Annotated in this window: 106 protein-coding genes (1 of these 106 cut by a window edge); 76 read left to right on the forward strand and 30 right to left on the reverse strand. The window is 57.6% G+C overall.

Annotated elements, in window-relative coordinates; all coding sequences use genetic code 11:
• The first annotated feature begins 260 nt into the window (after window positions 1-260).
• The 3 genes from FPT12_RS14420 (at window position 261) to csrA (ending at window position 1,800) form a co-directional block, all read left to right on the forward strand.
• Complete coding sequence (locus FPT12_RS14420; protein WP_145016897.1) at window positions 261-1,076, forward strand: SDR family oxidoreductase; 816 nt, start codon at window positions 261-263, stop codon at window positions 1,074-1,076.
• 64 nt (window positions 1,077-1,140) lie between these two features.
• Window positions 1,141-1,473: a YnfA family protein gene (locus tag FPT12_RS14425; RefSeq protein WP_145016899.1), complete on the forward strand. Its 333-nt coding sequence runs from the start codon at window positions 1,141-1,143 to the stop codon at window positions 1,471-1,473.
• Between the two features lie 141 nt (window positions 1,474-1,614).
• Window positions 1,615-1,800 carry a carbon storage regulator CsrA gene (gene csrA, locus FPT12_RS14430; RefSeq protein ID WP_145016901.1) on the forward strand — a complete coding sequence of 62 codons (186 nt, stop codon included), beginning with the start codon at window positions 1,615-1,617 and terminating at the stop codon, window positions 1,798-1,800.
• Window positions 1,801-1,821: 21 nt separating this feature from the next.
• On the opposite strand, the gene FPT12_RS14435 is transcribed toward csrA, so the two are convergent.
• Together FPT12_RS14435 and mnmC are read right to left on the reverse strand one after the other, a co-directional pair.
• Window positions 1,822-2,049: a YheU family protein gene (locus tag FPT12_RS14435; protein WP_019693006.1), complete on the reverse strand. Its 228-nt coding sequence runs from the start codon at window positions 2,047-2,049 to the stop codon at window positions 1,822-1,824.
• A gap of 79 nt (window positions 2,050-2,128) precedes the next feature.
• A complete protein-coding gene (mnmC, locus tag FPT12_RS14440) occupies window positions 2,129-4,123 on the reverse strand; it encodes a bifunctional tRNA (5-methylaminomethyl-2-thiouridine)(34)-methyltransferase MnmD/FAD-dependent 5-carboxymethylaminomethyl-2-thiouridine(34) oxidoreductase MnmC (RefSeq protein WP_371922557.1) in 1,995 nt (664 codons plus the stop codon).
• A gap of 139 nt (window positions 4,124-4,262) precedes the next feature.
• Between mnmC and pap the strand changes: the two genes are divergently transcribed.
• The gene (gene pap / locus FPT12_RS14445) at window positions 4,263-5,786 is read left to right on the forward strand and encodes a polyphosphate:AMP phosphotransferase (protein ID WP_145016903.1); all 1,524 of its coding nucleotides are present in this window, start codon (window positions 4,263-4,265) and stop codon (window positions 5,784-5,786) included.
• A 221-nt stretch (window positions 5,787-6,007) separates the two neighbouring features.
• Entirely contained in the window at window positions 6,008-6,970 is a 963-nt protein-coding gene (locus FPT12_RS14450; RefSeq protein ID WP_145016905.1) for a DMT family transporter, read from the forward strand.
• 46 nt (window positions 6,971-7,016) lie between these two features.
• Here FPT12_RS14450 and FPT12_RS14455 read toward each other — a convergent pair whose 3' ends face one another.
• The gene (locus FPT12_RS14455) at window positions 7,017-8,411 is read right to left on the reverse strand and encodes a class II fumarate hydratase (RefSeq protein WP_145016907.1); all 1,395 of its coding nucleotides are present in this window, start codon (window positions 8,409-8,411) and stop codon (window positions 7,017-7,019) included.
• A 192-nt stretch (window positions 8,412-8,603) separates the two neighbouring features.
• Between FPT12_RS14455 and FPT12_RS14460 the strand changes: the two genes are divergently transcribed.
• The 7 genes from FPT12_RS14460 to FPT12_RS14490 all read left to right on the forward strand — a co-directional run bounded on the left by FPT12_RS14460 (window position 8,604) and on the right by FPT12_RS14490 (window position 16,712).
• Entirely contained in the window at window positions 8,604-9,128 is a 525-nt protein-coding gene (locus FPT12_RS14460; protein ID WP_054593477.1) for a DUF2059 domain-containing protein, read from the forward strand.
• 13 nt (window positions 9,129-9,141) lie between these two features.
• Entirely contained in the window at window positions 9,142-9,441 is a 300-nt protein-coding gene (locus FPT12_RS14465; RefSeq protein WP_145016909.1) for a BolA family transcriptional regulator, read from the forward strand.
• Window positions 9,442-9,810: 369 nt separating this feature from the next.
• Complete coding sequence (locus FPT12_RS14470) at window positions 9,811-10,752, forward strand: rhodanese-related sulfurtransferase (RefSeq protein WP_145016911.1); 942 nt, start codon at window positions 9,811-9,813, stop codon at window positions 10,750-10,752.
• Window positions 10,753-10,788: 36 nt separating this feature from the next.
• Window positions 10,789-11,391, forward strand: coding sequence for a DsbA family protein (locus FPT12_RS14475; RefSeq protein ID WP_178098771.1), 603 nt, complete (start codon window positions 10,789-10,791; stop codon window positions 11,389-11,391).
• Window positions 11,384-13,201 carry an ABC transporter ATP-binding protein gene (locus FPT12_RS14480; RefSeq protein ID WP_145016915.1) on the forward strand — a complete coding sequence of 606 codons (1,818 nt, stop codon included), beginning with the start codon at window positions 11,384-11,386 and terminating at the stop codon, window positions 13,199-13,201. Before FPT12_RS14475 ends, FPT12_RS14480 begins: the two co-directional genes overlap by 8 nt.
• Window positions 13,202-13,412: 211 nt before the next feature.
• Window positions 13,413-15,872 (forward strand): EAL domain-containing protein, encoded by a 2,460-nt coding sequence (locus FPT12_RS14485; protein WP_145016917.1) that lies wholly within the window; start codon window positions 13,413-13,415, stop codon window positions 15,870-15,872.
• Window positions 15,873-15,950: 78 nt separating this feature from the next.
• Window positions 15,951-16,712 carry a TenA family transcriptional regulator gene (locus tag FPT12_RS14490; RefSeq protein ID WP_371922558.1) on the forward strand — a complete coding sequence of 254 codons (762 nt, stop codon included), beginning with the start codon at window positions 15,951-15,953 and terminating at the stop codon, window positions 16,710-16,712.
• Between the two features lie 82 nt (window positions 16,713-16,794).
• On the opposite strand, the gene FPT12_RS14495 is transcribed toward FPT12_RS14490, so the two are convergent.
• From FPT12_RS14495 to FPT12_RS14515, 5 genes are all read right to left on the reverse strand, one after another.
• Window positions 16,795-17,721 carry a GGDEF domain-containing protein gene (locus tag FPT12_RS14495; protein WP_145016921.1) on the reverse strand — a complete coding sequence of 309 codons (927 nt, stop codon included), beginning with the start codon at window positions 17,719-17,721 and terminating at the stop codon, window positions 16,795-16,797.
• Window positions 17,722-18,090: 369 nt separating this feature from the next.
• On the reverse strand, window positions 18,091-18,831 hold the full coding sequence (locus tag FPT12_RS14500) for a YciK family oxidoreductase (RefSeq protein WP_145016923.1): 741 nt from the start codon (window positions 18,829-18,831) through the stop codon (window positions 18,091-18,093).
• 95 nt (window positions 18,832-18,926) lie between these two features.
• A complete protein-coding gene (mupP, locus tag FPT12_RS14505) occupies window positions 18,927-19,598 on the reverse strand; it encodes an N-acetylmuramic acid 6-phosphate phosphatase MupP (RefSeq protein WP_145016925.1) in 672 nt (223 codons plus the stop codon).
• Between the two features lie 4 nt (window positions 19,599-19,602).
• Window positions 19,603-20,301 (reverse strand): bifunctional 2-polyprenyl-6-hydroxyphenol methylase/3-demethylubiquinol 3-O-methyltransferase UbiG, encoded by a 699-nt coding sequence (ubiG, locus tag FPT12_RS14510; protein WP_019692990.1) that lies wholly within the window; start codon window positions 20,299-20,301, stop codon window positions 19,603-19,605.
• A gap of 63 nt (window positions 20,302-20,364) precedes the next feature.
• On the reverse strand, window positions 20,365-21,696 hold the full coding sequence (locus tag FPT12_RS14515) for a TRZ/ATZ family hydrolase (protein WP_145016927.1): 1,332 nt from the start codon (window positions 21,694-21,696) through the stop codon (window positions 20,365-20,367).
• 108 nt (window positions 21,697-21,804) lie between these two features.
• On the opposite strand from FPT12_RS14515, the gene mtnA reads away from it, so the two are divergent.
• The 30 genes from mtnA to FPT12_RS14665 all read left to right on the forward strand — a co-directional run bounded on the left by mtnA (window position 21,805) and on the right by FPT12_RS14665 (window position 57,304).
• Complete coding sequence (gene mtnA / locus FPT12_RS14520; protein ID WP_145016929.1) at window positions 21,805-22,881, forward strand: S-methyl-5-thioribose-1-phosphate isomerase; 1,077 nt, start codon at window positions 21,805-21,807, stop codon at window positions 22,879-22,881.
• 363 nt (window positions 22,882-23,244) lie between these two features.
• The gene (gene gyrA / locus FPT12_RS14525) at window positions 23,245-25,914 is read left to right on the forward strand and encodes a DNA gyrase subunit A (protein WP_145016931.1); all 2,670 of its coding nucleotides are present in this window, start codon (window positions 23,245-23,247) and stop codon (window positions 25,912-25,914) included.
• 64 nt (window positions 25,915-25,978) lie between these two features.
• On the forward strand, window positions 25,979-27,064 hold the full coding sequence (serC, locus tag FPT12_RS14530; protein ID WP_145016933.1) for a 3-phosphoserine/phosphohydroxythreonine transaminase: 1,086 nt from the start codon (window positions 25,979-25,981) through the stop codon (window positions 27,062-27,064).
• Window positions 27,064-28,158, forward strand: a complete 1,095-nt coding sequence (gene pheA / locus FPT12_RS14535) for a prephenate dehydratase (RefSeq protein WP_019692985.1) — start codon at window positions 27,064-27,066, stop codon at window positions 28,156-28,158. The genes serC and pheA overlap by 1 nt, the downstream gene beginning before the upstream one ends.
• Window positions 28,159-28,169: 11 nt before the next feature.
• Complete coding sequence (gene hisC / locus FPT12_RS14540) at window positions 28,170-29,282, forward strand: histidinol-phosphate transaminase (protein ID WP_145016935.1); 1,113 nt, start codon at window positions 28,170-28,172, stop codon at window positions 29,280-29,282.
• A gap of 28 nt (window positions 29,283-29,310) precedes the next feature.
• Complete coding sequence (locus FPT12_RS14545; RefSeq protein ID WP_145017145.1) at window positions 29,311-31,518, forward strand: bifunctional prephenate dehydrogenase/3-phosphoshikimate 1-carboxyvinyltransferase; 2,208 nt, start codon at window positions 29,311-29,313, stop codon at window positions 31,516-31,518.
• The gene (gene cmk, locus FPT12_RS14550; RefSeq protein WP_145016936.1) at window positions 31,515-32,204 is read left to right on the forward strand and encodes a (d)CMP kinase; all 690 of its coding nucleotides are present in this window, start codon (window positions 31,515-31,517) and stop codon (window positions 32,202-32,204) included. Before FPT12_RS14545 ends, cmk begins: the two co-directional genes overlap by 4 nt.
• 121 nt (window positions 32,205-32,325) lie before the next feature.
• The gene (rpsA, locus tag FPT12_RS14555) at window positions 32,326-34,017 is read left to right on the forward strand and encodes a 30S ribosomal protein S1 (RefSeq protein ID WP_019692981.1); all 1,692 of its coding nucleotides are present in this window, start codon (window positions 32,326-32,328) and stop codon (window positions 34,015-34,017) included.
• Between the two features lie 196 nt (window positions 34,018-34,213).
• Window positions 34,214-34,495 (forward strand): hypothetical protein, encoded by a 282-nt coding sequence (locus tag FPT12_RS27995; protein ID WP_145016938.1) that lies wholly within the window; start codon window positions 34,214-34,216, stop codon window positions 34,493-34,495.
• A gap of 175 nt (window positions 34,496-34,670) precedes the next feature.
• Complete coding sequence (ihfB, locus tag FPT12_RS14565) at window positions 34,671-34,967, forward strand: integration host factor subunit beta (protein WP_003369729.1); 297 nt, start codon at window positions 34,671-34,673, stop codon at window positions 34,965-34,967.
• A gap of 24 nt (window positions 34,968-34,991) precedes the next feature.
• On the forward strand, window positions 34,992-35,231 hold the full coding sequence (locus FPT12_RS14570; protein ID WP_145016940.1) for a LapA family protein: 240 nt from the start codon (window positions 34,992-34,994) through the stop codon (window positions 35,229-35,231).
• A gap of 168 nt (window positions 35,232-35,399) precedes the next feature.
• Window positions 35,400-36,308, forward strand: a complete 909-nt coding sequence (gene rfbD / locus FPT12_RS14575; RefSeq protein ID WP_371922560.1) for a dTDP-4-dehydrorhamnose reductase — start codon at window positions 35,400-35,402, stop codon at window positions 36,306-36,308.
• Complete coding sequence (gene rfbA, locus FPT12_RS14580; RefSeq protein WP_145016943.1) at window positions 36,305-37,186, forward strand: glucose-1-phosphate thymidylyltransferase RfbA; 882 nt, start codon at window positions 36,305-36,307, stop codon at window positions 37,184-37,186. Before rfbD ends, rfbA begins: the two co-directional genes overlap by 4 nt.
• 285 nt (window positions 37,187-37,471) lie before the next feature.
• Window positions 37,472-38,914, forward strand: coding sequence for a mannose-1-phosphate guanylyltransferase/mannose-6-phosphate isomerase (locus FPT12_RS14585; RefSeq protein ID WP_145016944.1), 1,443 nt, complete (start codon window positions 37,472-37,474; stop codon window positions 38,912-38,914).
• Between the two features lie 148 nt (window positions 38,915-39,062).
• The gene (locus FPT12_RS14590) at window positions 39,063-40,436 is read left to right on the forward strand and encodes a phosphomannomutase (protein ID WP_145016946.1); all 1,374 of its coding nucleotides are present in this window, start codon (window positions 39,063-39,065) and stop codon (window positions 40,434-40,436) included.
• 101 nt (window positions 40,437-40,537) lie between these two features.
• On the forward strand, window positions 40,538-41,632 hold the full coding sequence (gene gmd / locus FPT12_RS14595) for a GDP-mannose 4,6-dehydratase (protein ID WP_145016948.1): 1,095 nt from the start codon (window positions 40,538-40,540) through the stop codon (window positions 41,630-41,632).
• Window positions 41,633-41,643: 11 nt separating this feature from the next.
• On the forward strand, window positions 41,644-42,729 hold the full coding sequence (locus FPT12_RS14600) for a DegT/DnrJ/EryC1/StrS aminotransferase family protein (protein WP_145016950.1): 1,086 nt from the start codon (window positions 41,644-41,646) through the stop codon (window positions 42,727-42,729).
• Complete coding sequence (locus FPT12_RS14605; protein WP_256676760.1) at window positions 42,719-43,618, forward strand: ABC transporter permease; 900 nt, start codon at window positions 42,719-42,721, stop codon at window positions 43,616-43,618. Before FPT12_RS14600 ends, FPT12_RS14605 begins: the two co-directional genes overlap by 11 nt.
• Window positions 43,615-44,367 carry an ABC transporter ATP-binding protein gene (locus tag FPT12_RS14610; RefSeq protein ID WP_145016951.1) on the forward strand — a complete coding sequence of 251 codons (753 nt, stop codon included), beginning with the start codon at window positions 43,615-43,617 and terminating at the stop codon, window positions 44,365-44,367. Before FPT12_RS14605 ends, FPT12_RS14610 begins: the two co-directional genes overlap by 4 nt.
• Window positions 44,367-46,655, forward strand: coding sequence for a glycosyltransferase family 4 protein (locus FPT12_RS14615; RefSeq protein WP_145016953.1), 2,289 nt, complete (start codon window positions 44,367-44,369; stop codon window positions 46,653-46,655). The genes FPT12_RS14610 and FPT12_RS14615 overlap by 1 nt, the downstream gene beginning before the upstream one ends.
• Window positions 46,646-48,274, forward strand: a complete 1,629-nt coding sequence (locus tag FPT12_RS14620; protein WP_145016955.1) for a glycosyltransferase — start codon at window positions 46,646-46,648, stop codon at window positions 48,272-48,274. Before FPT12_RS14615 ends, FPT12_RS14620 begins: the two co-directional genes overlap by 10 nt.
• A 21-nt stretch (window positions 48,275-48,295) precedes the next feature.
• Window positions 48,296-48,931 carry an acetyltransferase gene (locus FPT12_RS14625; protein WP_145016957.1) on the forward strand — a complete coding sequence of 212 codons (636 nt, stop codon included), beginning with the start codon at window positions 48,296-48,298 and terminating at the stop codon, window positions 48,929-48,931.
• 38 nt (window positions 48,932-48,969) lie between these two features.
• Complete coding sequence (locus FPT12_RS14630; RefSeq protein ID WP_145017149.1) at window positions 48,970-50,037, forward strand: glycosyltransferase family 4 protein; 1,068 nt, start codon at window positions 48,970-48,972, stop codon at window positions 50,035-50,037.
• A gap of 99 nt (window positions 50,038-50,136) precedes the next feature.
• A complete protein-coding gene (locus FPT12_RS14635) occupies window positions 50,137-51,108 on the forward strand; it encodes an SDR family oxidoreductase (protein WP_145016959.1) in 972 nt (323 codons plus the stop codon).
• Entirely contained in the window at window positions 51,105-52,133 is a 1,029-nt protein-coding gene (locus FPT12_RS14640) for a glycosyltransferase family 4 protein (RefSeq protein WP_145016961.1), read from the forward strand. The genes FPT12_RS14635 and FPT12_RS14640 overlap by 4 nt, the downstream gene beginning before the upstream one ends.
• A 109-nt stretch (window positions 52,134-52,242) precedes the next feature.
• Window positions 52,243-54,237, forward strand: coding sequence for a nucleoside-diphosphate sugar epimerase/dehydratase (locus FPT12_RS14645; protein WP_145017151.1), 1,995 nt, complete (start codon window positions 52,243-52,245; stop codon window positions 54,235-54,237).
• Between the two features lie 114 nt (window positions 54,238-54,351).
• Entirely contained in the window at window positions 54,352-54,687 is a 336-nt protein-coding gene (locus tag FPT12_RS14650) for a helix-hairpin-helix domain-containing protein (RefSeq protein WP_145016963.1), read from the forward strand.
• Between the two features lie 220 nt (window positions 54,688-54,907).
• Window positions 54,908-55,702, forward strand: a complete 795-nt coding sequence (locus FPT12_RS14655) for an SDR family oxidoreductase (protein ID WP_145016965.1) — start codon at window positions 54,908-54,910, stop codon at window positions 55,700-55,702.
• A gap of 81 nt (window positions 55,703-55,783) precedes the next feature.
• A complete protein-coding gene (locus tag FPT12_RS14660; RefSeq protein WP_145016967.1) occupies window positions 55,784-56,437 on the forward strand; it encodes a GntR family transcriptional regulator in 654 nt (217 codons plus the stop codon).
• Between the two features lie 15 nt (window positions 56,438-56,452).
• Window positions 56,453-57,304, forward strand: coding sequence for a DUF1989 domain-containing protein (locus FPT12_RS14665; protein WP_145016969.1), 852 nt, complete (start codon window positions 56,453-56,455; stop codon window positions 57,302-57,304).
• A gap of 89 nt (window positions 57,305-57,393) precedes the next feature.
• Here the strand turns inward: FPT12_RS14665 and FPT12_RS14670 are convergent, their stop codons facing one another.
• Together FPT12_RS14670 and eat are read right to left on the reverse strand one after the other, a co-directional pair.
• Window positions 57,394-57,561 carry a DUF2897 family protein gene (locus FPT12_RS14670; RefSeq protein ID WP_071554261.1) on the reverse strand — a complete coding sequence of 56 codons (168 nt, stop codon included), beginning with the start codon at window positions 57,559-57,561 and terminating at the stop codon, window positions 57,394-57,396.
• Between the two features lie 123 nt (window positions 57,562-57,684).
• Window positions 57,685-59,049 (reverse strand): ethanolamine permease, encoded by a 1,365-nt coding sequence (gene eat / locus FPT12_RS14675; RefSeq protein WP_145016971.1) that lies wholly within the window; start codon window positions 59,047-59,049, stop codon window positions 57,685-57,687.
• A 341-nt stretch (window positions 59,050-59,390) separates the two neighbouring features.
• On the opposite strand from eat, the gene kdpF reads away from it, so the two are divergent.
• The 6 genes from kdpF (at window position 59,391) to FPT12_RS14705 (ending at window position 67,416) form a co-directional block, all read left to right on the forward strand.
• Entirely contained in the window at window positions 59,391-59,480 is a 90-nt protein-coding gene (kdpF, locus tag FPT12_RS14680; RefSeq protein ID WP_093421975.1) for a K(+)-transporting ATPase subunit F, read from the forward strand.
• 8 nt (window positions 59,481-59,488) lie between these two features.
• Window positions 59,489-61,183, forward strand: coding sequence for a potassium-transporting ATPase subunit KdpA (gene kdpA / locus FPT12_RS14685; protein ID WP_145016973.1), 1,695 nt, complete (start codon window positions 59,489-59,491; stop codon window positions 61,181-61,183).
• A gap of 26 nt (window positions 61,184-61,209) precedes the next feature.
• A complete protein-coding gene (kdpB, locus tag FPT12_RS14690; protein WP_145016975.1) occupies window positions 61,210-63,288 on the forward strand; it encodes a potassium-transporting ATPase subunit KdpB in 2,079 nt (692 codons plus the stop codon).
• A 53-nt stretch (window positions 63,289-63,341) separates the two neighbouring features.
• Complete coding sequence (kdpC, locus tag FPT12_RS14695) at window positions 63,342-63,887, forward strand: potassium-transporting ATPase subunit KdpC (RefSeq protein ID WP_123584126.1); 546 nt, start codon at window positions 63,342-63,344, stop codon at window positions 63,885-63,887.
• A gap of 139 nt (window positions 63,888-64,026) precedes the next feature.
• Entirely contained in the window at window positions 64,027-66,678 is a 2,652-nt protein-coding gene (locus tag FPT12_RS14700) for a sensor histidine kinase KdpD (RefSeq protein WP_145016977.1), read from the forward strand.
• 48 nt (window positions 66,679-66,726) lie between these two features.
• Window positions 66,727-67,416, forward strand: a complete 690-nt coding sequence (locus FPT12_RS14705; RefSeq protein WP_145016979.1) for a response regulator — start codon at window positions 66,727-66,729, stop codon at window positions 67,414-67,416.
• A gap of 124 nt (window positions 67,417-67,540) precedes the next feature.
• Here the strand turns inward: FPT12_RS14705 and FPT12_RS14710 are convergent, their stop codons facing one another.
• Window positions 67,541-68,578: a patatin-like phospholipase family protein gene (locus FPT12_RS14710; protein ID WP_145016981.1), complete on the reverse strand. Its 1,038-nt coding sequence runs from the start codon at window positions 68,576-68,578 to the stop codon at window positions 67,541-67,543.
• Window positions 68,579-68,800: 222 nt separating this feature from the next.
• On the opposite strand from FPT12_RS14710, the gene FPT12_RS14715 reads away from it, so the two are divergent.
• From FPT12_RS14715 to FPT12_RS14725, 3 genes are all read left to right on the forward strand, one after another.
• On the forward strand, window positions 68,801-69,079 hold the full coding sequence (locus FPT12_RS14715; protein ID WP_054596327.1) for a hypothetical protein: 279 nt from the start codon (window positions 68,801-68,803) through the stop codon (window positions 69,077-69,079).
• A 97-nt stretch (window positions 69,080-69,176) separates the two neighbouring features.
• A complete protein-coding gene (locus FPT12_RS14720; protein ID WP_145016983.1) occupies window positions 69,177-69,944 on the forward strand; it encodes a CHAD domain-containing protein in 768 nt (255 codons plus the stop codon).
• Window positions 69,945-70,066: 122 nt separating this feature from the next.
• Window positions 70,067-70,864 carry an acyl-CoA thioesterase II gene (locus tag FPT12_RS14725; RefSeq protein WP_145016985.1) on the forward strand — a complete coding sequence of 266 codons (798 nt, stop codon included), beginning with the start codon at window positions 70,067-70,069 and terminating at the stop codon, window positions 70,862-70,864.
• A 5-nt stretch (window positions 70,865-70,869) separates the two neighbouring features.
• On the opposite strand, the gene FPT12_RS14730 is transcribed toward FPT12_RS14725, so the two are convergent.
• From FPT12_RS14730 to FPT12_RS14740, 3 genes are all read right to left on the reverse strand, one after another.
• Entirely contained in the window at window positions 70,870-71,232 is a 363-nt protein-coding gene (locus FPT12_RS14730) for an Mpo1-like protein (RefSeq protein WP_145016987.1), read from the reverse strand.
• 123 nt (window positions 71,233-71,355) lie between these two features.
• The gene (locus tag FPT12_RS14735; RefSeq protein WP_145016988.1) at window positions 71,356-72,837 is read right to left on the reverse strand and encodes a methyl-accepting chemotaxis protein; all 1,482 of its coding nucleotides are present in this window, start codon (window positions 72,835-72,837) and stop codon (window positions 71,356-71,358) included.
• Window positions 72,838-72,946: 109 nt separating this feature from the next.
• Window positions 72,947-73,753: a TatD family hydrolase gene (locus FPT12_RS14740; RefSeq protein ID WP_145016990.1), complete on the reverse strand. Its 807-nt coding sequence runs from the start codon at window positions 73,751-73,753 to the stop codon at window positions 72,947-72,949.
• A gap of 501 nt (window positions 73,754-74,254) precedes the next feature.
• Here FPT12_RS14740 and FPT12_RS14745 point away from each other — a divergent pair.
• From FPT12_RS14745 to FPT12_RS14755, 3 genes are all read left to right on the forward strand, one after another.
• On the forward strand, window positions 74,255-75,676 hold the full coding sequence (locus FPT12_RS14745; protein ID WP_145016992.1) for a transglycosylase SLT domain-containing protein: 1,422 nt from the start codon (window positions 74,255-74,257) through the stop codon (window positions 75,674-75,676).
• A gap of 103 nt (window positions 75,677-75,779) precedes the next feature.
• A complete protein-coding gene (locus tag FPT12_RS14750) occupies window positions 75,780-76,214 on the forward strand; it encodes a DoxX family protein (RefSeq protein WP_123427792.1) in 435 nt (144 codons plus the stop codon).
• Between the two features lie 258 nt (window positions 76,215-76,472).
• Window positions 76,473-76,781: a class I SAM-dependent methyltransferase gene (locus tag FPT12_RS14755; RefSeq protein WP_145016993.1), complete on the forward strand. Its 309-nt coding sequence runs from the start codon at window positions 76,473-76,475 to the stop codon at window positions 76,779-76,781.
• An 8-nt stretch (window positions 76,782-76,789) separates the two neighbouring features.
• Here the strand turns inward: FPT12_RS14755 and greB are convergent, their stop codons facing one another.
• Genes greB through FPT12_RS14770 form a run of 3 tightly spaced genes read right to left on the reverse strand, consistent with a single transcriptional unit; the run spans window position 76,790 to window position 80,512 of the window.
• On the reverse strand, window positions 76,790-77,287 hold the full coding sequence (greB, locus tag FPT12_RS14760; RefSeq protein WP_054596336.1) for a transcription elongation factor GreB: 498 nt from the start codon (window positions 77,285-77,287) through the stop codon (window positions 76,790-76,792).
• Between the two features lie 34 nt (window positions 77,288-77,321).
• The gene (locus FPT12_RS14765) at window positions 77,322-79,826 is read right to left on the reverse strand and encodes an ABC transporter permease (RefSeq protein WP_145016995.1); all 2,505 of its coding nucleotides are present in this window, start codon (window positions 79,824-79,826) and stop codon (window positions 77,322-77,324) included.
• Window positions 79,826-80,512: an ABC transporter ATP-binding protein gene (locus FPT12_RS14770; protein WP_145016997.1), complete on the reverse strand. Its 687-nt coding sequence runs from the start codon at window positions 80,510-80,512 to the stop codon at window positions 79,826-79,828. Before FPT12_RS14770 ends, FPT12_RS14765 begins: the two co-directional genes overlap by 1 nt.
• Window positions 80,513-80,522: 10 nt before the next feature.
• Here FPT12_RS14770 and FPT12_RS14775 point away from each other — a divergent pair, with 10 nt between their 5' ends.
• From FPT12_RS14775 to FPT12_RS14785, 3 genes are all read left to right on the forward strand, one after another.
• A complete protein-coding gene (locus FPT12_RS14775) occupies window positions 80,523-81,128 on the forward strand; it encodes an arylesterase (protein WP_145016999.1) in 606 nt (201 codons plus the stop codon).
• 58 nt (window positions 81,129-81,186) lie between these two features.
• Window positions 81,187-81,480 (forward strand): hypothetical protein, encoded by a 294-nt coding sequence (locus FPT12_RS14780; RefSeq protein ID WP_019692935.1) that lies wholly within the window; start codon window positions 81,187-81,189, stop codon window positions 81,478-81,480.
• A gap of 103 nt (window positions 81,481-81,583) precedes the next feature.
• A complete protein-coding gene (locus FPT12_RS14785; protein ID WP_145017001.1) occupies window positions 81,584-82,552 on the forward strand; it encodes a L,D-transpeptidase family protein in 969 nt (322 codons plus the stop codon).
• 126 nt (window positions 82,553-82,678) lie between these two features.
• On the opposite strand, the gene oprI is transcribed toward FPT12_RS14785, so the two are convergent.
• Window positions 82,679-82,930, reverse strand: coding sequence for an outer membrane lipoprotei OprI (gene oprI, locus FPT12_RS14790; RefSeq protein ID WP_002553018.1), 252 nt, complete (start codon window positions 82,928-82,930; stop codon window positions 82,679-82,681).
• Between the two features lie 635 nt (window positions 82,931-83,565).
• Between oprI and FPT12_RS14795 the strand changes: the two genes are divergently transcribed.
• Window positions 83,566-83,847 carry a GNAT family N-acetyltransferase gene (locus FPT12_RS14795; RefSeq protein WP_019692933.1) on the forward strand — a complete coding sequence of 94 codons (282 nt, stop codon included), beginning with the start codon at window positions 83,566-83,568 and terminating at the stop codon, window positions 83,845-83,847.
• Between the two features lie 64 nt (window positions 83,848-83,911).
• On the opposite strand, the gene FPT12_RS14800 is transcribed toward FPT12_RS14795, so the two are convergent.
• Window positions 83,912-84,988 (reverse strand): 3-deoxy-7-phosphoheptulonate synthase, encoded by a 1,077-nt coding sequence (locus tag FPT12_RS14800; protein ID WP_054596341.1) that lies wholly within the window; start codon window positions 84,986-84,988, stop codon window positions 83,912-83,914.
• Window positions 84,989-85,119: 131 nt separating this feature from the next.
• Window positions 85,120-85,563 (reverse strand): PilZ domain-containing protein, encoded by a 444-nt coding sequence (locus FPT12_RS14805; protein ID WP_145017003.1) that lies wholly within the window; start codon window positions 85,561-85,563, stop codon window positions 85,120-85,122.
• On the opposite strand from FPT12_RS14805, the gene FPT12_RS14810 reads away from it, so the two are divergent.
• From FPT12_RS14810 to cysB, 5 genes are all read left to right on the forward strand, one after another.
• A complete protein-coding gene (locus tag FPT12_RS14810; protein ID WP_145017005.1) occupies window positions 85,562-85,948 on the forward strand; it encodes a thioredoxin family protein in 387 nt (128 codons plus the stop codon). The two genes, FPT12_RS14805 and FPT12_RS14810, sit on opposite strands and share 2 nt — an antisense overlap.
• Window positions 85,945-86,907 carry a putative 2-dehydropantoate 2-reductase gene (locus FPT12_RS14815; RefSeq protein WP_145017007.1) on the forward strand — a complete coding sequence of 321 codons (963 nt, stop codon included), beginning with the start codon at window positions 85,945-85,947 and terminating at the stop codon, window positions 86,905-86,907. Before FPT12_RS14810 ends, FPT12_RS14815 begins: the two co-directional genes overlap by 4 nt.
• Window positions 86,908-86,930: 23 nt before the next feature.
• Window positions 86,931-87,836 (forward strand): 5'-nucleotidase, encoded by a 906-nt coding sequence (locus FPT12_RS14820; RefSeq protein WP_145017009.1) that lies wholly within the window; start codon window positions 86,931-86,933, stop codon window positions 87,834-87,836.
• 93 nt (window positions 87,837-87,929) lie between these two features.
• Window positions 87,930-88,430: a universal stress protein gene (locus FPT12_RS14825; RefSeq protein WP_145017011.1), complete on the forward strand. Its 501-nt coding sequence runs from the start codon at window positions 87,930-87,932 to the stop codon at window positions 88,428-88,430.
• Between the two features lie 113 nt (window positions 88,431-88,543).
• Window positions 88,544-89,518, forward strand: a complete 975-nt coding sequence (gene cysB / locus FPT12_RS14830; protein WP_003183769.1) for an HTH-type transcriptional regulator CysB — start codon at window positions 88,544-88,546, stop codon at window positions 89,516-89,518.
• Between the two features lie 12 nt (window positions 89,519-89,530).
• Here the strand turns inward: cysB and FPT12_RS14835 are convergent, their stop codons facing one another.
• Window positions 89,531-90,013 (reverse strand): GreA/GreB family elongation factor, encoded by a 483-nt coding sequence (locus FPT12_RS14835; protein ID WP_145017013.1) that lies wholly within the window; start codon window positions 90,011-90,013, stop codon window positions 89,531-89,533.
• Between the two features lie 2 nt (window positions 90,014-90,015).
• Entirely contained in the window at window positions 90,016-90,417 is a 402-nt protein-coding gene (locus FPT12_RS14840; protein WP_145017015.1) for a hypothetical protein, read from the reverse strand.
• A 122-nt stretch (window positions 90,418-90,539) separates the two neighbouring features.
• Between FPT12_RS14840 and earP the strand changes: the two genes are divergently transcribed.
• From earP to FPT12_RS14855, 3 genes are all read left to right on the forward strand, one after another.
• Window positions 90,540-91,673, forward strand: coding sequence for an elongation factor P maturation arginine rhamnosyltransferase EarP (gene earP / locus FPT12_RS14845; RefSeq protein WP_145017017.1), 1,134 nt, complete (start codon window positions 90,540-90,542; stop codon window positions 91,671-91,673).
• Between the two features lie 48 nt (window positions 91,674-91,721).
• A complete protein-coding gene (locus FPT12_RS14850) occupies window positions 91,722-92,291 on the forward strand; it encodes an elongation factor P (RefSeq protein WP_032626910.1) in 570 nt (189 codons plus the stop codon).
• Between the two features lie 204 nt (window positions 92,292-92,495).
• A complete protein-coding gene (locus FPT12_RS14855; RefSeq protein ID WP_178098775.1) occupies window positions 92,496-93,230 on the forward strand; it encodes a sulfite exporter TauE/SafE family protein in 735 nt (244 codons plus the stop codon).
• Here FPT12_RS14855 and FPT12_RS14860 read toward each other — a convergent pair.
• The gene (locus FPT12_RS14860; RefSeq protein ID WP_178098773.1) at window positions 93,220-94,074 is read right to left on the reverse strand and encodes a LysR substrate-binding domain-containing protein; all 855 of its coding nucleotides are present in this window, start codon (window positions 94,072-94,074) and stop codon (window positions 93,220-93,222) included. The genes FPT12_RS14855 and FPT12_RS14860 overlap by 11 nt on opposite strands.
• A 96-nt stretch (window positions 94,075-94,170) precedes the next feature.
• Between FPT12_RS14860 and FPT12_RS14865 the strand changes: the two genes are divergently transcribed.
• Window positions 94,171-94,386: a DUF1127 domain-containing protein gene (locus FPT12_RS14865; RefSeq protein ID WP_145017153.1), complete on the forward strand. Its 216-nt coding sequence runs from the start codon at window positions 94,171-94,173 to the stop codon at window positions 94,384-94,386.
• 64 nt (window positions 94,387-94,450) lie between these two features.
• Entirely contained in the window at window positions 94,451-95,674 is a 1,224-nt protein-coding gene (locus FPT12_RS14870) for a winged helix-turn-helix domain-containing protein (protein ID WP_145017023.1), read from the forward strand.
• A 44-nt stretch (window positions 95,675-95,718) separates the two neighbouring features.
• Here FPT12_RS14870 and FPT12_RS14875 read toward each other — a convergent pair whose 3' ends face one another.
• Complete coding sequence (locus FPT12_RS14875) at window positions 95,719-97,065, reverse strand: class II 3-deoxy-7-phosphoheptulonate synthase (RefSeq protein WP_145017025.1); 1,347 nt, start codon at window positions 97,063-97,065, stop codon at window positions 95,719-95,721.
• 156 nt (window positions 97,066-97,221) lie between these two features.
• Between FPT12_RS14875 and FPT12_RS14880 the strand changes: the two genes are divergently transcribed.
• Window positions 97,222-97,977, forward strand: a complete 756-nt coding sequence (locus FPT12_RS14880; RefSeq protein WP_145017027.1) for a spermidine synthase — start codon at window positions 97,222-97,224, stop codon at window positions 97,975-97,977.
• A 25-nt stretch (window positions 97,978-98,002) separates the two neighbouring features.
• On the opposite strand, the gene FPT12_RS14885 is transcribed toward FPT12_RS14880, so the two are convergent.
• Complete coding sequence (locus FPT12_RS14885; RefSeq protein ID WP_145017029.1) at window positions 98,003-98,794, reverse strand: crotonase/enoyl-CoA hydratase family protein; 792 nt, start codon at window positions 98,792-98,794, stop codon at window positions 98,003-98,005.
• A 421-nt stretch (window positions 98,795-99,215) separates the two neighbouring features.
• Between FPT12_RS14885 and FPT12_RS14890 the strand changes: the two genes are divergently transcribed.
• A complete protein-coding gene (locus FPT12_RS14890; RefSeq protein ID WP_145017032.1) occupies window positions 99,216-100,889 on the forward strand; it encodes a DEAD/DEAH box helicase in 1,674 nt (557 codons plus the stop codon).
• A gap of 199 nt (window positions 100,890-101,088) precedes the next feature.
• On the opposite strand, the gene FPT12_RS14900 is transcribed toward FPT12_RS14890, so the two are convergent.
• Entirely contained in the window at window positions 101,089-101,856 is a 768-nt protein-coding gene (locus FPT12_RS14900; RefSeq protein ID WP_145017034.1) for a class III extradiol ring-cleavage dioxygenase, read from the reverse strand.
• 103 nt (window positions 101,857-101,959) lie between these two features.
• Between FPT12_RS14900 and FPT12_RS14905 the strand changes: the two genes are divergently transcribed.
• On the forward strand, window positions 101,960-102,625 hold the full coding sequence (locus tag FPT12_RS14905) for a thiopurine S-methyltransferase (RefSeq protein WP_145017036.1): 666 nt from the start codon (window positions 101,960-101,962) through the stop codon (window positions 102,623-102,625).
• 85 nt (window positions 102,626-102,710) lie between these two features.
• Here the strand turns inward: FPT12_RS14905 and htpX are convergent, their stop codons facing one another.
• Window positions 102,711-103,598, reverse strand: coding sequence for a protease HtpX (htpX, locus tag FPT12_RS14910; protein WP_145017038.1), 888 nt, complete (start codon window positions 103,596-103,598; stop codon window positions 102,711-102,713).
• A 313-nt stretch (window positions 103,599-103,911) separates the two neighbouring features.
• On the reverse strand, window positions 103,912-105,123 hold the full coding sequence (locus tag FPT12_RS14915) for a pyridoxal phosphate-dependent aminotransferase (RefSeq protein ID WP_145017040.1): 1,212 nt from the start codon (window positions 105,121-105,123) through the stop codon (window positions 103,912-103,914).
• A 222-nt stretch (window positions 105,124-105,345) separates the two neighbouring features.
• Between FPT12_RS14915 and msrB the strand changes: the two genes are divergently transcribed.
• From msrB to FPT12_RS14930, 3 genes are all read left to right on the forward strand, one after another.
• A complete protein-coding gene (gene msrB, locus FPT12_RS14920; protein WP_145017042.1) occupies window positions 105,346-105,741 on the forward strand; it encodes a peptide-methionine (R)-S-oxide reductase MsrB in 396 nt (131 codons plus the stop codon).
• Between the two features lie 116 nt (window positions 105,742-105,857).
• Entirely contained in the window at window positions 105,858-106,343 is a 486-nt protein-coding gene (locus tag FPT12_RS14925; RefSeq protein ID WP_145017044.1) for a glutathione peroxidase, read from the forward strand.
• Window positions 106,340-106,801, forward strand: coding sequence for a MarR family winged helix-turn-helix transcriptional regulator (locus FPT12_RS14930; protein WP_145017046.1), 462 nt, complete (start codon window positions 106,340-106,342; stop codon window positions 106,799-106,801). The genes FPT12_RS14925 and FPT12_RS14930 overlap by 4 nt, the downstream gene beginning before the upstream one ends.
• Here FPT12_RS14930 and FPT12_RS14935 read toward each other — a convergent pair.
• The gene (locus FPT12_RS14935) at window positions 106,785-109,112 is read right to left on the reverse strand and encodes a response regulator (RefSeq protein ID WP_145017157.1); all 2,328 of its coding nucleotides are present in this window, start codon (window positions 109,110-109,112) and stop codon (window positions 106,785-106,787) included. The genes FPT12_RS14930 and FPT12_RS14935 overlap by 17 nt on opposite strands.
• A gap of 166 nt (window positions 109,113-109,278) precedes the next feature.
• Here FPT12_RS14935 and FPT12_RS14940 point away from each other — a divergent pair, with 166 nt between their 5' ends.
• Complete coding sequence (locus FPT12_RS14940) at window positions 109,279-110,169, forward strand: ATP-binding protein (RefSeq protein WP_145017048.1); 891 nt, start codon at window positions 109,279-109,281, stop codon at window positions 110,167-110,169.
• Window positions 110,166-110,648, forward strand: a complete 483-nt coding sequence (locus tag FPT12_RS14945; RefSeq protein WP_145017050.1) for a GAF domain-containing protein — start codon at window positions 110,166-110,168, stop codon at window positions 110,646-110,648. The genes FPT12_RS14940 and FPT12_RS14945 overlap by 4 nt, the downstream gene beginning before the upstream one ends.
• Window positions 110,649-110,703: 55 nt before the next feature.
• Here the strand turns inward: FPT12_RS14945 and FPT12_RS14950 are convergent, their stop codons facing one another.
• Window positions 110,704-113,161 carry the 3' portion of a transporter substrate-binding domain-containing protein gene (locus FPT12_RS14950; protein WP_145017051.1) on the reverse strand. Its footprint extends 1,172 nt past the window's final position, so only the last 2,458 of its 3,630 coding nucleotides appear in the window; its start codon lies off the right edge, out of view; it ends in the stop codon at window positions 110,704-110,706.

Here is a 113,161-nt window from a genome sequence, read left to right on the forward strand (position 1 = left end):
ATTTTGATTTCTTGCGGCCAAAGGTCAAGCGAGAAGGCTTAACTGATCGGCATTAAGCCTTCGGGCTCCGTTTTTTTCGTCTGCCGAATCTGTCGGCGGGCGGTTGAACCCTGCCGAAAACCCGGTCGGCTCGACGCGTTTCTGTGCCATGCAGCCGCTACGGTTTGCCTGGGGTATTCAGCAATTTGATGGTCGTGGGTGTAGGAAAATCCTTCGCTACACTGCGAGCATCCTCCCCCGGAACAACAAGGCAACTCCCTATGCAAAATCGCATGATGATTACTGGTGCCGGGTCCGGCCTGGGTCGCGAAATCGCTCTGCGTTGGGCTCGAGAAGGTTGGCAGTTGGCCTTGTCCGATGTCAGCGAGTCGGGCTTGCAAGAAACCCTGAAACAGGTCCGCGAGGCGGGTGGTGACGGTTTCATTCAGCGTTGCGATGTGCGCGACTACAGCCAGTTGACCGCCTTCGCACAAGCCTGTGAACAGAAGCTGGGTGGCATCGACGTGATCGTCAATAATGCCGGCGTGGCCTCTGGCGGCTTCTTCAGCGAGCTGTCGCTGGAAGACTGGGATTGGCAGATTGCGATCAACCTGATGGGCGTGGTCAAAGGCTGCAAGGCCTTCCTGCCGCTGCTGGAAAAAAGCAAAGGCAAGATCATCAACATCGCCTCGATGGCGGCGTTGATGCAGGGGCCAGCCATGAGCAACTACAACGTGGCCAAGGCCGGTGTGGTGGCGCTGTCCGAGAGCCTGCTGATTGAACTGGCACATCAGGAAATCGCTGTGCATGTGGTCTGCCCGTCGTTCTTCCAGACCAACCTGCTGGACTCCTTCCGTGGCCCGACCCCGGCCATGAAAGCCCAGGTCGGCAAGTTGCTCGAAAGTTCACCGATTACCGCCAGCGATATCGCTGACTACATCTATCAGCATGTTGCCGCAGGCGAGTTCATGATTCTGCCCCATGAGCAGGGCCGTATGGCCTGGGCGCTCAAACAGAAGAATCCGCAACTGCTCTACAACGAAATGACCGTGATGGCCGACAAGATGCGCGCCAAGGCCAGGCAAAGCGCCAGCTGAGCTTGCGAGTATCGGGCTGCGTCGTTAGGGTTGCCGCTTGTGGCCGCCCTGACGAGATGTGTGCATGCTCAATTACCTGTGGTTTTTCCTCGCGGCGCTGTTCGAAATCGCCGGTTGTTTTGCTTTCTGGATGTGGTTGCGGCAGGGCAAAAGCGCCTGGTGGGTCGTGCCGGCGCTGCTCAGTTTGACGCTGTTCGCCATTGTGCTGACCAAAGTCGAATCGACCTACGCAGGCCGCGCTTATGCAGCCTACGGCGGCATTTACATCATTGCGTCCATCGGCTGGCTCGGCGTGGTCGAACGGATTCGACCGCTGGGCTCGGACTGGCTGGGCGTTGCGCTGTGCGTGTTAGGCGCGAGTATCATTCTGTTTGGCCCACGCTTCACTACGCCTTGAGTCATTGGCGTTGCACTGAAAGGAAAGTCTGTAAGAGGAGTCGTTTTGCCGCGTAGGGGGGGACTGTTTTGCCGCTGGTGCATTGTAGACCCGGCGTCAGCCGTTCATCTTCAAGGCCCGGTAACCTCAAGGACTAGAGCCATGCTCGTACTCAGCCGCGTTGTGGGCGAAATGATCTCCATCGGCGACAACATCTCTGTGCGTATCCTCGCCGTGAACGGAAGCAACATTCGGTTCGGCGTCGAAGCCCCGCAAAACATCAATGTGCATCGCGCCGAAGTTTATAAGCGCATTCAGGCCAAGCGGGTACACGGCAAACGCAGCTGAAGCCCTCGGTCAAATGGCTGCTCAGTCGAACAGGTGCTTGGGCACATCGTGCTTGAGCATCAGTTGGCATTGCTGGCTTTCAGGATCGAACACAATCAGCGCCTGACCTTTGCTCAACGCATGGCGGACCCGCAACACGCGGGTTTCCAGCGGGGTTTCGTCGCCATTGTCGGTACCGTCTCGGGTGACGAAGTCTTCGATCAGGCGGGTCAGGGTGTCGACTTCAAGTTGGTCGTGGGGAATCAGCATTAGGCACCTCGGGTCATCAATCCGGCGATCCTACGGCGCTTCACGCCGCAGGACCAGCCTGCTCGCCTTGATCCGATCATCACGAACCGCGAATCAGCTTACGCAAGGCAAACCGGTTCGGATGGCAGGCCTCGGCGACGCTTCTGGGCAGCGGCAACGGTTCGTTGTCCAGCCACGCCGCCAGCAACTCGCCGGACAGCGGTGCGGTGATCAATCCGCGTGAACCGTGCCCGCTGTTGACGTACAACCCGTCGAGCCATGGACACGCGATGTTTGGCACTTGCCGAGCGTCTTTGCCCAGTGCGGCGTAGGCCCGGGCGAAGGCCTGGCTGTCAGCCAATGGGCCGACGATCGGCAGATAATCGGGGCTGGTGCAGCGGAACGCGGCGCGACCTTGTAGCTGTTCCGGGTCCAGCTGTCTGGCGTGCAGACGAGTGACCAGGTCGCTGGATATCTCCTTGAGCAGCTCCAGGTTGCCGAGGTGTTCGGCGGTGGTCGGAGTCAGGTCGTCGCTCTTGAAATCGAAGCTGGCGCCCAGGGTGTGTTCACCCAGGCGTGCGGGAGCGACGTAACCTTCAGCGCAGACCACCGTCGCCAGACACTGGCTCTCAGCGGTTTGCGCCAATCGGGTGATTTGCCCGCGAATGCGTTTGAGCGGCAGCTCGGCACTGTGCGCGAAGCGTTTGATTTCCGCCGCGCCGGCCAGTACCACCACGGGCGCGCTGGCGAGCAGGGTTTCGCCGTCCCAGGCTTGCCACTGATCATCGACCTTGCGCAGTTCCAGCACATCGCGGTGCGTCAGCAGTTGGACATTGGGGAACGATGCTTGCCATTGGCACAGGGCCGGCGGATGAACCCAGCCACCCTCTGGATAGAACAGCCCGCCATGGGCCAGTTCGATTCCGGCCTGGGCCTGCGCGTGCGGCTGGTCCAGCAGGTGCAACAGATCGGCGGGGAAGGCCGCCGCCAGTTGCGCCTGACGCTCGGCTTCCTTGGCATTGAATGCCAGTTGCAGCACCCCGCAATCGTCCCAATCGACGCCACGCTGCAAGTGTTCAAGCAAGCGCCGGGTGTGGCCGAAACCGCTGACGATCAATTGCGAAAGTGCGGTGCCGTGGGCCGAGAGTTTCAGGTACAGCACGCCTTGCGGGTTACCCGAGGCTTCTTGCGCCAGGTCGGCATGCCGTTCCAGCAGGCTGACCTGCCAACCGCGCGCGGCGAGGCTGGCGGCGCTGGCGCAACCGGCTAGCCCGGCGCCGATCACCAGCGCACGACGTTCGCCGCTCACCTGATTCGGGCGAGCAAACCAGGGTTTGGTGGTTGCCGGGGCCGGTGTTTCTTCAGGCCAGCCAACGAACGTCCCGCGCAGGATTTCCCATTTGTGGCCGATGCCCGGTGTGCGGCGCATTTTGAAACCCGCCGCATTGAGCAGACGGCGCACCCAGCCGGTGCTGGTGAAGGTGCTGATGGTCGAACCGGGCGCCGACAGACGCGCCAGTTCGGCAAACAGTTCGGCGGTCCACATGTCGGGGTTTTTTGCCGGAGCGAAACCGTCGAGAAACCAGGCGTCGATCTGCGCGTCCAGCTGTGGCAGTTGTTCCAGCACGTCACCGATCAACAGCGTCAGGGTTACGCGGCCATTGTCCAGCACCAGCCGCTGAAAGCCCTGGTGGATGGCGACGTACTGCGCCAACAACTGATCGGCAAACGGTTTGAGGTCGGGCCAGAGTGTCAGGGCCCGTTGCATATCTGCCGGGCTCAGCGGGTATTTCTCGACGCTGATGAAATGCAGCCGTGCGCCAGCCACAGCCTGTTGCTCGAACAACTGCCAGGCGCAGAGAAAATTCAGTCCGGTGCCGAATCCGGTCTCGCCAATCACCAGCCTTCCGCCCGCCGGCAGCTCGGCAAATCGTTCGTTCAGGCGGTTTTGCTCGATGAACACGTAACGGGTTTCATCAAGGCCCGACTGGTCGGAGAAATACACGTCGTCAAACACCCGCGAGCGCGGGCGACCTTGGTCGTCCCAGTCGAGCTGGGGATGCGGTACGGGGTTCGGCAGTATTTCAGGATTCATGGTCGGCTCAAGCGAGGCAAGGCGACCATTCTAGCCGATCGCGACAAAGCCGATTGATCCATGGCAACCCGAATGGCATTGCACAGACAAGTGCTCGATCAATCCGCTAGTCTTGCTCAATCCGGGAAGGGAGCTGCTCATGTTCGAATCTGCCGAAATCGGTCATGCGATTGATAAAGAAACCTACGAAGCTGAAGTGCCGGCGTTGCGTGAGGCTTTGCTTGAGGCCCAGTTTGACCTCCAGCAGCAGGGCCGTTTTCCGGTGATCGTGCTGATCAACGGGATTGAAGGCGCGGGCAAGGGCGAGACGGTCAAGTTGCTCAATGAGTGGATGGACCCACGACTGATCGAGGTCCGCACTTTCGATCAGCAAACCGATGAAGAGCTGGCGCGACCACCGGCCTGGCGCTATTGGCGGATGCTCCCGGCCAAGGGGCGGATGGGGGTGTTTTTTGGCAACTGGTACAGCCAGATGCTGCAAGGGCGGGTCCATGGTTTGTTCAAGGATGCGGTGCTGGACCAGGCGATCAACCAGACCGAGCGCCTGGAGAAAATGCTCTGCGATGAAGGCGCGCTGATCTTCAAATTCTGGTTTCATCTGTCCAAGCAACAAATGAAAGCGCGCCTCAAGTCCTTGCAGGACGACCCGTTGCACAGCTGGCGCATCAGCCCGCTGGACTGGCAGCAATCGCAGACCTACGACAAGTTCGTGAAATACGGTGAGCGGGTGATTCGCCGCACCAGCCGCGACTACGCACCCTGGCATGTGATCGAAGGTGTGGATGCCCATTACCGCAGTCTGACTGTGGGCAAGATCCTGCTCGACGGTCTGCAAAATGCCCTCAAGCGCCCCAAGATCAACCCGGACAAAGTCAGCGCCGCGCCGCTGTCGGCCAGTGTCGATCACTTGAGTTTGCTCGGTAGTCTGGACATGAGCCAGCGACTGGAGAAGAGCGATTACGAGGAGCAACTGATTACCGAGCAGGCACGCTTATCCGGCCTGATGCGTGACAAACGCATGCGCCGACACGCACTGATCGCGGTATTCGAGGGCAATGACGCCGCGGGCAAGGGCGGGGCGATTCGTCGTGTGGCCGCCGCACTCGACCCGCGCCAGTACAGCATCGTGCCGATTGCCGCGCCGACGGAGGACGAGCGCGCCCAGCCGTATTTGTGGCGCTTCTGGCGACAGATCCCGGCGCGGGGAAAGTTCACTGTCTTCGACCGTTCCTGGTATGGCCGGGTGCTGGTGGAGCGCGTCGAGGGCTTTTGCAGCCAGGCCGACTGGTTACGCGCCTATAGCGAAATCAACGACTTCGAAGAACAGATCAGCGCCTCCGGGGTAATCGTCGTGAAGTTCTGGCTGGCCATCGACAAACAGACCCAGCTGGAGCGTTTTCAGGAGCGCGAAGCCATTCCTTTCAAACGCTTCAAGATCACTGAAGACGACTGGCGTAACCGCGAGAAGTGGGATGAGTACCGGACGGCTGTCGGCGATATGGTCGACCGCACCAGCACCGAGGTTTCGCCCTGGACCCTGGTGGAAGCCAACGACAAGCGCTGGGCCCGGGTCAAAGTACTGCGCACCCTCAACCGCGCGCTGGAAGAGGCCTTCGAGAAATCCGACAAGGACGAGAAGAAGCTGAAGAAGGACAAGAAGTAGCCCGATGGGTTTGCATACGCGGGGTGAATGATTGTCGCGGTCGGCCGGCAGCTGGCAGGGGCGATGTCGTGGGCACGCGTGGCTAACTGATCAACGGTAAACGTCAACTTCTCGGTGCGACCGATACAGTCTCATTTACGGCTTGTCGCCAACAGTCCCTGTGTGATGCCTCGCCGGCAGCCTAGAATGGCTTTTCTCGCCGCCAGCCTTTTGGGGTTTCCATGCATATATCGTCCGGTCGCTGGGTTTATGGTCTGTTCCTCGCTTTGCTGACCGCGTTTTTGTGGGGAGTCCTGCCGATCAAGCTCAAGCAAGTGCTGCTGGTGATGGACCCGGTCACGGTGACCTGGTTTCGGCTGATAGTGTCCGGCAGCTTTCTGTTCCTTTATCTGGCGGCGACCAAGCGTCTGCCGAGCCGACGGGGGCTCGGGCCCAAAGGTGGCTGGCTGGTGCTGATGGCGGTGCTCGGGCTGGTGGGCAACTACGTGTTGTACCTGATGGGCCTGAACCTGTTGAGCCCGGGTACTGCGCAACTGGTCGTGCAGATGGGGCCGATCCTGTTGCTGATCGCCAGTCTGTTTGTATTCAAGGAGCGTTTCAGCGTGGGGCAGGGGATTGGCCTGCTGGTGCTGTTGTTGGGCTTCGGTTTGTTTTTCAATCAGCGGCTGAGCGAGTTGCTGACGTCTTTGAGTGATTACACCGCAGGCGTGTTGCTGGTACTGGCAGCGTCGACCGTCTGGACCTTCTATGCGCTGGGCCAGAAACAACTGCTGACGGTGTGGAGTTCGTTGCAGGTGATGATGGTGATCTACCTGTTTTGTGCCTTGTTGCTGACGCCGTGGGTGCATCCGCTGGAAGCCTTGCAACTGAGCCCGCTGCAAGGCTGGTTGCTGCTTGGATGCTGCCTGAACACGCTGATCGCTTACGGTGCTTTTGCCGAGGCGCTGGCCCATTGGGAGGCGTCGAGGGTCAGTGCGACGCTCGCCATCACACCGTTGGTGACCTTCGCGGCCGTGGCGCTGGCCGCCTGGTTATGGCCCGATTATGTACAGGCCGAACAGATCAACAGTCTGGCCTATGGCGGTGCAGTGCTGGTGGTGCTGGGGTCGGCACTGGTCGCGTTGGGGCCATCGCTGATCGCCGGGCTCAAGGCCCGACGGATGCGGGCAGCGGTCAGCCGATGAAAGATCGTTCCCACGCTCCCGCGTGGGAACGATCAATATCAGGCGATCAGCCCTTGCTGCCGGCCTCCAGCATATTCTCCGGCCGCACCCAGGCATCGAACTGCTCATCCGTCAGATACCCCAACTGCAACGCCGCCTCACGCAGGGTCAGCCCTTCGGCATAGGCTTTCTTGGCAATCTCGGCGGATTTATCGTAGCCGATGTGCGGGTTCAGTGCCGTCACCAGCATCAAGCCGCGTTCCAGGTGAGCGGCCATCTGCTCGGCATCCGGTTCAAGGCCCGCAATGCAATGCTGCTGGAAGTTACTGCAACCATCGCCAAGCAAGCGGATCGATTGCAGCAGGTTGTGAATGATCACCGGCTTGAACACGTTCAGTTGCAGGTGACCCTGGCTGGCGGCGAAACCGATCGCCACGTCGTTGCCCAGCACCTGGCAGGCGAGCATCGACAGCGCTTCGCACTGAGTCGGGTTGACCTTGCCGGGCATGATCGAACTGCCGGGCTCGTTGGCGGGCAGCTTGACCTCGGCGAAACCGGCCCGCGGCCCGGAGCCCAGCAAACGCAAGTCATTGGCGATTTTCATCAGGGTCACGGCAAGGGTTTTCAGCGCGCCTGACAGCGTGGTCAACGGTTCATGCCCGGCCAGCGCGGCAAACTTGTTCGGTGCAGTGATAAACGGCAGGCCGGAAAGGGCCGCCAGCTCGGAGGCAATCGCTTCGCCAAAGCCATGGGGCGAGTTGAGGCCGGTCCCGACCGCAGTACCGCCCTGAGCCAGCTCGCAGACGGCCGGCAAGGCGCTGCGGATCGCATGTTCGGCGTAATCGAGTTGCGCGATGAACGCCGAAAGCTCCTGGCCGAAGGTGATCGGCGTGGCATCCATCAAGTGCGTACGACCGGTCTTCACCAGTTTCATGTGCCGTGCAGCCTGCTCGGCCAGACCTGCGGAGAGTTCAGCGATGGCCGGCAACAGATGCTGTTGTACGGCCTGCACCGTGGCGATATGCATGGCGGTGGGAAAGCTGTCGTTGGAGCTTTGCGAGCGATTGACGTGGTCGTTGGGGTGCACCGGAACCTTGCCGCCACGGGGGTTGCCGGCCAGTTCATTGGCGCGGCCGGCGATCACTTCGTTGACGTTCATGTTGCTTTGGGTGCCACTGCCGGTCTGCCAGACCACCAGCGGAAACTGGTCGTCATGCTGACCGTCGAGCACTTCGTCGGCGGCCTGTTCGATCAGCCGGGCGATGTCGGCCGGCAGATCGCCGTTGCGACTGTTGACCCGTGCCGCGGCTTTCTTGATCAGGGTCAAGGCATGCAGTACGGCCAGCGGCATGCGTTCGTTGCCGATGGCAAAATTAATCAGCGAGCGCTGTGTCTGAGCGCCCCAGTAGGCTTCATCCGGGACTTCTACTTGGCCAAGGCTGTCGGTTTCGATACGGCTCATCGGTTACGTTCCTGTAGGTCTGATAGCGCAGTTTAGGCCGTGATTGGCGCTTGGGGTTCCATCAGTCGTTTTTTTAACCGTTCGGTCCTGAAAATCAGGCCTGGCAAGGGGGAGGGGTTGAGCGCATGAGTTTTTTAGGCGCAGAATGGCCCCCCTTGGGGTTTTACCTCGCCTGCTAGAAAAGGAAACTCGATGACTCGTCTTCGTGCCATTTGTACCGCGGTTGCTCTGGTCTGTGCCAGCGGCCAGGTTTTCGCCGATACCGCCAGCCACAACGCCAGTGCAGAAGCTTTCCTGACCCTGGCGCATGCTGACAAACTGGGCACACCGGTGTACATGCAAGTGCAGCAAATGTTCGCCCAGCGCTTTGAGCAAACCAAAGCACCGGAATCGAAAAAAGCCTTGCTGGAAACCTACCAGGCCAAGGCCAACGCCGCTCTGGATCAGGCCATTGGCTGGAACAAACTGAAGCCGGACATGGTCAAGCTCTACACCACCAACTTCAGCGAATCCGAGCTCAAGGACCTGGTCGCGTTCTACCAGTCGCCACTGGGCAAGAAAGTCCTGGAAAAAATGCCTCAGCTGACTCAGCAATCGGCCCAGATGACTCAAGCCAAGCTGGAAAGCGCGGTACCTGTGGTCAACAAGCTGCTGGCTGACATGACTGCCGAGCTGACGCCGAAAGACGCCGCTGCTCCAGCCAAGAAAAAGCCTTGAGCGGAGCCCCGCAATGACCATGCAACAACGTATTGAATCGGCACTGAACGCGTTGCAACCTGTACATCTGGAGGTGCTGGACGAAAGTCATATGCACAGCCGTGGGCTGCAAACTCACTTCAAGGCCGTGGTGGTCAGCGAGCAATTTGCCGGGCTCAACAGCGTCAAGCGTCACCAGAAGGTCTACGCCACGCTGGGTGACCTGATGGGCGAATTCCATGCGTTGGCGCTGCATACCTATACGCCTGAGGAATGGGCAAAGACCGGCGCGGCACCTGCCTCGCCGACCTGTGCTGGCGGCAGTAAGCATTAGGGTCTGTTGACGTTTGGTGACGAACCGCGTTGCGATGCCAACGTGTGCGAGGCAAGGCGCGGGATGCCGCTAATGGTTGTTCCCTTGGCAAATCCCGCAACGCAGCCTCGCGCACGTTGGCGCGCAACCCGAAGGGACGGGTGCCCATTTGGCGCAGGGCTGCGTTGCTCGGAACTTGTTTGGAACAACCAGACTGCGTTCCTCGCGCCTTGCCCTGCACCAAATGGGCATCCGTCGCGGTCGTCACCAAGCGTCAACAGACCCTAAGCTTCGGTTTTTTGTTAGAATCCGCAACGCGCCGCTTAGCCGGCGCGTTTTTTTTCGCATCCGGTTCACCCCTTACGCGGGTAGCCACCTGGAGAAACACCCATGACACAACAGATTGTCGTGGCGGCACTGTATAAGTTCGTCACCCTTGAAGATTACGTCGCCTTGCGCGAACCACTGTTGCAGGCGATGGTCGACAACGGCATCAAAGGCACCTTGCTGATTGCCGAAGAAGGCATCAACGGCACGGTTTCCGGAAGCCGCGAAGGCATCGACGGGCTGATGGCCTGGCTCAAGAACGACCCGCGCATGGACGACATCGACCATAAAGAGTCGTACTGCGACGAGCAGCCGTTCTATCGCACCAAGGTCAAGCTCAAGAAAGAGATCGTCACCTTGGGTGTTGAAGGCGTTGACCCGAACAAGAAGGTTGGCACCTACGTTGATCCTCAGAACTGGAACGCGTTGATCAGCGACCCTGAAGTGCTGCTGATCGATACCCGCAACGACTACGAAGTGTCGATCGGCACCTTCGAAGGCGCAGTCGATCCGAAAACTACCAGCTTTCGCGAATTCCCCGACTACATCAAAGCCAACTTCGACCCGGCCAAGCACAAGAAAGTCGCGATGTTCTGCACCGGCGGCATTCGCTGTGAAAAGGCTTCGAGCTACATGCTCAGCCAGGGCTTCGATGAAGTCTTCCACCTCAAGGGCGGGATTCTCAAGTACCTCGAAGAGGTGCCGCAGGAAGAAACCAAATGGCAGGGCGACTGCTTTGTGTTCGATAACCGCGTCACCGTTCGCCACGACCTGAGCGAAGGCGACTACGATCAATGTCATGCCTGTCGTACGCCAGTGAGCGTGGAAGACCGTGCATCCGAGCACTATGTCGCCGGCATCAGCTGCCCGCATTGCTGGGATAAGCTGAGTGAGAAGACCCGTCGCAGTGCGATCGACCGGCAGAAACAGATCGAACTGGCCAAGGCCCGTAATCAGCCGCACCCGATCGGTTACAACTACAAGCAATCCAACACCGAGGCCTGAACCATGTCCGCGCGCCTACTCTACGTAATGGATCCGATGTGTTCCTGGTGCTGGGGCTTCGCTCCGGTGGCCGAGGCGCTGGTCGAGCAGGCGCGGGCTGCGGGCGTTGACGTGCATCTGGTGGTTGGCGGTTTGCGCACGGGTAGTGGTGCTGCGCTGGAACCCACCACGCGGCGCTATATTCTCGAACACTGGCAGGCGGTCGCCGAAGCCACCGGCCAGCCGTTCAAGTTCGAAGGCGCGCTGCCCGACGGTTTTGTCTACGACACCGAGCCGGCCTGCCGTGCGCTGGTGACGGCGCGCAGTCTGGCACCGGATTGCGCCTGGAAACTGCTCAAACTCATCCAGCAGGCTTTTTATGCCGAGGGTCGTGACGTCACCCGCGCCAGCGTGTTGGTGGAGTTGGCCGAACAAGCGGGCTTGCCGCGTATCGAGTTCGCGGCAGCGTTCGACCGTGCCGATCAGCACGCGGCGACGGCGGCAGACTTCACCTGGGTTCAGGATCTGGGCATCGCCGGCTTCCCGACCTTGCTCGCCGAGCGCAACGGTCAATTGGCGCTGTTGACCAATGGTTATCAACCGCTCAGCGAACTGGCACCGTTGCTCGGCCGTTGGCTGGAGCGCGCTGCCTGTGTATGAGCAACCCGATGATGCACCGCAACCCAAGCGGGTCGATCGGCTGAGTTGGGCGCAAATCCGTCGACTGGCACTTCAGCATAAAAAATCCTTGTGGATCGCCAACGGCGTCGCCGTATTGGCGACCCTGTGCAGTGTGCCAATCCCTTTGCTGCTGCCATTGCTGGTGGATGAAGTGCTGCTGGGGCATGGCGACGCCGCACTGAAAGTGATGAACCACGCGCTGCCCACCGGCTGGCAACGTGCTGCCGGTTACATCGGCTTGATGTTGCTGGTGACCTTGACCCTGCGTTGCGGCGCATTGATGTTCAACGTCTTGCAGGCGCGTCTGTTTGCAAGTCTGGCCAAGGACATCGTTTATCGTATCCGCGTACGGCTGATCGAGCGGCTCAAGCGTATTTCCCTTGGCGAATACGAAAGCCTGGGCAGCGGCACGGTGACCACGCACCTGGTCACGGACCTGGACACGGTCGACAAATTCGTCGGCGAAACCCTCAGCCGCTTTCTGGTGGCGATGCTCACACTGGTCGGCACGGCGGGGATTCTGGTGTGGATGCACTGGAAGCTGGCGCTGCTGATCCTGCTGTTCAACCCGCTGGTGATCTACGCCACCGTGCAGTTGGGTAAGCGGGTCAAACACCTGAAGAAACTCGAGAACGACAGCACCTCCCGGTTCACCCAGGCGTTGACTGAAACCCTGGATGCGATACAGGAAATCCGCGCTGGCAATCGTCAGGGGTTTTTCCTTGGGCGGCTCGGCTTGCGGGCGCAGGAAGTGCGCAACTATGCCGTCAACTCACAGTGGAAAAGCGACGCATCGAGCCGTGCCAGCGGTTTGCTGTTCCAGTTCGGCATCGATATCTTCCGCGCCGCCGCGATGCTCACGGTGCTGTTCTCCGACCTGTCCATCGGCCAGATGCTGGCAGTGTTCAGCTACCTCTGGTTCATGATCGGGCCGGTCGAGCAGCTACTGAATCTGCAATACGCCTATTACGCGGCCGGTGGTGCGCTGACGCGAATCAACGAGCTGTTATCGCGTGCCGATGAGCCGCAGTACCCGGGTGGCGTCGATCCGTTCAAGGGGCGTGAGACGGTAGGCATCGAGGTGCAAGGCTTGAGTTTCGGCTATGGCGGTGAGCTGGTGCTGGATCAGATGAACCTGTCCATCGCACCCGGCGAAAAAGTCGCCATCGTGGGCGCCAGTGGTGGCGGTAAAAGCACGCTGGTGCAGTTGCTGCTGGGGCTCTATACGCCACAGTCGGGCAGCATCCGTTTTGGTGGCGTCACTCAACAGGACATCGGCCTGGAAACCGTGCGCGAGAATGTCGCCGTGGTGTTGCAGCATCCGGCACTGTTCAACGACACCATACGGGCCAACCTGGCCATGGGCCGCGAACGCAGTGACGAAGCCTGTTGGCAGGCACTGGAAATCGCCCAGCTCGAGGCAACGGTCAAGGCGCTGCCGCAAGGTCTGGATAGCGTCGTTGGCCGTTCCGGTGTGCGCTTGTCCGGCGGGCAGCGTCAGCGCCTGGCGATTGCGCGCATGGTGCTGGCCGAACCCAAGGTCGTGGTCCTCGATGAGGCGACTTCGGCGCTGGACGCAGCCACCGAATACAACCTCCATCAGGCGCTCGCGCGGTTTCTCAGCGGTCGCACGACACTCATCATTGCCCACCGGTTGTCTGCGGTAAAACAGGCGGACCGTGTGCTGGTGTTCGATGTCGGGCAAATTGCCGAGGATGGCGACCACCAGCAACTGATTGCCGAGGGTGGCCTGTATGCCAAGTTGTATGGGCATTTGCAGCAGCATTAGCAATCTTGAGTTTTGCCCGGATTTGCGTACTTGTTGATCAGCCATCCTTTTTGGGAGTCGGCCTTGTGGACCCTTTGATTGTTGCATTGTCCCTAAATCGAGCTTGATCGAAGCCTGATGTCTTCGAGAAATCGAAAATTAGCCTAGTCTGTGCTGCTAGGAGCGGAATTATCTCGGGTGTTCATCAGGCAGCGCTTGTGCAAGGGACCTCATGAAGCAAAAGCGGACTCTCGGAACGCCACGGTTGTTGGGCATCGTCTGGCCATTTATCGCCGTCGTGTTGTTTCAGGCCTTGTTGGGCGGCGTCAGCCTGTACGTTTTGTCGGCGGTTCGCGGCTATGTTGCCGGAGAAAGCCTGTGGTCCAAGGGTCAGAAAGACGCTATCTATTACCTCAATCTCTATGCTGACAGTCGCGACGAGTCGATTTTCCTCAAGTACCAGAAGGCTATTTCAGTTCCCCAGGGCGGGCATGAACTGCGGGTTGCGCTGGATCATCAACCGCCTGATCTTGAGGCAGCCCGACGGGGCATCCTCAAGGGCGGCAACCATCCCGATGACGTTTCAAGCCTGATTTGGCTGTACCTGAATTTCCGGCATTTCAGTTACCTGGAAACCGCTATCAATCGCTGGACCGTGGGCGATGCCTACCTGGTGCAGCTCGATAACGTCGCCCTTGAAATGCATTGGCGCATTGTCGGCAACCAGGCGAGCGACGCCGACATTCAGCGCTGGAAAGCCCGGATATTTGCCATCAACGAAGCGGTGACTCCCGCCGCCAAAGCGTTCAGCGACGCATTGGGCGAGGGTTCGCGGCTGATTCTGCGGTTGTTGCTGTTCACTAACCTGGCCACGGCGTTGGGGTTGATTGCTCTGGCACTCTTGCGCACCCATAAGCTACTGGCTCAGCGCCACGCGTTTGCCAATGCCTTGCAGCTGGAAAAGGAACGCGCACAAATCACCTTGCAGTCCATTGGCGATGGCGTGATCACCACCGACGTTGAAGGTGCCATTGCTTACATGAACCCGGCAGCCGAAGAGTTGACCCACTGGAAGGCTGAGCAGGCAATCGGGCTGCCGCTGGCAGCCTTGTTCAATCTGCTGGATGAAAATGCCCAGGCGGATGGCTTCACACTGATCGAGCATATTCTCAGTGGTCAGCTCAGCGGCGGCAGTGAACATTCCAAATTGATCCAGAGGCTGGATGGCAGCACGGTTTCAGTCACGCTGGTAGGTTCGCCGATTCGCAATGCCGGTAAAGTCAGTGGCACGGTACTGGTGCTGCATGACATGACCCAGGAGCGGCAGTACATCGCCAATCTTTCCTGGCAGGCCACCCACGACGCGCTGACCGGGCTGGCCAACCGCCGCGAATTCGAATATCGCCTGGAGCAGGCGTTGCACAACCTGACACGCCAGCCTGCCCGACATGCCTTGATGTTCCTCGATCTGGATCAATTCAAACTGGTCAACGACACCTGCGGGCATGCGGCCGGTGATGAGTTGCTGCGGCATATTTGTGCGTTGTTGCAGTCAGGTTTGCGCGAGGGCGACACCCTGGCCCGACTGGGCGGTGACGAATTCGGCATTCTATTGGAGAACTGCTCGCCGCAAGCCTCGGAGAAAATCGCCGAGGGCCTGCGTCAGACGGTGCAAAACCTGCACTTTGTCTGGAAAGACCGGCCGTTCGTGACCACCGTCAGCATCGGTCTGGTGCACATCATTCAAGCTCCGGCCACCCTTGAGGCTTCGTTGCGTGCTGCCGACATGGCTTGCTACATGGCGAAGGAGAAGGGCCGTAATCGGGTGCAGGTCTATCACGCTGACGATTCCGAGTTGTCCCTGCGCTTTGGCGAGATGGCCTGGGTCCAGCGCCTGCACATGGCGCTCGAAGAGAACCGCTTTTGCCTGTACTCACAGGAAATCGCTGCGCTGGGGCATACAGAGCGGGGTGGTGGGCATATCGAAATCCTGCTGCGTCTGCATGACGAAGCCGGGCGGATGATTCTGCCGGACAGCTTCATTCCTGCTGCCGAGCGTTACGGACTGATGACGTCCCTGGATCGTTGGGTGGTCGAGAATGTTTTCAGGATTATTGCGCAGGGCATCGCGCAAGAGCGTAATGGGCCGTTGGCCATGTGTGCGATCAATCTGTCAGGCATTACCATCGGGGATGAAGCTTTTCTGCACTTCCTGCGTGAGAAGTTCATTGCCTATGCCATCCCGCCTGAAATGATTTGTTTTGAAATCACTGAAACCAGCGCGATTTCCAGTCTGGGCAGCGCAATCAGATTTATTAATGAGCTCAAAGGGTTAGGTTGCCATTTCTCACTGGATGACTTTTGTGCCGGTATGTCCTCATTCGCTTATCTGAAACATTTACCTGTAGACTTCTTGAAGATCGACGGGAGTTTCGTAAAGGATATGCTGGACGACCCGATTAACCGTGCAATGGTCGAAGTGATCAATCACATCGGTCATGTCATGGGTAAGCGCACCATTGCCGAGTTTGTTGAAACGCCCCAGATCGAGCAGGCATTGCTGGAGATCGGGGTGGATTATGCTCAAGGGTATATCATTGAGCGTCCGCAATTGTTTACCTGTGACAGCCTGCAATGTCGGCCCGCCAGACCGCAGCCTCTGTTATTCAAGGCGCCTGGCACGTTCCGTTGAAGTCTCTTGTTGATCCGTACCATCACAATCAAAAGGAGTGCGACAGTGATAGATACATTCAACAGATCCGGCCCGCTTATGGAAGCCGCAAGTTACCCAGCCTGGGCTCAGCAGTTGATCCAGGATTGCAGCGAGAGCAAGCGTCGGGTTGTCGAACACGAACTGTATCAGCGGATGCGTGACAACAAACTCAGTGCAAGGACCATGCGTCAATACTTGATTGGTGGCTGGCCGGTCGTTGAGCAGTTCGCGTTGTACATGGCGCAAAACCTGACGAAGACCCGCTTTTCCCGCCATCCCGGCGAGGACATGGCGCGTCGCTGGCTGATGCGCAACATTCGGGTTGAGCTTAATCATGCCGATTATTGGCTGCACTGGAGTCGTGCGCATGGCGTCAGCCTCGATGATTTGCAGGCACAACAGGTTGCTCCTGAGCTTCATGCGTTGAGTCATTGGTGCTGGCATACCAGCTCGTCGGATTCGCTGATTGTGGCCATTGCGGCAACCAACTATGCCATTGAAGGGGCGACCGGGGAGTGGTCGGCGCTGGTGTGTTCCACTGGAGTCTATGCGGCAGCGTTCCCTGAGGACGACCGCAAACGCGCGATGAAGTGGCTGAAAATGCATGCTCAATACGATGATGCCCATCCGTGGGAAGCCCTGGAAATCATCTGCACGCTGGCGGGCCTGAACCCCACCAGATCCTTGCAGGCTGAACTGCGTCAGGCGATCTGCAAGAGCTACGACTACATGTACCTGTTCCTGGAACGCTGCATGCAACTGGAACACTCGGAAAGGGTTCCGGTAGCCCGGGAACGGATGGCGCTGGTCGAAAGCTGATCCGTTTATTCAAGTCAGCACAAAACCAATGTGGGAGCGAGCCTGCTCGCTCCCACATTTGGTTTGTGTTGTAGCTGAAGCCTCAACCGGCCATCGCCAACCGGTTACGCCCCTCGCGTTTGGCTACATACAGCGCACTGTCGGCGCGTCGCAACAAGCTGTCTGCGGACTCGCCCGGCAACAGCGTCGAGCAGCCAAGGCTGACGGTTAAACCGATCAGCGTCCCATCCGCCGAATACTCCCCGGCTTGCGCGGCATAGCGCAGGCGTTCGCCTATCATCGCTGCGGCTTCGCGGCTGGTGTTGGACAGCAGAATCAGAAACTCTTCTCCGCCAAAGCGAAAGACCATGTCTACGTTGCGCAACTGGTCTTTGATCGAGGTTGCGACAGCCTTCAGCACGTCATCGCCGGCACTGTGACCGTAGTTGTCATTGATCTGTTTGAAGTGATCGATATCGAGCATCAACAACGACAGCGGCTGCAGGTGTCGCCGGGCCATGTCGATCTCCCGTTGCAGGGTCTGATCCATGGCAATTCGGTTGCCGGTGCCTGTCAGTGGGTCGCGCAGTGCGCTTTGGGTGGCCGCTCGATAGAGCAGCGCGTTGCGCATCGGGAAGAGCAAGGTGGATAGCAGGGATTCGAGGTTGCCCTGGTCTTTTTCACTGAAGCGCTGATTGCGACGGAACACCAGATCGCCCAGGTGTGTGCCTTCGTGGCTCAGGCTATAGCTCACCGAGTGATGCCCGCGCTGACCGAACTCCAGGCGTAGATCGCTGCTCTTGTGCTGATAGTTCAAGGCGTCCAGAGGCACAAGTCGCTGAATCTCGCGGAAAAACAGTCCCAGAATGCGCTGTGGCTCAAGGCTGGTTTGCAGTTGCAGGGCCATTTGCTGGCGCAATTGACCAAGGCTGGCGGGACGCTCCAGAAGGGGCGGCAACTGGCCAAAGCCCAGTCGCTGCATTTTGGCGCTATCGAAGTCAATTGCGTTGGTCTGGGTTGGAGATTTCATATGGCGTGAGCCCCTAAGCAGGAATGCTGTCTTACAGGCCGGGTGAGAGCGGCTTTGGGCTGCGCTTCATACTGGTCCATCAGTCCCGTAGGACATGTGGCTAGATTTTAGTCCGCTTTGTCGAGCAAAAGTAAGCTCGTCATGGCGCTGCCCGATCGCTAACACACTGCGTGTTTCAACAGGGTTAGAGCGAAAGTCATGCCATTCGGTTCAAACGAATAAAACTCGTTTTAAATCAGCTTGTTGGCTTGTATATCGGTTTCTGCTAGCTGATTCGGCGGCATTTGATTGACTTCAAACAGGCGCTTGAAGGGGGAGAGGCGCGTGCCGCGACAGTATGCCGTCGCGGCAGCGGGGTGCAGCGCGGGCTTACTGAGCGTTGAACGCCTGACCGTTGATGCCGGTGCTGTCTGGCCCCATCAGGTACAGGTAAACCGGCATGATCGCTTCGGGCGTCGGGTTGTTGGCCGGGTTTTCGCCCGGGTACGCTTGAGCGCGCATGCTGGTCCGGGTAGCGCCTGGGTTGATGCTGTTGGAGCGGACCGGCGCGACGCTGTCGACTTCGTCGGCCAGGGTTTGCATCAGGCCTTCGGTGGCGAACTTCGACACGCCATAAGCGCCCCAGTACGCACGACCTTTGCGGCCGACGCTGCTGGAGGTGAAGATCACCGAGGCGTCCTGAGACAGCTTGAGCAGTGGCAGCAGGGTGCTGGTCAGCATGAACATGGCATTGACGTTGACGTGCATCACGCGCATGAAGTTTTCGCCGGAGAGTTGCTCCAGTGGCGTGCGCGGGCCAATGATCGAGGCGTTGTGCAGCAAGCCATCAAGGTGACCGAATTCGGTTTCGATCATGGCCGCCAGTTCGTCGTACTGGTGCGGCAGGGCAGTTTCCAGATTGAACGGAATCACTGCAGGCTGTGGATAACCGGCCGCTTCGATTTCGTCGTAAACCTGAGTCAGATTGGCCTCGGTCTTGCCCAGCAGCAGTACGGTAGCGCCGTGAGCGGCATAGGTTTTTGCCGCGGCAGCGCCGATACCACGACCGGCGCCAGTGACCAGGATGACCCGATCTTTGAGCAGTTCAGGGCGGGCGGAATAATCAAACATAAAAAACCTCTACACCATCCATTAACAGAGCGGAAAAGGATCGCAGCCTGCGGCAGCTCCTACGCTGATCACGGTCCTGCGATCTTTCGACCGAATTAGCAGCTACACAGCGCGCTATCGAGCACTTTGCGCAACTCCGAAGGGTGGTCCACCACCACATCGGCGCCCCAGTTTCGTGGATTGTCATCAGGGTGAATGTAGCCAAAGGTCACCGCGGCGGTCCGGGTGCCGGCATCGCGGCCCGACTCGATATCGCGCAGGTCATCGCCCACAAACAGCACGCTGGCCGGGTCCAGGTCGAGCATTTTGCACGCGAGGATCAACGGCTCCGGGTGCGGCTTGCTGTTGGTCACGTGGTCTGGGCAAATCAGCAGCGCCGAGCGTTCGGCCAGCCCCAGTTGTTGCATGATCAGCTCAGCGAAGCGCAGCGGTTTGTTGGTCACCACGCCCCAGATCAGATTGGATCTCTCGATGTCGGCCAACAGTTCAGCCATGCCGTCGAAGAGTTTGCTGTGAACGGCACAACCCTTGAGGTAACGCTCGAGGAACTCCAGTCGCAACGCTTCGAAACCCGGCGATTCCGGGTCCATCGAGAAGGTTACCGCGACCATGGCTTTCGCCCCGCCGGAAATCTCGTCGCGGATGTGTTTGTCCGGGATCGGCGCCAGCCCGCGGTCTGCCAGCATGCTTTGGCAGATGGCAATGAAGTCCGGCGCGGTGTCGAGCAGGGTGCCGTCCATGTCAAAAAGAACTGCTCTGATTGCCATCGACTTACTCCTCGCGCAGTGTCTGGATCATGTAGTTGACGTCAACGTCGGCGGCCAGCTTGTAGTGCTTGGTCAGTGGGTTGTACGTCAGGCCGATGATGTCCTTGACGCTCAGGCCGGCCTGACGGCTCCAGGCGCCGAGTTCGGAAGGGCGGATGAATTTCTTGAAATCATGCGTGCCGCGCGGCAGCAGTTTCATGATGTATTCGGCGCCGACGATGGCGAACAGGTAAGCCTTCGGATTGCGGTTGATGGTCGAGAAAAACACCTGGCCACCCGGTTTTACCATACGGAAGCAGGCACGAATGACCGACGATGGATCGGGCACGTGCTCGAGCATTTCCAGGCAGGTGACCACGTCGAATTGCTCGGGCATTTCTTCCGCCAGGGCTTCGGCGGTGATCTGCCGGTACTCGACGCTGACGCCGGATTCCAGTTGATGCAGTTGTGCGACCGCCAACGGCGCTTCGCCCATGTCGATGCCCATCACGGTGGCGCCGCGTTGTGCCATGGATTCGCTGAGGATGCCGCCGCCGCAACCGACGTCCAGGACCTTCTTGCCGGCCAGTTTGACGCGCTCGTCAATCCAGTTGACCCGCAGCGGGTTGATGTCGTGCAGCGGCTTGAACTCGCTTTCGCGGTCCCACCAGCGATGAGCCAGGGCTTCGAATTTGGCGATTTCAGCGTGGTCGACGTTGCTCATGGGTAATCCTCTAAATCTGAAAAATTCTGCTGTCAGCCTTGAAGTTCGGTTCAAGGGTTCGTTCTATTCGGTGTGTCCGCTGATGCGCTGGCCCCAGGCGGTGGCGGTGGCGCATAGCTGTTGTTCATCAAGGCGCGTCAGGCGCCCGTCGTCGAGCAATTGCTTGCCGGCGACCCAAAGGTGTTTCGCACATTCCCGGCCGGTGGCATAGATCAGCTGCGAAACCGGGTCATAAACCGGCTGCTGGGCCAGGCCGGACAGGTCGAAGGCCACCAGGTCCGCGGCCTTGCCGACTTCCAGCGAACCCACTTCTGCTTCCAGCCCCAGCGCACGGGCACCGTTGAGAGTCGCCATGCGCAAGGCGCGATGAGCATCCAGTGCCGTGGCCGAGCCGGCAACGGCTTTGGCCAGCAGGGCGGCGGTGCGGGTTTCGCCCAGCAGGTCGAGGTCATTGTTGCTGGCCGCGCCATCGGTGCCGACGGCGACATTCACACCAGCCTGCCACAAGCGCTCCACCGGGCAAAAGCCGCTGGCCAGTTTCAGGTTCGATTCCGGGCAATGAATCACGCTGGTATTGCTTTCTACCAGTAACGCCAGGTCTTCATCGCTGATTTGCGTCATGTGAACGGCCTGGAAGCGCGGTCCGAGCAAGCCCAGGCGACCGAGGCGGGCCAATGGCCGCTCGCCGCGTTGTTCGACCGATTGCTGGACTTCGAAGGCTGTTTCATGGACGTGCATGTGAATCGCTGCGTCCAGTTCCTCGGCGATTACCCGGATTTTTTCGAGGTTTTCGTCACCGACGGTGTAGGGTGCATGAGGGCCGAAGGTGATTTTGATGCGCGGGTGATGCTTGAGGTCGCTGAACAGTTCGACACCCTGACGGATGGCTTCATCTGCATCGCTGGCGCCGGGAGTCGGGAAATCGAGGATCGGGATGGCGATTTGCGCGCGAATACCGCTGTTGTGCACGCGTTCGCTGGCAACTTTCGGGTAAAAATACATGTCCGAGAAGCAGGTGATGCCGCCTTTGATCTGCTCGGCAATGGCCAGGTCGGTACCGTCGCGGACGAAGGACTCATCGACCCATTTGGCCTCGGCTGGCCAGATGTGCTGCTCAAGCCAGGTCATCAGCGGCAAATCATCGGCCAGGCCACGAAAGAGTGTCATCGCTGCATGTCCGTGGGCGTTGATCAGCCCCGGGCTGAGCAGCATGCCCGGCAGTTCACGGACCTCGCTGGCCTTGAGTTTCAAGGCTTCGCTGCGCGGGCCGATAAAGGCAATACGCCCGTCGCGGATGCCCAGGCCGTGCTCCTTGAGGACTACGCCAGCGGGTTCGACAGGTACTAACCAGGTCGGCAGCAAGAGTAAGTCGAGCGCAGCGGCAGGATTCGGCATCGAGGGTTCGGTCCAGTGCTTTTATAAAGGATGGCGAAGTATACCCGAGCGTCTTCGCGGGGGGATCGCTATAATCGGCGGCTTTTGTTCATGAGTGCGGGGTGAGGGATGCGCAATCGACTGTTGGCTGCGGAGAAGGTGAAGGCCATCGATTGGCGGGACGGCGCTCTGTATCTGCTGGATCAGCGCATTTTGCCATTCGAGGAAACCTGGATTGCCTATACCAGCGCAGCGGGTGTGGCTGAGGCTATTCGCTCGATGGTGGTGCGTGGTGCGCCGGCAATCGGCATCAGCGCCGCCTATGGCGTGGTGCTGGCGGCGCGCGCGCGGTTTGCTGCGGGTGGCGACTGGCAGTCGGCGCTGGAAGAGGACTTTGCCCTGCTCGCGAATTCACGGCCGACCGCCGTCAACCTGTTCTGGGCGCTAGGGCGTATGCGCGAACGCCTGGAGCGGCTCAAGGATCACCCCAATCCATTGGAAGTGCTTGAGGCAGAGGCCTTGGCAATCCATGAAAGTGATCGCGAAGCCAACCTGACCATGGCGCAATTGGGTGTGGATCTGATCCGCAAGCATCAGGGCAATGCCCAGGCTGTTTTGACTCACTGTAATACGGGGGCGTTGGCGACTGGCGGTTTCGGCACTGCGCTCGGGGTGATTCGTGGCGCGTTCCTGGAAGGCATGATCGAGCGGGTTTACGCCGACGAAACCCGGCCTTGGCTGCAGGGCTCGCGCTTGACCGCCTGGGAATTGGCCAACGAAGGCATTCCGGTCACCCTGAACGCCGACTCGGCCGCTGCGCACATCATGAAAACCAAGGGCGTGACCTGGGTGATCGTCGGCGCTGACCGAATTACCGCCAATGGTGACGTGGCGAACAAGATCGGCACTTACCAACTGGCGGTCAACGCCATGCACCACGGCGTGCGTTTCATGGTGGTGGCGCCGAGTTCGACCATCGACATGAACCTGGCCAGTGGCGACGACATCCCGATCGAAGAGCGTGATGGCCGCGAGTTGCTGGACGTCGGCGGCAAGCGGGTGGGGGCTGATGTCGATGCATTCAATCCGGTGTTCGATGTCACGCCGGCTGACCTGATCGACGTCATCGTCACCGAAAAAGGCATCGTCGAGCGGCCGGATACCGCGAAGATGGCGCAATTGATGTGCCGTAAGCGCTTGCATTGACGATCTCGGGCGTCTGATAAATCCCCAATCGCGAGCTTGCTCGCGATGGACCCCTCAAGGTCAACAAATCAGCCTGAGTCGGACCTGTGATTTGCCTCAGAGCCTCTCTCGTCGCCTTTACGCCTGTCACCGGTCAACTAACTATGCTCCATGCGCATCTGGGGGATAGGTGCGTGGCGGCTCTTGTGATAACATTCGGCGGTTTCCAAGGCAGCCCGATGTGGCTGCCTTTACTGCGCAGATCCATGGCATAACTCGTTGATTTGTCGTAAGTCGGTGCTGGCACTCAGCCTGCAGCGGCGAGCTTCGTTCGTCCCATATGGATGTGACGAAGTTTCACCAGAAAAAGGAATCAGGCTTCTCATGGGCGAACTGGCCAAAGAAATCCTCCCGGTCAATATCGAAGACGAGCTGAAACAGTCCTACCTCGACTACGCGATGAGCGTAATTGTCGGTCGGGCACTGCCTGATGCGCGCGATGGCTTGAAGCCCGTGCATCGGCGTGTGCTGTTCGCGATGAGCGAGCTGGGTAACGACTTCAACAAGCCGTACAAGAAATCTGCCCGTGTTGTCGGTGACGTGATCGGTAAGTATCACCCGCACGGTGATACCGCGGTATACGACACCATCGTTCGTATGGCGCAGCCATTCTCGCTGCGTTACCTGCTGGTAGACGGTCAGGGCAACTTCGGTTCGGTCGACGGCGACAACGCCGCGGCAATGCGATACACCGAAGTGCGCATGACCAAGCTGGCGCACGAGCTGCTGGCTGACCTGCATAAAGAAACCGTGGACTGGGTGCCGAACTACGACGGCACCGAAATGATCCCGGCGGTTATGCCGACCCGCATTCCCAACCTGCTGGTCAACGGCTCCAGCGGTATTGCCGTGGGCATGGCGACCAACATTCCGCCGCACAACCTCGGTGAAGTCATCGACGGTTGCCTGGCACTCATCGACAACCCCGAGTTGACCGTCGATGAGCTGATGCAATACATCCCCGGTCCGGACTTCCCGACCGCCGCGATCATCAACGGTCGCGCCGGTATCATCGAAGCCTATCGTACCGGTCGCGGCCGCATTTACATGCGTGCCCGTTCGATCATCGAAGACATCGACAAGGTCGGTGGTCGTCAGCAGATCGTCATCACCGAACTGCCTTACCAGTTGAACAAGGCGCGTCTGATCGAGAAGATCGCCGAGCTGGTCAAAGAGAAAAAACTGGAAGGCATCACCGAACTGCGCGACGAGTCCGACAAAGACGGTATGCGCGTGGTGATCGAACTGCGTCGCGGCGAAGTGCCTGAGGTCATCCTAAACAACCTCTACGCCCAGACCCAGTTGCAAGCGGTGTTCGGCATCAACATTGTTGCGTTGATCGACGGCCGTCCGCGGATCCTGAACCTCAAGGACCTGCTGGAAGCCTTTGTGCGTCACCGCCGCGAAGTGGTGACCCGTCGTACCGTGTTCGAACTGCGTAAAGCCCGCGAGCGTGGTCACATCCTCGAAGGTCAGGCGGTTGCACTGTCGAACATCGACCCGGTCATCGCCCTGATCAAGGCCTCGCCAACGCCGTCGGAAGCCAAGGAAGCGCTGATCAGCACTCCATGGGAATCCTCCGCAGTGGTAGCAATGGTCGAGCGTGCCGGTGCTGACTCTTGCCGTCCAGAGACCCTGGATCCGCAATATGGTTTGCGCGAAGGCAAGTACTTCCTGTCGCCGGAGCAGGCGCAAGCCATTCTGGAGCTGCGTCTGCACCGTCTGACCGGCCTGGAACACGAAAAACTGCTGGCCGAGTATCAAGAGATCCTCAACCAGATCGGCGAGCTGATCCGCATCCTCAACAGCGCCACGCGCCTGATGGAAGTGATCCGCGAAGAGCTGGAAGTGATTCGTGCCGAGTACGGCGATGTGCGTCGCACCGAAATTCTCGATGCGCGTCTGGACCTGACCCTGGGTGACATGATCCCGGAAGAAGAGCGCGTCGTGACCATTTCCCACGGTGGCTACGCCAAGACCCAGCCATTGGCTGCGTACCAGGCCCAGCGTCGTGGCGGTAAAGGCAAATCGGCTACCGGCGTCAAGGATGAGGACTACATCGCTCATCTACTGGTCGCCAACAGCCACACCACGCTGTTGCTGTTCTCCAGCAAGGGCAAGGTTTACTGGCTGAAAACCTACGAAATTCCTGAGGCGTCCCGCGCTGCCCGTGGTCGTCCGCTGGTCAACCTGCTGCCGCTGGACGATGGTGAATACATCACCACCATGCTGCCGGTCGAGGAATACACCGAAGGTCACTACATCTTCATGGCTACCGCCAACGGCACCGTGAAGAAGACCCCGCTGGAGTCCTTCAGCCGTCAGCGCAGCGTTGGCTTGATCGCGCTGGAGCTGGACGAAGGCGACGTCTTGATCTCCGCTGCCATCACCGATGGCGAGCGTGAAGTCATGCTGTTCTCCGACGGCGGCAAGGTGACCCGCTTCAAAGAGTCCGACGTTCGTGCCATGGGCCGTACCGCTCGCGGTGTCCGCGGCATGCGTCTGCCGGAAGGTCAGAAGCTGATTTCCATGCTGATCCCTGAAGAAGGCAGCCAGATCCTCACCGCTTCGGCGCGTGGTTTCGGCAAGCGTACCGCCATCACCGAGTTCCCTGAGTACAAGCGTGGCGGTCAGGGCGTTATCGCCATGGTCAGCAACGAGCGTAACGGCCGTCTGGTCGGTGCAGTCCAGGTGCTCGACGGCGAGGAAATCATGCTGATTTCCGACCAGGGCACCTTGGTGCGTACTCGTGTTGATGAAGTATCCAGTCTGGGTCGTAACACCCAGGGCGTGACCCTGATCAAACTGGCCAACGATGAAACACTGGTCGGTCTGGAGCGGGTTCAGGAACCATCGGAAGTCGAAGGCGAAGAGCTGGAAGGCGAAGAGGGTGCCGAGCTCGAAGGTGTGGTACTCGAGACCGGCACCGAGCCGGACGATACTGTCGAAAGCCAGCAGGCTGACGCAGCTGACGAAGAAGAGCCGCAAGACTAACCAAATCGTAGCAGGGCAGAGTGTTTGCTCTGTCCGCTACCGTGAATGCATAGCGAGAGTGGATGTGAGCAAACGAGCCTATAACTTCTGCGCAGGTCCTGCTGCGCTGCCTGAAGCTGTTCTGTCGCGTGCCCAGTCGGAATTGCTCGACTGGCATGGCAAGGGTCTCTCGGTCATGGAAATGAGCCATCGCAGCGATGAGTTCGTGTCCATTGCGACCAAGGCCGAGCAGGATCTGCGTGATCTGCTGAATATCCCCTCGAACTATAAAGTGCTGTTTCTGCAAGGCGGCGCCAGCCAGCAATTTGCTCAGATTCCTCTGAACCTGTTGCCGGAAAACGGCAAGGCCGACTATATCGACACCGGTATCTGGTCGCAGAAAGCCATTGAAGAAGCGCAGCGCTACGGCCACGTCAACGTCGCCGCTACCGCCAAGCCTTACGATTATTTCGCCATTCCCGGCCAGAACGAGTGGAAGCTGTCGCAAGACGCGGCCTACGTGCACTACGCGCCGAACGAAACCATCGGTGGTCTGGAATTCCAGTGGATCCCGGAAACCGGTGATGTTCCGCTGGTTGCAGACATGTCTTCGGACATTCTCTCGCGCCCTGTGGATATCTCGCGTTTCGGCATGATCTACGCCGGCGCCCAGAAAAACATCGGCCCGAGCGGTATCGTCGTCAACATCGTGCGTGAAGACCTGCTGGGTCGTGCCCGTTCGTTCTGCCCGACCATGCTCGACTACAAGGTCGCGGCCGACAACGGCTCGATGTACAACACCCCGCCAACACTGGCCTGGTACTTGTCCGGTCTTGTGTTCGAATGGCTGAAAGAGCAGGGTGGTGTTGAGGCCATTGGCAAGCTCAATGAAGTCAAGCAGCGCACGCTGTACAACTTCATCGATGCTAGCGGCTTGTACAGCAACCCGATCAACAAGACTGACCGCTCGTGGATGAACGTGCCGTTCCGTCTGGCTGACGATCGCCTCGACAAGCCGTTCCTGGTCGGTGCCGAAGCGCGCGGTCTGCTGAACCTCAAGGGTCACCGTTCGGTAGGTGGCATGCGTGCCTCTATCTACAACGCCGTCGACATCAACGCAGTCAATGCGCTGGTGGCGTACATGGCAGAGTTCGAGAAGGAACACGGCTAATGTCTGAGCAAGAACTCAAGGCACTGCGCCTGCGCATTGATGCTCTGGACGAAAAAATCCTCGAGCTGATCAGTGAGCGTGCACGCTGCGCCCAGGAAGTCGCGCGAGTAAAGATGGCTACGCTGGCCGAAGGCGAAGTGCCGGTGTTCTATCGTCCTGAGCGTGAAGCTCAGGTGCTCAAGCGCGTAATGGAGCGCAACCAGGGGCCGCTGGGCAACGAAGAGATGGCGCGGTTGTTCCGTGAAATCATGTCCTCGTGCCTGGCGCTCGAGCAGCCGCTGAAAGTGGCCTACCTCGGCCCTGAGGGCACCTTCACTCAAGCGGCGGCCATGAAGCACTTCGGTCATGCGGTGATCAGCAAGCCCATGGCGGCGATCGACGAAGTGTTCCGTGAAGTGGCTGCCGGTGCGGTGAACTTTGGCGTGGTGCCTGTGGAAAACTCCACCGAGGGCGCGGTCAACCACACCCTCGACAGCTTCCTCGAACACGACATGGTTATCTGTGGCGAAGTCGAGCTGCGCATTCACCACCACTTGCTGGTGGGTGAAAACACCAAGACCGACAGCATCAGCCGCATTTATTCCCATGCCCAGTCCTTGGCGCAGTGCCGTAAATGGCTGGACGCTCACTACCCGAACGTCGAGCGCGTGGCGGTATCGAGCAACGCTGAGGCGGCCAAGCGGGTCAAGGGTGAGTGGAACTCGGCGGCGATTGCTGGTGACATGGCGGCGGGTTTGTACGGTTTGACCCGTCTGGCCGAGAAAATCGAGGATCGCCCGGACAACTCCACGCGATTCCTGATGATCGGCAGCCAGGAAGTACCACCGACCGGCGACGACAAGACGTCGATCATCGTCTCGATGAGCAACAAACCCGGCGCGCTTCACGAGTTGCTGGTGCCGTTCCATGACAATGGCATCGACCTGACGCGAATCGAAACCCGTCCATCGCGCAGCGGCAAGTGGACCTACGTGTTCTTCATCGATTTCGTCGGCCACCACCGCGACCCGCTGATAAAAGCTGTGCTGGAGAAAATCAGTCAGGAAGCGGTAGCACTTAAAGTGTTGGGTTCCTACCCGAAAGCAGTTCTCTAAAGGCGTTGATAATGAGTGGCGACTTCCTCGCTCTGGCACAGCCGGGCGTGCAACAACTTTCGCCTTACGTTCCGGGCAAACCCGTGGACGAACTGGCTCGCGAGCTGGACATCGATCCGGCAAAAATCGTCAAACTGGCGAGCAACGAAAACCCGCTGGGTGCCAGTCCCAAGGCACTGGCGGCGATTCGCGAAGAGCTGGCCGAGCTGACCCGCTATCCGGACGGCAACGGGTTTGCACTGAAAACCCTGCTGGCTGAGCAGTGCCGGGTCGAGCTCGATCAAGTGACGTTGGGCAACGGCTCCAACGACATCCTCGAGCTGGTCGCGCGTGCCTATCTGGCGCCGGGCCTCAACGCAGTGTTCAGTGAGCATGCGTTCGCGGTCTACCCGATCGTCACACAGGCTGTCGGTGCCGAAGCGCGGGTGATTCCAGCCAAAGACTGGGGGCATGACCTGTCGGCCATGCTCGAAGCCATCGACAGCAACACCCGCGTGGTGTTCATTGCTAACCCGAACAACCCGACCGGAACCTGGTTCGGCGCCGAGGCGCTGGATGAGTTCCTGCAGGACGTGCCTGCGCATGTGCTGGTAGTGCTGGATGAGGCGTACATCGAATACGCCGAAGGCAGCAATCTGCCGGATGGTCTGGATTTCCTCGCAGCGTACCCGAACCTGCTGGTTTCCCGGACCTTCTCCAAGGCCTACGGTCTGGCCGCGCTGCGTGTGGGTTATGGTTTGTCGACCGCGGTGGTCGCTGATGTGTTGAACCGCGTGCGTCAGCCATTCAACGTCAACAGCCTGGCCCTGGCTGCGGCCTGCGCAGCGTTGCAGGACGATGAATACCTGGCTGAAAGCCGTCGTCTGAACGAGTCTGGCATGCAGCAGCTCGAGGCGGGCTTTCGTGAGTTGGGGCTGAGCTGGATTCCTTCCAAAGGCAACTTCATTTGCGTGGATCTGGGGCGCGTTGCGGCACCGGTTTTCCAGGGCTTGCTGCATGAAGGTGTGATTGTGCGTCCAGTGGCCAATTACGGCATGCCGAATCACTTGCGCATCACCATCGGTCTACCGGCTGAAAACAGCCGCTTCCTCGAGGCGCTGGCCAAGGTTCTGGCCCGTGGTTGATGTCATCGCCGTGCAACCTGCTGTGCCTATGATCGGTCGCCTGGTGGTGGTCGGTCTGGGGCTGATCGGTGGTTCGTTCGCCAAGGGCCTGCGGGAGCGCGGGTTGTGCCGCGAAGTGGTTGGCGTTGATCTCGATCCGCAATCGCGAAAGCTGGCGGTTGAGCTGGGGGTGGTGGATCGTTGCGAAGACGACCTCGCTGTCGCCTGCCGCGGTGCGGACGTAATTCAGTTGGCAGTGCCGATCCTCGCAATGGAAAAACTGCTGGCGCTGTTGGCTGGCATGGACCTGGGGGCGGCGATTCTGACCGATGTCGGCAGTGCCAAAGGCAATGTGGTGCGTGCCGCGACCGAAGCCTTCGGTAGCATGCCAGCGCGCTTCGTTCCGGGGCATCCGATCGCCGGTTCCGAGCAGAGCGGGGTCGAGGCTTCCAATGCTCAGCTGTTCCGTCGACACAAAGTGATTCTGACGCCGCTCGAACAAACCGATCCGGCTGCCCTGGCAGTTGTCGACCGGCTCTGGCGCGAGTTGGGTGCCTCTGTCGAGCACATGCAGGTCGAGCGTCACGATGAAGTGTTGGCGGCGACCAGCCATTTGCCGCATTTGCTGGCGTTCGGATTGGTCGATTCATTGGCCAAACGAAGTGAAAATCTGGAAATCTTCCGTTACGCTGCGGGCGGTTTCCGCGATTTCACGAGAATCGCCGGCAGTGACCCGGTCATGTGGCACGACATCTTCCTCGCCAATCGCGAAGCTGTCCTGCGCACACTCGATACATTTCGCAGCGATCTCGACGCCTTGCGCGACGCGGTCGATGCAGGGGACGGGCACCAACTGTTGGGCGTATTTACGCGCGCCCGGGTTGCCCGCGAGCATTTCAGTAAAATCCTGGCCCGTCGGGCCTATGTGGACGCTATGAACTCCAACGATCTGATTTTCCTGGCAAATCCTGGTGGCCGCCTGAGTGGGCGGATTCGTGTACCGGGCGACAAATCGATTTCCCACCGTTCGATCATGCTCGGCTCCCTCGCTGAAGGCGTTACCGAAGTCGAAGGTTTCCTTGAGGGTGAAGACGCCCTGGCGACCTTGCAGGCCTTCCGTGACATGGGCGTCGTGATCGAAGGTCCGCACCATGGTCGCGTGACCATTCACGGTGTTGGCCTGCATGGCTTGAAACCGGCTCCTGGCCCGATTTATCTGGGCAACTCGGGTACGTCGATGCGTCTGCTGTCCGGCTTGCTGGCCGCGCAGGACTTCGACAGCACCTTGACGGGCGATGCGTCGCTGTCCAAGCGTCCGATGAATCGTGTGGCCAACCCGCTGCGCGAAATGGGTGCAGTGATCGAGACGGCTGCCGAAGGTCGTCCGCCGATGACCATTCGTGGTGGCAACAAGCTCAAGGGCCTGACCTACACCATGCCGATGGCCAGCGCCCAGGTTAAATCCTGCCTGTTGTTGGCGGGCCTGTACGCCGATGGCAAGACCACCGTGACCGAGCCGGCTCCGACCCGTGACCATACCGAGCGTATGCTGCGTGGCTTCGGCTACCCGGTTACTGTCAACGGCGCTACCGCTTCGGTCGAGTCCGGCCACAAGTTGACCGCGACGCACATTGAAGTGCCGGGCGATATCTCCTCGTCGGCATTCTTCCTCGTGGCGGCGTCGATTGCTGAAGGTTCGGAGCTGGTGCTGGAGCACGTGGGTATCAACCCGACCCGTACCGGTGTGATCGACATCCTGCGCTTGATGGGCGCCGATATCACCCTGGAAAACCAGCGTGAAGTCGGCGGCGAGCCAGTGGCTGATTTGCGTGTGCGAGCGGCTAAGCTTAAAGGTATCGAAATTCCTGAGGCGCTGGTTCCGCTGGCCATCGACGAGTTCCCGGTACTGTTCGTGGCTGCGGCCTGTGCCGAAGGTCGGACGATTCTGCGTGGTGCGGAAGAGTTGCGGGTCAAGGAGTCGGATCGTATCCAGGTGATGGCGGACGGTTTGCTGGCGCTGGGCGTCAAGTGCGAGCCAACTCCGGACGGCATCATCATCGACGGCAGCCAGATTGGCGGCGGCGAAGTGCATGGTCACGGCGATCACCGGATTGCCATGGCATTCAGCGTTGCGTCGTTGCGCGCCAATGCGCCGATCCGTATCCATGACTGCGCCAACGTTGCGACCTCATTCCCGAACTTCCTCGCCTTGTGCGCGCAAGTCGGTATTCGTGTTGCTCAAGAGGCTCAGTCGTGACCAGCCACGCTCCGGTAATCACCATCGATGGGCCGAGTGGCTCGGGCAAGGGCACTATCGCCGGGATCCTCGCCAAGCGCCTGGGCTGGTGCTTGCTGGATTCCGGTGCGTTGTACCGTTTGCTGGCATTTGCTGCGCGCAATCATGGTGTCGACCTGACCAATGAAGAGTCGCTGAAGTTGCTGGCCGCTCACCTTGATGTGCAGTTCGTCGGAGCGACCGAAGGTCATCCGCAGCGCATCATCCTTGAAGGTGATGATGTCACTGATGACCTGCGCAATGAGCAGGTCGGTGCCTGGGCCTCGCAAGTGGCGGCGCTGCCTGCGGTGCGTGACGCCTTGCTGCAGCGGCAGCGGGCATTTCAGGAGGCGCCGGGGTTGGTGGCCGATGGTCGCGACATGGGCACCGTTGTGTTTCCCGACGCGCCGCTGAAAATTTTTCTGACCGCCAGCGCCGAGGAACGGGCGCGCCGTCGTTATTTGCAGTTGAAGGGTAAAGTCGAGGGTGTTAGTCTGTCGAGTCTGCTAGATGAGATCCGTGTGCGCGATGAGCGCGACACCCAGCGAGCGGTAGCCCCGCTCAAGCCGGCGGTCGACGCCATACAGCTGGATTCCACGGAGTTGTCCATCGAGCAGGTGCTGGAACGCATCATGAGCGAGATCGCCATTCGCGATATCGTCGGGTGACCAAGAAGCACTGCAGGGGACCAGTCATAGTCCTGCGGCGTTTCTTTTATATAAACGTAACCCACATTGTCTGGGATGTGGCAGATGGGCGTATTCTTCGCCCTTATCAACAGGAATTAAAATGAGCGAAAGCTTTGCGGAACTCTTTGAAGAAAGCCTAAAAACCCTGAACCTTCAGGCAGGCTCCATCATCACCGGTGTTATCGTTGATATCGATTACCAAGCTCGCTGGGTAACCGTTCACGCTGGCCTGAAGTCTGAAGCACTCATCCCGCTTGAGCAGTTCTACAACGACGCTGGCGAACTGAATATCAACGTCGGTGACGAAGTTCACGTTGCGCTGGATTCGGTTGAAGACGGCTTTGGTGAAACCAAGCTGTCCCGTGAAAAAGCCAAGCGCGCTGAATGCTGGATCGTTCTGGAAGCAGCCTTCGCAGCCGAAGAAGTGGTCAAGGGCGTTATCAACGGTAAGGTTAAAGGCGGCTTCACTGTCGACGTTAACGGCATCCGTGCGTTCCTGCCTGGTTCTCTGGTTGACGTCCGTCCTGTGCGTGACACCACGCACCTGGAAGGCAAAGAGCTGGAATTCAAGGTCATCAAACTCGACCAGAAACGCAACAACGTTGTCGTTTCCCGTCGTAGCGTCCTCGAAGCCGAGAACTCCGCTGAGCGTGAAGCTCTGCTGGAATCCCTGCAGGAAGGTCAACAAGTCAAAGGTATCGTCAAAAACCTCACCGATTACGGCGCATTCGTCGATCTGGGTGGCGTCGATGGCCTGCTGCACATTACCGACATGGCTTGGAAGCGTATCAAGCATCCTTCCGAAATCGTCAACGTTGGCGACGAGATCGATGTCAAGGTTCTGAAGTACGATCGCGAGCGCAATCGTGTTTCCCTGGGCCTCAAGCAGCTGGGCGAAGATCCATGGGTTGCTATCAAAGCCCGTTACCCAGAAAGCACTCGCGTTACCGCACGTGTAACCAACCTGACCGACTACGGCTGCTTCGCTGAGCTGGAAGAAGGCGTTGAAGGTCTGGTACACGTTTCCGAAATGGACTGGACCAACAAGAACATCCACCCTTCGAAAGTCGTACAAGTCGGCGACGAAGTGGAAGTTATGGTTCTGGACATCGACGAAGAGCGTCGTCGTATCTCCCTGGGCATCAAGCAGTGCAAATCTAACCCATGGGAAGATTTCTCTGGCCAGTTCAACAAGGGCGATAAAATCTCCGGCACCATCAAGTCGATCACCGATTTCGGTATCTTCATTGGTCTGGACGGCGGCATCGACGGTCTGGTTCACCTGTCCGACATCTCCTGGAACGAAGTGGGCGAAGAAGCCGTACGTCGCTTCAAGAAGGGCGACGAGCTGGACACCGTTATCCTGTCGGTTGACCCAGAGCGCGAGCGTATCTCCCTGGGTATCAAGCAACTGGAAAGCGATCCGTTCTCCGAGTACGTTCAAGAGAACGACAAAGGCGCAATCGTTAAAGGCATCGTGAAAGAAGTTGACGCTAAAGGCGCCATCATCACTTTGGCTACCGATATCGAAGCTACTCTGAAAGCCTCCGAAATCAGCCGTGACCGCATCGAAGATGCGCGCAACGTTCTGAAAGAAGGCGAAGAAGTTGAAGCCAAGATCATCAGCGTTGACCGCAAGAGCCGTGTAATCCAGCTCTCGATCAAGTCGAAAGACGTTGAAGACGAGAAAGAAGCTATCCAGAGCCTGCGCGACAAGCCAGCTGCTTCGGATGCTCCAGTTGACACCACTCTTGGTGCTCTGCTGCGTGCACAAATGGAAAAACAGAACTGAGTTCTGTCAGGCCATAGAAAAAGGGCGACTTCGGTCGCCCTTTTTTGTGCCTGAGATTTTAGGTTTTCGAGGTGCCGGGGGAAACAATGCGGGGGTAAGGTGGTCTGTTGTTCAGGTGTATCAATTGTCTATTCGGAGCTAGGCTTTAGCTTGAGTCGAGCGTCGGTTGGGTGTGATGCCTGGCATAAGGAATGGAATGAGCAAGCTCATAGTCACATTGGCAGTACTGGTCTTGGTGGGGTGTACAACAAGCGCCAAAACTCATGTGGTGCGTGGCGTGAGTGGTATCGAGATCGATTGTTCAGGGCTCGGATCGGGTTGGGACAAGTGTTACAAGCGAGCTGCAAGAGAGTGTGGGGCGCAGAGCTACAAGGTCATTGGCAGGTCCAGTGATGCTAAAGAGGAGGCGGAGGATTATCCATTTGGGTGGAACCCGGCCGGATACCTCACTCGCGTCATGTTGGTCATTTGCAGATGATGATTTGGTGAGCCTCTGTGGTGTGAAAGGGTGGAGTGCCAGCTCTCCGGGAGGCGAACTTTGCGGTGTCTGTCAGGGAATGCAGATAAGTCAATATATAGGCTGTTCAAAATCCTTCGAGCATGCTAAAACCTTTGAAGCGCTGATCTAGCTGCTTGAAAAAGAAGGGAAAAATATGACGAAGTCGGAGTTGATCGAACGAATTGTCACCCATCAAGGGCTACTCTCATCCAAGGATGTGGAGCTGGCCATCAAGACCATGCTTGAGCAAATGTCCCAGTGCCTGGCTACCGGTGATCGAATCGAAATCCGTGGCTTTGGCAGCTTCTCTTTGCACTATCGCGCGCCGCGCGTCGGTCGTAATCCAAAGACCGGTCAATCCGTCAGCCTCGACGGCAAATTCGTTCCTCATTTCAAGCCGGGCAAAGAGCTCCGGGATCGGGTGAATGAGGATGAGGAGGAGGGGCTTTGACAGTCTTCATTCAGGGAGTGACTGATGCGTAACCTTAAGCGCGTACTCCTCGCTGTGGTTGTTCTTTTGCTTGTTCTGGCGATCCTCGCTTTTGTACTTGAGAACCAGCAGTCTGTTTCCTTGTCGTTCCTGGGCTTGGCCGGACCACAGTTGCCGGTCTCGGTTATCACGGTTATTGCCTTGTTGTTTGGCATGCTCATCGGTCCATTGTTGGGTTGGTTAGTCGGTCGCACGGTCAGGAGCAGGCGCAAGCGCCTGGCCTGATTAATGCGATGGTTGAGAGTCTTTTGAGGCTTCAGTGACCTCGGTCTGCATTCGTTAGTAAATTTTTTAGCAATCAAACGCTTTGTTCCTCCTCAAGGCTTGAGATCTATTTGGAGAGCTCGGTGTTGGTTGGGTGGGGGTATTCGTCAAAGGCTACACTTGCAACAATTGTTTGGGCCTCGTATGAAAATTCTTTTATTTGGCAAAAATGGTCAGGTCGGTTGGGAGCTGCAGCGTTCTCTGTCACCTCTCGGTGAAGTGATAGCGCTCGACCGACAAAAGGTTGATGGCTTATGTGGTGATCTGGCTGATTTTGAATCGCTGAGAGCGACGATTCGCCAGGTGAGGCCGGATTTTATTGTCAACGCGGCAGCTTACACCGCAGTGGACAAGGCAGAGTCAGAACCGGAGATTGCGGATCGCATTAACGCCTCTGCGAGCCGGGTAATGGCTGAAGAGGCGTTGGCGCTGGACGCGTGGCTTGTTCACTACTCGACAGACTATGTCTTCAGCGGTGGCGGGCAAGTGCCTTGGCGGGAGGATGATGTCGTCGCGCCAGTAAATCACTACGGAGCGAGTAAGCTGGCAGGTGAGCGGGCTATAACGAGCTCTGGCTGCAAACACCTGATCTTGCGCACGAGTTGGGTTTATGGTGCCCGTGGTAACAATTTCGCCAAGACCATATTGCGTATGGCCAAAGATCGAGAAACTTTAAGTGTAATTGCTGATCAGATTGGTGCACCGACGGGCGCAGACCTGATTGCTGATATCACCATGCTGGCAATTCGAAAAATCGTCGAGCATCCGGGGCTTGGTGGTATTTATCACTTGGCAGCGGACGGTGAGACCTCTTGGCACGGCTATGCTAGTCATGTTATCGACTTTGCACGTAGGAACGGTGAGGCGTTGACTGTGGTCTCCGTGAATCCGATCGATACCAGCGCTTATCCAACACCTGCGCGCCGGCCTCTGAACTCACGATTGAATACCAGAAAGCTACGTGACAATTTTTCTCTTCATCTTCCTGATTGGAAAGGCGGCGTTACCCGAATGCTCATGGAGGTTCTAAATAAATGACCGTCATTAATCGTAAAGGCATCATCCTTGCGGGCGGCTCGGGTACGCGCTTGCATCCGTTGACTCTGGGGGTGTCGAAGCAGATGCTGCCTATCTACGACAAGCCCATGATTTTTTATCCGTTGTCGGTACTGATGCTCGCGGGCATGCGCGAAATTTTGATTATCTCTACCCCGGAGGACTTGCCAAGCTTTCGCAAGCTGCTTGGCGATGGTAGCCAATATGGTATCCAGTTGAGCTATGCAGAGCAGCCGAGCCCGGATGGCCTTGCTCAGGCCTTTATCATTGGAGAGGCATTCATCGGCAAGGACCCTTGCTGCTTGATCCTGGGTGATAATATTTTTTACGGCCAGCATTTTTCCGACAACCTGCTCTCGGCAATGGCTAAAGAGAGCGGTGCGACGGTTTTTGGCTATCACGTCTCTGATCCCGGCCGTTTTGGTGTGGTCGAGTTTGATGAGGCGGGTCATGCCTTGAGCATCGAAGAAAAGCCGCTCAAGCCTAAGTCCAGTTACGCCATCACAGGGTTGTATTTCTATGACAATCAAGTCGTCGAGATCGCCAAGGGCATAAAACCTTCGCAGCGCGGTGAGCTGGAGATCACTGATATCAACCGCGCCTACCTCGAACAAAAGACGTTGGATGTAGAGATACTGGGTCGGGGATTCGCCTGGTTGGATACGGGTACTCATGAGTCGTTGCTTGAGGCCAGTCACTTCGTCCATACCATTGAGCAGCGCCAGGGTCTGAAGGTCGCTTGCCTGGAGGAGATTGCTTATAATTTCGGCTGGATCACACCGGCTGAGCTTGGCGTTCAGGCCGAGCGACTGAAGAAGACCGGTTATGGCCAGTATTTGCAAAAACTACTGGACGCATGACCTGATTGGTCGAGGTTTTCCGGGGTGTGAGTTGTTCGTAAAAGTCGTTGTTAGCTGTAGAATGGGCAGGTATGCGTTTTCAGGCCTGCCGAGCTTCGAGGGCTCCGGTCGAATAAAAAATATGCAAGACGTTAGCACGGCTGCAACGCAAGCAAATTGTTTGATGGTTTCGTAAGATTTTACCCCTCGATTTTGCATCTGAAAGAGGTGCAAAGCGACCAGAATATAAACGAGCTCCGTTTTCTGTAGTTACCTTTCAGAGAGTGAGGATTAAGGACGTTGAGTATGGAACTGATTCCCGTAATTTTGTCTGGCGGTGTGGGTAGCCGGTTGTGGCCTGTTTCTCGAGAGGCCCACCCCAAACCGTTCATGGATTTGCCGGGTGGCCAGAATCTAATCCAGAAAACCTTCCTGCGAGCTTCGCAACTGGAGGGCGTTGTAGAAGTGCTTACGGTGACTAACCGTGAGCTTTTGTTCAAGACTGAAGACGAATACGGCGCTGTCAATACTGCCAAACACTCTCAAGGTTTCATTCTTGAACCTTTCGGGCGTAATACGGCTGCGGCTGTTGCGGCGGCTGCGTTGCAGTTGGAGGCCACCCATGGCCCTGATGTCCATATGCTGGTGTTGGCTGCCGACCATCTGATCAAGGATGAAAAGGCATTTGCTGCTGCAGTAGCAAATGCCGTTGCGTTAGCCGCCGAAGGCTGGCTGGTCACTTTTGGCATCCAGCCGACCTACCCTGAAACCGGCTTCGGCTACATAGAGGCGCAAAAAAATGCTCCTCTGAAAGGCGGCTTGAAAGTTGCGCGTTTCGTCGAAAAACCTGATCTTGAAACCGCTCAAGGTTACGTGAGTGCCGGCAACTACTACTGGAACTCCGGGATGTTCTGCTTCCGGGTCGGCACCGTCCTCGAAGAGCTTCGCATGCACGCTCCAGACGTAGTAGAAGCAGTCGGCAGGACTATTGAAGTATCCCGCCTCACCTCGTCTGACAAATACCGTTGCCTGGCCCTCGACGCCGATGCATTTGCAGAGGTTCCGGATATTTCCATCGACTATGCGTTGATGGAACGCTCTTCCAGGGTTGCGACCATCCCGTGTGATATCGGTTGGAGTGACATTGGCTCCTGGAACGCCGTCAGTGAACTGACAGAGCCCGATGAGAACGGTAACCGCTTTGAAGGAGAGGTGCTGTCTCATGGTTCCCGCAACAACTACGTAAACAGTGAAGGTCGACTCACTGCACTGGTTGGGGTTGAGGACTTGCTGGTAATCGATACGCCAGACGCCGTGATGATCGCGCATAAAGACCATGCACAAGATGTGAAACACATTGTTGGCCAACTCAAGGCCAATAGCCATACGGTACATTTGCTTCACCGGACGGTGCATCGCCCATGGGGCACTTATACGACGCTGGAGAGCGGCGAACGCTTCAAGATCAAGCGTATCGTGGTGAAGCCAAAGGCTTCCCTGTCCCTGCAGATGCACCACCACAGAAGTGAGCACTGGATCGTCGTCAGTGGGATGGCGGTAGTGGTCAACGATCAGCAGGAGCTGATGCTGAACACTAATGAGTCCACGTTTATTCGTGCTGGCCATCAGCATCGCTTGATGAACCCGGGTGTAATCGACCTGGTTCTTATTGAAGTGCAGAGTGGGGATTATCTCGGCGAGGACGATATTGTCCGCTTCGAGGACAATTACGGTCGTGTTGATAAGTAATAGTGCCCCGGCAGTCATAAGCCTGGCCGGTGAGTTTTAGCCGATCAGGCTTGTTTGCATTTGAGCTGATCCAATACGCTTCCATTTCGACGAGATGACAGAGCAGCTTCACTGGTCTCGTCTTCAAATATCCACGCAAGAGAGCGGTATGCATACCCCTATCAATACCCCGTGCTTCAAAGCTTATGACATTCGTGGTCAGGTGCCTTCGGATCTCAATGAAGACGTCGCCTATCGAATTGGCCGTGCCATGGTCACCGAATTGCAGGGTAAAAGCATTGTGCTGGGGCGTGACATGCGGCTCGAAAGCCCGATGCTGGCAGATGCCATGACACGTGGTTTGTGTGAGGCGGGCGCAAACGTCATCGATATTGGCTTGTGCGGTACCGAAGAAGTCTACTTTGCCACAAGTGCGTTTAAGGCGGACGGTGGAGTAATGATTACCGCCAGCCACAATCCCAAAGGCTACAACGGGATGAAGCTTGTAAAATCTGAATCTCGGCCCATCAGCGGCGACACCGGGCTCAATGCTATTCGCGACCGGGTGGAAAGTGGTGACTTAGGGGCATCGGCGGCGACTCCTGGGGAGGTTCGATTTGAGCTGGATAAAACGAACTATATCGAGCACCTTCTCAGTTACGTCAATGTCACAGATCTCAAGCCGCTGAAAATACTCGCAGATCCAGGTAACGGAGCTGCCGGGCCTGTGTTACAGCAGTTGATCCATAAGCTGCCATTCGAATGGGTGGTGATCAATGCCGAGCCCGATGGTAACTTTCCTAACGGCGTGCCCAATCCACTGCTACCAGAGAATCGCGATCTGACACAGCAAGCGCTGTTGGCGAACGGCTGCGATCTAGGGCTGGCGTGGGATGGTGACTTTGACCGCTGCTTCTTTTTCGACGAAAAGGGACGCTTCATCGAGGGCTACTACCTGGTAGGCCTGCTGGCTGAAATGCTGCTCAAGAAAAGCCCTGGCTCCAAGATCATCCATGACCCCCGGTTGACCTGGAATACCATCGATCAGGTTCGATTGGCGGGCGGTGTTTCAGTACAATGCAAAACCGGCCACGCATTCATAAAAGAGCGCATGCGTCTGGAGGATGCAATCTACGGCGGTGAGATGAGTGCTCATCATTATTTCCGGGATTTCGCCTATTGTGACAGCGGCATGATCCCTTGGCTGCTGGTGACCGCATTGATGTCTGCCTCGGGAAAAAATTTGGCCCAGCTTGTTGATGAGCGCGTTGCCGCTTATCCATGCAGTGGTGAAATCAATTATCGGGTGAACGATGTATCAGCGGCGCTGGAGGAGGTCTTGGCACATTATTTACCTCAAGGGCCTCACCTGGATCAAACCGATGGAGTCAGTCTGGAATTTACGGACTGGCGATTTAATCTCCGCGGTTCGAACACAGAACCTCTGTTGAGGTTAAATGTCGAAAGTAGAAGGGACCCAGCGCTGATCGCGTTGAAAGTAAAAGAAATTGAGGGATTGCTGAACAGTAGATATATGGAATGACAAAACGGTTCTCACTTCCAGAAGGAAGGTGAGGGGCAGCAACAAGTTGGCTCTCTGGTAGAGACTTACTGTTCGATTGATTAATCTAAATTGGTGAGAAAATGAGCGACAAGAAAGTAGCGTTGATTACGGGTATTACTGGTCAGGATGGTGCTTACCTTGCTGAGTTCCTGCTTAAAAAAGGTTATTCGGTCCACGGCATCAAGCGCCGTAGCTCTCTATTCAATACTCATCGTATTGATCATCTCTACCACGACCCGCACAATCAAGGCTACGATCTCAAGCTGCATTATGGAGACCTGACCGATTCGAGCAGCTTGATTCGTATCGTGCAGGAAGTACAACCGGACGAAATCTACAACCTGGCCGCACAAAGCCACGTTGGTGTTTCCTTCGAAGCGCCAGAATATACTGCTGATACTGATGCTATGGGTACACTTCGCATTCTTGAAGCAATCCGCATCGCCGGGCTCGAGAAGAAGACCAAGTTCTATCAGGCATCCACATCCGAACTATACGGTCTGGTTCAGGAAATCCCACAGAAAGAAACCACGCCTTTCTATCCACGTTCCCCGTATGCCGTTGCCAAGCTGTACGCCTACTGGATTACCGTGAACTACCGCGAGTCATATGGCATGTATGCCTGCAACGGTATTCTCTTTAACCATGAATCGCCGATCCGCGGTGAAACCTTCGTAACCCGCAAGATCACCCGTGCCTTGGCGCGTATCAAGCTGGATCTGCAAGACTGCCTGTACCTCGGCAATATGGACGCCCTGCGTGATTGGGGTCATGCCCGTGATTACGTGGAAATGCAATGGCTCATGCTGCAGCAAGAAACACCAGAAGATTTTGTGATTGCGACCGGTGTTCAATACTCCGTTCGGCAGTTTGTTGACCTCGCGGCGAACGAAATCGGTATCAAGATTCGTTGGGAAGGTAAAGGTGTAGAAGAGAAAGGTTACGACGTCGCAACCAACAAATGCATCGTTGCCGTCGACCCACGCTATTTCCGTCCCGCCGAAGTTGAGACCCTGCTGGGTGACCCAAGCAAAGCCAAAGCCAAGTTGGGCTGGGTGCCGGCGACTTCCTTCGCCGAGTTGGTAGCAGAAATGATGCGTGAAGACATGCGTGAAGCCGAACGCGACCAGTTGGTCGAGGCTCACGGATACAAATACTTCAAAGGTCAAGAATAAAGGGGGCTGGGATGATACCGGTATATCAGCCCTTTCTGGGCGGACGCGAAAAGGAATATGTAAACCAGTGTCTTGATTCGACCTGGATTTCTTCTCGCGGAGAATTTATCTCCCGCTTTGAGAGCGAGTTTGCCCGATACATCGGTGCAGAACATGCGACCACCGTGAGCAACGGCACGGTTGCTCTGCACCTGGCAATGGCTGCTTTGGGGCTTGGGCCTGGCGATGAGGTGATTGTTCCGACGCTTACTTACGTAGCGTCCGTCAACACCATCATGCAAACCGGGGCCAGCGTTGTATACGCTGAATCCCTGGCTGATACCTGGAACGTCAGCGTTCCAGACATCCGCAGCCGCATAACGCCTAAAACCAAGGCGGTCATGGTCGTGCACTTGTACGGCTTGGCGTGTGACATGGATGAAGTCGTTGCTCTGTGTAAAGAGCACAACCTGCTGCTGATCGAAGACTGTGCAGAAGCCTTTGGCTCTCTGTACAAAAATCAGCATGTAGGGACTTTTGGCGATGTCGCTACGTTCAGCTTCTTTGGAAACAAGACCATTACCACCGGTGAGGGTGGGATGGTGGTGTCCAAAAACAAGGCCGTTCACGAAAGAGCCTGCCACCTCAAAAGCCAAGGCGTGTCCAAGACTCGCGAGTACTGGCATGACGAGTTGGCGTTCAACTATCGTATGACCAACATCTGCGCAGCCATTGGGCTTGCCCAGTTGGAACGTGCAGACGAGATCATCGCTCTTAAGCGGCAAGTTGCGGACTGGTATCGCGAAGCACTCGAAGGGCTTCCGCTGCAGATGCATGCAGAGCAGCCAGGTACACGTCACACCTACTGGATGTGCTCGGTGCTGCTGGATGATCCGAGTCAGCGTCAGGCATTGCGTGATCATTTGAAGAGCAAAGGCATAGAGACACGCCCTCTGTTCGCTCCTGCTCACAACATGCCACATTGCAAGACGGATGAAACCTTTCCGGTAGCGCAGGACCTTAGCTCCCGAGGGATGAACCTTCCGAGTTATCCGACACTGAGCCGCGAACAGGTGCAGCGGGTAGCAGACGAGATTCGAAGCTACTTTGCCGACTAAAATGCAGAAAATCGGGGTTGAGAAGTCAACCCCGATTGCTAAGTGGAATTCAGAAAGTCAAGTTGAAACTGAATTTTTGGATTTAATTATTTACTCAGGTGAAAAGATGTTTTCGTATTTTTCTCGTATATGGGATGCCCGATATTTTTGGATGCATCTTGCTCTTGCTGACCTTCGATCAAGATGGAGGCGGTCTTTTTTTGGTGTGACATGGTCAATTATCCAGCCACTGGGATTGACATTGCTATTGACGTTGGTTTTCAGCAGACTTTTTAACACTGATATTGTTACATATGCGCCTTATATTCTCTCCGGGATTATTGTATGGGAGTATATCTCTGCTAATACCATGGGGGGGTCTCTATCTTTTGTTCAGGCCGATTCCTATATTAAGCAGTGTAATCATCCCCTCGCTATTTATACACTACGTTCGGTTATTGGAAGCTTAATCATTTTATTGTTGGCCAGTATCTCTCTGTATGGATGGGTTGCGGTTGTTTTGCCACAAAATATCGGGTGGTGCTGGTTAGCAACGCTTACGATCTATCCGATATTGGCCCTGATAGCATGGCCAGTTTCAACGTTGCTGGCCTACATCAGTACGAGGTTTCGAGATGTTCCTCATGCTCTTGGCTTGGTAATGCAATCATTGTGGTTCGTTTCCCCTGTCTATTTTGAAGCGAAAATGTTCAAGAATGGGGGGCTGCATGCATTGGTGGATTACAACCCGATTTATCATGTTTTACAGTTGATTCGCGCTCCTTTGTTGCAAGGCGAATGGCCAACACTTGAAAACTATATGTTTAGTCTGGGGGCGGCAGTTTTCTTTGCGTTGATCGCTATCTTGGTTGGTTATAAGTCTGAGCGTAAGGTCATTTTTTACCTATGAAAAATAATAAGATAACTCTTGAGAATGTTAATCTTCACTACGCTTCGGTTGCTTATAAAGAACGTTCGCTAAAATCATTAATGGCAAGTGCTTTTAGCCGGCGCTCAACGTCCTCCACGGTGGCAGATATTCATGCGCTGAAAAATGTGTCGGTTGAAATTTCGAGCGGTGAAAGAGTAGGGTTGCTAGGGCATAATGGTGCAGGTAAAAGTACCTTTCTTAAAACAGTCGCTGGTCTGTACCCTATTTCCAGCGGCAAGCTGACTGTAGATGGGCAAATACGTTCCTTGTTTGATCTTAGCTTGGGCTTTGAACCTGATGCTACCGGTAGAGAGAATATTCTATACCGCGGATTATTGTTAGGTTTATCACCTCGGTTTATGCGAGGGATGGAAGCGGAAATTGTTGAATTTGCCGGACTGGGAGAGTTTATTGATTATCCAATGAAAACCTACTCCGCCGGCATGCAAGTAAGATTGGCATTCGCCATCTCAACAACAGTCGGAGGAGATATTCTTCTTCTCGATGAAGTTATTGGGGCTGGGGATGCGAATTTTATGGTTAAGGCCAAAGAGCGTATTACCAGCTTGATCGAGCGTGCGGAAATACTTGTTCTTGCCTCCCATGATTTGGGATCTTTAAAAGCCATTTGTAATCGTGGGTTAGTCTTTCATCATGGCTCGCTCATTTTTGATGGTAGCTGTGTCGATGCTATTGATGAGTACAAAAAAGCAAATGGGCTATCTTGATGCTAAATAACGCCTTTAGGGTTTTGTGGCTCTTGAATAAAAAAGAGCTGCGTGAATCAGATGTTGCTCAACTAAAGTCTGTGGGCGTGACGGAATTTTTTATGCCAAAAAAATTTCCGGCGACTCCGTACAATTTATCAGATGATATAGATTTTAGTTATGATGACTCTCTGAGTATTCCAGTTTCTGATCTTGAAGTTCTAAATAGACAAAACTGGTATGAAGATCCAAGTGATGAGGCTTGGGGGATAGTAAATCGTTATTTTGATGTTGCATTCGTAGGCAGTCATGCACAACAACTATTAGCTGCGCTCAAGGGGTTTGGCGGCGCTATAGTTTTGAGGGGGGCGGGTTTTTTAGATGGAAAGTCTTATTCGGACGCTCTGCATAATGATCTTGGAGAGGACGGAGTTTACAGGCTAAAGGCGGTCGGTAATCGTCTTTGGTTTGGAGCCTTTCATGCGCATCAGGCCAAAGCTGAGATGAATTATTTGAGCAGGCGTCTTTGTTGCTTGCCTGTGGAGTATGCCTTTAAATCTTCGGATGGTTATTCGAATCGTCAGATAAATAATGTATTATTTTTCTGTCCGAATATAAATGTATCAGAGTTTTCGTTAGGGTTATATAAGAATTTTTTAGCTGATTTTAAGGGCTTTGACTATTCGGTTGCGGGGCAGCAGCCTATAGCCGTTGATGCTGATAATATCATCGGTGAAATAAATTTTGAGTCCAAGGACTGTATTTCCAATCAATATAAAGTCATGTTTTATGATTCGACGGTATCTAACCGTATTGATGATATGCCCCTGCGTGCAATGCGGTCTGGAATAGCACTGGTATTTATGGCTGGCGGTATGCTTGACGATTTGGGTGGCATTAAGTCTCCAGGTCGTTCCAAGACTATAGAGGAAGCCAGAAAAAAAATTAGGCGAATCCTTGAAGGTGATAATGAGTTTATCGCTTCAATTATTGATAACCAAAAAAAAATCCTCGACAAGTTCTCAACCGTTGTAGTTAGTCAGCAATGGAGGAGAGGTTGGGCTGATATTACTAATGAGCTAGAAGCTATCCGAGCTCAAAATGCCGAGCGACCCAAAAAGCGGAAACGTATTGCCATTATTGTCCCTGTGAAGTATAGAGGCGGGAGTCTGCGCGGGACGAAAATGTTGGCCCAAGCATTATATATAGGCAGCCGGCAAGGCGGTGAAGACGTTGACGTGGTGATTTGCCACCTGGATGATAAGGAAAGTTATTCTAGGGATACATTTGATGATATCGACGCTAATATTAAAATTCGTCCCTATAAATGGCGAACGCTGGATGCGATTGAGGCTCGTCGGGCCATGCGATATTCTGGGCAGCAAGGTTGGGAGCCGATCCATAGTAAATATGTAGCTCCTGATGATGGTATCAAACAGCTGGTCGACTGTGATTTGTGGATTGTCATATCCGATCGGCTTGAGGCGCCACTACTGCCTATAAAACCAACCATATATATGGTTTACGATTATTTACAACGCTATGAGCCTATTCTTACCAAGGGGGCTGATGCGGTTTTTTTGGATGCTGTTAGAGTGTCTAAGAAGGTTTTTGTTACTACAAACTTCACGAAGTTTGATGCATTGCAGTACGCGGGTGTAAGTGCAGGAAAAGTTGTCGTGATGCCAATGTTAGTGCCGGAATTTTGGAAAGAGTCGGTTATTAAGACTGAGAAGGGATTACCGTATTTTATCTGGACGACAAATGCTAATCAGCACAAAAATCATGTTAATGCACTCAAAGCTCTGAGGATCTACTACGAAGAGTACGGTGGTTCGCTGTCTTGTCATGTGACAGGGGTAGGCACCGAAAATTTACTTAAAAGTGATATGCCTCATCTGAAACCGCTCGCTAAGCTGGTCAAAGGTAGTCCTTTGTTGAGCAGGCGTATGAGATTGCTTGGTGAGCTTTCAGAGAGTCAATATATTGATACATTGGCGAACTCTCGATTTTTATGGCATGCCGGAAAAATTGATAATGGTACGTTCAGTGTTATCGAGGCCGCTTGCGTGGGAATCCCATCATTGAGCAGTGATTATCCTGCGATGCACGAAATAGACGCTCGATTCTCTTTAAATTTGACCTGGATGAACTCGGGTGATCCAAAGGACATGGCGAAAAAATTAAAGTACATGGAAGAAAATTATTTTAACTTGACAGCGAAACTCCCTTCTAAAGAAAAACTGGCGCAGAATGATCTTGTAAATTTTGCAGTGAAGTATTGGGATGAGGTTCGGGTATGTCTGTAAAAAACTATGGAATTTACCTCTCCTACCCACCTGGTGTCGACCTGCGTCATGAGGGATTGGGTCGCTACCTGGCCGCATTCTTAAAAGGGACTTCTGGGCGGGATGATGTCCATTTTGTATTGGTTTGCCCAAGCTGGTCGAAAAAAAGCCTAGAAGAATTATTTCTGAGTGAGGGTGTTCAAAAGAATCGATTCGAGGTTGTTTCTCCAAATAAGGAACCATTAATTTTAAAGTTGTACGAAGCGTATTTGAGATATAAGAAACGTGCAAAAAAACCTACAATTATCGATCGGGTTTTAGGTGCGTTTTCGTGGGGTTACAAAAAAATTACAGACTATCTTGAAGCACGTTTGATAGCGGCTCATTCCGTTTCTAGTTTGATTCCATTGTTGTTGATTGGCGTTTTCGGGGCTCTTCTGTTTTTATTGTGTAGTCCGCTTTTGGTACCTGTTATATTGCTTGTTGCGCTCTCAAAAATGACTTTTTTTGTCAAGAGAGTAACCCGGCCATTATCAAGGAGAATTTTTCGTCTTAAGGCGGTTTTGAGTGCGCCAAAGGAAGATGCTTTGATTTTAAGGCTGTATAAAGGGATGGAAAGTGTTGAGTCAAAAAGGATGCTGGAGTTGATTGATAGTCTATCTCATGTCTTGGCATGGTATAGCCCAACTGCCTTTTGGCCTGCGTTCAATGATATTAAAGCGCCTAAGCTGATGTGTATCCCGGATGTGGTGCTTACAGACTTCCCCGTTGGGTTTTCCAACGTCGGAGGGGAAAGATTTTTGAGGGTGTTTGGTGAAATCGAAGAGACTATTTACGCGGGCCAGAACTATGTGACTTACAGTGGTGCTGTGAAGTGGGATACGCTGGTTGATCGTTACGCTATTAATCCGTCCAAGGTTTCAGTTATTCATCATGCACCTAATAGTTTAAATAAATGGGTTGAAGTCACTGGTGGGGTGAATCCAGAGGAGGCCTCCCATAGTCTTTGTTTGGATCTGTTCAGGAAAGCCTTGCTCAAATCAGTTGACTCTAAACATTTGGCTACGTTTTCTAACCCTGAAGCTGGTTTTTTATTTTATGCGAGCCAAATTAGACCTAATAAAAATGTTCTGTCGTTACTCCGGGCCTATGAATACCTGCTTCGTAGTAAATTTATTGGGCATAAGTTAATTCTTACAGGTAATCCGAATGGAATGGCGGATGTCATAAAATTTATCAAGGATAATTTCCTGGAAAATGATGTTTTATGCCTTCATAGTCTGACAGTTCAAGAATTGGCTGCATGTTATAAGTTGGCGGACCTGGCGGTGAATCCAAGCCTGAGTGAGGGGGGATGTCCCTTTACCTTTACTGAAGCATTGTCAGTAGGTACACCTGTGGCAATGGCCAGGATTGCGGTTGCTGAGGAGGTATTAAATGATGATGAGGTTCAGGAACTGACATTCTTTGATCCCTATGACTGGAAGGATATGGCGAAACGTATTCAACTGTCATTGCACAATCGTGAGGAAGTTCTAGCTGTTCAAACGCAATTTTATAAAAAGTTGAGTTTGCGCTCATGGACTGATGTCGTTAACGAGCACGTCGATGTGTTAGATAGTATTTCTAGTCGTGATTAGAGTTTGTCGGAGGTTTTTTTGATGGTCCAAGTATCAGGTCTGCTTATTCTCGGGTTTGGCGGTCATGCTCGTAGTGTGGCGGATGTGGCGTTGGCGTCGGGATTTAAAACTCTTTGTTTCATAGATAGTAATGCTCGCCCAAACGAATGTTTGGGTGAATTTCCAGTGAAAACAGATTGGCACGGTGCGCTCCCTGAAGGTTGGGTGGTTATGCCTGGAGCGGGTGACAACAATAAACGTCAAGATCAATGTGACTGGATCATTGAGCGTGGCTGGCCTCTGGCCACGCTTATCTCTCCGGCCGCGACGATAGGTTTTGGTGCTACGGTTGGTCTCGGAACCCTAGTAGCGCATCATGCTCATATTGGCCCTATGGCCTCTGTTGGGAGAGGTTGTATTGTAAATACAGGAGCCATTATTGAGCATGAATGCGTCGTAGATGACTTTACTCATGTTTCTATAAAAGCAGCTGTGGCGGGAAGATCCCGTATCGGACGTCTTTGCTTCATTGGCGCTGGCTCGACTGTTATTGACGGTATTCGTCTCTCCGATGGTGTCACGTTGGGAGCAGGCGCCTGCGCACATCGTGATCTGGAAGAGCCGGGAGTTTATGTTGGCGTGCCGGCGAAAAAAGTGATAGGGAAAATACAGAATTGAAAGTTCTCCATTTCTTTAAAACCTATTATCCGCAAACCATGGGGGGGGTTGAACAAGTCATCTTTCAGCTTGCGGAAGGGGGAAGAGAACATGGGATTACTGCGCAAGTACTTTCTCTGAGCGCACAAGGGGCTGCACGTAACGTAAAGGTTGGTGAGCACTTGGCTCACACGTCAAAGCTAGACCTGCATTTAGCCTCCACTGGCTTTTCGTTGTCAGCCTTTAAGGACTTTTCCGAGTTGGCCAGGGAGGCCGACATCATCAACTATCATTTTCCATGGCCGTTCATGGATGTAGTTCATTTTGTGTCGCGTGTACGTAAGCCCACGGTTGTTAGTTATCACTCGGATATTGTTAAGCAAAAGACGCTGTTGAAGTTGTATCAGCCGTTGATGCACGGCTTTTTGGGCAGCGTAGATCGTATTGTTGCGTCATCTCCAAAGTATGTAGAGAGTAGCCCGACGCTCCAAAGGTTTAAGGACAAAGTCACGGTTATTCCTATTGGCTTGGATCGGAATACTTATCCGCCTGTTTCATCGGAAAAGTTGAGCTATTGGAAAGAGAAATTACCCCCGCGCTTTTTTCTTTTTATTGGCGCTCTACGCTACTATAAGGGATTGGATTATCTACTTGAGGCGGCTCGTACGGCTCGGTTTCCGATCGTTATTTTGGGGCAGGGACCGATGGAGGCCGAGCTGAAGGCTAAGGCCAGAAAATTGGGTCTTTCCAATATATATTTTCTTGGCGGCTTGCCCGACGATGATAAAATTGCATTGTTAATGCTGTGCTATGGCCTGGTGTTTCCCTCTCATCTTCGTTCTGAAGCATTTGGTATTTCACTTCTTGAAGCTGCCATGTTTGGTAAGCCCCTTATTTCCTGCGAGATCGGCACAGGCACGACTTACATAAATATTGCCGGTGAGACAGGACTGGTCGTTCCCCCCAGCGATTCAGGTGCACTGGCGCAGGCAATGATCAGGTTATGGGAAAATCCTGAAGAGAGTAGTGCAATGGGGCACCGGGCCGCATTGCGTTTCGAACAGGTATTTACAGCAGAACGAATGGTTGACTCTTACGCAGAGGTTTATCGTTCTTTGTTGAGGTGAATCGAAAGCGGCTCTGAATGCGGTAGGTGTTTTGAGCCTTTTGTTTAACTATCAGCGCTGTTTGCGTTGCTTCTCATCTACACACCCTCGAGTTTCAAGATGATCCCCAAGTCTATTCTAGTTACTGGTGGTTCCGGCTTTTTAGGAAAAGCTATTGTTCAGCGTCTTGCATTGATGGAGGCATTCTATCTCGTAGTGCCTCTCAGAGCGCTCAGCAAGGATCTGCCCGAGGGGGTGAAAACCATAAAAATTTCCGATATTGATGGTCAAACCAACTGGAAAAAGATACTCGATAACGTAGACATTGTGGTGCACGCTGCCGCCAGGGTTCATGTGATGCGCGAGCAGGCTCCTGATGCCCTTGCTGCGTTTCGTAAAGTGAATGTCGAGGGTACTTTGAATCTCGCTCGACAGGCCGCCGACGCCGGAGTCAAACGCTTCATCTTCATCAGTTCTATCAAGGTAAACGGAGAAGGTACGTTGACGGGGGAGCCTTACACTGCAGATGATGTTCCGGCTCCCAAGGATCCATATGGCATCTCCAAGCTTGAGGCGGAGCAGGGTTTGAGAGCTCTTGCGACAGCTACCGGTATGGAGACAGTGGTTATTCGTCCCGTCCTTGTCTATGGCCCCGGCGTAAAAGCTAATTTTCTGAGTATGATGCGCTGGCTTTATAGAGGTATACCGTTGCCTTTTGGTGTTGTTCGGAATCGTCGTAGTCTGATCTTCCTGGATAATCTTGTAGATTTCGTAGTGACCTGCCTCGATCATCCAGCCGCAGCCAACCAAACATTTCTGGCGAGCGACGGTGACGATGTTTCTACTTCTGAGCTGTTGCGTAAGCTTGCCAGGTGTCTGGGGAAATCGGCCCGTCTAATGCCCGTGCCCGTTTGGTTAATGAGCGCAGTGGCAACTATGCTGAGCAAGCAGGCCCTTGCTCAACGTCTTTTCGGGTCCTTGCAGGTTGATATCAGCAAAAATCAACAGCTACTGGGCTGGACTCCGCCAGTCAGTCTTGATGATGCCCTGAACCTGACGGCTCAACACTTTCTGGATGCTCGAAGATCATGAGTTACGGGTGGTTCATTCCGGTCATTGCCGGCGTCTCGTTTTTGCTGACAGCGGCATTGCGTAAATATGCGTTGTCCCGAAGCCTGATGGACATTCCCAATGCCCGAAGCTCTCACTCGGTTCCCACGCCACGTGGTGGTGGTGTGGCGATCGTTCTGGGGGTTCTGTTGGCGCTGGGACTTTTGTTTTTTGCCGGGATCATTTCTTCGTCGGATTTCCTGGCGATTGCCGGTGCTGGAGCTGCGATCGCGGTTATCGGCTTCATGGATGACCATGGGCACATTGCAGCCCGCTGGCGCTTGTTAGGGCACTTTGGTGCAGCAGGGTGGTTGCTGTTCTGGCTCGGCGGCTTGCCTGCTGTCGAATTGGGTGGCATCTCGCTCAACCTGGGATGGCTGGGGCATGTTCTGGCACTGTTTTATCTGGTGTGGTTGCTTAATCTCTACAACTTCATGGACGGTATTGATGGTATCGCCAGCCTTGAGGCTATCTGTGTTTGCCTCGGTGCCTGTCTTATCTACTGGATGGCGGGACTTGAGAGTCTAATTTGGGCTCCATTGTTATTGGCCATTGCGGTCGCTGGCTTTCTTTACTGGAACTTCCCCCCTGCGCGGATTTTCATGGGCGATGCCGGCAGCGGGTTTCTCGGCATCGTGCTGGGCGGGTTTTCTCTACAAGCTGCGTGGGTTAGTGCACCGATGCTTTGGGCGTGGCTGATTTTGCTTGGGGTGTTTATCGTCGATGCGACATTCACGCTGTTTCGCCGATTGCTCAGGGGGGACAAGGTCTACGAAGCGCATCGCAGTCATGCTTATCAGTTTGCCTCTCGCCATTTTGGCAGGCATCTGCCCGTTACCCTTGCTGTTGGCCTGATCAATCTATTCTGGTTGTTGCCCATTGCCGTGTGTGTGACACGCTATGGTCTGGACGGTGCCTTGGGGGTGATTCTGGCTTACGCACCCTTGCTTGTGCTGGCGGTCAAGTTTCGCGCCGGAGATCTGGAAGTCCCGGCGGTGAAGAACTAAGCGACAATTACTCTGTCATTTAGGTTTAAAGTGATCGCGAAGCGTCTTTGAGGTTTCACTTTGGGGATTGGGTAGTTGAAGGGAGAGAACTGAGGTGTTTGAAGGGTTTATGGATAAAATCAGAGCATATCTGGTAGGGCTCCCCCGGCGCCAAAAAAGGTTGATACAGGTTGCCACAGACACCGTTCTGGTCTGGGTCGCCTTGTGGTTGGCTTTTATCGTGCGTCTGGGCATCGACGATATGTACAACCCTTTCAAGGTCCACTTCTGGCTTTTTGCTTGCGCACCAGTGATCGCCATCCCTCTCTTTATCCGCTTCGGCATGTACCGTGCAGTCATGCGCTATTTTGGCAACGAAGCCCTCATTGCTATCGTCAAGGCTGTCAGTCTGTCATCGCTGATTCTGGCAGTGGTTGTCTATTGGTACAGTAATCACCAAACCGTGGTGCCGCGCTCTATCATCTTTAACTACTGGTGGCTCAGCTTGGTCATCATCGGAGGCCTACGCCTGTGCATGCGCCAGTATTTCATGGGGGACTGGTTCACTGCTGCTCAGCACGTACCGTTCACCAATCGTGATGACGGCTTGACCAAAGTTGCTATCTACGGTGCAGGTGTCGCGGGCAATCAGCTTGTCGCTGCGCTTCGCATGGGGCGGGTGATGCGGCCTGTGGCCTTCATCGATGACGATGCGAGTATCGCGGATCGCTCTATTTCAGGCCTGCAGGTCTACAAGCCCAAGCATATTCAGCAGATGATCGATGTCACCGGCGCGCAGGAAATTCTTCTGGCGCTGCCGTCATCCACGCGAGCACGACGTAGGGAAATTCTGAATCTTCTGGAAGGCTTCCCGCTTCACATACGTAGCGTTCCGAATTTCACTGACCTGGCCAGTGGTCGGGTGAAGGTCGAGGATATTCAGGAAGTCGACATTGCCGACTTGCTGGGGCGTGACTCGGTACCGGCTCAGCCTGATTTGCTGGAGCGTTGTATCAAGCGCAAAACGGTCATGGTGACCGGTGCGGGCGGTTCTATCGGCGCGGAGCTTTGTCGACAAATTTTTTCTCTTGGTCCTACGACGCTAATCCTGTTTGAGCACAGCGAGTTCAATCTTTACAGCATTCTTTCCGAGTTGGAGAAACGAGCCAGTCGTGAATCCCTGTCTGTTCGTCTGCTGCCTATCCTCGGTTCTATCCGGCATCAGGACAAGCTCCTGGATGTGATGAAAACCTGGAAGGTGGACACGGTTTACCACGCGGCGGCCTACAAGCATGTGCCGATGGTCGAGCACAATATCGCCGAAGGCGTGTTGAACAATGCGATGGGTACGCTCAATACCGCACAAGCCGCCTTGCAATCAGGTGTTGCCAACTTTGTGCTGATCTCCACCGACAAAGCCGTGCGTCCGACCAATGTGATGGGCAGTACCAAGCGTTTGGCCGAAATGACGCTGCAGGCACTCAGTCGCGAGATTGCGCCGGTATTGCTGGGTGACAAGGCCAATGTATCGCGCGTCAACAAGACCCGCTTCACGATGGTGCGCTTTGGTAATGTGCTGGGCTCCTCCGGTTCGGTGATCCCGTTGTTCCATAGCCAGATCAAGTCGGGTGGACCATTGACCGTCACTCACCCGAAGATCACGCGTTACTTCATGACCATTCCCGAAGCAGCACAACTGGTGATTCAGGCCGGCTCGATGGGGCAGGGTGGTGACGTGTTCGTACTGGACATGGGTGAGCCGGTGAAGATTGTCGAACTGGCGGAAAAAATGATTCACCTGTCCGGTTTGAGTGTGCGCTCGGACAGGAATCCTCAAGGCGACATCGCCATCGAATTTACGGGCCTGCGCCCTGGCGAGAAGCTTTACGAAGAGTTATTGATCGGCGATAACGTCGCGGCGACTCAGCACCCAATGATCATGAGTGCCAATGAAGATCATCTGCCTTGGGACGTGCTCAAGACGCGGCTGACCGAGCTACTCGGAGCTGTTGAGCGGGATGACTACTCACGGGTTCGTCAGTTGTTACGCGAAACTGTCAGTGGCTACACCCCCGACGGCGATATCGTCGACTGGATCTACCAGCAACGCCGCCTCGAGCCCTGATTGTTACACACCCTGTAACCGATACATTTTTGACAGGCTCACAGCATGACCTAGGTTTGGGAGGCAGCTTCGGAAAAGCTGCTTCTTACTTATCGATGTCATGGAGCGTCACTTATGCGTACAGGCTATTTCTACTCTCTGGTTTTTGCCCTGCTGACCAGCGCCTCTATTGCTGCTGTTGCAGCGCCGGCGGTCAAAGTCGAGGCCGTAACCGCGCCATTGGAAGTGCAGATTGCACCCTCCGGGGAAGTTGCAAAAGTCGATCTCAATGCCGCGGATGCAACCACACTGCAGCGGGAACTCACCGGGGTAGGTGAGGCCAAGGCCAAGGCGATTGTTGCGTATCGTGAGAGTAATGGGCCGTTTGCGTCAGTGGATGAGTTGTTGGAGGTCAAGGGCATCGGCAAGGCGATTCTGGACAAGAACCGCGACAAGCTTGGGGTGAACTGATTCGTAGAAGCTAGTGCCAGAGGCCGGTCGTTGACCGGCCTTTTTTGTTTCCGAGGTTCGGTTCCTCCAGAGAGGCGGAGCAATTCCGCCTTTTGTCTGGATAGAAAAATTACGGCTGTCATATTTTTTATGGATTATGCCTATAATAAAACCATCGCCCATACAGGTTCCCCGAATCTGGGCATTCAACATCCTTGAGCCATCTCCCAGGAGCGTAGCTATGAATTCCATTCAGTCCAAAGGTATTGCTCTGATCACCGGCGCTTCATCCGGTATTGGTGCGATCTATGCTGAGCGGTTGGCGGCGCGTGGTTTTGACTTGTTGTTGGTGGCTCGCGATGAGCAACGTCTCCAGACCGCCGCAATAAGGTTGCGGGCCGAGCATGGCGTGCAGATCGAGGTATTGAAGGCGGACCTCACGCTCAAGGCTGATTTATTGGCTGTCGAGCAGCGTCTGCGCAGTGATTCCGGCATCAGTCTGCTACTGAACAACGCGGGTATCGCCGCGGATGGCTCTCTGGCCAGTGCGAACACGGATCAGCTAGAGCGGATGATTCAGCTCAATGTGGTGGCGGTGACACGTTTGGCGGCTGCGGCAGCCGCGAACTTTTCGGCGGTCGGGCGTGGTTCGATCATCAATCTGGCGTCGGTGGTAGCGCTGATTCCCGAGCGTTTCAATGCGACTTATAGTGCGACCAAAGCTTACGTGCTGAGCCTCACTCAGTCGCTGAATGCTGAACTGAGTGGTTCGGGCGTGCAGGTTCAGGCGGTGTTGCCAGGAGTGACACGCACCGAAATCTGGGAGCGTTCAGGGATTGATGCCAGCGCTATCCCGGCAGAAATGGTGATGGAAGCAGGGGAGATGGTCGATGCGGCATTGTCCGGATTCGATCAGGGTGAGTTGATCACTATTCCTTCGCTACCCGATGCCGCAGACTGGAATGCTTTTGTTACCGCACGCCACGCGCTAGGGCCGAACCTGTCGAAGAGTGCTGCGGCTTCGCGCTACCGGTAGAGGTGTTCTTCACCTGGTAACTGGCACGAATAGTGATTACTCATTGGCTGATGATTGTTGAACAATCCTGAGGCGATGAGTATGAGTAGCGGACTGTCCCTGGCTGACCACATCACACTGGAGTTGCGCGCCGACATCATTGGTGGTCGTTTGCTGCCGGGCCGGGCGTTGGTTGAGGGCGATCTGGTGATTGCCTACAACGCCTCGCGCAATACCATCCGCGAAGCGCTGCACCGCTTGGGGCAGGAAGGCCTGACCTTTTATGTCCGAAATAAAGGCGTGATGGTTCGTCAGCTCGGCGCCGATCAGGTGCGCGACCTGTTTCAGGTCCGACGCACGCTGGAGTTACAGGCCATCAGCGCCAGCCGACCGCTGCGCGAATATCAATCCGATCACATGATCGAAGCCATTGAAGCCGCGCAGCTGGCCCGCGAGCGTGAAGACTGGCGGGCTGTCGGTACCCACAGCCTGCGTTTTCATCAACACATTGTCGGTTTGTTACGCAGCCCGCTGTTCGATGAGTTCTTTACCAATGTCGTTGCGCAACTGCGCCTGGTGTTCAGTGCGGCGCCTGACGAGTCTCGCTTCCAGACGCCCTGGCTTGAGCGTGATCGGCACATTCACGACTTGCTGGTCGAAGGCGACAAGTCTGGCGCTTACGACGCCTTGAGCGACTATCTCGACGATTCCGAACAGCAATTGCTTGAGTTGTTCAACCATCCTTCCTGTCATTGATCGAGGACTCATGCCATGTATAAAGACTATCCTGCGGCTTATCAGGTCAGTAAGGGCTCGGCGTTGCAGGTCGATAAAGCCTTCTACGAGCGGATCCGCGATACACCGGCCGGGCGCACGCTGATTGAGCAATTCGAAGTGCCGATTCGCACCGGACGCGCCTGGCATGTACCGGCGGGGCATGTGTTCCGCGTGACTACACCAGTGGGTCCGCAAGTGGGGGACTTCAACGTCTGGAATGCCAACGACCCGCGCGAACGGCTGTGGGCTGCACGGACCCGGCAATTGCAGGGCGCTCACGTCAGCACCCATGACCGGCTCTGGTCGAACCTGCCCTTTCTGCGACCGCTGGTGACCATCACCGACGACAGTCTGGCCAACTATGGCATCGACGAACACGGCGGACGTTTGCACGATCTGCTGGGCACGCGTTGCGATCCCTATGTGAACAAAATGCTCACTGGCGAGGATTTCCATCACCACTGCCATTCGAACCTGACCCGCGCCGTGTTACCTCACGGTCTGACCGAGTTCGACGTGCATGACGTGCTGAACATCTTTCAGTGCACGGGGCTCAACCACGACGATATGTACTTCATGAAGGCCTGCCCGGCGCAGAAGGGCGATTACCTGGAGTTCTTCGCCGAGATCGATCTGCTGTGTGCATTGTCGACCTGCCCGGGGGGCGATTTGTCGCTGCCGATGTGGGGGCCGAATGCGCAGGACCCGTTAAGTGTCTGCCGGCCGTTGGGCGTGGAAATCTATCGTTTGGAGCCGACGTTGCTCGAAGGCTGGAGCCAGCCTGAGCGGGCGGCCTATAAAGGCCTGCATGGTTTGCACATCGCCAAGGCGGCTTGGGAGGCGTAGAAGAAAGTGTGACGAGGGGGCTTGCCCCCCTCACCACAGGTACTTGCGTAGAGGCTAAAACAAACCCTGCCAATAATGGCGGGGTTTAATCAACGATCCTGAGCGTCCTTGGCGTCCATTTCCGCGTTGCGCTCAGCGACGCGTTTACGTTGCTCATCGGTCAATTCCACTTTGTTCGCGGTGTCGCGCAGCATCATCAAGCCACCGACGATCGATCCGATAGCAACTACCAGAATCAACCAGGCATACCAAGGCATAGGGTTCTCCTTAAGAGCAGGTTTTGACGCGAACGGTTTCGCGTCAACGCCGTGCCTATCCACTTTGAGTCACAGCGTTTCTCAGTGGTTCCATTCTAGGCCTGTTCTGCCTGGGTCACCTCATCAAAGTCCGGTCAGCATCGCATCGGCCGGGGCGTCGGCACGCAGCTGGGCAGTCAGCAGGAAGTAGACAAAACCGACCGCCATGAAGCCGAGGAAGATCGCCCCGATCAGCGCGTTGAACCAGGCCATCGCCACCAGGCAGACCACCGCCAATGCCAGGGCAGTCGCCGGTACCAGTGGGTAGCCGGGCGCACGGAAAGTCCGTTCCAGGTTCGGTTCGGTTTTACGCAGTTTGAACAGGCTGAGCATGCTCATGATGTACATCACGATAGCGCCGAATACCGCCATGGTGATCATCGCGGCGGTCAGGGTCATGCCACCCAGGTTGATCAAGCCGTCGCTGTAGATGGCCGCGATACCGATCAGGCCGCCAGCGATGATTGCCCGGTGCGGTGTCTGGAAGCGTGACAGCTTGGCCAGGTAGGCCGGCAGGTAGCCGGCACGGGCGAGGGCGAAGAACTGTCGCGAATAGCCAAGGATGATCCCGTGGAAACTCGCCACCAGCCCGAACAGGCCAATCCACACCAGCATGTGCAGCCAGCCGGAGCTTTCGCCGACCACGGCTTTCATCGCTTGCGGCAACGGGTCGTTGATGTTCGCCAGGCTCCGCCAGTCACCCACGCCACCGGCAAAGAACATCACACCCATGGCCAGCAACACCAAGGTCAGAATGCCGCTGATGTAGGCCTTGGGAATCGTCCGTTTCGGGTCCTTGGCTTCTTCGGCGGCCATGGCCGCGCCTTCGATGGCGAGGAAGAACCAGATCGCGAAGGGGATTGCCGCGAACATCCCGGCGATGGCCGGTGCGCCGAACGCATCGGAGCCGGCCCAACCATTAAGGGCGAAATGGCTGAAGCTGAACGCCGGGGCGACCACGCCCATGAATACCAGCAACTCGATGACTGCCAGTACACACACCACCAGTTCGAAGGTTGCCGCCAGTTTTACGCCAAGGATGTTCAGGCCCATGAATACGATGTACGCGCCGACCGCCGCATGTTTCGGGTCAAGGGCGGGGAACTGCACATTCAAGTAGGCGCCAATGGCCAGGGCAATGGCCGGCGGTGCAAAGACGAACTCGATCAGCGTCGCCAGGCCGGCGATCAGTCCACCTTTTTCACCGAAGGCGCGGCGACTGTAGGCGAAAGGGCCACCTGCGTGCGGGATCGCTGTCGTCAGTTCGGTGAAGCTGAAAATGAAGCAGGTGTACATGGTCGCGACCATGAACGAGGTCACCAGAAAGCCGAGAGTCCCGGCTACGCCCCAGCCGTAACTCCAGCCAAAGTACTCGCCGGAAATGACCAGCCCGACAGCGATCCCCCATAAATGCAGCGTGCCCAACGTCGGTTTGAGTTGTGTGTTCATGCGTTTCTCCCGCTGCGATTTGGAAAAGCCCGGAGAGGGCGTGTGCAGTGGGCGTGCCATGTCGGCTTTGGACGTCGTAAAGCACAGAAAGCTGTCGTATCGGGGATGTTCGCGGCTGAGTATGTGCTTTTTGTGCGCCAGTTGGGGGCGTGGGTGCCTGTTCTGCCGTCATTGCGAGCTTGCTCGCGATGACGCCCGCCCAGACACCGCTGTAACAAAGCCATAAAGCCACTCTTTACGCTTTCTTTATGCCTCGCCCAACCCCTCGCTCTCGTTCCTTTACAGCCTTCCTGCGGACAATTGCGCCACACGCGGCAATCGCCGTACGACGGAGAAATTCCATGAGTGTTCTGGACGGGGTGTCCCTGCTGTTGGCGGTGGGACTGTTCATTTATCTACTGGTTGCGCTGTTACGCGCGGATCAGAACTAGGAGCAGCTATGCACAGTTATGACTATTGGCTGATCCTCGCCTTCTTCGCCGTAGTGCTGATTCCGGCACCATTCCTGGGAAGGTTCTACTACAAGGTGATGGAAGGCCAGCGCACCTGGCTGACGCCGATCCTCGGGCCCGTGGAACGCGGCTGTTATCGCGTGGCCGGGGTCGACCCGCAGAGCGAACAGAGTTGGCAGAAATACACCCTGGCGTTGCTCGCGTTCAACCTCGCGGGCTTTTTGCTGTTGTTCGCGATCCTGTTGTTTCAGGACTACTTGCCACTCAACCCGCAGAACCTGCCGGGGCAGGAGTGGACACAGGCGTTCAACACCGCCGTCAGCTTCATGACCAACACCAACTGGCAGTCCTACAGCGGTGAAGCGTCCCTGAGCTACCTGAGCCAGATGATCGGCCTCACCGTGCAGAACTTCGTCAGCGCCGCCACCGGCCTGGCTGTTCTGGTTGCCTTGTGTCGCGGCATCGGTCGCAAGTCGGCGCAAACCCTCGGTAACTTCTGGGTCGACATGACCCGTGCCACCCTCTACGGCCTGTTGCCGATATGCCTGCTGCTGGCGCTGTATCTGGTTTGGCAGGGCGTACCACAAACCTTCGCTCATTACGTGAATGCGCTGACGATGCAGGGCGTGGATCAAGTGATCCCACTGGGTCCGGCAGCCAGCCAGATTGCGATCAAGCAATTGGGTACCAACGGCGGTGGCTTCTTCGGCGTCAACTCGGCGCACCCGTTCGAGAACCCGACGGCCTGGAGCAACCTGTTCGAAGTGACCTCGATCATCCTGATCCCGGTGGCGCTGGTGTTCACCTTCGGTCATTACGTCAAGGACCTGCGTCAGAGCCGGGCGATCATCGCCTGCATGCTCGCGCTGTTCCTGATCGGTGGCGCGGTGTCGCTGTGGGCTGAATACCAGCCGAACCCGAGCCTGAATAACGTTGCAGTCGAACAGACTGCACCGCTGGAAGGCAAGGAAGCACGTTTCGGCACCACCGCCACCGTACTCTGGTCGGTGACCACCACGGCGGCCTCCAACGGTTCGGTCAACGGCATGCACGACAGCCTCAACCCGCTGAGCGGCATGGTCGCGCTGATCAACATGATGGTCGGCGAAGTGATCTTCGGTGGCGTCGGCGCCGGCCTCTACGGCATGTTGCTCAACGTGCTGATCGCGGTGTTCCTCGCCGGTCTGATGATCGGACGTACACCGGAATACCTCGGCAAGAAACTGCAAGCCAAGGAAGTCCAGTTGCTGGTCGTCACCTTGCTGGTGATGCCGGTCGGCGTACTGGTGCTGGGTGCCATTGCGGCGAGCCTGCCTGGCCCTGCGGCAACCATCAGCAACCCCGGTCCCCACGGTTTCAGTCAACTGCTGTACGCCTACACCTCTGCCAGCGCCAACAACGGTTCGGCATTCGGGGGGCTGAACGCCAACACGCCCTTCCATAACCTGATGTTGGGGCTGGGCATGTTGATCGGACGCTTCGGTTACATCCTCCCGGTACTGGCCCTGGCCGGCAGCCTGGCGATGAAGAAAACCGCACCGATTGGCCAGAACAGCTTCCCGACTCATGGCCCGCTGTTCGTGACGTTGCTGACGGTGACCATTTTGCTGGTGGGTGGCCTGACCTTCCTGCCGACCCTGGCGTTGGGGCCTATCGCTGAACATTTGAGCATGGGCTTCTGAGCCCATTCTCTTCTGAGGAGCTAATGATGAATATGCCCGTTCGTGTATCGAAAAAAACCGCACCACAGGCTGTGCCGGCTCAACCCGTCGAGCAACCGAAAACCGCGATCTCGGCCCTGTGGCGGCCGGCGCTGGTGCAAGCCTTCGTCAAGCTCGACCCACGGCAGTTGAAGCGCTCGCCGGTGATGCTGGTGGTCGAACTGACCGCGATCCTCACCACCGTATTGTGCGTGATTCCAGATCCGGCAGTGCCGACTTTTGTGGCGGCGCAAATTGCCTTGTGGCTGTGGTTCACCGTGTTGTTCGCGAACTTCGCCGAAGCCCTGGCCGAAGGTCGCGGCAAGGCCCGCGCCGACAGCCTCAAGGCCGGCAGCGAAGGTCTGAGCGCTCGGCGTAAAAAAGCCGATGGCAGCTTTCAGGTAGTGCCAGCGGTCAGCCTGCGCAAAGGCGATGTGGTTCGCGTTGAAGCCGGCGAGATGATTCCCGGTGACGGCGAGGTGATCGAAGGTATTGCCGCCGTCAACGAAGCGGCGATTACCGGTGAGTCCGCGCCAGTGATTCGCGAATCCGGTGGTGATCGTTCGGCGGTCACCGGCAACACTCGACTGGTGTCCGACTGGTTGCTGGTGCGCATCACCGCCAACCCCGGTGAGTCGACGCTGGATCGCATGATCGCGCTGGTTGAAGGCGCCAAGCGCCAGAAAACCCCGAACGAAGTGGCGCTGGATATCCTGCTGATCGGCCTGACCATGATCTTCCTGGTGGTGGTCGTGACCTTGCAGCCGTTCGCCCACTTCGCCAACGGCAACCTGCCGCTGGTGTTCCTGGTGGCGCTGCTGGTAACGCTGATCCCCACCACGATTGGCGGTTTGTTGTCGGCCATCGGTATCGCTGGCATGGACCGTCTGGTGCGGTTGAACGTGATCGCCAAATCCGGCCGTGCGGTAGAGGCGGCGGGTGACGTGCATGTGTTGCTGCTGGACAAGACCGGCACCATCACCTTCGGTAATCGTCGCTGCACCGCGATCTATGCAGCGCCGGGTGTCAGTGCCAAGGAGCTGGCGGAAGGTGCGCTGTTCGCTTCGCTGGCCGACGACACGGCCGAAGGCAAGTCGATCGTCGAGTACCTGCGTGGACTTTATCCACAGGCCGAACCGTCCGCCGAGGTGCTGACCGTTGTGCCGTTCACTGCCGAAACCCGCTTGTCCGGCGTTGACTATCAGGGCCGTGTCTACCGCAAGGGCGCGGTGGATTCGGTGCTGGCCTTCATCGGCCTGACTCGTGCCGAGATACTGCCGCCGATGTCCCGGGAAATCGACAAGATTGCCCAAAGCGGCGGTACGCCATTGCTGGTGTGTGCCGAGGGTAAGTTGCTCGGTGCGATCCACCTCAAGGACGTGGTCAAGCCCGGCATTCGCGAGCGTTTTGCCGAGCTGCGCAAGCTGGGGATTCGCACGGTGATGGTGACCGGCGACAATCCGCTGACCGCGGCGGCGATTGCCGCTGAAGCCGGTGTCGATGACGTGTTGGCCGAAGCGACGCCGGAGAAGAAACTCGCCCGGATTCGTCACGAGCAGAACGACGGTCGTCTGGTCGCCATGTGCGGTGATGGCGCCAACGACGCGCCAGCACTGGCCCAGGCTGACGTCGGCATGGCAATGAACGACGGGACGCAGGCCGCACGCGAAGCGGCGAACATGGTCGACCTCGACAGCGACCCGACCAAGCTGCTGGACGTGGTGCAGATCGGTAAAGAGTTGCTGGTGACTCGCGGCGCGCTGACGACGTTTTCCATCGCCAACGACGTGGCCAAGTACTTCGCCATCCTGCCGGCGCTGTTTGCCTCGATCTACCCGCAACTGGGCGTGCTGAACATCATGCACCTGGCCAGTCCGCAGAGCGCGATTCTCTCGGCCATCGTCTTCAACGCCTTGATCATTGTCGGGCTGATTCCGCTGGCCCTGCGCGGGGTACGTGTCCAGGCCGCGAGCGCTGCACACCTGCTGCGGCGTAACCTGTTGATCTACGGCGTGGGCGGCATCGTGGTGCCGTTCGTGGGCATCAAGCTGATCGACATGCTGCTGACTGCGCTGCATCTGGTGTAACCGCTGCACGCCGCGCCCCGGGCGCGGCGTTCATCTGAATTGAGGGTTTTGAAATGTCCACTATGATCCGTCCGGCCTTGAGCCTGCTTGTTCTGATGACCCTGATCACCGGCGTCGCTTATCCACTGGTGGTAACTGGTGTCGCTCAGGTTGCGTTCCCTGATCAGGCCAACGGCAGCCTGGTGCGTGACGCCGATGGCAAGGTGCGCGGTTCGTCCCTGATTGCCCAGGATTTTGTCGGTGATGCGTGGTTCCATCCACGGCCATCGGCGGGCGCATTTGCGACCGTATCGAGCAGTGCGAGCAACCTGGCACCGAGTAATCCGGCGCTGGCAACCCGGGTGATCGACGATGCCAACAAGCTGCTGGTGCCAGGCCAGGGGCCGGTGCCGTTGGCGTTGCTGACCACCTCTGGCAGTGGCCTCGATCCACACTTGCCTCCGGCGGCAATTGCCTATCAACTGTCGCGGGTTGCGGCGGCGCGCAACCTGCCGATATCGACGGTCGAGCAGTTGATGAATGCACACATCGAGCAGCCGCTGGTAGGACCGCCGGTGGTGAATGTGCTGGAATTGAACATCGCGCTGGAAAAACTGTAGAAACACAAGATCATTCCCACGCTCTGCGTGGGAATGTATCACTGGACGCTCTGCGTCCGCTTTGGCTGGGACGCGGAGCGTCCCGGGCTGCATTCCCACGCAGAGCGTGGGAACGATCAATCTGAAAAAAGAGACCCCAATGAGCGACTCCGGCCGCGCCGACGCACTGTTAGCAGATTTGCCCCGCGATGGCCGTGGCCGGCTCAAGGTTTTTCTCGGCGCCGCTCCTGGCGTCGGTAAAACCTACGCCATGTTGCAAGCCGCCCACACTCAGCTGCGCCAAGGCGTGAAAGTCATGGCCGGGGTGGTGGAAACCCACGGTCGGGCGGAAACCGAAGCGCTGCTCGGCGGCTTGCCGCAGTTGCCGTTGGTGCGCTCGGAATACCGTGGCGTGATGCTCGAGGAAATGGACCTCGATGGCCTGCTCAAGGCCAAGCCGAAACTGGTGCTGGTCGACGAACTGGCTCACAGCAACGCCCCCGGCAGTCGCCACGCCAAGCGTTGGCAGGATATTCAGGAGTTGTTGTCAGCAGGCATCGACGTGTTCACCACGGTCAACGTCCAGCACCTGGAAAGCCTTAACGATCAGGTGCGCGGGATCACCGGCGTGCAAGTGCGCGAAACCTTGCCTGACTGGGTGCTGCAAGAAGCCTACGAACTGCTGTTGATCGACCTGCCGCCACGCGAGCTGCTCGAGCGGCTGCGTGATGGCAAGGTTTATGTGCCGGAGCAGGCGCGAGCAGCGATCGATGCGTTCTTCACCCAAACCAATCTCACGGCACTGCGCGAACTGGCGATGCAAACCGCGGCGGCGCAGGTCGATGATGACCTCAGTCGCGGCTACCGACAGTTGGGCCAGGCGGCGCCGGCCGTGCGCGGTCGCTTGCTGGTGGGGGTCGATGGCGACGCCCAGGCCGAGCGTCTGGTGCGTCACGCTAGTCGGGTCGCGCAGCGTCGGCATTTGCCGTGGAGTCTGGTGCATGTGGACAACGGCAGTGTGCGCGACGAGCAATCGCGTTTGCGCCTGCAAAGCGCTCAACAATTGGCTGAACGGCTGGGCGGCGAAGTGGTGCTGCTGCGCGCTGGCGAAGTGGCGAAAACCCTGATTCAACACGCCACCGAACGCCGTGCCAGCCTGCTGCTGGTCGGTCAATCGCGTCAGCGTTGGCGTCGTCGACTGTTCGGTGGCGGGTTGGCCTCACGCTTGTTGCGCAATGCCCGAGGCCTGGAAATAAACGTTCTCGACAGCGATGAACAACAGCATCAACCGCGTCAGCGTTTGGCGCATTCGTTGGTCTGGTTCGACTATGTGCTGGCGCTGTTGGCGACGATATTGGCCAGCGGTCTGGCCTGGGCGGTGTCGAGTATCTTGCCGTTGCCGAACATCTCGCTGGTGTTCCTCGCGGCGGTGTTGCTGGTGGCGGTACGCAGCAGCCTCGGGCCGGCGCTGGCGTGTGCGGCGTTGTCATTTCTGACCTACGATTTCTTGTTCATTCCGCCGACCTTCTCCTTTGCAATTCAGCGTGAAGAAGACGTGCTGACGCTGCTGTTTTTCCTGCTGATGGCCGCGCTCACCGGTAACCTCGCTGCTCGCCAGCGGCGACAGCTGGAAGCCTTGCGCGACACTCAGCAAGAAACCAGCGAACTGCTCGACCTGTCGCGCAAACTCACCGCTGCCACCGACCGGCAGGCAGTGATCAGCGCGGCGGCGCAGCACTTGTTTGGCTGGAACGATCTGCAGTTGTGTCTGGTTAACCGTGACGGGCAGGGCGGCTGGAAGGTCGAGACCGGTGGTCCGTTGCAGTTTTCCGAAGCCGAGCGGGCTGCCGCCGACTGGGCCTGGCAGCACGATCAGCCGGCCGGCATGGGCACCGGCACGTTACCGTTCGGTCGCTGGTGGTGGTGGCCGTTGTCGGTCGAAGACGGGCCGCTGGGCTTGCTCGGCGTTTGCCCGAAAGAGGGGCAGCAGCTCAGTGGTCAGCGACGGCGCTTGCTGACCGCATTAAGTCAGCCGCTGGCTCAAGCGCTGGCCCGTGCGCAGTTGGCCGACGACCTTGAGGCGGCACGTTTGCACGGTGAAACCGAGCAATTGCGCAGCGCATTGCTGGCCTCGGTGTCCCATGATTTGCGCACACCTCTCACGTCCATGCGCGGCAGTATCGACAGCTTGCTGGCGCTGGGCGAGGCGATCCCGCTGGAGGATCGCCGTGAGTTGCTGGAAGGCACCCGCGATGAAGCCGAACGGCTCGATCGCTATATCCAGAACCTGCTGGATATGACGCGCCTTGGCCACGGCGCCTTGAAGCTGGCGCGGGACTGGGTGTCGCCAGCGGATATCGTCGGCAGTTCGCTCAACCGTTTGCGCGCAGTGCTGGCGCCGTTGCAGGTGAGCACCGATGTGCCGGGCGCGTTACCGTTGCTCTATGTGCATGCAGCATTGATCGAGCAGGCACTGGTGAATGTGCTGGAAAACGCCGCACGCTTTTCGCCGGCTCATGGCCGTTTGCAGCTGAATGCCGGTGCCACTGACAGCGAGCTGTTTTTTTCCGTGAGCGACGAGGGCCCGGGCATTCCCGAGGACGAGCGTGCGAAGATCTTCGACATGTTCTACACCGCCGCCCGTGGCGATCGGGGCGGGCAGGGCACCGGGCTCGGTCTGGCGATCTGTCAGGGCATGGTCGGCGCCCATGGCGGCCGGATCAGCGTCGCTGATGGCATCGACGGGCGCGGCACCTGCATCACCATCCACTTGCCATTGCAGGAGCAACCGGGGTTTGAAAGTGAAGCCTGACGCTGCCTGCGCTACTCTCTCGCCACTTACTTTGCCTGATTTGAAACCATGAGCCAGACCGCGACCATTTTGGTCATTGACGATGAACCGCAGATCCGCAAATTCCTGCGCATCAGCCTGGCCTCCCAGGGCTACAAAGTGCTTGAGGCTGGCACCGGCACCGAGGGCCTGGCCCAGGCCGCGCTGAACAAGCCGGATTTGCTGGTACTTGACCTCGGTCTGCCCGACATGGATGGCCAGCAGGTGCTGCGCGAATTCCGTGAATGGTCGACGGTGCCGGTGCTGGTCCTGTCGGTACGCGCCAGCGAAGGACAGAAAGTCGAAGCGCTGGATGGCGGCGCCAACGACTACGTGACCAAGCCGTTCGGCATTCAGGAGTTTCTGGCGCGGATCCGCGCCTTGTTGCGGCAGGCTCCAACAGGAGAAGCCCAGGAAGCGGCGCTCAAGTTCGGCCCGTTGACGGTCGATCTGGCGTACCGGCGGGTATTGCTGGACGGTGCCGAAGTGGCGCTGACCCGCAAGGAGTACTCGGTGCTGGCGCAACTGGCGCGCCACGCCGGGCGGGTCATCACCCAGCAGCAGTTACTCAAGGACATCTGGGGGCCGACCCACACCGAAGACAGTCACTACCTGCGGATTGTGGTCGGGCATTTGCGCCAGAAACTGGCGGATGACCCGACCCGGCCGAGGTTTATCCTGACCGAGGCGGGGGTGGGGTATCGGCTGCTTGATACCTGATCGATTGATTGTTCCCACGCTCTGCGTGGGAATACATCCCGTGACGCTCTGCGTCACAGCGGACGCAGAGCGTCCGTGGCGGCATTCCCACGCAGAGCGTGGGAACGAGAAACGAGGTGGGGTTTCAATCCCGCTCATTCTCATACCGATCCAGCGTATCCCGGGCAATCTCCCGTCCCAGCGCGATCAGCTCCGGGGCTTTGTAGAACTCGAAAAACCGGCAAACCCGCTTTGGCACGTTGATCAGGATGTCCGGTGGATAACCGGCGATCTTGTATTGCGCCAATGACGTTTGCATCACCTCGAAGCTTTGGTTGATCAAATCCAGCAAAGAGGCCGGGCCAACGTTGTCGATAATGAATGAGCCCGTGGCCGATTTCGGCGCCCCGTCGCCTTCCGGGGCGGCAGCGGGTTGTTGCGCTTCGGGCTCGGCGGATTCGATCCAGGGGTTGATTTCGGCGGCTTCACTGCGCAGCGCCTCCTGTTCCAGAAGCAGCAATTGTTCGGCCTGTTTGCGGCGGAACGGCAGGCGTGAACCGAGCGAGTTGAGCAGGTTGTCGAAGCGGCTTTTGAACGCGGCAGGGCGCTGGATCACTGGCAACTGATAGTGCCGCTGGTTGGTCGCGTTGAGGTTGACCGCAATGATCAGGTCGCAGTGGCTCGAGACCACCGGAACAATCGGCAGGGGATTGAGCAGGCCGCCGTCGACCAGCATGCGATTGCCCTGCATGACCGGCGTGAACAGGCTGGGGATCGCCGCCGAGGCGCGCATCGCCTGGTGCAGGCAGCCTTCCTGGAACCAGATTTCCTGCTGGTTGGTCAGGTCGGTGGCGACGGCCGTGTAGGGGATGCGCAGGTCTTCGATGTTGATCTCGCCAACGATCTTGCGGATCTGCCCGAAGACTTTCTCGCCGCGTATCGCCCCAAGACGAAAGCTCACGTCCACCAGGCGCAGTACATCAAGGTAATCCAGGCTCTCGATCCAGTCGCGGTAATCGTTGAGTTTGCCGGCGGCGTAGATACCGCCGACCACGGCGCCCATGGAGCAACCAGCGATACAGGCAATGTCATAACCGCGCCTTTCGATTTCCTGGATAACGCCGATATGGGCATAGCCTCGGGCGCCACCTGAGCCCAGCACCAGTGCGACACGCTTTTTCATGACTCGCCCCTTCATCAAACAGGCTTCAACAATGCACCCAATGGGGGGCGTGCTTCAATCATGCTGACTCTGAGACGGCGTTACTGTCGTTTTTTCGATACTCAATAACGGCACATGAGTATTCTCGCGGGCGCTATAGTTTCAATGGGTGGACCAAGGCACTTTTTGTGGCATTGGCCGTCTTACCTGCACGATTGTTTTTTATACCTTGAGGAATCATTGATGAAAGCCTGGATCTGTCTGCCATTGATCGCGTTGGTGCTTGCCGGTTGCGCAGGAAAATCTGCTTACCGCGACAGTTGCGGTAGTCAACTGGACGCCGCCTGGCAGGAGCTGGACATCGCCAAGGCCGAAGGTTTCGCGGGTACCGTGAGTTACTCCAAGGCGCTTTCGCTGCTGACCGGGGCCAAGACCCAGCAGCAGTTCGAGGCCTACGAGGGCTGCACTAAAAAAGCCGAGAAAGCACGCTTCTATATTCGCGAATCCCGCGCAGGGCGTTGAATTCACAATGATCTGACGCAATGTCGGCACCCGGTTTTACCGCCAGCATGAGCGTGAACTTGCGATCTGATGCTGCTTGTCGACTTGGGAGAGAGCGATGTCTGCGTTGGTGAATCGGTTGGTGGCCAAGGTGGTGGGGCTGGAAGTGCGTTTGCTGGCCTGCCAGGCGCGCTTGAGCGCCAGTACCGACGCGGAAGCGCTGCATGACTTGCGCACGACGGTTCGCCGTCTGCGCAGTCTGCTGCGACCATTGCGCGGTTTGCCCGGTGTCGAACAGCTCGAAGCGGCAGCGGCGGGTGTCGGAGGCCTGACCACGCCGCTGCGCGACCGTGAAGTGCTGGCGGCGTACTTGCTGGCACACGGTCAAGCGGACGCGGCCAAGCGCCGGATGGTGCAAATGGCACAGGCCTATCCTGCCGTGGCCGACAGCCCGGAACTGGCGCAACTGTTGATGATTCTCGACGCTTTTCCGCGTTTTTTGCGCGCTTCCCAGCGTCAAGGCTTGCTCAAGGGCTTGCGTGCGCGCATCGAGAAACGCCTGGCCAAACAATGGAAAGCGCTGGATGTGGCCCTGCATGATCCCGCGCATGACCGCCATCGCCTGCGTCTGTTGATCAAACGCGTGCGCTATGCGATTGAAGCCTACCCGGAACTGGATCGCTTGCCCGAAGCGGCCATGCCACGCCTCAAGTCGGCACAGGAAGCGCTCGGCAACTGGCACGATTGCTGGCAATGGTTGGCCCGTGCCGAGCACGAGCCTGACTTGCTGCCTTGCGTGGCCGTCTGGCGAACCACCATGACCAAGGCTGAAGGTCGCGCCGATCGGGTGCTCGACAAACTCATATCGGCTTGCTTCAAACCCTGACGCGGATTGCCTTCCATCGCCGATGGCGGCCTATCTGTCAGCGTCTTTGGCCGGAATAGGTGCTGTACAGGCGCTGCTGGCTGGTTAAGATCCTTCGATCCTTTCCCAGCCTTGAGGTTTCCATGCTTTTTTCCGATTTGCTCGACGCCGTGCGCCGTTCGCCGCATGAGCTGTCTATTCCGGCGGAATGGGCCCAGGGTCGCGCCAGTTTCGGCGGTCTGGTCGCCGCTTTACAGTACGAAGCCATGCGCGCGAAAGTCCCGGCGGATCGCCCGGTGCGTTCATTGGCGATCACCTTTGTCGGCCCGGCCGAGCCCGGTGTCCCCATCAGTTTTGAAGTGGATGTGCTGCGCGAAGGCAAGGCGGTCAGCCAGGTGCTGGGACGAGCCGTGCAGAACGGTCAGGTGGTGACCCTGGTTCAGGGCAGCTTTGGCGCTTCCCGACCTTCCGAAGTCGAAGTGGTGGCTGCGCCCGCGCCCGAAATGAAACACTGGGACGATTGCCAGGAACTGCCCTATATCAATGGTGTTACACCCGAGTTCATGCGCCATTTGGCAATGCGTTGGAGTGTCGGCGGTTTGCCGTTCACCGGTAATAAATCCCGGGAGATGGGCGGCTGGGTTCGCTTGCGTGGCGACGTCAAGGAAGAGCCAGTCACTGAGGCGCACATTCTGGCGCTGGTGGATGCCTGGCCTCCGGCATTGTTGCCGCACCTGAAAAAACCGGCAGCGGGCAGCACCCTGACCTGGACCATCGAATTCGTTCAGCCGTTGCAGGCGTTGAGCACGCTGGACTGGTGCAAATATCGTGTGGAAATCGAACATGCCCGTGACGGTTACGGCCACGCCGCCGCTGCGCTCTGGAGTGCCGAAGGGCAGTTGATTGCGCTGAGCCGGCAGACGGTGACTATTTTCGCGTGAGACCTTTAGCGGTGATGGCGTTTGCGCCAGGCGCGCCACCAGCCGCCGCTGAGGACAAACCGTGGGAATGTCAGGAATTGCTCGACCAGCAAGCGCGACACCGCATCTTTGCGATCACTGAACGGTTCGGAGGCTTGCGCCTCCAGGCTGTGACCGTGGCGTTGCAAGCCAAGCGCGGCGAGCAGACCGACGACCCCGATGGCCACGTTCAGAACACTCAAGCTGAATACCCCGGAAACGATCAGCAGAAACGCCACGATGAACAGCGGCACGGCAATCAGGTGCAACACCAGATTGGTCGGGTGCTGGTGGTTTTGCGGGTATGCACGCCATTGCCATGCGGGAAGGTTGGGGTGACGTTTGCCCATGTGGGTAATCCTCGATCCGTGTTGAACACATGGTTGAAGGATAGGTGGGACAATGGCAGGCGGCGAATCAAGGTTGGCTATCAGCGCGATAGTGTCATGGCCAACATTGATATTGACGGGCCCTCAAAGCTTCAATTGCCCGATCGCCTTGCTTAACTCGCCAGCCAGCGTCGCCAGCTCATTGCTGGTGGTGGCCGAATCCACGGTCTGCTGCACGGTATTCACGGTGACGTCACGGATGCTCACCACTGCGCGGTTCATCTCTTCCGCCACCTGGCTCTGCTGTTCCGCCGCCACGGCAATCTGCGTGTTGCTTTCGCGCATCTGCGCCACTGCGCCGGTGATCTCTGCCAGTGCGGCGCCAGCTTCTTGAGCCTGCTGCACACAATCGTCGGCCTTGAACGAGCTTTCCTGCATGAAGTCCACCGCATCCCGTGTACCGGCTTGCAGCGCCGAGATCATGCTGGTGATTTCATCAGTAGAAGTCTGGACACGCTTGGCCAGATTGCGCACCTCATCGGCGACCACCGCAAAGCCCCGGCCCATTTCCCCGGCGCGCGCGGCTTCGATGGCGGCGTTCAGGGCCAGCAGGTTGGTTTGCTCGGCGATACTGTGAATTACACTGACCACGCCGTTGATTTTCTGGCTGTCTTCGGCGAGACGCTGAATCATCTCGGCGGTTTGCTGCACCCCGGAGGACAGTCCGGCGATGGACTGTTGTACCCTGCTGACCACTTCCTGGCCACTGCCGGCGAGGGTGTCGGCGGTTTGCGAGAGGTCGCGAGTGGCGCCGGCATGCTGGGCGATGTGATAGACCGTGGCCGACATCTCATTGATGGCGGTGGCGGCCTGATCGGTTTCGCTTTGTTGGCCGAGCATGCCGTGGCGTACGTCGTTCATGCTGGCGGCCAGGCGCGCCGCGCCGACATCCAGTTGGCGGGCTGTATTGGCCACGGTGTTGACCACGCGCTGGTAGCCGGCCTGCATGGCATTAAACGCGCTGGCCATCTGCCCCACTTCATCGGTGCAAGACAGCGGCACGCGAGCGGACAGGTCGCCGGTTTTTTCGACGTGGAGCATCACATCCTTGAGGGTGTTGAGCTGGGCGAGGAGAAAACGGATTAACAGTTGCGAGGCGCCAAGCATCGCCAGCATCAGGATGAATACGGCGGCCGCGTAGTTGGCGAATCGTTCGCCGAACACCTGGCTCAAGCTCGGGCCATAGGCCAGGACGGCGATCTGCTCGCCGTTGGCGCATGATAGCACCTCGGCACCGATCAACGGATTCTCGCCAAACAGTGGCATGTCATTGATTTCGACCCAGCCGTTGGCGTTGTTCAACTCGGGCAATGGCTGTTGGTTCAGCAGGGGAATCTGGCCTTTGCTGAAGCTCAGAAAATGCTCGGCTTCAGGCAAGGCTTGGCCGACCGGCCAGCCACTGATCAGCCGCGCTTGAGCGACAGCCGATTGCTGTGAGGCCTGGCTGCGCGCTTGTTGCTCCAGTTGCACGGCATACAGCACCAGCAGCAGGGTGGTGACGAAGGCGACCGCGTTGACCGCCCAGAATTTGTATTTCAGCGAAATGTTGCTAAGCCAGGCACCCATGGAGGTCTTCTCTGATAGCGGAAACAGTATTGGCAAGGTGCCAGTATTGTGCCGCTACTCAGCGAAGGGCTTTTTGATGTGGATCAATGATGATCCAGGTGTGGCGGGTTCAATCAACCGACGGCAACCCGAAAAACGCTCGCGCACATGCGGTGCTATGAGCGGCTACGTCTTCCAGGCTTTCGCCACGATGCAAGGCCACTTCTCGCAGCACTTCGGTCAGATACGCCGGTTCATTGCGCCCGTTCTTGGGCTTGGGGCGCAGGCTGCGGGGCAACAGGTACGGTGCGTCGCTTTCGAGCATCAAGCGCCCATGCGGGATCTCGCGGACCAACGGGTGCAGGTGAGTGCCGCGGCGTTCGTCACAGATCCAGCCGGTGATGCCGATATGCAGGTCGAGGTCCAGGTAGCTGAACAGCGCCCGCTTCTCACCGGTAAAGCAATGCACCACGGCGGCCGGTAGCTGGTCGCGGTAGTCGCGCAGGATTTCCAGCAAGCGCTGGCTGGCGTCGCGTTCATGGAGGAATACCGGCAGTTGCAGTTCGACGGCCATTGCCAGATGCTCTTCGAGCACTTTTTCCTGTTGCGGACGCGGTGAGAAGTCCCGATTGAAATCCAGCCCGCATTCGCCGACCGCCCGCACGTTTGGCTCTTTGAGCAAACTGCGCAAGCGCTGAGCGCTGTCGGCATTCCAGTCACTGGCCGAATGCGGGTGGATGCCGGCGGTAGAGAACAACCGCTGCCCGGTTTCGTCCAGTCGCTGGCACAGCTCCAGGGCCTGTTCGCTGCCCTCGACGCTGGTGCCGGTCAGCACCAATTGGCAGACGCCAGCGGCATAGGCGCGGTCGAGCACTGCCTGGTGTTTGTCGGCGAAACTGGGGTTGGTCAGGTTGACGCCGATATCGATGAGTTGCATGGTGTGACCTTAGGGTCTGTTGACGTTTGGTGGCGAACCGCGTTGCCGTGCTAACGTGCGCGAGGCAAGGCGCGGGATGCCGCTAATGGTTGTTCCCTTGGCAAATCCCGCAACGCAGCCTCGCGCACGTTAGCACGGCAACCCGAAGGGACGGAGCCCATTGGGTGCAGGGCTGCGTTGCTCGGAACTTATTTGGAACAACCAAATCACGTTCCTCGCGCCTTGCCCTGCACCCAATGGGCATCCGTCGCGGTCGTCACCAAACGTCAACAGACCCTAGGCCTGAGGCCGGAAAGCATACCAGAGCTGTAGATTTATAATAAAAACCAAGAACTACAAAGAGTTAAAGCTGTCTTTTGATGCCGGAAGAGAGCTTCGACGAGCCAGTTGGCCGTCGCGGCTGCACTCTTTCGCACTCTGTCAGCGCTCCAGGCGCTCTGTTTCTGTCGACCCACTGCTCGAAAATTCGAGACGTTGGACAGTATTCTTTCCGGAGAACGGATGACACGACTCCAGGTTTTGCTAGTGCTGTGCTTGTCGATGCTGCTGCCGATGCCGGCCGTTGCGCGGTTGGCGGGTCCCTTGGAAGCCGTTCAGTCGGGCAAGGTCCGCGATCTGGCGGAAATTCGCGGCAGTCGCGTGCTGCGAGTACTGGTCAATCAGAGCCGCAACAGCTCCGGCGAGGTCCAGGGCCAGACCATTGGCGTTGAATACCATCGCCTGCGAGCCTTCGAACAGTACCTCAATGGCCATGCCCGTGACGGCCAGGAAATCTCCCTCAAGATCATCCCCAAAGCCAAGGATCAATTGCTCGGCGCATTGCAGCGCGGCGAGGGTGACCTGGTAGCACCGGGAGAGTTGCTCGAAGCGCAGTCCGCACACGCGGTGAGTGCCAGCGAGCCGATTGGCGGTAACGTGCCGTTGCTGCTGGTGGGGATCAAGGGCGAGCGCCGCTATACCCGTCTTGAACAACTTTCCGGCAAAATCCTGGCGCTGCCCGCCGGTAGCGCGGCCGGTGAGGCGATCAACCAGATCAATCAGAAGCTGGCGCTGCACAAACTGCCACCGGTCAAGGTCGAGTGGGTCGACCCGAGCCTGGCGGTCGAAGACGTGCTGGAGATGGTGCAGGGCGGGATTTTCCACCTGACCATCGTCGAGCAACCGATTGCCGAGCGCTGGGGCAAGATCCTGCCCAAGCTGCGTTTCGATCGGCAGGTGGTCATCAGCGAGCCGGGCAAGGAGTACTGGTTCGTCCGTCGTGACGCATCGATGTTGCGAGCGAGCATCGATCGCTTCCTGCAAACCTATAAAACCCCGTCCGATGAGGATGTGGCTTTCCTGCGTATTTACCGACGCCTGTATCAGGTTCACTACCCGCTGGACCGCGCCGACCGCCAACGTCTTGAGAAGCTGCGCCCGGTCCTGCAAAAACACGCCCGTGAGCAGGGCATGGACTGGTTGAACCTGGCGGCGCTGGCGTTCAAGGAATCGGCGCTGGAGCCAGACACCCGCAGCGGCGGTGGCCCGACCGGGCTGATGCAGATTACCCCGTCGGCGGCGCAACGGGTCGGGGTCAATAACATTCAGTCCGTGGACAGCAATGTACAGGCCGGGGCCAAGTACCTGGCGCTGATCCGTCGCAAGTTTTTCGCCAGCCCCAAGCTCAATGAGCGTGAGCGCATGGCTTTCGTTCTGGCGGCCTACAACATCGGGCCGGAACGTGTTCAGGGGATGCGTGCCGAGGCCCGGCGCCGCGGCTTGAACCCCAATCAGTGGTTTTTCCAGGTCGAGCGCATTGCCATGGAGCAGGTGGGAATGGGTCCTGTCAGCTATGTTAATAGTGTGAATAAATACTTTTTGGCATATGACCGGGAACGGGAGTCGTTGGAGCCTCAAGGGCAGAAAGTTGCCTCACGCAAATGATCGACTAAACTGATTGTTATGGCGGGTTTTTTGCGCTTTTAACATTATGTTTACTGATTAATATAGCGGTCAACCAACACACACTCACAATGGATGACATAGCATGAGCACTCTGATCAACAAGGTACTGTCCACCCGCGCTGGCTACGGCCTGACCGTTCTGCGGATCTTCGTCGGCGTCATCTTCGCTGCCCATGGCTCACAGAAACTCTTTGGTATGTTCGGCGGTTATGGCATTGCCGGCACCGCGCAGTACATGGAAAGCATCGGCCTGGCGCCGGGTCACCTGATGGCGATCCTGGCCGGTGGTACCGAGTTCTTCGCCGGTCTGGCACTGATCATCGGTCTGCTGGTACGCCCGGCAGCGCTGGGGCTGACCTTTCTCTCGCTGGTCGCGATTTTCTCGGTGCACATCCACAACGGTCTGTTTTTGGCCAACAACGGTTATGAATTCGCCCTGGCCTTGCTCGGCGGTAGCATCGCCGTACTGATCGAAGGCGCCGGCAAGCTGTCGGCAGATCGCGCCATCACCGGCTGACCGCTCTGACTCAACGAAAAGACCCGCATTGTGCGCAATGCGGGTCTTTTTTTTTGTTGCGCGAGATTCTTGACACTGTCCTGTCGGCTTCTCTAGGATGTTTGCCATGCGCCGATTTAAACAGCTACTTGCGGGGCGCCAGGTAACTCATCCAGTTACCGATAGAAGCTTGAAACAGGCTTCGAAATACCGCTAAAGCGCTGGTTCGGTGTTGCCTCTCACCTGCCATGCAGACTTTTGAGGCAGAGACACGACACGATGAATGCACTACGCCCTCCAGTACGTCCCGCGCCGATCACGGCTCACCCGACTCAACGCAGCCCAAAAATCCTCCTTGGCGGTAATCATCAGCCGACGCTGTTGCGTTATCTGGATGGCTGGCCACGTCGCACCGGCGGCCCGGCAGCGTTCCTGATCCAGTTTGTCGAAGACGGCGAATCGCTGGCGCGTTTTGCCAGCGACAGCTTCGATCTGGCGGTGATCCAGTCGCCCTGCGCCGAAGACGCGGCCGAAGTGATCAAGCAGCTGACGCGTGTTGCGCGCCAAGGGTTGATTGCCCGCCGCTGAAGCTCAGCCTAGGGATAGTCGATTGCGACGATGTACACGAATTGCTCGCCGGTAGGTGTCTGCACCTGGACTTCGGCATCCAGTGCTTTGCCGATCAAGGCCCGCGCCAGCGGTGAGTCGATGCTGATCAGGCCTAGTTTGAGATCAAGTTCATCCGGGCCGACGATGCGATAGCGCGACTCTTTGCCGTGTTCATCTTCGATGGTCACCCAGGCCCCGAAGTAGACCTTGTTGGGGTCACTGGGTTTTTCGCTGACGACCTTGAGCGCTTCCAGCCGCTTGGTGAGGAACCGCACGCGGCTGTCGATCTCGCGCAGCATCTTTTTGCCGTAGGTGTACTCGGCGTTTTCAGAACGGTCGCCCTGCGCAGCAGCCTCGCTGACGGATTGGGTCACCTGGGGGCGGCGTACATGCCAGAGCTCATGAAACTCGGCACGCATCCGCGCTTCGCCCTCGGGCGTGATGAGGGCGGTGCCAGCGGTGCGAGGAGGGCGATAGCGGCTCATTGCAGTTTCTTTTGGTCAGGAGGCATCAAGTTTATCAACCCTCGCGCAAGACTGTCAGTGGGCTGGCATTCAGCGCCCGGCGAGTACCGAACACGCCCGCACCGCCGATCAGCAATGCGCCAATCACCGGGAGCCACAGCAGCCACGGATGCGGATGCCAGGCCAGATCGAACGCATAGCGGTAAAGCACCAGGCTTACCAGTTCCGAGCCAAGCGCTGCGAGTAAACCGCTGACCGCACCGAGCAAGCCGAACTCGATCCGCCGCGCCTTGACCAGCAACTGCCGTTCGGCGCCCAGCGCACGCAGCAGCGCACCTTGGCGAATGCGCTCATCGAGCGTCGCCTGCAAGCCGGAAAACAGCACCGCCATACCGGCCGCCAGCACGAACAACAACACGTACTCGACCGCCAGGGTGACTTGCTCAAGGATACTGCGCAACTGCGCCAGCAAGGCCTCGACCTGCAGAATGGTCACCGCCGGGAACGCTCGTGACAGGTCGATGATCTGTTGGTCGTGACCGGCCGCCAGGTAAAAACTGGTCAGGTAAGTAGCCGGCAGGTCTTTCAAGGTGCCGGGCTGGAAGATCATGAAGAAGTTCGGCTGGAAGTTGTCCCAGTTGATCTTGCGCAAGCTGGTGACCTGCGCCTCGCGGTTGACCCCGCCGACGGTGAAAATCAGATGATCGCCGAGCTTGAGCTTCAGGCTCTCGGCCACTTTGCCTTCCACTGACACACCGGGTACATCGTCTGTCGGCTGCTTGGACCACCAGCTACCGGCCGTGATGCTGTTGCCAGCGGGCAGGTCGGCGGCCCAGGTCAGGCTCAGATCACGCTGGATGGCGCGATCACCTTCGGTGTCCTTGCTGACGATGCCCTGCACCGGTTCGCCGTTGATGCTGATCAGCCGTCCCGGCACCACCGGATACAGTGGCGCGGATTGAGCAGAGAGTTCGATCAGGCGATCAGTGAAGGCCTGTTTGTCGGCGGGCAAAATATTCAGTGCGAAGTAGTTGGGGGCGTTTTTAGGCAACTGGTTTTGCCAGGTGTCCAGCAATTCACCGCGCAGCAGGGCAATCAAGGCCATCGACAACAGAATCAAACCGAAGGCCAGCGATTGTCCCGCCGCCGCCAATGGGTGACGCAGCAATTGTCCCAGACCCAGCCGCCACGGCAAGGACGCACGGGCCAGCAGGCGCCGCAGGCTGTTGAGCAGCAGCAGCAACAGGCCGCCGAGGACCAGTGCCGCGATGACGCCGCCACCGAGCAGGGCGAAGGTCAGCAGCAGGTCCAGGCTCAAGCGCCACATGATCAGACCCAAGGCTGCCAGTGCGGTGCCGTAAACCATCCAGGTGCTGGAAGGGATCGGCAGTATGTCGCGGCGCAGTACCCGCAGCGGTGGTACGCGACCCAGTGCCGCCAGTGGTGGCAAGGCGAATCCGGCAAGTGCGACCAGTCCGGTGCCGATCCCGGCGGCGGCCGGCAGCAGCCCGCCGTGTGGTACATCGCTGGGCAGCAATTCACCCAGCAAGGCGAACAACCCCAACTGCGCGAGCCAGCCGAGGAGGGCGCCGCTGAGGCTGGCCAGCAGGCCGAGCGCGGTCAGTTGTACGCTGAACAGCAGCAGGGTTTCCCGACGCGATAAACCCAGGCAGCGCAGCAGCGCGCTGGCGTCGAAGCGGCGGGTGGCGAATCGGGTTGCCGAGAGCGCCACGGCAACGCCGGACAACAGCACGGCGACCAGGCTGGCCATGTTCAAGTAGCGTTCGGCTTTGCCCAGGGCTCCACCGATTTGCCGGTTGCCGTCGCGAGCGTCCTGCAGGCGCTGGTTGGCCGCAAGCCCCGGTTTGATCAACTCCCGATAGGTTTCCAGGGCCGACGCGCTGCCGCGCCAGAGTTCGTGGTAACTGACCCGGCTGCCGGGCTGGACCACGCCGGTGGCGGCCAGGTCGGCGAGATTGATCATTACCCTGGGCGTGAGGCTGTAGAAGTTGCCGGCACGGTCCGGTTCATAGGTCAGCACGCGGGTCAGGTGCAGGGTTTTCATGCCGACGTCGATGGTGTCACCGACCTTCAGGTTCAGTGCCGTCAGCAGGCGTGCCTCGGCCCAGGCTTCGCCGGGATTCGGACTTCCTCCGGCCTCTTCGGGAGCGAACGGCGCTGGCGCACTTTTAAGCTGGCCGCGTAGCGGATAGATCCCATCCACAGCTTTGATGCTCGACAGCTGAATGCCGTTGTCGGTGGCGATGACACTGGAAAACTCCACTACTTGAGCGTGTTGCAGCCCCAGCTCCTTGCCGGATTGTATTTGTTCCGGGCGGGCGGGCGAGCTGCCTTCCAGCAGCATATCCGCACCCAGAAACTCGGTGGCGCGCAGCAGCATGGCGCCGTTCAGGCGGGCACCGAAATAACCGATGGCGGTACTCGCCGCCACGGCGACCAGCAGGGCGAAGAACAACACCCGAAGCTCTCCGGCGCGGGCATCGCGCAGCAATTGGCGAATGGCGAGGCTGAACAGGCGTAACAGCGGCAAACGTGCCATCAAGGCTCCAGAGGGTCGACGACCAACAGGCCGGCTTCAAGGCGGATCAGGCGGTGGCAGCGGTGTGCCAGGCGTTCGTCGTGGGTAACCAGGACCAGGGTCGTGCCGCTTTCTTTATTGAGTTCGAAGAGCAGGTCGCTGATGTGCTCACCGGTATGCGTGTCGAGATTGCCGGTAGGTTCATCGGCAAACAGTACATCGGGTTCGGCAGCAAATGCCCGGGCGATCGCCACTCGCTGTTGTTCTCCACCGGAAAGCTGGCGTGGCGAATGGCTTAGACGTTGACCCAGGCCGACGCGGCGCAACAGTTCGGTGGCGCGTTCGCGGGCGTCTTTGCGGCCGTCCAGCTCGAGCGGCAACATGACGTTTTCCAGGGCGTTGAGGCTGTCGAGCAACTGGAATGACTGGAACACGAAGCCGACATGCTCGGCGCGTATCCGCGCTCGCTGGTCTTCATCCAGATTGCTCAGGGCTTGTCCGGCAAGGGTGACTTCGCCGCGGCTGGGCAGGTCGAGACCGGCCAGCAGGCCGAGCAGGGTGGATTTGCCGGAACCGGAACTGCCGACGATGGCCAGGCTGTCGCCCTTGTTCAGTTCCAGGTTGAGTTCGTGCAGGATGGTCAGTTCACCTTCCGCGCTGGGAACCACTTTGCTAAGGTTCCGCGCAGTGAGAATGCTTGCGCCCATGGAGAGTCCGATGCGTGTGTGGTTTTTGAGTGCTGGCCTGGCCTTGATGTGCATGGCCCAGAACGCAGCGGCGGGTACAGTCCTGATCGTTGGCGATAGTATCAGCGCAGCTTTCGGCCTGGATACCCGGCAAGGGTGGGTGTCGTTGCTCGAACAGCGGCTCAAGCACGAAGGTTTCACCGAGACGGTGGTCAATGCGTCCATCAGTGGCGACACCAGTGCCGGCGGCCAGGCACGCCTGCCGGCGCTGCTTGTGGAGCATAAACCTGAGGTGGTGATTCTCGAGTTGGGAGGCAACGACGGGTTGCGTGGATTGCTGCCAACGCAATTGCAACAAAATCTTGCGTCGATGATCGACAACGCCAGGGCCAGCGGTGCCAGGGTGCTGCTGCTCGGTATGCAATTGCCACCCAATTATGGGGTGCGCTACACCGAGGCTTTCGCGAAGGTCTACAGCGATCTGGCCGAGGAGAAAAAAGTCCCGCTGGTGCCGTTTTTTCTTCAGGGAATCGCCGGCAATCCCGAGCTGATGCAGGCCGATGGCATTCACCCGGCGGTCGCGGCGCAGGGCAAGTTGCTGGAAAATGTCTGGCCTACGCTAAAACCGCTGTTATGACGCTTTTCTAGCGGCAGTCTTTCGGCTAATGTGGCGCCCCCCTGATTTGGAGCCCCCGATGCCGCGTCCTGCCTGGTCCCTGTTTGCCTACCAACTGATCGAGCCTGACGAACAGCTGGATCTGTTCGCCTGCCAGGAAGTCCGGGTGCATCTGGTGACGCGTCAACTGGAGTTGGGCGGCTCGGCCGACCGTACCCTGTGCGGCACTTTGCTGCCGGCACAACCGCGCTGGTCGAGCGTCGACCGGACGGTGTTTCAGGACCAGCGACTGTGCTCGCTGTGCCGGGCGATTCTGGAGTCGCAGAAGCGCGGTACCTCGCCGATCTGGCCTGAGCTGCGCTTCGAGCTGTAAAGCCCCCAAAGGGTAGTCCATCGGCCCGGCTCCCCGAATTCGGGGGCTTCGGTGTACAATCTTGCCCCCATACCCTCTGTTGATCATACGAAGGATGTTCCGGATGTTGCCGCGCTTTCCTGCCGTCACCCGCTACTTGTCTCTTGCCGCCTTGTGTGTAGCGGGTCCCGTTGCAGCATTGGAGCTGCCTTTACCGCCGCCGGGCGAAGATATCGTCGGCCAGGTGCAAACAGTCAAAGCCAAGTACGAAGACACCTTCGCTGACCTGGGCACTACCTACGATCTGGGCTACCTGGAAATGGTCGCCGCCAACCCGGGCGTCGATCCGTGGTTGCCGGGTGCCGGTACCGAAGTCGTATTGCCAACGCGCTTCATCCTGCCACCAGGCCCGCGTGAAGGCATCGTGATCAACCTGGCCGAGTATCGCCTCTACTACTACCCGAAAGGCCGGAACGTGGTGTACACCTTCCCGCTGGGTATCGGTCGTGAAGGCTGGGGCTCGCCAATCGCTCACACCAGCATCACTGCCAAAACACCGAACCCGACCTGGACCCCTCCAGCCTCGATCAAGGCTGAACACGCCGCCGATGGCGATCCACTGCCAAACGTCGTGCCAGCCGGTCCGGACAACCCTCTGGGGCCGTTCAAGTTCACATTGGGCACACCGGGCTACCTGATTCACGGTTCGAACAAGAAGTTCGGCATCGGCATGCGTACCAGCCATGGCTGCTTCCGCATGTTCAACAACAATGTGCTGGAAATGGCCGGCATGGTGCCGGTGGGAACGTCGGTGCGGATCCTCAACGACCCGTACAAGTTCGGCATGAGTGGCGGCAAGGTTTACCTGGAAGCGCATACGCCACTGGACGACAATGGCAGCCCGTCGGTGGTCGACAAGCACACGGCTGTGATCAACGCGATGCTCAAGCGTGAGGACATCACCAACAACCTGCGCATGAACTGGGATGTGGTGCGCGACGTGGTCGCTGCTGAAGATGGCCTGCCGGTGGAAATCGCTGTACCGAATACCTCCGCGCCTGTGGCGTCGGCTGTACCGCTCGACCTGCAGTAAGCGTTTCAAACGACCTGCCGGGGCCTCACAGCATCGGCGGGTTTTTTATTGCCCTCGGCAAAATCGGGGGCAATAAAAAAGCCGACCCAAAAAATGGATCGGCTTGATAACAATCCCGAGGGACTATTACTTGCGGCTAGCTTTGTCCAGCATGCGCAGAGCACGCTCGTTAGCTTCGTCAGCAGTCTGTTGTGCTTTTTGAGCAGCAGCCAGAGCTTCATCAGCTTTACGGTAGGCTTCGTCTGCACGAGCCTGGGAGCGAGCTGCTGCGTCTTCAGTAGCAGTCAGACGTGCTTCGGTTTCTTTCGATACGCTGCTGCAACCGGTAGCCAGAACTGCGGCCAGAGCCAGAGCAGAGAATTTCAGAACGTTGTTCATCGTGTTCCCCTTCAAGGACTTTCTATTAAGTAGCTGTCTCCTCAGAGTGAGGAAATAGCCGGCGTACATACTACCCATTACTTGTAGTAAGTAAACTGACGTAGCGCAAGAAGCAAAAAAAATTGTAGGCGCGGAATCTTTTTCGAGCAACTTTTAATCGCACTGTATAAAAATTACTCAGCTGGGAAGCCCGTCCTGAGCGACCTGCTGGTATAGCTGACTGACGTATACGGCTGTTTCACGCTCTAGAGCCAAAGTCGCTCTATATCGATTCGTCTACACTTTTGTTCAGAATTTGCGGAGCGGCTCACGCCTCTTTGTGCATGTAGAGGTGACTTTAACAAGCCCGGCTCGTCTTAAGTCTCAACATCCGGCAATGTTCAGGCTATCGACCAGGGGAGATGTTCGGTCGAGCCGCTGCTACGTGCCCTGCGCTGAATCGGCGCAATCGACGTGATGACAAGTGCGCCTTGAGCATTTCAGCTTTTAGTGCCTACTATTCGAAATGTGTCCGGTTGCGCGAGATGGGTGCAGTTCTTCTCGGTGTCCAAACAGACACGGGGTGGCGTAGAGGTTCCTTCGCCGGGAAAACATCGGTAAGGTAGGGGTCAGTTCAAGACCCGCGAGGAGTAGTGATGAGCGAGGCGTTGTCCATCCACCATGACCAGGCTGGTCATCAGTTCGAGACCAATGTGGACGGTCATCGTGCCTACCTGACCTATATGGATCTGGGAAAACAGACCTTGGATATCTATCGTACTTTCGTGCCCAACGCGCTGCGTGGTCGCGGTATTGCGGCGGCGTTGACCGAACAGGCGCTGCAGTACGCTGAGGAAATGGGCTACACAGTCATTCCGTCATGCTCCTACGTGGAGCGCTACATGGAACGTCACCAGCGGCACGCGGCCAAGCTCTGATCAGGATCATCGAATAAAAAAAACGCCGGGCTTAGCCCGGCGTTTTTGTGTGCGCTGAATACGCTCAGGTGCGCTGACGTTTCGGCAGCACATCCTTGAGCTTGGCGTGCATGCTGCGCAAGGTGTTTTCGGTGGCTGTCCAATCGATGCAGGCATCGGTGATCGACACGCCGTATTGCAACTCGGCGAGGTCTTTCGGAATCGCCTGGCAACCCCAGTTCAAATGGCTTTCGACCATCAGGCCGATGATCGACTGGTTGCCTTCGAGGATCTGGTTGGCCACGTTCTCCATCACCAGCGGTTGCAGCGCCGGGTCCTTGTTAGAGTTGGCGTGGCTGCAGTCGACCATGATGTTCGGCTTGATCTTCGCCTTGTTCAGCGCTTGTTCGCAGAGCGCGACACTGACTGAATCGTAGTTCGGTTTGCCGTTGCCACCGCGCAGCACCACGTGACCGTAGGCATTGCCTTTGGTGGTGACGATCGACACGCCACCTTCCTGGTTGATCCCCAGGAAGCGGTGCGGGCTGGAAACCGATTGCAGGGCGTTGATGGCAACCGTCAGGCCACCGTCGGTGCCGTTCTTGAAGCCGACAGCCGAGGAAAGGCCCGAAGCCATTTCACGGTGCGTCTGGGATTCGGTGGTGCGCGCACCAATCGCCGACCAGCTGATCAGGTCCTGCAAGTACTGTGGCGAGATCGGATCAAGGGCTTCGGTTGCCGTCGGCAGACCCATCTCGGCCAGGTCCAGCAGCAACTGACGACCGATGTGCAAACCGTCCTGAATCTTGAACGAGTCATCCAGGTACGGGTCGTTGATCAGGCCTTTCCAGCCAACGGTGGTACGTGGTTTTTCGAAATAGACCCGCATGACCAGATACAGGGTATCGGACACTTCAGCGGCGAGTACCTTGAGGCGCTCGGCATATTCGTGTGCAGCCTTGATGTCGTGGATCGAGCAAGGCCCGATAACGACGAACAGGCGGTGGTCGGTGCCATCCAGGATATTGCGAATCACTTCGCGGCCCTTGGTCACGGTGCGCAGGGCAGCATCGCTCAGAGGGATATCACGCTTGAGCTGGTCAGGAGTGATCAGCGTCTCGTTGGAGGCGACGTTTAGGTCATTGATCGGTAAATCAGCCATCGTGTTACTCGTCAGGTCACGGGTGCCGGCCGCCAGCGATCCCCGCGCGGCGGAGCACAGCATGATTTAAGCGCAGCGGGGAGCCGAACCTTAGCGCGTTACGCGGTGGCTCGACAATGGGCGGCGCGGGTTTAATCCAGCGTTGGTTGTGCAAAAGCCTGGTGAACAGTCTCGTGGGAGTACTCGGTGGCATGCTGGTCGACCCATTTCAGGGCCAGCGCTTCGACGCCCTGTTGTTCGGCCTGGGGCTTTTGCTGACGGCAATAACGTTCAATCTGGCAGACCTGCTCGCCCATCCGCGCTTTAAACAGGGTCTGCTCGTCGATGAAGGCAATGCCGACCAGATAACCGTGCTTTCGTCGTAGACACCAGGCCACATAGCCCAGGTAACAGATATTTTCGCTCAGGGTCGGCATTCGCACTTCCAGTGCCGTTCCCTTGCGCCAGGCGCGGTGGTAATTGCAAGCCACGCCTCCGAGACTGATAGTGTGCAGCTCTTGCCGAGAAATACACTGATGCTTGCGCAACGTTAACTCGACAGGCACATCGTCAGGATGAGGAATAAAGCGCCCCATGAACACAGACTCCAAGTGTCGGTCATTCGACAGTGCTTCTCCCAGTATAGTGGTCGAATGCGAGCTGACCGATTTCGATGCCGACCAGCGGCTGTTGGCGATGAGTGGTGTGTCGCTGGTGATTTTTACCAGCGTCGGCTGTGCCAGTTGCCGCTGGGCGCGCCAGCAATTACCGGAACTGGAGCTTGATGTCGATCAGCTGTGCTGGATCGACGCGGGGAACAACGGTGGCGCGGTAGAGCGTTATCAGGTCTTTCATTTGCCCGCACTATTTGTCGTGCGCGATGGCGAGTTTTATGGGGCGCTACAGTCGCGCCTGGCCCGCATCGAACTGAATGCTGCGCTGGGGCAGGCGCTGAGTCGAAATCCAGAGGAGTTGCCATGACGGGCTCAGCAGTTGAAAAGCCGAGAATCGGCATTATTGGCACCGGGGCGATCGGTGGTTTTTACGGCGTGATGCTGGCGCGGGCCGGATTCGATGTGCACTTTCTGTTGCGCAGCGAGTTTTCAGCGGTCGCCGAGCGCGGCCTGCAACTCAACAGCGCGCCCTATGGCGCGTTGACCTTGAATCCGGTTCAGGCTTATTCGTCGGCCGACGATATGCCGCTGTGCGACTGGTTGCTGGTCGGTGCGAAAACCACCAGCAACGTCGAACTGGCACCGGCGATCATCAAGGCGGCGGCGCCGGGGGCGAAGGTCCTGCTGTTGCAAAATGGCCTGGATGTCGAAGACAGCCTGCGCGATCTGTTGCCCGACTCACTGCACTTGTTGGGTGGGTTGTGCTTTATCTGCGTGCATCGTTCGGGGCCGGGAGTGATCGAACATCAGGCGCTCGGTGCGGTAAACGTGGGTTATCACAGTGGGCCGGCGCTTCATGACGAGACGGCGCGTCAGGCGATTGTCGAGCAAGGGGCAGGATTGTTTCGTACCGCCGGTCTTGAATCGCAGGCGATGAGCAACCTTCAGCAGGCGCGCTGGCAAAAACTGGTCTGGAATGTTCCTTACAACGGTTTATCGGTCTTGCTCGGCGCGAGCACGACACCGCTGATGGCTGACGACAGCAGCCGTGAACTGATTCAGGCATTGATGGCTGAAGTGGTGAAGGGCGCACTTGCCTGTGGCCATAGCATGCCGCCGGGGTATGCCGAGCACCTGTTCAAGGTCACCGAAAAAATGCCCGACTACTGGCCGAGCATGTACCACGACTACCAGCATAAACGGCCGCTGGAACTGGCAGCGATTTATGCGCGGCCATTGGCCGCAGCCAAGGCCGCCGGTTGCGGGTTACCGAAAATAGAGGCCTTGTATCAGGCCCTGAGTTTTGTCGATCGGCATAACGGTTAAGTCGTTTCACCTGGGGGAGCAGCATGGCAAAAGGGATAGGCGACAAATTGGTGCTGGCGATTTCTTCGCGGGCGCTGTTCGATCTGAGCGAAAGCCACAAGGTCTATCTGGCGAGCGGCGTCGAAGCTTATCGGCAGTATCAGATCGAGCACGAAGACGAAATCCTCGAGCCGGGTGATGCGTTCCCTCTGGTGCAAAAACTGTTGAACCTCAATACCAGCCTCGGTCGGGCGCGGGTCGAGGTGGTGCTCGTGTCGCGTAATAGCGCAGACACCGGATTGCGAGTCTTCAACTCGATTCACCATTACGGCTTGACGATTTCCCGCGCGGCGTTTGTCGGCGGGCGCAGTCCGTATCCGTACCTGAAGGCCTTCGGCTGCGATCTGTTTCTCTCCACTCATGCCGATGATGTGCGCAGTGCGCTCGACGCCGGTTTCGCCGCGGCGACGATTCTGTCGGGTGGTGCGAGCCGCGCCGCCAACGAAGAGTTGCGCATTGCCTTCGACGGCGACGCTGTGTTGTTTTCCGATGAGTCGGAGCGGGTTTATCAGTCGGGTGGCCTAGAGGCCTTTCAGGCCAACGAACGCGAAGCCGCTCGCGAGCCGTTGCGCGGAGGGCCCTTCAAAGGCTTTCTGGCAGCGCTCAATTTATTGCAGCGCGAGTTTCCTGATGACAGCTGTCCGATCCGTACTGCACTGGTGACCGCGCGTTCGGCGCCGGCTCACGAGCGGGTAATCCGCACCTTGCGCGAGTGGGATATTCGACTCGACGAGTCGCTGTTTCTCGGTGGCCTGCCCAAGTCTGCATTTCTCGAAGCCTTCGCCGCCGACGTATTTTTCGACGACCAGGCAGGCCACTGCGAGTTGGCCCGTGAGGTAGTCGCCACCGGGCACGTCCCTCACGGAATCAGCAATGAACTGAAGGTTTAAGCCCAACGTTCAATGCCTTGCGCAGAACGTCGTATCGCTGTGGCGCTGCTAAGCTGAATTAATCGCCGCCATCTTTGCATTCGAGGAGATCAAATGATCCATTCGATGCTGTATGCCACTGACCTCGGCCTGTACGCACCCTTTGTGATGCAGCATGCATTGGCATTGGCACGAACATTCAAAGCCGATCTGTACGTGGTACACGCCGTTGAGCCCATGGGGCTTTTTGCCGAATCGGTGTTGCAGAGCTATCTCGATGAGCAAGCCTTGAATGAATTTCACAGCCAGGGTTTGAACACGGTGATGGCCAATATCGAGCAGCGGGTATTTGACAGTTTCCGCGAAGAGTTGGGGGAGGGGCAGCAGGACCTGGAGCTGATTCAATCGGTCAGAGTATTTCAGGGTGACCCGTCGCAGGTCATTCTTGATCAGGCACAGAAACTCTCGGTGGATTTGTTGATCCTAGGAAGTCACAGCCATGGGGCCGGTGGAGAAACACCGTTGGGACGGACTGCTGCGCGTGTACTGCAATTGTCGCAGGTGCCGGTTTACCTGGTGCCATTGTTGCAGCGTCGGCGTCACGGCGATATTTAAGGCGAGAATGCTGGCCTTTTGATGAAAAAGTTCTAGATTTATTCTTCAAACCATTAATATAGTTATATACCGTCGCTGATGCCCGTGGCGTCTATCTGCTTTGAGGGATTCATATGAAGCTTCAACAATTGCGCTACATCTGGGAAGTGGCGCACCACGACCTCAACGTTTCCGCTACTGCTCAAAGCCTGTACACCTCGCAGCCGGGCATCAGCAAGCAGATCCGTCTGCTGGAAGACGAGTTGGGTGTCGAGGTTTTCGCGCGTAGCGGCAAACACCTGACCCGAGTGACCCCGGCCGGTGAGCGAATCATCACCACGGCTGGCGAAATTTTGCGCAAGGTCGAAAGCATCAAGCAGATCGCTCAGGAGTTCTCCAACGAGAAGAAAGGCACCCTGTCGATTGCAACCACCCACACCCAGGCGCGTTATGCACTGCCACCGGTGATCAGCAATTTCATCAAACAATACCCGGACGTTGCCCTGCACATGCACCAGGGGTCGCCGATGCAGATCGCCGAAATGGCCGCTGACGGCACCGTGGATTTTGCCATCGCCACTGAAGCGCTGGAGCTGTTCGGTGACCTGGTGATGATGCCGTGCTACCGCTGGAACCGTTGCGTTGTCGTGCCGCAAGGTCACCCGCTGACCAAGCTGCCGAAGCTGACCCTCGAAGCCCTGGCTGAATACCCGATCGTGACATATGTGTTCGGTTTCACCGGTCGTTCGAAACTCGACGAAGCCTTCAGCCATCGCGGCCTGACCCCGAAAGTGGTGTTCACCGCCGCCGACGCCGACGTGATCAAGACTTACGTTCGCTTGGGGCTGGGGGTCGGTATCGTGGCGAAAATGGCCGTCGACACCAAACTCGACAACGACCTGGTGGTGCTCGACGCCAGCGAACTGTTCGAATCCAGCGTGACCAAAATCGGTTTCCGTCGCGGGACGTTCCTGCGTGGCTTCATGTGCGACTTCATCGAGAAATTCGCCCCGCACCTGACTCGCGAAGTCATGGCCAAAGCCATCCAGTGCCACAACAAGCAGGAACTGGAAGAGCTGTTCGACGGCGTAGAACTACCGGTTCATTGATCTCGCAGGCCACTACACTACCTCGGTGACAGCGAATTGTTGCCGAGTGCCTGCCACCACGATCTCCACCTCATCCCCTTCGAACTTGCCCAGCAAACTTTTGCCCAGCGGTGAGCGCGGGGTGATGACGGTAATCAGTTGCCCCACCAGATCAACCTTCAAGCCGGCCGCATCAGGCGCCAGGAACAGCCACTGTTCGCGTCCCTTTTCGTCTTCCAGGCCTAACAGCGCACCGACTTCAATCCCGCGCTGATCGTCATAAGCGCGCAATGTCAGGTTCTGGCACAGCGCCAGTGACTGGCGGATTTCCTCCACCCGTTTGGCTTGTCCGGCAGCCAGATAAGACGCTTCCAGTCCCAGGGTGTCGTACTTGTTCTCGGCGATGTTTTCTTCGTGGGTCGCGGTTTCGTAGGCGGTTTGCGCTGCACGCTCGGCGATGTCGAGATCGACTGCAAGCTTTTCCAGGATCAGCTGGTGGACCGTGTGTTTGTTCATGATCAATCGCAGAATTGCTGGACGTTGGCGCGGCTTTTTTCGGTGGGCGCGGTTTGGTCTTGCTGTAGCCAGAACTGGCATTTCGGGTTGGACAGGTTGCGGGTATTGCTGCGTGCCTGATCGAGTGTTTGCTGTTGTGCCTGTTTGCGCAGGTTTTCCTTGTACTGCTCGAACATCGGATTCTCGGGGGCCGGTTCAACCGCTGCAGACTTGGGCTGCGTTATTCGATGCGCCGCGTCGGCAAGCGGGGCGAGTTGTTCACTGAACAGCAGTTTCGACACCAGCCAGCAGGTCAGCGCGATGGCTAAAAATCCCAGCCACAAACCCACCGTAATGCTGGCGATCAGTTGCAACGGACTGAGTGTGATGGACACCGTGCGGCGAACGTGTGGACGGTAGGGCATGACTGCCTCCTGGCGAGGGTGGTGGGCTGCTGCGATTGTCGCATGAAGATTAATCGGCGTCGGCTCTTCTGCGCGCAACGATTTATGCGGACAATTGAGGTCTTTGCCCCACGGAGCCCGGAATGAAAGTCGACTGGGATATTTTCTGCACGGTTGTCGACAACTACGGCGACATCGGCGTGACCTGGCGCCTGGCCAGGCAGTTAGTGGCCGAGCATCACTGCGCGGTACGGCTGTGGGTCGATGACCTGCGGGCGTTCGAACGCTTGTGCCCGGAACTCGACATCACTGCTGCCCGGCAGTGGCAGCAAGGCGTCGAGGTCTGCCATTGGCCGGCCGACTGGGCGCCGACAGAGGCCGCCGATGTGGTGATCGCGGCGTTCGCCTGTCAGTTGCCGCATGCCTATATGGAGGCAATGGCCGCGCGCGAAAAGGCTCCGCTGTGGATGAATCTCGATTATTTGAGTGCCGAAGACTGGATCGTCGGCTGCCATGGCTTGCCGTCGGTGAAGTACAAACAGGTGCAGAAGTACTTCTTCTTTCCGGGGTTTCAGGCCGGTACTGGCGGCTTGCTGCGTGAGCGCGGGCTGCTTGAGCGACGCGAGCAGTTTCAGCACAGTACTGAGGCGCAGCGCGAATTCCTGCAAGGGCTGGGCGTCGATCGCGCCGACGGTGCACACCTGATTTCGTTATTTGCCTACGAGAATGCCGGATTGGCCGATTGGCTGGACGTCATGGCGAGCGACGTTCATGCCACTCATCTGCTGGTGCCCGAGGGCCGGATCCTCGGCGACGTCGAGCGCTGGCTGGGCGTTGAAGGGCTTGGTGTCGGCGCATTACAGGTGCGCGGTGCGTTGACCGTGCAGGTGTTGCCGTTCGTCCGACAGGATCAATACGACCTGCTGCTGTGGAGTTGTGATTTCAACGCGGTGCGTGGGGAGGACTCGTTCGTCCGTGCGCAATGGGCGGCCCGGCCAATGCTGTGGCATATTTATCAACAGGAAGAAGATGTCCACCTGGACAAACTCGAAGCCTTTCTGACGGTTTACACCGCAGGCCTTTCACCGGCGGCAAAAGCCGCGCTCGTCGGGTTATGGCGAGCCTGGAACACCGGTGCTGGAATGGCTCAGGCATGGGTTGCGGCGCAGGAACACTGGCCAGAACTGCAAAAACACGCCCAGGCATGGTGTCTGGAACAGGCTTTGCAGGCCGATCTTGCTTCGGCGCTGGTGCAGTTTTACCTAAATTGGATATGATACGCGGCCTAGATTTTTGTAAATCCCATCCAAATTCGGATATTCGCAATGAAAACTGGTAAAGAACTGAAACCCGGTACGGTGATCCGTCTCGAAAACGACCCTTGGCTGGTTCAGAAAGCTGAATTCACCAAGTCCGGTCGTAACAGCGCGATCATGAAGACCAAGCTGAAAAACCTGCTGACCGGTTACAAGACCGAGATCGTTTACAGCGCTGACGACAAACTGGACGACGTAATCCTCGACCGCAAAGAAGCGACCCTGTCGTTCATCAGCGGCGACACCTACACGTTCATGGACACCACTGACTACACCATGTACGAGCTGAACGCCGAAGACATCGAAGCTGTTCTGCCTTTCGTTGAAGAAGGCATGACCGATGTTTGCGAAGCGATCTTCTTCGAAGAGCGTCTGGTTTCCGTAGAGCTGCCGACCACTATCGTGCGTGTAGTCGACTACACCGAAGGTTCCGCTCGTGGCGACACTTCCGGCAAGGTCATGAAGCCTGCCAAGCTGAGCAACGGTACTGAGCTGCAAGTTGCTGACTTCATCGAAATCGGTGACCGAATCGAGATCGATACCCGCGAAGGCGGTTCTTACAAAGGCCGCGCTAAATAAGCGTCGTTTTTGCAGGAAAGAAAAAGCCCGACCATCGAGTCGGGCTTTTTTGTGCGCGTCTATCGGGTATGAGCACTCAGACAGTGACGTGCAGGTCGATGTCCAGGCCGAAACCGCCTGAATACTGCGCGTTTCCCTGTGTGTGCCGACTGCGTAGGATGCGAGGCCTGATATGAGGGGGAGTCGTCAGTGATTGAGTTAGTAATGTATCTGGTACTCGGCGCTGCGCTGGGCACTGTAGGCGGTGTGTTCGGAATTGGCGGTGGTTTGATCGCGATTCCCGCGTTGGGCGTGTTGTTCGGTCTGGATCAGCAAATTGCCCAGGGCACGGCGTTGGTCATGGTGGTGCCCAACGTGATGCTGGCGCTGTGGCGCTATCACCAGCGCAATCGCATCGAACTGCGCCACGCGTTGCCATTGGCCTCGATGGGTTTCTGCTTTGCCTGGATCGGCTCGATCTGGGCGGTGGGCATTGATGCGCAGGTGATGCGCATCGGTTTCGTGGCGTTCCTGATCGCCTTGTCGGCCTACAACCTGCTGCGCATGTTCATGGCCACTGCGCCGGCTGCCTCGCAGATGCGTTACTCGTGGCCTTGGCTGGGGGTGTTGGGCGCTGCATCGGGGACCATGGGCGGGTTGTTCGGCGTGGGTGGTGCGGTGGTGGCGACACCGGTGCTCACCAGCCTGTTCGGCACCACGCAAGTGGTGGCTCAAGGGTTGTCATTGGCGCTGGCCTTGCCCAGCACCGGCGTCACGCTGGTGACTTACGCGGTCCATCATCAAGTGAACTGGAGCATCGCACTGCCGATGGCGGTCGGCGGGTTGCTCAGCATCAGCTGGGGCGTGAAGGTCGCCCACGCCATGCCGGAACGTTTGCTGCGCGGGTTGTTCTGCGCCTTTCTGGTGCTCTGCGCGGTGATGCTCGCCTTTAAAGTTTGAAGCCTTCGACAATGTGCTCCGCCAGGCATTCGGTGATCGGCGAAGGGTTGTTCAGGTTGCGCACCAGCATGATGCTGGCTTCGGGCAACAGGGGCAGGCCTTCAGCCTCGCCGAGGATGCGCATGTCCTGAGTGATCAGGCTTTCCAGTTGCGCAGTGACCGCCAGCCCGGCGCTGACCACCGCCATGATCGCCGACAGGCTCGAGCTGTTGTAGGCAATCCGGTACTCGCGCCCGGAAGCGTCCAGCGCATTGCAGGCCCAAAGCCTGCAAAAACAATCACTGTTGAACATCGCCAGAGGCAGCGGCGTCTGCTCGTTGGGGCTGAAGCACTGCGCCTGCGCCCAGACAAAGCGTTCCTTGCGCAGCAACTGGCCGATCTCGCTGCCGGGTTCACGCGTGACGATCGACAGGTCCAGGTCCTGACGCAGCAGTAGCTGCCTCGATGAGTCGCAATGGACTTCGATCTGGATCAGCGGATAGGCCTGGGCAAAGCGCGAGAGAATGCCCGGCAAGAAGCGCATGACATAGTCATCCGGGGTGCCGATGCGCACCGTGCCGACCGTGCGCGGCTCACGCAGGGTGTTGAAGACTTCGTTGTGGAGTTTCAGGATCCGTCGGGCATAACTCAACAGCACCTGGCCCTCGGCGGTCAGCTTCACCTGGCGACCGTCGCGCTGAAACAACTGGCGTTGCAGTACGTCTTCTTCCAGCCGCTTCATCTGCATGCTCACCGCCGATTGCGTGCGATTGACCAACTCGCCAGCGCGGGTGAAACCACCTTGGTCGGCAATGGCAACGAAGGTGCGCAGGATATCCGTATCGATACTCGGGTAGTGGCTCAATTCATCAATCTCCGAGATGTGTTGCATAAGAAACATTCGTTGGATTGACCTTAGCGCCGGCGCGAGACTTCAGTTATCTACATGGAGGGAAAGATGATGAAAGGTCAAAAAGGATATGTGTTGGTTGGAAAGTTTCATGGGTTTTCTTTCAGCCATTGGCTGGAAAAAATCGTCCGCTGGCAGGAACTCCACCGGGAGCGCGAATTGCTGGGCAGCATGAGTGACGAAACACTCAAGGATATCGGTATCAGCCGTGCCGATGTCGAGCATGAACGTGTCCGGCCATTCTGGGATGACCCGATGCACAAATGAGTACTGAACCGCTACACAAGCAGCTTCAGACTGAGGTAGTTTGCGAGCAGACAAGGAGATGCACATGCCCGCAGAACTGTCCTTATCCCTCAAACAGGCTCGGCGTCTGGCGCTGGCCGCCCAGGGGTTCACCGGGCGCCAGCCGCCAGCGGCGATCAAGCCCGCTCAGCTCAACCGCCTGATCGAGTGCGTGGGCATTTTGCAAATCGATTCGGTCAACGCACTGGTGCGCTCGCACTATCTTCCGCTGTTCTCGCGTCTTGGCAACTACTCCACCGACTTGCTCGACCAGGCCGCCTGGAGCCAAGGCCGACGGCGTACGTTGTTCGAGTATTGGGGGCATGAAGCGTCGTTGTTGCCGTTGTCGATGTATCCCTTGATGCGTTGGCGCATGCAGCGCGCGGCGCAAGGCGAGGGGATCTATCAGCAGCTGGCGCGTTTCGGTCGCGAACAGCAAGAGACCATTCGCCGTGTCCTGGCTTCGGTCCAGGAGCTGGGTGCACTCGGCGCCGGCAGTTTGTCTACGCGTCAGGAACGGGCCGGTCCATGGTGGGATTGGAGCGCTGAAAAGCATGCGCTGGAATGGTTGTTCGCAGCCGGCGAAGTGACGGTGGCGGGGCGTCGCGGCTTCGAGCGTCTTTACGACTTGCCGGAGCGGGTGATTCCCGAATCGCTTCTCAAGCAACCGCTGCTCGGCGAAACCGAGGCGCAACGCGGATTGCTGTTGCATGCAGCCAAAGCGTTGGGTGTCGGCACGGAAAAGGATCTGCGCGACTATTTTCGGTTGAGTCTGACGGAGTGCCGCAACGGTCTGGCCGAGCTGGTTGAAAATGGCCAGTTGCTGGTGTGCGGGGTTCAAGGTTGGAAGCAGCCGGCGTACTGTCTGCCGGAGCCAAAAGTACCGCGCAAGGTCGAAGCCAGCGCGTTGCTTTCACCGTTTGATTCGTTGATCTGGGAACGCAGTCGAACCGAGCGGTTGTTCGATTTTCGTTATCGACTGGAAATCTACACGCCGCCAGACAAGCGGGTTTACGGCTATTACGTGCTGCCGTTTTTGCACAACGAGCGGATTGCCGCGCGGATTGACCTTCGAGCGGAACGGGCGTTGGGGCGGTTGGCGGTGCATGCCGTACACGAAGAAGATCCGGGCCTGGATGAGCAGGGGATGCAGGCGTTGGCGGCGAATCTTCGGCAGATGGCCGGTTGGTTGGGGTTGGAAAAGATTCAGCTCAATTGCTCGCGGGCCAGTGCGGCGCGGTTGCGGGTGGCGTTGACGCAGTCGACCTGAATGATCGTTCCCACGCAGAGTGAGGGAACGATCACTCTCGTCCTCTAACGACGAACCTGCTTCAGGGTCTCGGCAATCAAGAACGCCAGCTCCAGCGACTGATCGGCATTCATCCGCGGGTCGCAATGGGTGTGGTAACGGTCCGACAAACCATCTTCGGTGATCGGCCGCGCACCGCCGATGCATTCAGTGACGTTCTGTCCGGTCATCTCGATGTGGATGCCACCGGCATAGGTGCCTTCCGCTTCGTGAACCTGGAAGAACTGCTTCACCTCGCCAAGGATCTGCGCGAAATCCCGGGTCTTGTAGCCGCTGCTGGCCTTGATGGTGTTGCCGTGCATCGGGTCGCTGCTCCAGAGCACTTTCTTGCCTTCGCGTTCGACCGCACGAATCAGCTGCGGCAGATGGTCGCCGACCTTGTTTGCGCCCATCCGCGCGATCAGGTTCAGGCGGCCTGGATCGTTGTCGGGGTTGAGCACATCGATCAGGCGAATCAGTTCTTCGGTGTTCATGGACGGGCCGACCTTGACCCCGATCGGGTTGTTCACCCCGCGCAGGAACTCGACATGAGCGCCGTCGAGCTGACGCGTGCGATCGCCGATCCACAGCATGTGCGCCGAGCAATCGTAGTAATCGTTGGTCAGGCTGTCGCGGCGTACGAAGGCTTCTTCGTAGTTCAACAGCAGCGCCTCGTGGGCGGTGAAGAAACTGGTTTCGCGCAGTTGCGGCGAGCTGTCCATGCCGCAGGCGCGCATGAACGCCAGGGTTTCATCAATACGGTCGGCCAGGTGGCTGTACTTTTCGGCCAGCGCCGAGTTGGCGATGAAGTCCAGGTTCCATTTATGCACTTGATGCAAGTCGGCAAAGCCGCCCTGGGCAAAGGCCCGCAGCAGGTTCAGGGTCGCGGTGGACTGGTGATAGGACTGCAACAGGCGATCCGGGTCGGGGACGCGGCTTTTTTCATCGAAACCGATACCGTTGACGATGTCGCCTCGGTAGGCCGGCAGGGTCACGCCGTTGATGGTTTCGTCATTGGACGAGCGCGGTTTGGCGAACTGCCCGGCCATGCGCCCGACTTTTACCACCGGACAACCGGCGGCGAAGGTCATGACGATCGCCATTTGCAGCAGGACTTTGAAGGTGTCGCGGATTTTCGCAGCCGAAAACTCGGCGAAGCTTTCCGCGCAATCGCCACCTTGCAGCAGAAACGCCCGGCCCTGGGTCACCTCGGCAAACTGACGGCGCAACTCCCGGGCCTCACCGGCAAACACCAATGGCGGATAACTGGCCAGGCTTTGCTCGACCTGCCGCAAATGCGCAGCGTCAGGGTAGTGGGGTTGTTGCTGGATCGGCAGGGCGCGCCAGCTGTCAGGGCTCCAGGGTTGGCTCATCGTGGACTCTAATGTTTTACGATCGGACGTTTATGTTATCAGCAATTAGTGCGTGACCTGTTCCCGAAGCTTGGCGGACAATCGCGCCTTTGCCGCACCAAGCGGAACGAATGATTGCGTTGCCGGGGATCAACCCGACAACGACCAGGAGACGAAATGACTGAGGAGCGCGTCGAGCATCTGCTCGCCGAGGTGCACGATGAATTCGGCATGATCCGGGTGCTGGAAGTGGCGGATTACCGTTTTCTCGAATTTGGCGATGCCATCGAGCAGAGCTGCGTGTTCACTGCCGATCCGAGCTGGCTCGAGTACGACTACACCCGCGCGATGCTGATTGGTGCGCTGTGTCATGAGCAGCCGGAAAGTGCGCTGTTTCTCGGGCTGGGGGCGGGCACCCTGACTCAGGCGTGCCTGAAGTTCCTGCCGCTGGACGACGTCGAAGCGATCGAGTTGCGCCCGGACGTACCGCGTCTGGCCATCGAGTACCTGGGGCTGGACGACGATCCTCGTTTGTATATCCGTATCGGCGACGCCCTCGAGTTGCTCGAGACGGCTGAATCGGCGGATCTGATTTTCGTCGACCTTTATACCGATGTCGGGCCGGGTGTCGGCCATTTGGCCTGGGGCTTTCTGGAAAACTGTCAAAAACGCCTGAATCCGGGCGGCTGGCTGGTGATCAATCAATGGGCGACCGATGACGGCAAGCCACTGGGTGCGGCATTACTGCGTGGGCTCTATCACCGGCATTATTGGGAACTGCCGGTGAAGGAGGGCAACGTGATCCTGATCGTGCCAGCCGACCTTGACCAGGAACTGGACATGCAAGGATTGACCGCTCGCGCCGAAGCGCTGGCGCCGCGGTTGGGGTATTCGTTGCAGTCACTGATCAAGGCGATTCGTCCGGCGACGTGAATTCTGGCGAGCCACAAAGGCAATGTCAGCAGCCTTTGAACACGCCCGGGCGTTTCTCGATCAACGATCGCACGCCTTCCTTGGCGTCTTCACTGTTGAGCAACTTCTTGACCAGTGCTGGCAAAGCCAATGCCGCCGCTGTTTCACCCTCCAGATGGGCCAGGCGCGCCGACAGCAAGGTTGCCTGAACCCCCAGCGGCGCCTGCCTGGCAATGCGTTCTGCCAGCTCGATCGCGCGAGGTAACAGGTCTTCGCTGGCCATCACCTCCTGCACCAGCCCCAGACGTAGCGCTTCGTGGGCATCGAACTCATCGCCGGTCAGCAGCCAGCGCATGGCATTGCCCCAGCCGGCTATCTGATGCAGACGCAGGGTTGCCCCGCCAAAGGGGAAGATGCCGCGCTGCACTTCCATTTGCGCAAAACGGGTGTTGCTGGCGCAGAGGTTGATATCGGCGGCCAACATCAGTTCGATGCCAATGGTCAGGCAATAACCCTGGGCCGCAACAATCACCGGTTTGCTGACCCTTGGGCCAACGAACACCCCCCACGGATCGCAACCGCCGGCCGGGACTTGCCAGCCTTCGGCCAGTGCCGCGCTGACACTCGCCAGGTCCAACCCGGCGGTAAAGTGCTCGCCGTGACCGAACACCACCGCAACGCGGGCCTCGCTGTCGGCTTCGAACTCGCCATAGGCCAGGCTCAGTGCGTTGAGCAGATCGAGGTCAAACGCATTGCGCTTGGCCATCCGGTCCAGCCCGATCAACAGGACATGACCGCGTCGTTCACGGCTGACGCGACTGCAATCAGGTTGATTCATGGGGTATTTCCTCGGGCGGGGAAGGGGGCTCAGACCAAAGGTCATGGCCTGAAAGATGAACCGTTTAAGTGTCATGACCAACAGGGCCGGGCTTTTGAAAAATAGACCGTCGCACGATTATCCGCAAAGCCTGTGACACAACGGTGTATGCCGGGTTTTTCCGACAAATAAAGCTCCCTTTTTTGGTGAATTCCGGTATAGTGCGCGCCGGTCTTTAGCCAGGCCGCGTTTAGGTAGCGCAATTCCCCGAAGTCAGCTTCGGCTGCACGTCCGCACAGCGGACTCTTCCTTGACGAATCTTTTTCATTCATTCGTTTTCGCAAATCCCCGCCGACAAAGCAGCCAGGGCGACTCTTGAGTCTTACACGGCATGCGCAGCTTTGGAGCATGGGTCTTTGCGGATGCACTTAGAGGCAGACCCATGACCCAGGAAACCGGCGGCTTCGCCGCTTTTAACCTTAATCCGAATATTCTTGCAGCCGTCATCGCGACTGGCTACGAAGAGCCTTCGGCTATTCAGCAGCAATCGATCCCGATCATCATGGCCGGTCACGACATGATTGGTCAGGCGCAAACCGGTACGGGTAAAACCGCTGCGTTCGCCCTGCCGATCCTGCATCGCATCGATCCTGCTAAGCGCGAACCGCAAGCCCTGATCCTGGCGCCAACCCGTGAGTTGGCGCTGCAAGTAGCAACCGCTTTCGAAACCTACGCCAAGCAAATGCCGGGCGTTACCGTTGTGGCCGTTTACGGCGGCGCGCCTATGGGCCCGCAACTGAAAGCAATCCGTAATGGCGCACAGATCGTTGTCGCCACTCCGGGCCGTCTGTGCGACCACCTGCGTCGTGACGAAAAAGTATTGGCGACCGTGAACCATCTGGTTCTCGACGAAGCTGACGAAATGCTCAAACTGGGCTTCATGGACGACCTGGAAGTTATCTTCAAGGCCTTGCCGGCAACCCGTCAGACCGTATTGTTCTCGGCTACCCTGCCGCAGTCGATCCGTGCCATCGCCGAGCGTCATCTGCGTGATCCGCAGCACGTGAAAATCCAGACCAAGACTCAGACCGTTACCGCGATCGAACAGGCTCACCTGTTGGTTCACGCTGACCAGAAGACCTCGGCTGTATTGAGCCTGCTGGAAGTGGAAGACTTCGACGCGCTGATCATGTTCGTGCGTACCAAGCAAGCGACCCTGGACCTGGCCAGTGCCCTGGAAGCCAAAGGCTACAAAGCCGCTGCGCTGAACGGTGACATTGCCCAGAACCAGCGTGAGCGCGTGATCGATTCCCTCAAGGATGGCCGTCTGGACATCGTTGTGGCGACCGACGTTGCTGCTCGTGGTCTGGACGTTCCGCGTATCACTCACGTTTTCAACGTTGATATGCCGTACGATCCAGAGTCCTACGTTCACCGTATCGGCCGTACCGGCCGTGCCGGTCGCGAAGGTCGTGCACTGCTGTTGGTGACTCCACGTGAACGCCGCATGCTGCAAGTGATCGAGCGTGTAACCGGTCAAAAGGTTGCTGAAGTTCGCCTGCCAGACGCTCAAGCTGTTCTCGATGCACGCATCAAGAAACTGACCAACAGCCTGTCGCCGCTGGTGGCCGATGCCGAATCGACTCACGGTGATCTGCTGGATCGCCTGACTGCCGACATCGGTTGCACCCCGCGTGCACTGGCTGCTGCTCTGCTGCGCAAGGCTACCAACGCTCAGGCGCTGACCCTGGCTGCCATCGAGAAAGAACGTCCACTGGTGCCGAACAACGCACCGCGTGGCGATCGTCCAGAGCGTACCGGTGATCGTCCGGACCGTGGTGACCGCGAGCGTCGTGCTCCGATCCCATTGGCCGAAGGCCGTGCTCGTTGCCGTACCGCGCTGGGTGCGCGTGATGGTATCGCTGCCAAAAACCTGCTGGGCGCCATCCTCAACGAAGGTGGTCTGGCTCGTGAAGCAATCGGCCGTATCCAGGTGCGTGACAGCTTCAGCCTGGTCGAGTTGCCGGAAGATGGTCTGGAGCGTCTGCTGACCAAACTGAAGGACACTCGCGTTGCCGGTAAGCAGCTGAAACTGCGTCGCTATCGCGAAGATTGATCCGCTCTCGGGCTGATTGATCGCACATAAAAAATCCCCGACTGGTTCGGGGATTTTTTTTCCTGCAGTTTTGTATTGATCGTTCCCACGCTCTGCGTGGGAATGCCGCTAAGGACGCTCTGCGTCCGATGTTGACGCTGTGACGCAGAGCGTCACGGGATGCATTCCCACGCGGGAGCGTGGGAACGAGCGGCAGGACTCAGCCGAAACGATAGATGTCCATCCCCAGCGCACCCATGGTGAACCCCTGATGGGCGATGCTGAAATCGCCACCGGCGCCTCGGGCGAAGTACAGCGGCAGCAAATGCTCGTCGCTGGGATGGCTGCGCACGGCATTCGGGGCTTGCCGACGATAGTCGTGCAGGGCAGCTTCGTCGTTTGCGGCGAGCTTTTCGATCATCCAGTCGCGAAAGGCCTTGGCCCAGGGCTCGACGCTTTCCGGGCCGGCATGCCAGTCCAGCTCGCGCAGGTTGTGGGTGATGCTGCCGGAACCAATCAACAGCACGCCTTGCTCGCGCAGACTGGACAGCGCACGACCGACGCGGGTTTGCAGGGCAGGGCCGAGATGGCTTGGCAGTGACACTTGCACCACCGGAATGTCGGCCCGGGGATACATCAGAGACAGTGGAACCCAAACACCATGATCGAACGGGCGCTGGTTATCGAACTGTGCTTGTAAGCCATCAGCGTTGAGTAACCCGGCGACCTGCGCCGCGAGTTCCGGCTGGCCGGGTGCGGGGTATTGCACCGCGAACAGCGCGGCGGGGAATCCTCCGAAGTCGTGCCAGGTTTCCGGTTGCTCAGCGCTGCCGACGCGCAGGTCCTGACTTTCCCAGTGTGCGGAAACGATTACGATGGCCTTGGGTTTTGGCAGCTCGCTGGCCAGACGCGCAAGCGCCGGGCCACTGGCACCGGGCTCCAGTGCCAGCATAGGTGAACCGTGAGAGATAAACAGGCTGGGGAACATGAATAAGGTCCTGAGCGTTAAGATGGGAGCATCTTCAGTCAGATCATTGATCTAAATCTAATATAAGTTTTAGGGCATATAGATCGAATTATCAGGGGGATTTATGCAGCCGGAGTTTTGGCAAAAGCGTTGGGAGCTCAATCAGATCGGTTTCCATCAGTCAGAGGTTAATCCTTACTTGCAGCAATACTGGCCGCAATTGAATCTGACGAAGGACTCGCAGGTGCTGGTGCCGCTCTGTGGGAAAAGTCTTGATCTCGTGTGGCTGGCCGGACAGGGGCACCGGGTGTTGGGTGTCGAGTTGTCGGAAAAAGCCGTGGAGGAATTTTTTCGTGAGCAGCAGCTGACACCGCAGATTACCGAGCGCGGGGGCTTCAAAGTCTACCAGGCAGGTTCCCTCGTGCTCTGGTGCGGAGATTTTTTCGGCCTGACCGCCGACGATGTAGCCGATTGTGTGGCTGTCTATGATCGGGCGGCGCTGATTGCCTTGCCGCCGCCCATGCGCGAGAAATACGCCGCGCACTTGAGCCGGATTTTGCCGTCAGCTTGCGAAGGCTTGTTGATTACGATGGACTACGATCAGGCGCAGATGGCTGGGCCACCGTTTTCTGTGAGCGATGACGATGTGCAGGCATTGCTGGCGGGGCGCTGGCAGCTTGAATTCTGTGAGGAGCGGGACATTCTGGGTGAGAGCTGGAAGTTCCTCCAGGCGGGTGTGACGCACCTTGAGGAGCGGGTTTATCGGTTAAAGGCGCCGAGCGTTCCATAAACCGAACGCCCACAAAAAAGGGCGACCGGGTCGCCCTTTTTTAACGCAGCTCTTTTCGCCGTAGCTCTTTTTACCGGAGGATCTATCAGCCGCGACGACGCAGTGCGTCGATACGCTCTTCCAGTGGCGGGTGGCTCATGAACATGCGAGCGAACCCTTGCTTGATGCCACCGTTGATGCCGAAGGCATTCAGGGTGTCCGGCATGTGTACCGGCAGGCCTTGCTCCGAGCGCAAGCGCTGCAAGGCGCCGATCATGGCGTTGGTGCCGGCCAGACGGGCGCCAGCTTCGTCTGCACGGAATTCGCGTTTACGCGAGAACCACATGACGATCGAGCTGGCCAGGAAGCCCAGTACCAGTTCGGCGAAAATGGTTGCGACGTAGTAGGCAATGCCTTGGCCTTCTTCGTTCTTGAAGATCACCTTGTCGACGAAATTACCGATGATCCGCGCGAAGAACATGACGAAGGTGTTCACCACGCCCTGAATCAGTGCCAGCGTCACCATGTCGCCATTGGCCACATGACCAATTTCGTGGGCCAGAACGGCTTTCACTTCATCGGGCGAGAAACGCTCGAGCAAGCCCTGGCTGACCGCGACCAGCGCATCGTTCTTGTTCCAGCCGGTGGCGAAGGCGTTAGCCTCGTACGCCGGGAAAATCCCGACTTCGGGCATCTTGATTCCTGCTTCGCGGGACAGCTGCTCGACGGTTTGCAGCAGCCATTGTTCATGGCGAGTGCGCGGCTGGCTGATGATTTGGGTGCTGGTGCTCATCTTCGCCATCCACTTGGAGATGAACAGCGAGAACAGTGAGCCGGCGAAACCAAAGACCGCACAGAAAATCAGCAGCTGATTGAGGTTGAGATCAACCCCGTTGGCCGCCATGAACCCGTTGAAGCCGAAAAGGCTCAGGGTGATGCTGGCAATCAGCACGACCGCCAGGTTAGTGGCCAAAAACAGCAGGATGCGCATCATGGTTGTAGAAATCTCCTCGTGCTAAATATGTAGCGTACTGCGGGGTATATAAGGTGCCGCACCAGGCTATTCAACCGGGTGACTATTTCAAACTGTGTCCTACAGCTGGATTCTAGATGCTTGCAGGGCATTTCTGACGTCACCTGAAGAGATAGTTGGCTGGATTTTGCTTTCACAAGTCCCGCCTCTATTGGGCGTAACCGGCAGTCGCGTAAATCCGCCAACACCCAAGGCGCTGTCGCAGTCGAAGAATGGAGATATGTTGCTGAATTAATCGCCGAGGGCCTTTTTGAAGCCCTCGGCGTTATCGCGCTTACTGGCGATAGGACTTGAGGAAGTTGCCGATCCGACCGATAGCCATGTCCAGGTCGTCCACCCGCGGCAAGGTCACGACACGGAAGTGGTCTGGCCATGGCCAGTTGAAGGCTGTGCCCTGGACCACCAGCAGTTTTTCCGAGAGCAGCAGGTCGAGGACGAACTTTTCGTCGTTGTGGATCGGGCAGACTTTAGGGTCGATCCGCGGGAAGGCGTAGAGCGCGCCCATCGGTTTGACACAGCTGACGCCCGGGATGTCGTTGAGCAGTTCCCAGGTACGGTTGCGCTGTTCAAGCAGGCGCCCTTGCGGCAGCACCAGATCATTGATGCTCTGATAACCGCCCAGTGCGGTCTGGATCGCGTGCTGGCTTGGCACGTTGGCGCACAGGCGCATGTTGGCCAGTATGTCGATGCCTTCGATGTAGCTTTGGGCGTGATGCTTGGGGCCGGAAATGGCGACCCAGCCGGAACGGAAACCGGCAACCCGATAGGACTTGGACAGACCGTTGAAGGTCAGGCACAGCAGGTCCGGCGCCAGGGATGCGGTGCAGATGTGCACGGCATCGTCGTACAGAATCTTGTCGTAGATCTCGTCGGAGAACACCACCAGGTTGTGCTGGCGAGCCAGTTCCAGCATGCCCAGCAGGACTTCCTTGGAATACACCGAGCCGGTAGGGTTGTTCGGGTTGATGATGACCAAAGCCTTGGTGTTCGGGGTGATCTTGGCCTTGATGTCGGCCAGGTCTGGCCACCAGTTGGCTTGCTCATCGCACAGGTAGTGCACCGGATTACCGCCTGCCAGGCTTACCGCGGCGGTCCACAGCGGATAGTCGGGGGCCGGAACCAGCACTTCGTCGCCGTTGTTGAGCAGAGCCTGCATCGACATCACGATCAGCTCGGAAACACCGTTGCCCAGGTAGATGTCTTCGATGCCGACACCTTCTACCTGTTTCTGCTGGTAATACTGCATGACGGCCTTGCGCGCACTGAACAGGCCTTTGGAATCGCTGTAACCCTGGGCGGTCGGCAGGTTGCGGATCACGTCCTGGAGGATTTCATCAGGCGCTTCGAAGCCAAAAGGCGCCGGGTTGCCAATGTTCAGCTTGAGGATGCGATGGCCTTCCTCTTCCAGGCGTTTGGCGTGCTTGAGCACTGGGCCGCGAATGTCGTAGCAGACGTTGGCGAGCTTGTTCGATTTGCTGACCTGCATGGCGATGTGTTCCCGAAAATGAACGATCCAGACGCTGTTTGAACTACCGTAATGGGAATCCTGCGTTTTCACACACGCCTGGCGCCTGGGGTCACCGCACCAAAATGTTTGAATGCGGGTAACTCGGCTGCCAGACTGGCATTTAACGAGGCGCAATCATACGTGCCGCCTGATCCGTGGAAAAGATACAGATCAGGCTTTTTCAGATGCAGAGGGATGACGATGGAAAAGTTGGAAAAAACCCTGGATGAATGGCGTGCGATGCTCGACCCGGAGCAGTACAACGTTTGTCGCCTGAAGGGCACCGAACGGCCGTTCTCGGGCAAGTACAACGGCACCAAAACCGATGGTGTCTATCACTGTATCTGCTGCAACGAACCGCTGTTCGACTCAAAAGCCAAGTTCGATTCAGGCTGTGGCTGGCCGAGCTTCTATGAGCCGATCGGCGAGAGTGCCATGGTCGAGATTCGCGATATCAGCCACGGCATGATTCGTACCGAAGTGGTCTGCGCCAAGTGCGACGCGCACCTGGGGCATGTATTCCCGGATGGCCCGCCACCGACCGGCTTGCGTTATTGCATCAACTCGGTGTGCCTGGACCTGGTGCCGCGCGAATAATGTGAGTCCTGGCCTGCGGCAGCTCCTTGTCGGCAGGTTATTGATTTATTAAATTGCACACAATCGAATTGCTCGCTATGTTTAAGCCTTCCTCATCTTCCACCGGAGCATGCGTGATGACCGAGAACCTGCTGAGTATTCCCTGCACCACCATCAAAGGTGAGCAAAAGACCCTGGCCGATTACGCCGGCAAAGCGGTATTGGTGGTCAACACCGCCAGTAAATGCGGCTTTACCCCGCAGTACAAAGGATTGGAGGAGTTATGGCGGACCTACAAGGATCGAGGCCTGGTGGTGCTCGGTTTTCCGTGCAACCAGTTCGGTAAACAGGAGCCGGGCAATGAAGGGGCTATTTCCGAGTTCTGCGAACTGAACTTCGGTGTGAGTTTTCCATTGTTCAAAAAAATCGACGTCAACGGTAGCGACGCCCATCCGCTGTTTGTTCAGCTGAAAAAGCGTGCGCCGGGTTTACTGGGCTCCCAGGGCATCAAGTGGAATTTCACCAAGTTCCTGATCGGCCAGGATGGCAAGCTGGTCAAGCGTTTTGCGCCGACGACCAAGCCGCAGGACCTGACCCGCGAGATTGAAGCCCTGCTCAAATGAACGATGTGTCAGCCGATTCGCTGCTGCTCGACAGTCAGCTCTGCTTCAAGCTGTACGCCGCTTCCCGAGCGGTGATCCGCGGCTATAAGCCAATGCTCGATCAACTGGGCCTGACGTATCCGCAATATCTGGTGATGCTGGTGCTATGGGAGTGGCAGCAAAGTGCGCCCGAGCAGCCAACAGTCAAAGCCCTTGGCGAGCGGCTGTCGCTGGATTCCGGGACGCTCACGCCGTTGCTCAAGCGTCTTGAGCAGTTACACCTGGTCCAGCGTCAACGCTCGGCGCGCGATGAGCGAGAAGTGCACTTGAGCCTGTCAGCCGCCGGGCTTGCCCTGCGCGAACAGGTCGGACCGCTCAAGGCACGCCTATTGTGCGACAGCGGTGTCGATCTTGAGCGCTTGGGCAAATTGCGCGATGGCCTTGATCAACTGCTGGGGCAGATCAGGGCGCTATCGTAGCCGGCACCCACTGTTCAAGCAGGGCAGCCAGTTCCTCGCGACGGAACGGTTTCGCCAGATAATCGCTCATGCCTGCTGCACGGCAGCGTTCGCGCTCCTCGGGCATGGCGTTGGCGGTCAGGGCAACGATCGGCAGATCCGGCCAGCGCCCGCTGTGACGGATCTGCCGGCTGGCCTCGTAGCCGTCCATCACCGGCATGTTGCAGTCCATCAGCACCATGTCGAATTCCTTGAGTTCCAACTGCTCGAGCGCTTCGGCGCCGTGGGAGGCGACAACCACCTTGCAGCCCAACTTGCTGAGCATGCCTTTGGCCACGAGCTGATTGACCGGGTTGTCTTCCACCAGCAGGATTCTCGCCCGCCGCTGGGGCATGAGGCTTGACTCTTGAGCATCAGTGACGAGAGCGACTTCGTCGGCCTGTAAAGTGCGTCGTAGTGTCTGGTAGAGCGCGTTGCGGGCCAATGGGCGTGCTTGTTGTTGAAGAGGGGAGAGGGCAGCCGCTTCTTCACTGGGCATGAAACTGCCATAGGCTGTCACCAGCAGAATCGGCGCGGTCATGCCCGGACGTAATCCGAACAGACATTCCGGGCAGTCGGTGATCAGCACATCGGGCGACAACCCGATCAAGGAGTCGTCGATGGTGCGCTGCTGGTACTCCAGCCCCCAACCGGGCAACAGATTACCTAACAGTTCGGCCAGACCGCTGCTGGCGGCGGTGATCGCCAAGACCTTGCCTTGCAGGGACGCGGGAACGATTGCCGGCGTGTGGGCCGGCAACGGCAGTTCGGCGCAGAACTGGCTGCCGAAACCAGGCTCCGAACTGATGCCGAGGCGGCCCTGCATGGCTTCGCACAGATTGAAGGTCAGGGCCAGCCCCAGCCCGGTGCCACCGAACTGACGAGTGATGCCGGCACCTGCCTGGGTAAATGGCTGGAAGATTTTGAGCTGATCATCCTGCGCGATGCCGATTCCGGTGTCGCAGACTTCGATTCTGACGCCGTCTTCGTGGGCGCTCAGGCGCACGTCCACCCGTCCAAAACGGGTAAATTTAAGGGCGTTGGAGAGCAGGTTGCTGACAATCTGCCGAACCCGCATCGGGTCGCCGAGTACCAGAGACGGGAACTGCGGATCAATCAGGCATGTCAGTTCGACGCTGGGCGCGGCGTTCTGTGACAGCAGGTTGGCGGTGTCTTCGATCAGTGAGCCGAGGTCGAATGGAATGCGCTCCAGCTCAAGCTGACCAGCGTCGAACTTCGACAGGTCGAGAATATCGTTGAGCAGTTCCACCAGTACTTTGCCGGAGTCGTGGGCAATCGACAGTTGCTGGCGTTGTTCGGCATTCAGCGGACTGTCCAGCGAGAGGGCGATCATCCCCAGCAAGCCATTGAGCGGCGTACGGATTTCATGGCTCATGTTGGCCAGAAACACAGAGCGTGCCTGGGCCATGTCCAGAGCAGTCTGGCGCGCGATTTCCAATTCTGCGTTCGATACCGTCAATCGGCTATTGATCGCTTTCAGTTCACCGGTACGCGCCGAAACTATGTTCTCCAGTTGCTCGAGATAGTCGGTCAGACGGTTTTCGGCGTTGCGGCGTTGCTGGATTTCAGTGGTCATGTTTTCGAATTGCTGGTTGGCCACCGTGACCAGTACGCCGATCTCATCGTTTTCGTGTGCTGCCGGACACTCCAGCGGCGGCTGCTCCGAACTGCTCGGGTCACGCGCGCTCAGTTCGCGAATCACCCGCACCAGCGGTTTGGTGAGCATCACGTAGAACAGCGCCAGCAAAATCCCGGTCAGTATCAGGCTGCGGGCAAAACCGTTGATCAGAGTGACTTCGGCCCGGCGCAGAAAGCGGCTGCCAAACATGTAGGTGTCAATATCCAGTTGCAAGGTGCCGAGGGACTCATCGGGCAGGTGGTCGAGGAACAGGCGGTCTTTGAACTGTCGATTGGCGCCAAACAGAAAGTCGCTGATCGCCCGATAGCTGCCGTTTTGCGGGTCCGGTCGTTTGACGCTGGCGAGGATCGTATTGTTGTTATCGCTCAGTTGCGCACTGATCACTGCGGGCGAACGCAGCAGGCCGAGGGTCAGTTCCTGGGCCAGTTCGGCATCTATGTTGTAGGCGATCCGCGAAGCCGGGTTATGGCTGATTTCCAGCAGCGAGTGTATTTCCCGGTTGATGGAGGCGTCTTCGCTGGCATAATCGATGCCTATTTGCACCAGACTGAGCAAGGTTCCCAGAATGAAACCGACCAGCACCGTAAGCCTGGCTTGCTTGTAAGACAGGCGGTTGGTGAACTTGATATCCATGGTGTGCTGAACCACTTTCGTTTCCCTTCTGGGCGAAGCATAGCTGATCATCAGTGTATTTCGGCATGACTGACGGGTGAGCCATTATCGCGATAATCCCGGCATTACACGCTGCGTTTGGTTTTTTGTCCCCCATCATTACTGTGAACGTGCCTGAGGAGAAGTCGTGGATTCCCGATTGAATGCATTTCTTGAACGCGCCGATGCGGTTCTGGCTCGTATCGAGCCGTTACTGCCCGCGCAACGCAGGGCCATCGACTGGACACAGTGCCTGGCGGCACGCTGGCAGCGTGAGGGGCGCAGCGGATTTCTGTTGCCGCTTGAGGTCAGCCTGGACATGCGTCTGTCCGACCTGATCGGGGTCGACAAGCAATTGGAGCAATTGGGGCGAAACACCCGGCAGTTTCTCGACGGCATGCCTGCCAACCACGCGCTGCTCTGGGGTTCGCGCGGCACCGGTAAATCGTCGCTGGTGCGGGCCTTGCTGGCCGAGCACGCCAAAGGCGGTTTACGTCTGATCGAGATCGAACGTGATCACCTGGCGGACCTGCCACGCGTCGTCGAGCAAGTCGCCAAGCTGCCTCAGCGCTTTGTGCTGTTTTGCGATGATCTGTCGTTCGAGGCCGGTGAGGGGGATTACCGGGTACTAAAAAGCGTGCTCGATGGCTCGCTGGAACAGGCACCGGATAACGTACTGCTGTACGCCACCTCCAACCGTCGCCACCTGGTTCCGGAAAAAGAAAGCGATAACGAACACTGGAAAATGGTCGACGGCGAGCTTCATCCCAACGAGGCGGTCGAAGACAAGATCGCGTTGTCGGATCGATTTGGCCTATGGCTGTCGTTTTATCCTTTTACCCAGGAGCACTTCCTCAATGTGGTCGAGCATTGGGTGGGAGCGTTAGCGGGCAAGGCCGGCCTTGAGTGGAAACGTGATGAAGAACTCGAGATTCTCGCGGTTCGCTGGGCTACCGGACGCGGTAATCGCAACGGCCGTTGCGCGTATCAATTTGCCCGGTATTGGGTCGGACTGAAGTTGTTGGAGCACAAGGCATGATCGATTTGCAAAAGAGCGGCGCGGGACTTGAGGGCTATGGCCTGCTGTGCGCGCAGCTGGAGTCGTTGCTGGCGGATGAGCGCGACTTTATCGCCAACGCCGCGCAGTTTTCGGCGTTCTTGTTCAACCAGCTTTATGACCTGAACTGGGCCGGGTTTTACCTTAATCGCAACGAGGAGCTGGTACTCGGGCCGTTCCAGGGGCAGATCGCCTGTGTGCGGATTCCGTTCGGCCGGGGTGTGTGCGGGGCGGCCGCGGCCACTTTGCAGACCCAGTTGGTCGAGGACGTGCATGCGTTCCCTGGACATATCGCTTGCGACAGTGCCTCGAACAGCGAGCTGGTCGTGCCACTGGTCAAGGACGGTCGGTTGATCGGTGTGCTGGACCTGGACAGTCCGTTGTTGGCACGTTTCACCGTTGATGATCAGGCCGGCATTGAGCAGTTGGCGGCGATTTTCCTGCGTTTGACCGAATGCTGATCAAGCCCGTAGCTGCTGCCGAAGGCGGCTGCTACGAGTTGCTTCAGGGCAGGTTTTATACGTTGGCGTGACGACGGATCTGTCGTTGCAGCGCCTGCTCCAACTCGAGCATGGCGTGCTCTATGCCTTTGCAGCGGGCCTCGAGCTGGTCCGGACAGAAGTTCTCATGACATACGCGCTCAAGCGCTTCGCAACCGTCGATAAGCCTTGAGGCCTGAACAATACGGGCCGCACCTTTGATTTTGTGCGCCATATCGATGAAGGCTTGCGGCCCGCTTGCAGGAGGTAGTGCGAGGAGTTCCTGGCGGTCGAGGCGATTGCTGTTGAACAGTTCGGCGAGCAAGCGCTGAACCAGTTGTGGATCTCCGCCGGTGAGTAACTGCAAGCCGTCCAGGTGAAAGGCTTGATCTTCAATGATCGGCTTGAGTGCTTCCAGTCGTTGGCCCAGCGTAGTCAGGCTGATGGGTTTGAACAGGCAATCGTTCATGCCAGCCTGTCGGCATCGGAGTTTTTCCTCCGGTTGAGCATTGGCGGTGAAGCCAAGCACCGTGCAGGGCGGGCGCTGCTCATCGTGCTCGGTCTGGCGGATGGCACGAGTGAGTTCGTAGCCATTCATCAGTGGCATATTGCAGTCTGCAATCACCAGGTCGAAATGGCCCTCTTTCCATGCCTGGAAACCTGCCTCACCGTTGTTGGCCGTGACGGATCGATGCCCCAGAAAACCGAGTTGCTGGCACATGAGCAAGCGATTCGCGGGGTGGTCGTCGACCACCAGCACGTTCAGGGTGGCCGAGGCGTTCGCGATGACCGGTTGCGGGGTGTCCAGCACCACGGCGTCTGGCAGCGCGGCCATCGGCAATAAAATCCGGATTTGAGTGCCGACCCCGGGCGAGCTGGTCAGTTGCACGCAGCCGCCCATCATTTCGCACAGGTTGCGACTGATCACCAATCCCAATCCAGCGCCGCTTCTGGCCAAATGCCCGGTGTTATCGGCCTGAGTGAAAGGCTCGAACAAGCGTCGCTGATCGTCCTCGCTGATGCCAATTCCGCTGTCATTGACCCACAACTCCATCTGGAAACGGTCGGGCTCAGCGGCTGGTTGCAGATTGACCTTGATCCTCACCTGGCCGTGCTCGGTAAACTTGATGGCATTGCTGATCACGTTGGACAGTATCTGCTTGAAGCGCAGGGGGTCTATCAATACATCGGGCTGTTCAGCGCTGGTGGGGAACTCCAGCACCAGATTGAGGTTTTTTTGCCGGGCCAATCCATCGAAGACCCGTACGACCGATTCAATCGTCTCGCCAAGGTTCACCCGCTCTGGCGCCAGGCTCAAATGGCCGGACTCGATTCGGGCAATATCGAGTATGTCGCCAATCAACTCGAGCATGTCCTTGGCCGAGCTATAGGCCACTTCGATGGCCGGCCGATCCAGATGGCCCTGATCGGCCCGTTTCAATGTCAGTTCGAGCATGCCGATCACCGCGTTCATCGGAGTGCGAATTTCATGACTCATGGTGGCCAGGAAGGTGCTCTTGGCGCGATTGGCCTTGTCCGCCTGTTCTTTGGCGAACCTGAGCTCATCAAAAAGCTGCCGTCGTTCGCTGATGTCGATCCAGCCTCCTATGATCCCCTGGACCTCACCCGTCGAGTCTCGATAGGGGAGAATCCAGTGATAGATCGTCAACCTTTTCCGGCCAATGTGCAGCGGCCGGTCGAGAATCAATGGGACACCCTCGGCCACCACTCGCTGGTAGTCGGCCAGGTATTCCCTGGCCTCGAACTCGTTGCTCATGGCGCCCTGCATGAGGCTTTTGCCAATCACGTCCTCGCGTTTGGCACAAAAGGCTTCCAGATAGCTGTCGTTACAACTTTGCAGCAGTCCTTCACGGTCCCGTACGTAGATGGGGTGAGGCGTACCGTTGACCAGTGTGCGCATGAATTCGAACTGGTCGTTGAGTGCGCGTTCTGCCTTCTGGCGTTGCTTGATCTGCCTGCGCATATGGGCATTCCAGGCCAGCGAAATCAGCAGCAAAAGACCGCTGCCAATGACCAGTTGATAGAACAGGCGATGGTAGTTGCGCCAGGTGCTATTGGCGGTACCCGTGTAGCCGCGCCAACGGCTGTTGATGATTCCCAGCTCGTCCGGCGCAATGCTGAGCAGGGCTTTGTCGAGGATCGAGTGCAGTTCTGTAGCGCTGCGCGCGGTTGCCAATGAAAACGCGGCTTGCTGTGTCCCGACAGTCGCGCTGATTTGCAATGCATCCTCGAACACTTGCGATGAAATGAAGTAGTTGGCAATTACCAGCGAGTTGACTGCGCCCTCGACCTGACCTTTGGCGAGTAACTCCACTGCGCTGAAACTGTCAGGCGTTTCAATCAACTGGATCGTCGGGTAGGTGTGCTGCAGATAGTCGAGGAGTGGATTGCCTTGAGTGATGGCAAGGCTCTTTCCATTCAATTGCTCAAGACTGATCGGGCTGGAGGTGCTCTTTCGGGTCAGTAGCACAAAT

It is taken from the genome of Pseudomonas sp. H3(2019) (assembly GCF_007713465.1).
Taxonomy (GTDB): domain Bacteria; phylum Pseudomonadota; class Gammaproteobacteria; order Pseudomonadales; family Pseudomonadaceae; genus Aquipseudomonas.

Excerpts from the sequence above, each read along its gene's own strand:
- FPT12_RS14420 (WP_145016897.1), top strand. The coding sequence starts at position 261 with ATGCAAAATCGCATGATGATTACTGGTGCCGGGTCCGGCCTGGGTCGC.
- FPT12_RS14425 (WP_145016899.1), top strand. The coding sequence starts at position 1,141 with ATGCTCAATTACCTGTGGTTTTTCCTCGCGGCGCTGTTCGAAATCGCC.
- csrA (WP_145016901.1), top strand. The coding sequence starts at position 1,615 with ATGCTCGTACTCAGCCGCGTTGTGGGCGAAATGATCTCCATCGGCGAC.
- FPT12_RS14435 (WP_019693006.1), bottom strand. The coding sequence starts at position 2,049 with ATGCTGATTCCCCACGACCAACTTGAAGTCGACACCCTGACCCGCCTG.
- mnmC (WP_371922557.1), bottom strand. The coding sequence starts at position 4,123 with ATGAATCCTGAAATACTGCCGAACCCCGTACCGCATCCCCAGCTCGAC.
- pap (WP_145016903.1), top strand. The coding sequence starts at position 4,263 with ATGTTCGAATCTGCCGAAATCGGTCATGCGATTGATAAAGAAACCTAC.
- FPT12_RS14450 (WP_145016905.1), top strand. The coding sequence starts at position 6,008 with ATGCATATATCGTCCGGTCGCTGGGTTTATGGTCTGTTCCTCGCTTTG.
- FPT12_RS14455 (WP_145016907.1), bottom strand. The coding sequence starts at position 8,411 with ATGAGCCGTATCGAAACCGACAGCCTTGGCCAAGTAGAAGTCCCGGAT.
- FPT12_RS14460 (WP_054593477.1), top strand. The coding sequence starts at position 8,604 with ATGACTCGTCTTCGTGCCATTTGTACCGCGGTTGCTCTGGTCTGTGCC.
- FPT12_RS14465 (WP_145016909.1), top strand. The coding sequence starts at position 9,142 with ATGACCATGCAACAACGTATTGAATCGGCACTGAACGCGTTGCAACCT.
- FPT12_RS14470 (WP_145016911.1), top strand. The coding sequence starts at position 9,811 with ATGACACAACAGATTGTCGTGGCGGCACTGTATAAGTTCGTCACCCTT.
- FPT12_RS14475 (WP_178098771.1), top strand. The coding sequence starts at position 10,789 with ATGTGTTCCTGGTGCTGGGGCTTCGCTCCGGTGGCCGAGGCGCTGGTC.
- FPT12_RS14485 (WP_145016917.1), top strand. The coding sequence starts at position 13,413 with ATGAAGCAAAAGCGGACTCTCGGAACGCCACGGTTGTTGGGCATCGTC.
- FPT12_RS14490 (WP_371922558.1), top strand. The coding sequence starts at position 15,951 with ATGGAAGCCGCAAGTTACCCAGCCTGGGCTCAGCAGTTGATCCAGGAT.
- FPT12_RS14495 (WP_145016921.1), bottom strand. The coding sequence starts at position 17,721 with ATGAAATCTCCAACCCAGACCAACGCAATTGACTTCGATAGCGCCAAA.
- FPT12_RS14500 (WP_145016923.1), bottom strand. The coding sequence starts at position 18,831 with ATGTTTGATTATTCCGCCCGCCCTGAACTGCTCAAAGATCGGGTCATC.
- mupP (WP_145016925.1), bottom strand. The coding sequence starts at position 19,598 with ATGGCAATCAGAGCAGTTCTTTTTGACATGGACGGCACCCTGCTCGAC.
- ubiG (WP_019692990.1), bottom strand. The coding sequence starts at position 20,301 with ATGAGCAACGTCGACCACGCTGAAATCGCCAAATTCGAAGCCCTGGCT.
- FPT12_RS14515 (WP_145016927.1), bottom strand. The coding sequence starts at position 21,696 with ATGCCGAATCCTGCCGCTGCGCTCGACTTACTCTTGCTGCCGACCTGG.
- mtnA (WP_145016929.1), top strand. The coding sequence starts at position 21,805 with ATGCGCAATCGACTGTTGGCTGCGGAGAAGGTGAAGGCCATCGATTGG.
- gyrA (WP_145016931.1), top strand. The coding sequence starts at position 23,245 with ATGGGCGAACTGGCCAAAGAAATCCTCCCGGTCAATATCGAAGACGAG.
- pheA (WP_019692985.1), top strand. The coding sequence starts at position 27,064 with ATGTCTGAGCAAGAACTCAAGGCACTGCGCCTGCGCATTGATGCTCTG.
- hisC (WP_145016935.1), top strand. The coding sequence starts at position 28,170 with ATGAGTGGCGACTTCCTCGCTCTGGCACAGCCGGGCGTGCAACAACTT.
- FPT12_RS14545 (WP_145017145.1), top strand. The coding sequence starts at position 29,311 with ATGATCGGTCGCCTGGTGGTGGTCGGTCTGGGGCTGATCGGTGGTTCG.
- rpsA (WP_019692981.1), top strand. The coding sequence starts at position 32,326 with ATGAGCGAAAGCTTTGCGGAACTCTTTGAAGAAAGCCTAAAAACCCTG.
- FPT12_RS27995 (WP_145016938.1), top strand. The coding sequence starts at position 34,214 with ATGAGCAAGCTCATAGTCACATTGGCAGTACTGGTCTTGGTGGGGTGT.
- ihfB (WP_003369729.1), top strand. The coding sequence starts at position 34,671 with ATGACGAAGTCGGAGTTGATCGAACGAATTGTCACCCATCAAGGGCTA.
- FPT12_RS14570 (WP_145016940.1), top strand. The coding sequence starts at position 34,992 with ATGCGTAACCTTAAGCGCGTACTCCTCGCTGTGGTTGTTCTTTTGCTT.
- rfbA (WP_145016943.1), top strand. The coding sequence starts at position 36,305 with ATGACCGTCATTAATCGTAAAGGCATCATCCTTGCGGGCGGCTCGGGT.
- FPT12_RS14585 (WP_145016944.1), top strand. The coding sequence starts at position 37,472 with ATGGAACTGATTCCCGTAATTTTGTCTGGCGGTGTGGGTAGCCGGTTG.
- FPT12_RS14590 (WP_145016946.1), top strand. The coding sequence starts at position 39,063 with ATGCATACCCCTATCAATACCCCGTGCTTCAAAGCTTATGACATTCGT.
- gmd (WP_145016948.1), top strand. The coding sequence starts at position 40,538 with ATGAGCGACAAGAAAGTAGCGTTGATTACGGGTATTACTGGTCAGGAT.
- FPT12_RS14600 (WP_145016950.1), top strand. The coding sequence starts at position 41,644 with ATGATACCGGTATATCAGCCCTTTCTGGGCGGACGCGAAAAGGAATAT.
- FPT12_RS14610 (WP_145016951.1), top strand. The coding sequence starts at position 43,615 with ATGAAAAATAATAAGATAACTCTTGAGAATGTTAATCTTCACTACGCT.
- FPT12_RS14615 (WP_145016953.1), top strand. The coding sequence starts at position 44,367 with ATGCTAAATAACGCCTTTAGGGTTTTGTGGCTCTTGAATAAAAAAGAG.
- FPT12_RS14620 (WP_145016955.1), top strand. The coding sequence starts at position 46,646 with ATGTCTGTAAAAAACTATGGAATTTACCTCTCCTACCCACCTGGTGTC.
- FPT12_RS14625 (WP_145016957.1), top strand. The coding sequence starts at position 48,296 with ATGGTCCAAGTATCAGGTCTGCTTATTCTCGGGTTTGGCGGTCATGCT.
- FPT12_RS14630 (WP_145017149.1), top strand. The coding sequence starts at position 48,970 with ATGGGGGGGGTTGAACAAGTCATCTTTCAGCTTGCGGAAGGGGGAAGA.
- FPT12_RS14635 (WP_145016959.1), top strand. The coding sequence starts at position 50,137 with ATGATCCCCAAGTCTATTCTAGTTACTGGTGGTTCCGGCTTTTTAGGA.
- FPT12_RS14640 (WP_145016961.1), top strand. The coding sequence starts at position 51,105 with ATGAGTTACGGGTGGTTCATTCCGGTCATTGCCGGCGTCTCGTTTTTG.
- FPT12_RS14645 (WP_145017151.1), top strand. The coding sequence starts at position 52,243 with ATGGATAAAATCAGAGCATATCTGGTAGGGCTCCCCCGGCGCCAAAAA.
- FPT12_RS14650 (WP_145016963.1), top strand. The coding sequence starts at position 54,352 with ATGCGTACAGGCTATTTCTACTCTCTGGTTTTTGCCCTGCTGACCAGC.
- FPT12_RS14655 (WP_145016965.1), top strand. The coding sequence starts at position 54,908 with ATGAATTCCATTCAGTCCAAAGGTATTGCTCTGATCACCGGCGCTTCA.
- FPT12_RS14660 (WP_145016967.1), top strand. The coding sequence starts at position 55,784 with ATGAGTAGCGGACTGTCCCTGGCTGACCACATCACACTGGAGTTGCGC.
- FPT12_RS14665 (WP_145016969.1), top strand. The coding sequence starts at position 56,453 with ATGTATAAAGACTATCCTGCGGCTTATCAGGTCAGTAAGGGCTCGGCG.
- FPT12_RS14670 (WP_071554261.1), bottom strand. The coding sequence starts at position 57,561 with ATGCCTTGGTATGCCTGGTTGATTCTGGTAGTTGCTATCGGATCGATC.
- eat (WP_145016971.1), bottom strand. The coding sequence starts at position 59,049 with ATGAACACACAACTCAAACCGACGTTGGGCACGCTGCATTTATGGGGG.
- kdpF (WP_093421975.1), top strand. The coding sequence starts at position 59,391 with ATGAGTGTTCTGGACGGGGTGTCCCTGCTGTTGGCGGTGGGACTGTTC.
- kdpA (WP_145016973.1), top strand. The coding sequence starts at position 59,489 with ATGCACAGTTATGACTATTGGCTGATCCTCGCCTTCTTCGCCGTAGTG.
- kdpB (WP_145016975.1), top strand. The coding sequence starts at position 61,210 with ATGAATATGCCCGTTCGTGTATCGAAAAAAACCGCACCACAGGCTGTG.
- kdpC (WP_123584126.1), top strand. The coding sequence starts at position 63,342 with ATGTCCACTATGATCCGTCCGGCCTTGAGCCTGCTTGTTCTGATGACC.
- FPT12_RS14700 (WP_145016977.1), top strand. The coding sequence starts at position 64,027 with ATGAGCGACTCCGGCCGCGCCGACGCACTGTTAGCAGATTTGCCCCGC.
- FPT12_RS14705 (WP_145016979.1), top strand. The coding sequence starts at position 66,727 with ATGAGCCAGACCGCGACCATTTTGGTCATTGACGATGAACCGCAGATC.
- FPT12_RS14710 (WP_145016981.1), bottom strand. The coding sequence starts at position 68,578 with ATGAAAAAGCGTGTCGCACTGGTGCTGGGCTCAGGTGGCGCCCGAGGC.
- FPT12_RS14715 (WP_054596327.1), top strand. The coding sequence starts at position 68,801 with ATGAAAGCCTGGATCTGTCTGCCATTGATCGCGTTGGTGCTTGCCGGT.
- FPT12_RS14720 (WP_145016983.1), top strand. The coding sequence starts at position 69,177 with ATGTCTGCGTTGGTGAATCGGTTGGTGGCCAAGGTGGTGGGGCTGGAA.
- FPT12_RS14725 (WP_145016985.1), top strand. The coding sequence starts at position 70,067 with ATGCTTTTTTCCGATTTGCTCGACGCCGTGCGCCGTTCGCCGCATGAG.
- FPT12_RS14730 (WP_145016987.1), bottom strand. The coding sequence starts at position 71,232 with ATGGGCAAACGTCACCCCAACCTTCCCGCATGGCAATGGCGTGCATAC.
- FPT12_RS14735 (WP_145016988.1), bottom strand. The coding sequence starts at position 72,837 with ATGGGTGCCTGGCTTAGCAACATTTCGCTGAAATACAAATTCTGGGCG.
- FPT12_RS14740 (WP_145016990.1), bottom strand. The coding sequence starts at position 73,753 with ATGCAACTCATCGATATCGGCGTCAACCTGACCAACCCCAGTTTCGCC.
- FPT12_RS14745 (WP_145016992.1), top strand. The coding sequence starts at position 74,255 with ATGACACGACTCCAGGTTTTGCTAGTGCTGTGCTTGTCGATGCTGCTG.
- FPT12_RS14750 (WP_123427792.1), top strand. The coding sequence starts at position 75,780 with ATGAGCACTCTGATCAACAAGGTACTGTCCACCCGCGCTGGCTACGGC.
- FPT12_RS14755 (WP_145016993.1), top strand. The coding sequence starts at position 76,473 with ATGAATGCACTACGCCCTCCAGTACGTCCCGCGCCGATCACGGCTCAC.
- greB (WP_054596336.1), bottom strand. The coding sequence starts at position 77,287 with ATGAGCCGCTATCGCCCTCCTCGCACCGCTGGCACCGCCCTCATCACG.
- FPT12_RS14765 (WP_145016995.1), bottom strand. The coding sequence starts at position 79,826 with ATGGCACGTTTGCCGCTGTTACGCCTGTTCAGCCTCGCCATTCGCCAA.
- FPT12_RS14770 (WP_145016997.1), bottom strand. The coding sequence starts at position 80,512 with ATGGGCGCAAGCATTCTCACTGCGCGGAACCTTAGCAAAGTGGTTCCC.
- FPT12_RS14775 (WP_145016999.1), top strand. The coding sequence starts at position 80,523 with ATGCGTGTGTGGTTTTTGAGTGCTGGCCTGGCCTTGATGTGCATGGCC.
- FPT12_RS14780 (WP_019692935.1), top strand. The coding sequence starts at position 81,187 with ATGCCGCGTCCTGCCTGGTCCCTGTTTGCCTACCAACTGATCGAGCCT.
- FPT12_RS14785 (WP_145017001.1), top strand. The coding sequence starts at position 81,584 with ATGTTGCCGCGCTTTCCTGCCGTCACCCGCTACTTGTCTCTTGCCGCC.
- oprI (WP_002553018.1), bottom strand. The coding sequence starts at position 82,930 with ATGAACAACGTTCTGAAATTCTCTGCTCTGGCTCTGGCCGCAGTTCTG.
- FPT12_RS14795 (WP_019692933.1), top strand. The coding sequence starts at position 83,566 with ATGAGCGAGGCGTTGTCCATCCACCATGACCAGGCTGGTCATCAGTTC.
- FPT12_RS14800 (WP_054596341.1), bottom strand. The coding sequence starts at position 84,988 with ATGGCTGATTTACCGATCAATGACCTAAACGTCGCCTCCAACGAGACG.
- FPT12_RS14810 (WP_145017005.1), top strand. The coding sequence starts at position 85,562 with ATGAACACAGACTCCAAGTGTCGGTCATTCGACAGTGCTTCTCCCAGT.
- FPT12_RS14805 (WP_145017003.1), bottom strand. The coding sequence starts at position 85,563 with ATGGGGCGCTTTATTCCTCATCCTGACGATGTGCCTGTCGAGTTAACG.
- FPT12_RS14815 (WP_145017007.1), top strand. The coding sequence starts at position 85,945 with ATGACGGGCTCAGCAGTTGAAAAGCCGAGAATCGGCATTATTGGCACC.
- FPT12_RS14820 (WP_145017009.1), top strand. The coding sequence starts at position 86,931 with ATGGCAAAAGGGATAGGCGACAAATTGGTGCTGGCGATTTCTTCGCGG.
- FPT12_RS14825 (WP_145017011.1), top strand. The coding sequence starts at position 87,930 with ATGATCCATTCGATGCTGTATGCCACTGACCTCGGCCTGTACGCACCC.
- cysB (WP_003183769.1), top strand. The coding sequence starts at position 88,544 with ATGAAGCTTCAACAATTGCGCTACATCTGGGAAGTGGCGCACCACGAC.
- FPT12_RS14835 (WP_145017013.1), bottom strand. The coding sequence starts at position 90,013 with ATGAACAAACACACGGTCCACCAGCTGATCCTGGAAAAGCTTGCAGTC.
- FPT12_RS14840 (WP_145017015.1), bottom strand. The coding sequence starts at position 90,417 with ATGCCCTACCGTCCACACGTTCGCCGCACGGTGTCCATCACACTCAGT.
- earP (WP_145017017.1), top strand. The coding sequence starts at position 90,540 with ATGAAAGTCGACTGGGATATTTTCTGCACGGTTGTCGACAACTACGGC.
- FPT12_RS14850 (WP_032626910.1), top strand. The coding sequence starts at position 91,722 with ATGAAAACTGGTAAAGAACTGAAACCCGGTACGGTGATCCGTCTCGAA.
- FPT12_RS14855 (WP_178098775.1), top strand. The coding sequence starts at position 92,496 with ATGTATCTGGTACTCGGCGCTGCGCTGGGCACTGTAGGCGGTGTGTTC.
- FPT12_RS14865 (WP_145017153.1), top strand. The coding sequence starts at position 94,171 with ATGAAAGGTCAAAAAGGATATGTGTTGGTTGGAAAGTTTCATGGGTTT.
- FPT12_RS14870 (WP_145017023.1), top strand. The coding sequence starts at position 94,451 with ATGCCCGCAGAACTGTCCTTATCCCTCAAACAGGCTCGGCGTCTGGCG.
- FPT12_RS14875 (WP_145017025.1), bottom strand. The coding sequence starts at position 97,065 with ATGAGCCAACCCTGGAGCCCTGACAGCTGGCGCGCCCTGCCGATCCAG.
- FPT12_RS14880 (WP_145017027.1), top strand. The coding sequence starts at position 97,222 with ATGACTGAGGAGCGCGTCGAGCATCTGCTCGCCGAGGTGCACGATGAA.
- FPT12_RS14885 (WP_145017029.1), bottom strand. The coding sequence starts at position 98,794 with ATGAATCAACCTGATTGCAGTCGCGTCAGCCGTGAACGACGCGGTCAT.
- FPT12_RS14890 (WP_145017032.1), top strand. The coding sequence starts at position 99,216 with ATGACCCAGGAAACCGGCGGCTTCGCCGCTTTTAACCTTAATCCGAAT.
- FPT12_RS14900 (WP_145017034.1), bottom strand. The coding sequence starts at position 101,856 with ATGTTCCCCAGCCTGTTTATCTCTCACGGTTCACCTATGCTGGCACTG.
- FPT12_RS14905 (WP_145017036.1), top strand. The coding sequence starts at position 101,960 with ATGCAGCCGGAGTTTTGGCAAAAGCGTTGGGAGCTCAATCAGATCGGT.
- htpX (WP_145017038.1), bottom strand. The coding sequence starts at position 103,598 with ATGATGCGCATCCTGCTGTTTTTGGCCACTAACCTGGCGGTCGTGCTG.
- FPT12_RS14915 (WP_145017040.1), bottom strand. The coding sequence starts at position 105,123 with ATGCAGGTCAGCAAATCGAACAAGCTCGCCAACGTCTGCTACGACATT.
- msrB (WP_145017042.1), top strand. The coding sequence starts at position 105,346 with ATGGAAAAGTTGGAAAAAACCCTGGATGAATGGCGTGCGATGCTCGAC.
- FPT12_RS14925 (WP_145017044.1), top strand. The coding sequence starts at position 105,858 with ATGACCGAGAACCTGCTGAGTATTCCCTGCACCACCATCAAAGGTGAG.
- FPT12_RS14930 (WP_145017046.1), top strand. The coding sequence starts at position 106,340 with ATGAACGATGTGTCAGCCGATTCGCTGCTGCTCGACAGTCAGCTCTGC.
- FPT12_RS14935 (WP_145017157.1), bottom strand. The coding sequence starts at position 109,112 with ATGGATATCAAGTTCACCAACCGCCTGTCTTACAAGCAAGCCAGGCTT.
- FPT12_RS14945 (WP_145017050.1), top strand. The coding sequence starts at position 110,166 with ATGATCGATTTGCAAAAGAGCGGCGCGGGACTTGAGGGCTATGGCCTG.